Source organism: Hymenobacter sp. UV11 (genome assembly GCF_004684095.1).
Lineage (GTDB): Bacteria > Bacteroidota > Bacteroidia > Cytophagales > Hymenobacteraceae > Hymenobacter.
This window is the reverse complement of record NZ_SRII01000002.1, coordinates 248692-364034: the sequence shown is the minus strand read 5'-3', so window position 1 is coordinate 364034 and position 115343 is coordinate 248692. Positions and strand designations below refer to the sequence as shown.

The 115343-nt window shown below is 63.2% G+C and carries 95 protein-coding genes, 1 tRNA gene and 1 pseudogene (1 of these 97 running past the window's edge); 57 read left to right on the top strand and 40 right to left on the bottom strand.

Going from position 1 to position 115343, the window contains the following annotated elements; translation table 11 throughout:
* The 7 genes from murD to mraZ all read right to left on the bottom strand — a co-directional run.
* Positions 1–468: the beginning of a UDP-N-acetylmuramoyl-L-alanine--D-glutamate ligase gene (gene murD, locus E4631_RS04080; RefSeq protein ID WP_133659914.1), read on the bottom strand. It extends 912 nt beyond the left edge of the window; 468 of the gene's 1380 nt are visible here — the first part of the coding sequence; it begins with the start codon at positions 466–468; its stop codon lies beyond the left edge, outside the window.
* 81 nt (positions 469–549) lie between these two features.
* Complete coding sequence (gene mraY, locus E4631_RS04075) at positions 550–1770, bottom strand: phospho-N-acetylmuramoyl-pentapeptide-transferase (protein ID WP_133659915.1); 1221 nt, start codon at positions 1768–1770, stop codon at positions 550–552.
* 136 nt (positions 1771–1906) lie between these two features.
* The gene (locus tag E4631_RS04070; RefSeq protein WP_133659916.1) at positions 1907–3379 is read right to left on the bottom strand and encodes a UDP-N-acetylmuramoyl-L-alanyl-D-glutamate--2,6-diaminopimelate ligase; all 1473 of its coding nucleotides are present in this window, start codon (positions 3377–3379) and stop codon (positions 1907–1909) included.
* On the bottom strand, positions 3376–5850 hold the full coding sequence (locus E4631_RS04065; protein ID WP_133659917.1) for a penicillin-binding protein: 2475 nt from the start codon (positions 5848–5850) through the stop codon (positions 3376–3378). The genes E4631_RS04070 and E4631_RS04065 overlap by 4 nt, the downstream gene beginning before the upstream one ends.
* Entirely contained in the window at positions 5834–6799 is a 966-nt protein-coding gene (locus E4631_RS26220) for an FtsL-like putative cell division protein (RefSeq protein WP_174805478.1), read from the bottom strand. Before E4631_RS26220 ends, E4631_RS04065 begins: the two co-directional genes overlap by 17 nt.
* A 4-nt stretch (positions 6800–6803) precedes the next feature.
* Entirely contained in the window at positions 6804–7745 is a 942-nt protein-coding gene (gene rsmH / locus E4631_RS04055) for a 16S rRNA (cytosine(1402)-N(4))-methyltransferase RsmH (RefSeq protein ID WP_240734659.1), read from the bottom strand.
* A 108-nt stretch (positions 7746–7853) separates the two neighbouring features.
* Positions 7854–8318, bottom strand: coding sequence for a division/cell wall cluster transcriptional repressor MraZ (gene mraZ / locus E4631_RS04050; RefSeq protein ID WP_133659918.1), 465 nt, complete (start codon positions 8316–8318; stop codon positions 7854–7856).
* A gap of 454 nt (positions 8319–8772) precedes the next feature.
* Here mraZ and E4631_RS04045 point away from each other — a divergent pair, with 454 nt between their 5' ends.
* The 12 genes from E4631_RS04045 to E4631_RS03990 all read left to right on the top strand — a co-directional run bounded on the left by E4631_RS04045 (position 8773) and on the right by E4631_RS03990 (position 27598).
* Positions 8773–9363, top strand: coding sequence for an RNA polymerase sigma-70 factor (locus E4631_RS04045; RefSeq protein WP_133659919.1), 591 nt, complete (start codon positions 8773–8775; stop codon positions 9361–9363).
* Between the two features lie 155 nt (positions 9364–9518).
* Positions 9519–10820 (top strand): GDSL-type esterase/lipase family protein, encoded by a 1302-nt coding sequence (locus tag E4631_RS04040; protein ID WP_133659920.1) that lies wholly within the window; start codon positions 9519–9521, stop codon positions 10818–10820.
* 336 nt (positions 10821–11156) lie between these two features.
* Positions 11157–12158 carry a FecR family protein gene (locus E4631_RS04035; RefSeq protein ID WP_133659921.1) on the top strand — a complete coding sequence of 334 codons (1002 nt, stop codon included), beginning with the start codon at positions 11157–11159 and terminating at the stop codon, positions 12156–12158.
* A 27-nt stretch (positions 12159–12185) separates the two neighbouring features.
* The gene (locus E4631_RS04030) at positions 12186–15644 is read left to right on the top strand and encodes a TonB-dependent receptor (RefSeq protein WP_133659922.1); all 3459 of its coding nucleotides are present in this window, start codon (positions 12186–12188) and stop codon (positions 15642–15644) included.
* Between the two features lie 23 nt (positions 15645–15667).
* Positions 15668–17149, top strand: a complete 1482-nt coding sequence (locus E4631_RS04025; RefSeq protein WP_133659923.1) for a RagB/SusD family nutrient uptake outer membrane protein — start codon at positions 15668–15670, stop codon at positions 17147–17149.
* A 297-nt stretch (positions 17150–17446) separates the two neighbouring features.
* Entirely contained in the window at positions 17447–18829 is a 1383-nt protein-coding gene (locus tag E4631_RS04020; RefSeq protein ID WP_133660004.1) for a glycoside hydrolase family 30 beta sandwich domain-containing protein, read from the top strand.
* A 41-nt stretch (positions 18830–18870) separates the two neighbouring features.
* Positions 18871–20349 carry a glycoside hydrolase family 30 beta sandwich domain-containing protein gene (locus E4631_RS04015; protein ID WP_133659924.1) on the top strand — a complete coding sequence of 493 codons (1479 nt, stop codon included), beginning with the start codon at positions 18871–18873 and terminating at the stop codon, positions 20347–20349.
* A gap of 34 nt (positions 20350–20383) precedes the next feature.
* On the top strand, positions 20384–21835 hold the full coding sequence (locus E4631_RS04010) for a glycoside hydrolase family 30 beta sandwich domain-containing protein (RefSeq protein WP_133659925.1): 1452 nt from the start codon (positions 20384–20386) through the stop codon (positions 21833–21835).
* Positions 21836–22052: 217 nt separating this feature from the next.
* The gene (locus E4631_RS04005; RefSeq protein ID WP_133659926.1) at positions 22053–24443 is read left to right on the top strand and encodes a glycoside hydrolase family 3 N-terminal domain-containing protein; all 2391 of its coding nucleotides are present in this window, start codon (positions 22053–22055) and stop codon (positions 24441–24443) included.
* Between the two features lie 163 nt (positions 24444–24606).
* Entirely contained in the window at positions 24607–25902 is a 1296-nt protein-coding gene (locus E4631_RS04000; protein ID WP_166648257.1) for a glycoside hydrolase family 5 protein, read from the top strand.
* 39 nt (positions 25903–25941) lie between these two features.
* Positions 25942–26634 (top strand): hypothetical protein, encoded by a 693-nt coding sequence (locus E4631_RS03995; RefSeq protein ID WP_133659928.1) that lies wholly within the window; start codon positions 25942–25944, stop codon positions 26632–26634.
* A 25-nt stretch (positions 26635–26659) separates the two neighbouring features.
* Positions 26660–27598 carry an SGNH/GDSL hydrolase family protein gene (locus E4631_RS03990; protein WP_133659929.1) on the top strand — a complete coding sequence of 313 codons (939 nt, stop codon included), beginning with the start codon at positions 26660–26662 and terminating at the stop codon, positions 27596–27598.
* Between the two features lie 43 nt (positions 27599–27641).
* Here E4631_RS03990 and E4631_RS03985 read toward each other — a convergent pair whose 3' ends face one another.
* Positions 27642–28094, bottom strand: coding sequence for a hypothetical protein (locus tag E4631_RS03985; RefSeq protein WP_133659930.1), 453 nt, complete (start codon positions 28092–28094; stop codon positions 27642–27644).
* A 335-nt stretch (positions 28095–28429) separates the two neighbouring features.
* On the opposite strand from E4631_RS03985, the gene E4631_RS03980 reads away from it, so the two are divergent.
* From E4631_RS03980 to rlmF, 12 genes are all read left to right on the top strand, one after another.
* Positions 28430–29677: an efflux RND transporter periplasmic adaptor subunit gene (locus E4631_RS03980; RefSeq protein ID WP_133659931.1), complete on the top strand. Its 1248-nt coding sequence runs from the start codon at positions 28430–28432 to the stop codon at positions 29675–29677.
* 102 nt (positions 29678–29779) lie between these two features.
* Complete coding sequence (locus tag E4631_RS03975) at positions 29780–31318, top strand: TolC family protein (protein ID WP_133659932.1); 1539 nt, start codon at positions 29780–29782, stop codon at positions 31316–31318.
* Positions 31319–31364: 46 nt separating this feature from the next.
* Positions 31365–32063, top strand: a complete 699-nt coding sequence (locus E4631_RS03970) for an ABC transporter ATP-binding protein (RefSeq protein ID WP_133659933.1) — start codon at positions 31365–31367, stop codon at positions 32061–32063.
* 129 nt (positions 32064–32192) lie between these two features.
* Positions 32193–33458, top strand: a complete 1266-nt coding sequence (locus E4631_RS03965) for an ABC transporter permease (protein WP_133659934.1) — start codon at positions 32193–32195, stop codon at positions 33456–33458.
* Entirely contained in the window at positions 33455–34657 is a 1203-nt protein-coding gene (locus tag E4631_RS03960) for an ABC transporter permease (RefSeq protein ID WP_133659935.1), read from the top strand. The genes E4631_RS03965 and E4631_RS03960 overlap by 4 nt, the downstream gene beginning before the upstream one ends.
* A 208-nt stretch (positions 34658–34865) precedes the next feature.
* Positions 34866–35543, top strand: coding sequence for a head GIN domain-containing protein (locus E4631_RS03955; protein ID WP_133659936.1), 678 nt, complete (start codon positions 34866–34868; stop codon positions 35541–35543).
* A gap of 47 nt (positions 35544–35590) precedes the next feature.
* Complete coding sequence (locus E4631_RS03950) at positions 35591–36292, top strand: head GIN domain-containing protein (RefSeq protein ID WP_133659937.1); 702 nt, start codon at positions 35591–35593, stop codon at positions 36290–36292.
* A gap of 146 nt (positions 36293–36438) precedes the next feature.
* Positions 36439–37806: a sigma-54 dependent transcriptional regulator gene (locus E4631_RS03945; protein WP_133659938.1), complete on the top strand. Its 1368-nt coding sequence runs from the start codon at positions 36439–36441 to the stop codon at positions 37804–37806.
* Between the two features lie 48 nt (positions 37807–37854).
* On the top strand, positions 37855–39171 hold the full coding sequence (locus E4631_RS03940) for a PAS domain-containing sensor histidine kinase (RefSeq protein ID WP_133659939.1): 1317 nt from the start codon (positions 37855–37857) through the stop codon (positions 39169–39171).
* 207 nt (positions 39172–39378) lie between these two features.
* Positions 39379–41709 carry a TonB-dependent siderophore receptor gene (locus E4631_RS03935; protein ID WP_133659940.1) on the top strand — a complete coding sequence of 777 codons (2331 nt, stop codon included), beginning with the start codon at positions 39379–39381 and terminating at the stop codon, positions 41707–41709.
* A gap of 84 nt (positions 41710–41793) precedes the next feature.
* Complete coding sequence (locus E4631_RS03930; protein ID WP_133659941.1) at positions 41794–42162, top strand: heavy-metal-associated domain-containing protein; 369 nt, start codon at positions 41794–41796, stop codon at positions 42160–42162.
* A 98-nt stretch (positions 42163–42260) separates the two neighbouring features.
* On the top strand, positions 42261–43241 hold the full coding sequence (gene rlmF, locus E4631_RS03925; RefSeq protein WP_133659942.1) for a 23S rRNA (adenine(1618)-N(6))-methyltransferase RlmF: 981 nt from the start codon (positions 42261–42263) through the stop codon (positions 43239–43241).
* A 17-nt stretch (positions 43242–43258) separates the two neighbouring features.
* Here rlmF and E4631_RS03920 read toward each other — a convergent pair whose 3' ends face one another.
* Positions 43259–43900: a fatty acid desaturase gene (locus E4631_RS03920; RefSeq protein ID WP_240734676.1), complete on the bottom strand. Its 642-nt coding sequence runs from the start codon at positions 43898–43900 to the stop codon at positions 43259–43261.
* 245 nt (positions 43901–44145) lie between these two features.
* Here E4631_RS03920 and E4631_RS03915 point away from each other — a divergent pair, with 245 nt between their 5' ends.
* Entirely contained in the window at positions 44146–46002 is a 1857-nt protein-coding gene (locus E4631_RS03915; RefSeq protein ID WP_133659944.1) for a glycoside hydrolase family 2 protein, read from the top strand.
* A 33-nt stretch (positions 46003–46035) separates the two neighbouring features.
* Positions 46036–46899 carry a sialate O-acetylesterase gene (locus tag E4631_RS03910; protein ID WP_133659945.1) on the top strand — a complete coding sequence of 288 codons (864 nt, stop codon included), beginning with the start codon at positions 46036–46038 and terminating at the stop codon, positions 46897–46899.
* Between the two features lie 47 nt (positions 46900–46946).
* Here the strand turns inward: E4631_RS03910 and E4631_RS03905 are convergent, their stop codons facing one another.
* From E4631_RS03905 to E4631_RS03865, 9 genes are all read right to left on the bottom strand, one after another.
* Positions 46947–47801: a 4-hydroxy-3-methylbut-2-enyl diphosphate reductase gene (locus E4631_RS03905; protein ID WP_174805479.1), complete on the bottom strand. Its 855-nt coding sequence runs from the start codon at positions 47799–47801 to the stop codon at positions 46947–46949.
* 72 nt (positions 47802–47873) lie between these two features.
* A complete protein-coding gene (locus E4631_RS03900) occupies positions 47874–48428 on the bottom strand; it encodes a hypothetical protein (protein ID WP_133659946.1) in 555 nt (184 codons plus the stop codon).
* 79 nt (positions 48429–48507) lie between these two features.
* Positions 48508–49350: a phytoene/squalene synthase family protein gene (locus E4631_RS03895; RefSeq protein WP_133659947.1), complete on the bottom strand. Its 843-nt coding sequence runs from the start codon at positions 49348–49350 to the stop codon at positions 48508–48510.
* 140 nt (positions 49351–49490) lie between these two features.
* Complete coding sequence (locus tag E4631_RS03890) at positions 49491–50981, bottom strand: NAD(P)/FAD-dependent oxidoreductase (RefSeq protein WP_133659948.1); 1491 nt, start codon at positions 50979–50981, stop codon at positions 49491–49493.
* Positions 50982–51444: 463 nt separating this feature from the next.
* Positions 51445–51999 (bottom strand): RNA polymerase sigma factor, encoded by a 555-nt coding sequence (locus tag E4631_RS03885; RefSeq protein ID WP_133659949.1) that lies wholly within the window; start codon positions 51997–51999, stop codon positions 51445–51447.
* Between the two features lie 165 nt (positions 52000–52164).
* A complete protein-coding gene (locus tag E4631_RS03880; RefSeq protein WP_133659950.1) occupies positions 52165–53151 on the bottom strand; it encodes a MerR family transcriptional regulator in 987 nt (328 codons plus the stop codon).
* Between the two features lie 102 nt (positions 53152–53253).
* On the bottom strand, positions 53254–53730 hold the full coding sequence (locus tag E4631_RS03875; protein WP_133659951.1) for a sterol desaturase family protein: 477 nt from the start codon (positions 53728–53730) through the stop codon (positions 53254–53256).
* 120 nt (positions 53731–53850) lie between these two features.
* Positions 53851–54654, bottom strand: a complete 804-nt coding sequence (locus tag E4631_RS03870; RefSeq protein ID WP_133659952.1) for an enoyl-CoA hydratase/isomerase family protein — start codon at positions 54652–54654, stop codon at positions 53851–53853.
* A gap of 171 nt (positions 54655–54825) precedes the next feature.
* Positions 54826–57129 (bottom strand): ComEC/Rec2 family competence protein, encoded by a 2304-nt coding sequence (locus E4631_RS03865; RefSeq protein ID WP_133659953.1) that lies wholly within the window; start codon positions 57127–57129, stop codon positions 54826–54828.
* Between the two features lie 512 nt (positions 57130–57641).
* Here E4631_RS03865 and E4631_RS03860 point away from each other — a divergent pair.
* The 6 genes from E4631_RS03860 (at position 57642) to E4631_RS03835 (ending at position 70211) form a co-directional block, all read left to right on the top strand.
* Positions 57642–60761, top strand: coding sequence for a TonB-dependent receptor (locus E4631_RS03860; protein WP_133659954.1), 3120 nt, complete (start codon positions 57642–57644; stop codon positions 60759–60761).
* A gap of 22 nt (positions 60762–60783) precedes the next feature.
* Positions 60784–62325, top strand: coding sequence for a RagB/SusD family nutrient uptake outer membrane protein (locus E4631_RS03855; protein WP_133659955.1), 1542 nt, complete (start codon positions 60784–60786; stop codon positions 62323–62325).
* Positions 62326–62451: 126 nt separating this feature from the next.
* Entirely contained in the window at positions 62452–64863 is a 2412-nt protein-coding gene (locus E4631_RS03850) for a TIM-barrel domain-containing protein (RefSeq protein ID WP_133659956.1), read from the top strand.
* A 244-nt stretch (positions 64864–65107) separates the two neighbouring features.
* The gene (locus tag E4631_RS03845) at positions 65108–66682 is read left to right on the top strand and encodes a glycoside hydrolase (protein ID WP_133659957.1); all 1575 of its coding nucleotides are present in this window, start codon (positions 65108–65110) and stop codon (positions 66680–66682) included.
* A gap of 58 nt (positions 66683–66740) precedes the next feature.
* Positions 66741–67763 (top strand): glycoside hydrolase family 43 protein, encoded by a 1023-nt coding sequence (locus E4631_RS03840; protein ID WP_205704200.1) that lies wholly within the window; start codon positions 66741–66743, stop codon positions 67761–67763.
* Between the two features lie 27 nt (positions 67764–67790).
* A complete protein-coding gene (locus tag E4631_RS03835) occupies positions 67791–70211 on the top strand; it encodes a sugar-binding domain-containing protein (protein ID WP_133659958.1) in 2421 nt (806 codons plus the stop codon).
* 6 nt (positions 70212–70217) lie between these two features.
* On the opposite strand, the gene E4631_RS03830 is transcribed toward E4631_RS03835, so the two are convergent.
* Positions 70218–70655, bottom strand: a complete 438-nt coding sequence (locus E4631_RS03830; protein WP_133659959.1) for a GNAT family N-acetyltransferase — start codon at positions 70653–70655, stop codon at positions 70218–70220.
* A 214-nt stretch (positions 70656–70869) separates the two neighbouring features.
* Here E4631_RS03830 and E4631_RS03825 point away from each other — a divergent pair, with 214 nt between their 5' ends.
* A complete protein-coding gene (locus E4631_RS03825; protein ID WP_133659960.1) occupies positions 70870–71196 on the top strand; it encodes a DUF3817 domain-containing protein in 327 nt (108 codons plus the stop codon).
* A 61-nt stretch (positions 71197–71257) separates the two neighbouring features.
* On the opposite strand, the gene E4631_RS03820 is transcribed toward E4631_RS03825, so the two are convergent.
* Positions 71258–72334 (bottom strand): PhoH family protein, encoded by a 1077-nt coding sequence (locus E4631_RS03820; RefSeq protein WP_133659961.1) that lies wholly within the window; start codon positions 72332–72334, stop codon positions 71258–71260.
* Between the two features lie 140 nt (positions 72335–72474).
* Between E4631_RS03820 and E4631_RS03815 the strand changes: the two genes are divergently transcribed.
* Positions 72475–73356, top strand: a complete 882-nt coding sequence (locus E4631_RS03815) for an S-adenosyl-l-methionine hydroxide adenosyltransferase family protein (RefSeq protein WP_240734656.1) — start codon at positions 72475–72477, stop codon at positions 73354–73356.
* Positions 73357–73434: 78 nt separating this feature from the next.
* Here the strand turns inward: E4631_RS03815 and E4631_RS03810 are convergent, their stop codons facing one another.
* The gene (locus E4631_RS03810) at positions 73435–73620 is read right to left on the bottom strand and encodes a hypothetical protein (protein ID WP_133659962.1); all 186 of its coding nucleotides are present in this window, start codon (positions 73618–73620) and stop codon (positions 73435–73437) included.
* Between the two features lie 124 nt (positions 73621–73744).
* Here E4631_RS03810 and E4631_RS03805 point away from each other — a divergent pair, with 124 nt between their 5' ends.
* From E4631_RS03805 to E4631_RS03790, 4 genes are all read left to right on the top strand, one after another.
* Positions 73745–74041 carry a putative quinol monooxygenase gene (locus E4631_RS03805; protein WP_133659963.1) on the top strand — a complete coding sequence of 99 codons (297 nt, stop codon included), beginning with the start codon at positions 73745–73747 and terminating at the stop codon, positions 74039–74041.
* A 90-nt stretch (positions 74042–74131) separates the two neighbouring features.
* The gene (locus tag E4631_RS03800) at positions 74132–74680 is read left to right on the top strand and encodes an iron-sulfur cluster co-chaperone HscB C-terminal domain-containing protein (protein WP_133659964.1); all 549 of its coding nucleotides are present in this window, start codon (positions 74132–74134) and stop codon (positions 74678–74680) included.
* A gap of 27 nt (positions 74681–74707) precedes the next feature.
* Positions 74708–74789, top strand: a tRNA-Leu gene (locus E4631_RS03795).
* A gap of 127 nt (positions 74790–74916) precedes the next feature.
* The gene (locus E4631_RS03790; RefSeq protein ID WP_133659965.1) at positions 74917–75567 is read left to right on the top strand and encodes an Arm DNA-binding domain-containing protein; all 651 of its coding nucleotides are present in this window, start codon (positions 74917–74919) and stop codon (positions 75565–75567) included.
* Between the two features lie 189 nt (positions 75568–75756).
* Here the strand turns inward: E4631_RS03790 and E4631_RS03785 are convergent, their stop codons facing one another.
* From E4631_RS03785 to E4631_RS03770, 5 genes and pseudogenes are all read right to left on the bottom strand, one after another.
* Positions 75757–76548, bottom strand: coding sequence for an MBL fold metallo-hydrolase (locus E4631_RS03785; protein WP_133659966.1), 792 nt, complete (start codon positions 76546–76548; stop codon positions 75757–75759).
* A 221-nt stretch (positions 76549–76769) separates the two neighbouring features.
* Complete coding sequence (locus E4631_RS27010) at positions 76770–76880, bottom strand: hypothetical protein (RefSeq protein ID WP_369073964.1); 111 nt, start codon at positions 76878–76880, stop codon at positions 76770–76772.
* Entirely contained in the window at positions 76861–77265 is a 405-nt protein-coding gene (locus E4631_RS03780) for a hypothetical protein (RefSeq protein ID WP_133659967.1), read from the bottom strand. Before E4631_RS03780 ends, E4631_RS27010 begins: the two co-directional genes overlap by 20 nt.
* A gap of 337 nt (positions 77266–77602) precedes the next feature.
* On the bottom strand, positions 77603–78001 hold the full coding sequence (locus E4631_RS03775; protein WP_133659968.1) for an NUDIX domain-containing protein: 399 nt from the start codon (positions 77999–78001) through the stop codon (positions 77603–77605).
* A gap of 146 nt (positions 78002–78147) precedes the next feature.
* A pseudogene (locus E4631_RS03770) lies at positions 78148–78882 on the bottom strand (NADPH-dependent F420 reductase); the annotation flags it as partial.
* A 318-nt stretch (positions 78883–79200) separates the two neighbouring features.
* Between E4631_RS03770 and E4631_RS03765 the strand changes: the two are divergent.
* Both E4631_RS03765 and E4631_RS03760 read left to right on the top strand, forming a co-directional pair.
* The gene (locus E4631_RS03765; RefSeq protein ID WP_133659970.1) at positions 79201–79560 is read left to right on the top strand and encodes a hypothetical protein; all 360 of its coding nucleotides are present in this window, start codon (positions 79201–79203) and stop codon (positions 79558–79560) included.
* 21 nt (positions 79561–79581) lie between these two features.
* The gene (locus E4631_RS03760) at positions 79582–80478 is read left to right on the top strand and encodes a PAS domain-containing protein (RefSeq protein WP_133659971.1); all 897 of its coding nucleotides are present in this window, start codon (positions 79582–79584) and stop codon (positions 80476–80478) included.
* Positions 80479–80523: 45 nt separating this feature from the next.
* Here E4631_RS03760 and E4631_RS03755 read toward each other — a convergent pair whose 3' ends face one another.
* The 6 genes from E4631_RS03755 to E4631_RS26745 form a co-directional block, all read right to left on the bottom strand.
* Positions 80524–83505, bottom strand: a complete 2982-nt coding sequence (locus tag E4631_RS03755; protein ID WP_133659972.1) for a PAS domain-containing protein — start codon at positions 83503–83505, stop codon at positions 80524–80526.
* On the bottom strand, positions 83502–84389 hold the full coding sequence (locus tag E4631_RS03750) for an MBL fold metallo-hydrolase (protein WP_133659973.1): 888 nt from the start codon (positions 84387–84389) through the stop codon (positions 83502–83504). Before E4631_RS03750 ends, E4631_RS03755 begins: the two co-directional genes overlap by 4 nt.
* A gap of 90 nt (positions 84390–84479) precedes the next feature.
* Positions 84480–85208 carry a hypothetical protein gene (locus E4631_RS03745; RefSeq protein ID WP_205704199.1) on the bottom strand — a complete coding sequence of 243 codons (729 nt, stop codon included), beginning with the start codon at positions 85206–85208 and terminating at the stop codon, positions 84480–84482.
* 17 nt (positions 85209–85225) lie between these two features.
* Positions 85226–85732 carry a DUF4440 domain-containing protein gene (locus E4631_RS03740; RefSeq protein WP_133659974.1) on the bottom strand — a complete coding sequence of 169 codons (507 nt, stop codon included), beginning with the start codon at positions 85730–85732 and terminating at the stop codon, positions 85226–85228.
* 90 nt (positions 85733–85822) lie between these two features.
* A complete protein-coding gene (locus E4631_RS03735; RefSeq protein WP_133659975.1) occupies positions 85823–86341 on the bottom strand; it encodes a YMGG-like glycine zipper-containing protein in 519 nt (172 codons plus the stop codon).
* An 81-nt stretch (positions 86342–86422) separates the two neighbouring features.
* Positions 86423–86548, bottom strand: coding sequence for a hypothetical protein (locus E4631_RS26745; RefSeq protein WP_262709780.1), 126 nt, complete (start codon positions 86546–86548; stop codon positions 86423–86425).
* A 390-nt stretch (positions 86549–86938) separates the two neighbouring features.
* Here E4631_RS26745 and E4631_RS03730 point away from each other — a divergent pair, with 390 nt between their 5' ends.
* On the top strand, positions 86939–89404 hold the full coding sequence (locus E4631_RS03730) for a M4 family metallopeptidase (RefSeq protein ID WP_133659976.1): 2466 nt from the start codon (positions 86939–86941) through the stop codon (positions 89402–89404).
* Between the two features lie 163 nt (positions 89405–89567).
* Here the strand turns inward: E4631_RS03730 and E4631_RS03725 are convergent, their stop codons facing one another.
* Positions 89568–89984 carry a hypothetical protein gene (locus E4631_RS03725; protein ID WP_133659977.1) on the bottom strand — a complete coding sequence of 139 codons (417 nt, stop codon included), beginning with the start codon at positions 89982–89984 and terminating at the stop codon, positions 89568–89570.
* 216 nt (positions 89985–90200) lie between these two features.
* Here E4631_RS03725 and E4631_RS03720 point away from each other — a divergent pair, with 216 nt between their 5' ends.
* From E4631_RS03720 to E4631_RS03680, 9 genes are all read left to right on the top strand, one after another.
* Complete coding sequence (locus E4631_RS03720) at positions 90201–90587, top strand: S-adenosylmethionine decarboxylase family protein (protein WP_133659978.1); 387 nt, start codon at positions 90201–90203, stop codon at positions 90585–90587.
* Positions 90584–91924 carry a hypothetical protein gene (locus tag E4631_RS03715; RefSeq protein ID WP_133659979.1) on the top strand — a complete coding sequence of 447 codons (1341 nt, stop codon included), beginning with the start codon at positions 90584–90586 and terminating at the stop codon, positions 91922–91924. Before E4631_RS03720 ends, E4631_RS03715 begins: the two co-directional genes overlap by 4 nt.
* Positions 91925–91936: 12 nt before the next feature.
* Positions 91937–92149, top strand: a complete 213-nt coding sequence (locus tag E4631_RS03710; protein ID WP_133659980.1) for a hypothetical protein — start codon at positions 91937–91939, stop codon at positions 92147–92149.
* Positions 92150–92160: 11 nt separating this feature from the next.
* The gene (locus tag E4631_RS03705; RefSeq protein WP_133659981.1) at positions 92161–92376 is read left to right on the top strand and encodes a DUF350 domain-containing protein; all 216 of its coding nucleotides are present in this window, start codon (positions 92161–92163) and stop codon (positions 92374–92376) included.
* Positions 92369–93952 carry a polyamine aminopropyltransferase gene (locus E4631_RS03700; protein WP_133659982.1) on the top strand — a complete coding sequence of 528 codons (1584 nt, stop codon included), beginning with the start codon at positions 92369–92371 and terminating at the stop codon, positions 93950–93952. Before E4631_RS03705 ends, E4631_RS03700 begins: the two co-directional genes overlap by 8 nt.
* Positions 93953–94152: 200 nt before the next feature.
* Positions 94153–95799 (top strand): FAD-dependent oxidoreductase, encoded by a 1647-nt coding sequence (locus tag E4631_RS03695; RefSeq protein ID WP_133659983.1) that lies wholly within the window; start codon positions 94153–94155, stop codon positions 95797–95799.
* Positions 95800–95915: 116 nt separating this feature from the next.
* Positions 95916–96164, top strand: a complete 249-nt coding sequence (locus E4631_RS03690) for a hypothetical protein (RefSeq protein WP_133659984.1) — start codon at positions 95916–95918, stop codon at positions 96162–96164.
* Positions 96165–96210: 46 nt separating this feature from the next.
* The gene (locus E4631_RS03685; RefSeq protein ID WP_133659985.1) at positions 96211–97278 is read left to right on the top strand and encodes a hypothetical protein; all 1068 of its coding nucleotides are present in this window, start codon (positions 96211–96213) and stop codon (positions 97276–97278) included.
* An 88-nt stretch (positions 97279–97366) separates the two neighbouring features.
* Positions 97367–97729: a hypothetical protein gene (locus tag E4631_RS03680; RefSeq protein WP_133659986.1), complete on the top strand. Its 363-nt coding sequence runs from the start codon at positions 97367–97369 to the stop codon at positions 97727–97729.
* Between the two features lie 127 nt (positions 97730–97856).
* Here E4631_RS03680 and E4631_RS03675 read toward each other — a convergent pair whose 3' ends face one another.
* The 3 genes from E4631_RS03675 to E4631_RS03665 form a co-directional block, all read right to left on the bottom strand.
* Entirely contained in the window at positions 97857–99893 is a 2037-nt protein-coding gene (locus E4631_RS03675) for an RICIN domain-containing protein (protein ID WP_166648259.1), read from the bottom strand.
* Positions 99894–100059: 166 nt separating this feature from the next.
* Complete coding sequence (locus tag E4631_RS03670; RefSeq protein ID WP_133659988.1) at positions 100060–101355, bottom strand: amidohydrolase family protein; 1296 nt, start codon at positions 101353–101355, stop codon at positions 100060–100062.
* A 168-nt stretch (positions 101356–101523) separates the two neighbouring features.
* Entirely contained in the window at positions 101524–104694 is a 3171-nt protein-coding gene (locus E4631_RS03665; protein ID WP_240734654.1) for an amidohydrolase family protein, read from the bottom strand.
* A 153-nt stretch (positions 104695–104847) separates the two neighbouring features.
* Between E4631_RS03665 and E4631_RS03660 the strand changes: the two genes are divergently transcribed.
* Both E4631_RS03660 and E4631_RS03655 read left to right on the top strand, forming a co-directional pair.
* The gene (locus tag E4631_RS03660) at positions 104848–105057 is read left to right on the top strand and encodes a DUF2945 domain-containing protein (protein ID WP_133659989.1); all 210 of its coding nucleotides are present in this window, start codon (positions 104848–104850) and stop codon (positions 105055–105057) included.
* A gap of 67 nt (positions 105058–105124) precedes the next feature.
* On the top strand, positions 105125–105565 hold the full coding sequence (locus E4631_RS03655) for a hypothetical protein (protein WP_133659990.1): 441 nt from the start codon (positions 105125–105127) through the stop codon (positions 105563–105565).
* 131 nt (positions 105566–105696) lie between these two features.
* Here E4631_RS03655 and E4631_RS03650 read toward each other — a convergent pair whose 3' ends face one another.
* Entirely contained in the window at positions 105697–107277 is a 1581-nt protein-coding gene (locus tag E4631_RS03650; protein WP_133659991.1) for an amino acid permease, read from the bottom strand.
* A gap of 247 nt (positions 107278–107524) precedes the next feature.
* Between E4631_RS03650 and E4631_RS03645 the strand changes: the two genes are divergently transcribed.
* The 4 genes from E4631_RS03645 (at position 107525) to E4631_RS03630 (ending at position 110159) form a co-directional block, all read left to right on the top strand.
* The gene (locus E4631_RS03645; RefSeq protein WP_133659992.1) at positions 107525–107914 is read left to right on the top strand and encodes a hypothetical protein; all 390 of its coding nucleotides are present in this window, start codon (positions 107525–107527) and stop codon (positions 107912–107914) included.
* 56 nt (positions 107915–107970) lie between these two features.
* Positions 107971–108153: a hypothetical protein gene (locus E4631_RS03640; RefSeq protein WP_133659993.1), complete on the top strand. Its 183-nt coding sequence runs from the start codon at positions 107971–107973 to the stop codon at positions 108151–108153.
* An 18-nt stretch (positions 108154–108171) separates the two neighbouring features.
* Entirely contained in the window at positions 108172–108609 is a 438-nt protein-coding gene (locus tag E4631_RS03635; RefSeq protein ID WP_133659994.1) for a hypothetical protein, read from the top strand.
* A 182-nt stretch (positions 108610–108791) separates the two neighbouring features.
* The gene (locus tag E4631_RS03630; RefSeq protein WP_133659995.1) at positions 108792–110159 is read left to right on the top strand and encodes an MBL fold metallo-hydrolase; all 1368 of its coding nucleotides are present in this window, start codon (positions 108792–108794) and stop codon (positions 110157–110159) included.
* Positions 110160–110214: 55 nt separating this feature from the next.
* Here E4631_RS03630 and E4631_RS03625 read toward each other — a convergent pair whose 3' ends face one another.
* Entirely contained in the window at positions 110215–110892 is a 678-nt protein-coding gene (locus E4631_RS03625) for a hypothetical protein (protein ID WP_133659996.1), read from the bottom strand.
* A 207-nt stretch (positions 110893–111099) separates the two neighbouring features.
* Positions 111100–111402 carry a type IX secretion system membrane protein PorP/SprF gene (locus E4631_RS03620; protein WP_167797024.1) on the bottom strand — a complete coding sequence of 101 codons (303 nt, stop codon included), beginning with the start codon at positions 111400–111402 and terminating at the stop codon, positions 111100–111102.
* Positions 111403–111998: 596 nt separating this feature from the next.
* Between E4631_RS03620 and E4631_RS03615 the strand changes: the two genes are divergently transcribed.
* The gene (locus E4631_RS03615) at positions 111999–114713 is read left to right on the top strand and encodes a T9SS type A sorting domain-containing protein (protein ID WP_133660022.1); all 2715 of its coding nucleotides are present in this window, start codon (positions 111999–112001) and stop codon (positions 114711–114713) included.
* Positions 114714–115168: 455 nt separating this feature from the next.
* Here the strand turns inward: E4631_RS03615 and E4631_RS27005 are convergent, their stop codons facing one another.
* Positions 115169–115330 carry a type IX secretion system membrane protein PorP/SprF gene (locus E4631_RS27005; protein WP_369073963.1) on the bottom strand — a complete coding sequence of 54 codons (162 nt, stop codon included), beginning with the start codon at positions 115328–115330 and terminating at the stop codon, positions 115169–115171.
* Positions 115331–115343 lie beyond the last annotated feature (13 nt).

Below are 115343 nucleotides of genomic sequence, written 5' to 3'. Positions count from 1 at the left end.
TAATTCCAGCACGTAATACTTGAATTTATCCTCGATTACCTGCTCGGCCAGCGAGTAGCCTACGTTGCCGGCCAGGCCCACGTTCAGGCCGGCTTCCTTCAATAAGTGGTAGGTAAGCAGCGTGGTCGTGGTCTTGCCGTTGGTACCCGTAATGGCAATAAAGCGCGCCTTGGTGTAATGGCTGGCAAACTCAATCTCCGATATAATCGGAATTTTCTGCTCGCGCAGCGCCTTGATAACGGCCGCTTTTTCGGGGATACCGGGGCTTTTTACCACTTTGTCGGCTTGCAGAATGCGGTCGAGCGAGTGTTGGTTTTCCTCGAACTCGATGCCGGCTTTGGTCAGCTTGTCCTTGTAGTCGGCCTGGATAACGCCGCGGTCCGACACGAACACGGTGTGGCCCTTGGCCTGCGCCAGCAGCGCGGCCCCTACCCCACTCTCGGCGGCTCCTAAGATGACAATGTTCATACGTGTAGGGTAAGCTTTAGCTTGCCTTTTTCTAATTAGCTATTTTACAATCAACTGGCAAGCTAAAGCTTACCCTACATCTTAGCGCAATTTCAACGTAACCAACGTGATGACGGCCAGCATAATACCTACAATCCAGAACCGCGATACGATTTTGGATTCGTGGTAGCCGAGCTTCTGGTAGTGGTGGTGTAGTGGCGACATGCGCAGCAGGCGACGGCCTTCGCCATACTTGCGCTTGGTGTATTTAAACCAGCCTACCTGCACCACTACTGAGAGATTTTCGATGATAAACACCCCGCACAGAATGGGAATCAGCAGCTCTTTGCGCACCGCCAGGGCCAGCACGGTGATAATGCCGCCGAGGGCCAGCGAGCCGGTATCACCCATAAAAACTTGCGCCGGGTAAGAGTTATACCACAGAAAGCCAATGCAAGCCCCCACGAAGGCCGTGCAGAAAATAACCAGCTCACCCGAATCCGGAATAAACATAACATCCAGATAATCAGCTAAAAAGGCATTACCGCTCACAAAGGCAAAAATAGCCAGCGTGACCCCGATAATGGCCGACGTACCGGCCGCTAGGCCGTCGAGGCCGTCGGTAAGGTTGGCGCCATTGCTGATGGCCGTAACCAGAAAAACCACAATGGGAATGTAAAACAGGCCGTACAGCCCTTGGAAAGCCGTGCCAGCCTGAGCAAACAAGTCGCCGTAGTTCAGCTCGTTATTTTTCATGAACGGCACTGTCGTAATGGCCAGGTGCACGTCTTTAAATACCTTGCTGGCATCGACGGCTGAATACTGGCCATTGGGCAGCAAATACTCGCGCACCGTAATCTCGTTGCTGTAAAACAGCACCCAGCCCACCGTGATACCTAAGCCAATCTGACCCAGCACTTTAAATCGCCCGCTCAGGCCTTCTTTATTCTTGCGGAAAATCTTGATGTAGTCGTCCAGAAACCCGATTAGTCCGAGCCAAACCGTGCTGAGCAGCATCAGGATAATGTAGATATTGCGCAGGCGCGCAAACAGCAGCACGGGCACCAGAATAGCCAGCAGGATGATGAGGCCGCCCATGGTTGGCGTACCTTTCTTCTCGTTCTGGCCCTGCAGGCCGAGGTCGCGGATGGTTTCGCCAAGCTGCTTTTTTTGCAGCACGTTGATGAGCTTGCCCCCGAATATCTGGGCGATGAGCAGCGATACGATAACGGAGAGCGCCGCCCGAAACGTGGTGTACTGAAACACACCCGCGCCGGGCAGGTGATAGTGTTCGTGCAGGTAGCGAAAAAGGTAGTATAGCATTTTGTTGAATTATGAGTCGTTGGTCATTGCGAGCCTGCGAAGCAATCGCACCAGAACGGTGCCAGCGCCGGTCGTTCGTCCATCGTTCAGGTGCGATTGCCGCGCTTCGCTCGCAATGACAATTGGCTCATAACTTTTAATTTTTAATTTCAAGTAGCGCCGCTCGCAGTTCTTCCCTATCGTCGAAGTGCGTTTTCACGCCTTTGATTTCCTGGTAGGTTTCGTGGCCTTTGCCGGCTACCAGCACGAGGTCGGTGGGGCGGGCCAGGGCCACGGCGGCCCGAATAGCGGCGCGGCGGTCGGCAATGGTTTGGGTGTGGGCGTCGGTGGGGGGTAGGAGGCCGGCCTCCATCTGGCGCAGGATGTCGAGCGGGTCCTCATCGCGCGGGTTGTCGGAGGTCAGGATTACCTCATCCGAAAGCTGGGCGGCGAGCCGGGCCATGATGGGGCGTTTGGTGGCGTCGCGGTTGCCGCCGCAGCCCACCACCGTGATGATGCGCTGCTCGGGGCGGCGCGTCTGGTGCAGGGTCTGGAGCACGTTTTCGAGCGCGTCGGGCGTGTGGGCGTAGTCCACGAGGCCGGCGATGGACTGGCCCGGTACGGTCACCGGCTCGAAGCGGCCGGGCGCAGTGGTCAGGCCCGAGAGGATGGTGAGCACCTCCGTGGGGTCCTCGCCCAGCAGCACGGCCGCGCCATACACGGCCAGCAGGTTATAAGCATTGAAGACGCCGATGAGCCGAAAATGCACCTCGCGGTCGTCTATTTCGAGCAGCAGGCCGTGCATCTCATTCGCGATAAGCCGGGCCCGGAAGTCGGCGGCCGAGCGCAGCGAGTAGGTGGCGCGGCGGGCGGCCGTGTTTTGCAGCATCACCGGGCCGCGCTTGTCATCGGCATTGGTGAGGGCGAAGGCTGTTTTAGGCAGCGCGTCGAAAAAGCCTTTCTTAGCCTTCAGGTAATTATCAAACGTGCCGTGGTAGTCGAGGTGGTCGTGGGTGAGATTGGTGAAAAGGCCGCCCGCGAAGCGCAGGCCGCCGATGCGGTGCTGGGCCACGGCATGGCTGCTCACCTCCATGCAGGCGTGGGTGCAGCCGGCGGCCACCATATCGGCCAGCAGGGCGTTGAGCCGGATGGCGTCGGGCGTGGTGTGGGTGCTGGCCAGCACGGTTTCGTCAATCTGATTCTGCACCGTGCTCAGCAGGCCGGCGTGGTAGCCCAGCTCGCGCAACAGCTTGTGCAGTAAGGTAGCGCAGGTGGTTTTGCCGTTGGTGCCGGTCACGCCTACCAGCACCAGCTGGCGCGAGGGGTGGCCGTAGAACGCGCTGGCGATGGGCCCGAGCGCGGCCGCCGAGTCGGCCACCTGCACGTAGGTTGTGGCCGGGTTCAATTCGGCCGGCAGCTCTTCACAGATAACAACCCCTACCCCCTGCTTCACCGCCTGCTCGATGAACTTGTGCCCGTCGGTGGCCGTGCCGCGCAGGGCGCAGAACAGCATGCCCGGCGCGGCCTGGCGCGAGTCGAGGGTGAGGCCCGCCACGGGCACGTCGGGGTTGCCATGCTGGGTCAGCACGTCCACATCGGTGAGCAGGGCGAAGAGGGGTAAGGTGCTCATGCGGCTTTCTTGGGTTTGGTGGCCGCTTTTGCGTCGGTTACCGGTTTCGTTCTGGTGGCGGTTCCCGCAGAGGGCGCAGAGGAAGGCGCAGAGGTTCGCTGAGTCGTGCGGATATCGGGCTTATTGATGGTTTTTTTCGGCTTGGCTTCGGCCTTAGCAGGGGGGGTAGGCGCCGTCGCTTTCTCTTTGGCGGCCGACTTAGCTTTGGTTGAGCTGGGCTTTGTCGTTGACTTGGCGGCTTTGCTGGGTCGGCTGACCTCGGCCGGAATGAGCAGGGTGTTCTCCTCAATTTCGGTGTGGATGGGCGCGGGCAAGGCCAGCGGTGCGGCAGTGGGGGCAGCGGTGGGCATCAGCACCAGGTTCACTACCGCGCCGCGGCGGGCCGGGTCGCCGGGCGCTACCGACTGCTCACGCACGCGGCCGGTGCCGCTGGCCTGCACCTTGATGCCTCGGTTTTCGAGCAAAAACAGCGCGTCGCGCAGGGTGAGGCCGCGCGCGTCGGGCATGCGGCCGGGGTGGGCCACGCTGGCATCGGGGCGCAGGGCCACGGTGCGAGCCACGAAGGCCGTGTCAACGGCGCGGGTGGCGCGCACCCACTCTTCGCCGCCGGTGGCGTGGGTCTGGCCGGGCAGGCCAATGCGGTCACATACCAGCGCGATTTCCTGCTGCAAGCCGGCCCGCACCAGCGGCACCGGCGAGCGCCGGGCCGGAATGCGCGCTAGCATGGGCCGCTGGCTGGCCTGGTCACGGGCCATGCAGCGGTCGGCCAAGTCGCGAAATACCGGCGCCGACACCTCGGCCCCCGACCAGTTGCCTTTACTTGGCGAGTCAATCACTACAATGCAGCTATACTTGGGCTTATCGGCCGGAAAAAACCCGCAGAAGCTAGTCGAATATGTATGCGTATAGCGACCGTTTTTGAACTTCCAGGCCGTACCCGTTTTGCCCGCGATGGCGTAGTCTTTAGGCCGAATAGCTTTGGCGGTGCCTTGCAGCACTACCCCCTCCATCATGGCGTGCAGCTTGCGCAGCGTGGCATCGGAGCAGATTTTAGGGTTCAGTACCTGCGTGTCGAAGTGCTCCACCACCTGATCGGCCTGCTTGATTTCCTTCACAATCATGGGCGCCACCTTCACGCCGCCGTTGGCCACGGCGTTGTAGAAAGCCAGCGTTTGGAGCGGAGCCAGCTTCAGCTCGTAGCCGATGGCCATGGTCGAGAGCGAGGTGCGGCTCCAGCTGCGGTCCTTGGGGTCCTTCACGTAGGGTAGGGCCTCGCCGCTCATCTGAAAGCCCAGCGGCTTGTCGAGGCCAAAGCGCTTGAGGTAGTCGGTGTATTGGGTGGGGTTGCTAGCAAAGTGCTCCTGCACCAGCCGCGCCACCCCAATGTTGCTCGATTTCTCAAACACCTGCTGCACCGTAATGCGGCCGTTGGCGTGCGAGTCCGTCTTCACCGCGCCCCCGATAGACATTCGGCCGGGGCCAGTATCTACTATATCATCAATTTGCAGGCTGGGGTCGGCCTCAAACACGGCCATCATCGAGGCCAGCTTGAAAGTCGAGCCCGGCTCGGTGCGGCCCTGGTCGGCAAAAGCGTAGTTATAATCTTCCTTATAGGTGCCGTCGGCAGCCTTGCCCAGGTTGGCCACGGCCTTGATTTCACCGGTTTTCACCTCCATTAGAATAACGCAGCCGTACTTAGCGTCGTTCGAAACCAAGGCTTTGTAGAGGGCATCCTCAGCCCCATCCTGCAGGTTGATGTCGAGGGTCGTTTTCACGTCGTAGCCCGGCTGGGGCTTGATTTCGGTGCCGTCATACACTGGCTTGAAGCCGCCCGGCACGCGCTCAAACAGCGCCTCACCCGACTTGCCCGCTAGCTTCTGCTGGAACGTAAACTCCAGGCCCGCGCCGTTTTTGTCCTCGTTTACGAAGCCCACTGTGCGCTGGGCCAGCCCGCCGAAGGGCCGGAAGCGCTTATCCACTTTTTCAAAGATGGCCCCGCCCCGGCGCTTGGCCCGGAAGATGGGCCAGCTGGCCAATTCCTTCTTCTCCTGAAAATTTATCTGCCGCGAATTCAGCCGGATGTAGCGCACGTCGTGGTCACGGTGCGCCTCCATCAGCTTGCGCCGGTATTCCGGCACGCTGCGGTCTTGGAAGAAGTGCGCTAGGTGCCAAGCCAGCGAATCCACATGCTGAGCAAACGTGGCATCATCGACCACACCGGGGTCCCAGGCTACCCGGTAGAAGGGCAGCGAGGTCGCCATAATGCTCTCGTTATCGGAGTAGATGTTGCCGCGCGTGGCTGGCACCGGCTGGTAGCTGATGCGGCGCTCTTGCTCCAGGGCGCGCCACTTGGCACCCTCCTGGTACTGGATGCGCGAGATTTTCCAGGCCACGGCGCACGAGAACAGCGCCACCCCCAGAAACGCGAGCCGCACCCGCGTGACAATGGATTTCTTAACGCTGCTTTTCATGGCTTGCTTTTGGGGCTGCTTTATCCTGATTTAATTGGGCCGTCTTGTGCTTTTTTGTACTAGATTCTTTGCTAGCAGCTTTACTCCGTTTTGTTTTTTTAACAGCTGAACCACTATGCGTCAATTGTTTGGCGGCTTCAGTTTCGGCACCGGGGGTAGGGGCATCTTCGTCGGCAAGGCCAGGCGGTGGCGCACCCAGCTCCAAGGCATCCTCCTCCTCAGAAAGACCTAGCTGCTGGCGGCGCGCCCGGCCCTGAATAGAATCAGCACGGGCCGAGGCTACCGAATCGCGGGCGGCGCGAGCGGCTAGGGTATCAGCAGTGAGTACGGGCATAGTTTCCAATTCGGCCTCATCGAGGCGGCCGGCCGGCACCGCAATGCGGAAGGGCGGCGACGAGCTTTCGACCAAGCCGATAGCAGCCACTTTGCGGGCCACCTCGCTCTGCTTGCTGGCTTCCATGTAGTCCGATTTCAGGGTGGTATAGTCGGCGCGCAGGTCCTCCGTTTCCTGCTTGAGCCGCTGAATATTGCGATTCATGCGGTTGCCGTAGTGCGTGTTGCCGATGTAGAGCAGCGTGAGCAGCATCACGAAGAGCAGCTTGGGTAGGAAGCGCACCGGCAAGCCCTCCCGAAACAGCCCATCGAGGCCCGTGAAGCGGTCGAGCAGCGAAAACAGGCTCCAGCCGGTAGCGGTACGGCCCTCGTGGGGCTCCCAGGCGGGCGCGGTAAACTCGGGGGTTGGCTCGGCCGGCTTGCGCGCCTTTTTAGGTGCGGCGGGTTGGGGCGTGGCTACGGGTGCGGGGGCCGGCGGGGGGGTAGGGGCAGCCACGGGCGGCGCGGCGGCTACGGCGGCCGGCGCCTCGTTCACAGGCTCGGGCTCGCGGGGGGCACGCACGGTATTGGCGCGGGGCGGACCAGCCGCAACAGGACGTATCGTATTACCGGCCATGAGCTTACGCGGGAATGGGGGTTCGGACGCCAATGCGCAGCTTGGCACTGCGGGCGCGGCTGTTTTCGGCTACTTCGTCGGCCGAAGCCTCTATCGGCTTGCGCGTGAGGGCCTCAAAAGGCAGGCTCACGCGGCCGTACAAATCCTTTTCGGCCTGGCCGAAAAACTTGCCCTGGCTCAGAAAATTTTTCACCAGCCGGTCTTCCAGCGAGTGGTAGCTCATCACCACCAAGCGGCCGCCGGGGCGCAGCACCTCGGCAGTTTGGGTCAGCATCTCCTGCAAGGCCGTCAACTCATCATTAACCTCAATACGCAGGGCCTGAAATACTTGCGCCAGATACTTATTCTCCTTGCCGCGCGCTACTACCGGCTGAATGGCGTGCTTTAGCTCCTGAATAGTGCGCAGCGGGCGCTGGCGGCGGGCCTGCACCACGGTAGCGGCCAGCGTGCGGGCGTTGGTGACCTCGCCGTACATGCCAAAAATGCGGTGCAGCGCGGCTTCGTCGTAGTCGTTGAGCACGTCGGCGGCGGTGGCCACGCTGGCATCCTGGGGGTCCATGCGCATGTCGAGCGGCCCGTCGAAGCGGGTGCTGAAGCCGCGCTCGGCGGTGTCGAACTGGTGCGACGACACGCCCAAATCGGCCAGCAGGCCATCCACGGGCTGGGCGTCGCGCTGGGCCAGCTCGGCCGCGAGGTGCCGAAAATTAGCCCGAATAAACGTAAACTGCGGCCGGGCCAGCTCGGCCGCCTGGCGCTCGGCCGCCTCGTCCTGGTCGAAGCTATACAAATGACCCTCAACCAATTGCTCCAACATGCGCGCCGAGTGCCCGCCGCCGCCAAACGTGACATCAACGTACCGGCCGCCGGGTACCAGGTCGAGGCCAGCCAGGCATTCGGCTAGCATCACCGGGCGGTGGTAGGCAGTATCGTTGGGGCGGGTGCTCATAGCAAAAAGAAGCGCGGGTAGGGGTAACGAATGTGCGGCAAGCTAAAGCTTACCGGGAAAACGAAGGGCTATTTTATTATATTTCAGCTTATTACGACAAGCTAAAGCTTACCCTACATTTTCGGGGGTGTCTGATAAGAACTTCTGGGCCAGCTTGGAGAAAGCCTGCTGGTCCTTGATAAGGTACTCGTCGTAGCGGGTGGGGTCCCACACTTCGCAGCGGTTGCCGAGGCCCACAATCACGGCGTCTTTTTCGAGGCCGGCATAGCGGCGCATCGAGCCCGGCAGGCCAAAGCGCCCAATGCTGTCGAGCTCCACTTCGGTCATACCCCGGAAGAAGTTGCGCTGAAACTGGCGGTATTCTTCGTTGAACTCGTCCAGGGCCATCACCTTGGCGTGAATTAATTCCCAGGCCGAGCGGGGGTAGAGCACCAGGCAGGGCTCGAAGCCGCGCACCAGCACCAACTGGTTGGCATAGGTATCGGGCAGCGCCGCTTTCACCTTGGCGGGCAGCACCAGCCGACCTTTGGGGTCGAGCTTGCAGTCGTATTCGCCGGAGAGAAGCTGGTGCATGGATGGAACAAGTGCCACTGGGCTGCGGCGCCAGCGAGGATAACAAAAGTACGAGTCGTTTCAAAAAACTCACCACTTTCTACCACTTTCTACCACGACCCTAAAAGGCCTTCAATGGACTGCAATCGCCTATTTATCCATTATTGAAACAATGTTGCACTCTTGTAAAGGGCACTTAATCCAGATTTTCCGGACAAAATTCGGCTTGCCGCTGGTACGGCATACTTTTATTTTTTAGCGAAACAATGTTGCATAACAGCCCTTTACTACCCTGTTTGTTTCTCCAGTTGGCAGCCAGTCCAGTCGCCGGTAGGTATCTAATTGCCAGCCGCTCACCGCAGCTAGCGCTGCGTTAGAACCGAACCAGCGGCTGTGAGGAACTACTACCAGCCAGAGCCACTTAAGTAGGTCCGTAATTTTTATGTAATTTCGGCATAATCTCAGCCACTTCCCGTTGCCTGCCCCGCCTGCCTTTTCGGAACCGGATTACCTCCGCCGCCTCAAACAGGACGACGAGCGGGCCTTTGATGCGCTCTTCCGGCACTACAGCGCCTTGGTGTACCGCTTTGCCTACAGCTACCTGAAATCGCGGCCGGCAGCCGAGGAAATTGTGCAGGAGTGCTTTATTAAGATATGGGAGAAGCGCGGGCAGCTGCGCGAGGACGTGCCCCTGAAAGGCTACCTCTTTACGACGGCCCACCACGCGGTGCTGAACGAGCTGCGGCGCGACCAGCATCACCTGCGCCTGCACGGGCAGGTAGCGGCCGCTAGCCCGGCCAGCGTGGCCAACGAGGCCGAGTACCAGGAGATGGAGGCGCTGTACCTGGCCGCCCTCGACCGCCTACCCCCCAAGCAGCGCGAGGTGTTTGTACTGAGCCGGCAGCAGGGCCTGTCTTACCCCGAAATTGCCGAGCGCCAGGGCGTATCGGTAAAAACGGTGGAGGCGCACATCGTGCAGGCGCTTAAAACGATGCGCAAGTACTTCAAGCTACACGGCGGCGGCATTCTGGAGCTGCTGCTGGCGCTGGCCATTCACAAGCGCTGATTTTTGTGGCTGGTGGCTAAAGGGAACACGGCGCGGACGGTGTATGCTAGTGGGGCGACCGCACCGGAAACGCCCAGTGCAGTACCCCGCGCCCTTGCCCTCCATGTACCAACCTACGCGCGCGCCGTTTTAAGCCCGCTCACCGCTTTTTGCCCATGCTAAAGAAACTACTGCTCCTGAGCCTGAGCGCCGCGAGCGCGGGCTTCGTGCTGCTGCCCCCTACCCCCCCAGCCCGCGCTGAAGTGCCCGGCCGGCCCCAACCAACGCGCTCGACTGCGCTCGACGAGTTGAAAATCGTGTTCTTTGGCTCGTCGGTGCCGTTTGGGCAGGGCGCGACGGGCAAGTATGGCTACGCCGCCCGCTACGCCACGCTGCTGGCCCGGCGCAATGCGGCCGGCCAGGGGGCGGCCTGGACGACCAGCAACATCTCGGTGCCGGGCGACAACACGGTGAAGGTGCTGGCACGCTGGAACCGTGACCTATTGCCCCAGCAGGGGCGCTACGTGGTGTACGCGCTGGCCCTAGGCAACGAGGGCATTCACGAGGGCGGGCGGCCGATGTTCGACCAGTTTGTGGCCAATATGCAGGTGCTGATTGCCCAGGCGCGGGCGCAGGGCATGGTGCCGGTGGTCACGAACAGCTACACCCGCAACGACTATACGGCGCAGGACTATGCCTACATCCGGCAGCTCAACCTGCTGCTGCAAGGCTGGGCCGTGCCCACCGTAAACCTGCTCGGGGCCGTGGACGATGGCGCCGGCCACTGGGCCGCTGGCTACTGGGACGACGCCCTACACCCCAACAGCCAGGGCCACGCTGAGCTGATGCACGCCTGGGTACCCTCGCTCTTCGATGCGCTGCGGGCGGGCAAGCCCCTACCCCACCGCCAGCCCACGGCGGGCGTGCGCCTGGGCCGGAGCAGCGCGCTGCGCTTCGTGCCCGAGGCGCTGGTGCACCCGTTTACGCAGGTGTTCAGCTTTCGCACCACGGGCCTCGGCGCGCTGCTGACGCTGCAAGACAGCACCCGCACGGGTAGCCTGCGCATTGGGCGCGGCGGCCGGCTCACCTACACCTCAGCCCTGGCCGGGCACCTCACTACCCCCGCCAGCGTGGCCGACGGCCAGTGGCACCAGGTGATGCTGACGCACTACTTTGCGCGGGGCGAAACGGTTTTGTACCTCGATGGCAGCCGGGTGGGCAGTCTGCCCGAGCGCCTGCGCACGCGCCAGCTCACGCTGGGGGGTAGGTCGACCCCCAAGGGCGGGCAGTTTCGCAACTGGCTCTTCTACCGCTCTGGGATGAACGCCGACGAGGCCTACGCCCTGGCTGCCGATTCGCTATTGCGCTCCAGCCTGGAGCTGTATGCCCCGCTCGATGGCCACCGCCAGGCCGGCGCCGACTCCTTGGCCAACCTGGCTCAGAGCACCAACGTGTTGCTGCGCGCCGCCGCCAAATAAGCGACGGCCCATAGGTGCGGCTAACGGTACATTTTTACAAATATTAATAGAACAGATAACCAGTACCTTACGCGGCTGTATGGCTATTTCTGCATAGCAGCCGCGCACTGTAGCGCCGGACCAGCCGACAGAAACTACTTTAACCTAGTGTTTTTTTAGTGCTGTCAACCAACGCATTAATACAATTTTAACTTTTTTTTGAGCAACTGGCTAAGGGGGGTGGGGTAGGGAGCGTGTACTACTGCAAACGATGGGAAATGGAAGAGTGATTACTCAATTACTCTGGCTGCCTGGCCTGCTGCGCCGGGCGCCACCGCCCACTTTCGCTAGCTCTCTATGACGCCAGACGTTACTCAAGAAGTAGTTACGGCCTACGTGCTCGGCACGGCCACTGCCCCGGAGGCAGCGGCCGTGCGCGCCTGGCTGGCCCAGCCCGCCAACCAGCTGCTGGCCCAGTACTGGATGCAGCAGCACTGGGAGGTACTGGCCGCCGCCCCACCCCTACCCCTGCCCGACGAGCCCAACTACGAAGACCTACTTCGGCGCACCCACCTGCAGCTGACCCCGGCCGCGCCGCGCTACCAGGCCGCCCCCACGTGGCGGCGCTGGGCGGCAGCCGCCGCCCTGGCCGGCACCCTGGGCGGCGGCGGCTGGCTTTACTACAGCACCCACCGCGCCCCGGCCCCGCTGGCCGTGGCTACCCCGTATGGCCAGACCCGCACCCTGGCGCTGCCCGACGGCTCGCAGGTGACGCTGAACGGCCACTCGACCCTGCACTACGCCGCCACCTGGCAGCCCGACAAGCCCCGCGAGGTGTGGCTCGATGGCGAAGGCTTCTTCTCGGTGCAGCACATGCCTAATAACCAGCGCTTTCTGGTGCACACCACGGCGGGACTGCAAGTGGAAGTGCTGGGCACCAAGTTCGTGGTGGCCCGCCGCCGCGACCAAACGCGGGTGGTGCTGCTCTCGGGCAAGGTGCGGATAGAATTTGACGACCACCAGCAGCCCGACGTGATTCTGCGCCCCGGCGAGCTGGTGGAAACCCACGACGACCAGCCGGCGCTGGTGACGCACACCAAGGTGCACACCGCCCCCTACGCCGCCTGGAAAGATGCCCAGTTGGTGCTCGACGAAACCACCATGGCCGAGCTGGCTACCCGCCTGCATGATACCTACGGCCTCGCCGTGACGGTAGCCACCCCCGAGCTGAACCGCCGCCGCATGACGGGCACCGTGCCCGTAGGCGACCTCCCTACCCTGCTCCTAGCCCTCGAAGAAACATTTCACCTTCAAGTTAATCGCCAAGGCAACCAGCTGACCCTGGCCGAGAAAAAGTAGTTTTTCTTTTCCTTCCCCCACCCTATTATGCCTACTCTTCTTACCCCCCTGGGCAAGCACTATGGCCGCCCGGCTTGCCTGGCCGCCAGCGTATTGCTGCTCCAAACAATGGGTACGCCGGCCTCGGCGCAGCTGCTAGCTACCACCGTGACGGTGCAGAGCACGCCAGCCCCCGTCCGCGCCAATTCAGTATCGCTCAAAACCCTTCTCCAGCAGTGGGAAAACGAGTACCACGCCACCATTTTCTACGAAAGCGCACTGGTGGATAACAAGCGCGTAGCGGTACCCACCGAAACGCCGGCCGCCACGCTGGCCGAGCGCCTAGCCACGGTGTTGCCTGCTGCCCACTTGCAGTTTAAAGAACTGCGGCCCAACTACTTCGTGGTAACTGGCCAGCCCGTGGCTACCACGGGGGCGGGAGCCGCCGTGGCCCCGCAGGACATCCCCGTGACGGGCCGGGTGACCGACTCCAAGGGTGAGCCCCTACCCGGCGTAACGGTGCTGGTGAAGGGCACCACCAACGGCGCCTCGACCGATGCCGACGGCCACTTTTCGATAACCGTGCCGGAGGGTAGCACCTTGGTATTTAGCTCGGTAGGCTTCGTGCGCCAGGAGTTCCCGATAGGCACGACCCGTACCTTTGAAGTGCGCCTCAAAGACGACCAGCAGAGCGTGGGCGAAGTAGTGGTAGTGGGCTACGGCACCCAGAACCGCCAGGAAGTGACCACGTCCGTGACGTCGGTGAGCGCGGCGGCCATTGCGCGCCAGCCGGTGGCGGGCTTTGACCAGGCCTTGCAGGGCCAGGCGCCCGGCGTGCAGGTGACGGCCCCCACGGGGGCGCCGGGTGCCGGCATCAACGTGCGGGTGCGGGGCAATGCCTCGCTCAGCCTCAACGGCTCGCCGCTGTATGTGGTGGATGGGGTGCCGATTGTGCCGGGTTATACCCAGGAGGCCGCCATTGGCAACCAGCGCCTGAACCCGCTCAACACTCTTAACCCCAATGATATCGAGAGCATTGACGTGCTCAAGGATGGGGCCGCCGCCGCCATTTATGGGGTGCGCGCCGCCAACGGGGTAGTGGTCATTACGACCAAGCACGGCAAGGTGGGCCAGGCCCAGGTAGGACTGAACGTGTATTACGGCCGCCAGTACCTGCGCAAAAAGCTCGACGTGCTCAACGCCACGCAGTTTGCTCAGGAGTTCAATGCCATTCAGGCGGGGGCGGGTATGGCGCCCGGCTTTGCCGACGTTAACAACCCGACGCCTACCGGCACCAACACCGACTGGCAGGACGCGGTGTACCGCCCCGGCTACCAGCAAAACTACCAGCTCAACGTGAGCGGCGGCACCGAGAAGACGCGCTACTACATCAGCGGCGGCTACTTCAACCAGCAGGGCATCAGCCTGAACTCGGGCTTTGAGCGCTATAACTTCAAGGTTAACCTGAGCGAGGAGCTGACTTCGCGCTTCCGGGTGGGCACCAACCTCAACCTGAGCCGCACCCACACCAACGGTAGCGTGCGCTCGGAACTGGCGCTCGGCAACTCGGGCACGGTGCTGGGGGCGCTCTCCCAGATTCCGACCGTGCCGGTTTACGGCCCCACCGGGGCCTACGGGGTGAACCCCTTCAGCCAGTCGGACAACCCGGTGGGCGACTTGCTCGAAACCCACAACCTGGCCAACGTGTACCAGGTGGTGGGCAACCTCTACGCCGAGTTTGACGTGCTGAAGAACCTGAAGGCCCGCACCTCGGTGGGCTTGGACTTCACGAGCCAAAACGAGAACCAGTACCAGAGCACCAACTACCCCGGCACGTCCAACGCCGACGCCTCGGTGCGCGGCCGGGCGCAGGTAGGCAACACGCTGCTGCCCATCTGGCTGCTCGAAAACACGCTGACCTACAACCCTAACCTGGGCGACCTGCACCACCTGACGCTGCTGGCCGGCCAGTCGATGCAGGCCTCGGACCGCGTGACGTCGGGCGCCACCACCCAGGGCTTTCCCAACAACGGCGTTCCCTACCTGAGCGGCGGCTCGTCGGTGGTGGGCATCCCGTACAGCTACGAGGAGCAGTGGAGCCTGGTGAGCTACTTCGCCCGCGCCACCTACGACTACGATGGGCGCTACCTGGCCCAGGTGAGCATGCGCGCCGACGGCACCAGCCGCTTCGCTACCCAAAACCGCTTCGGCTACTTCCCGGCCGTGAGCCTGGGCTGGAACATCGCCAAGGAGTCGTTCTTCCCGCAGGGCACGCCCCTCACTACCGCCAAGCTGCGGGCCAGCTTCGGGGGCAACGGCAACCAGGAAATATACCCCTACCAGCGCTACACGCGCTACTCCACGGGCCTCAACTACCAGGGCACCGGCGGGGCCATTGCGGGGGGCATCACCCAAACCGACATTGGCAACAATAATCTGAAGTGGGAAACCACCTACCAGTACGACGCCGGCCTGGACCTGGGCGCATTCAACAACCGCCTCACGTTCACCTTCGATGCCTACATCAAGCACACCTCGGATCTGCTGCTGCAAGTACCCATTCCGCTGAGCACTGGCGCGGGCGGCAACCCTTCCACGGTGTTGCAAAACATCGGCAGCATCGAGAACCGGGGCCTGGAATTTGGCCTAGTGACGACCAACGTGGAGTCGAAGGACAACGGCTTTGGCTGGACCACCAGCTTCAACGCCAGCGCCAACCGCAATAAGGTGTTAGACTTGGGCCAGCAGGTGGGTAGCGATGGCACGAGCACCAGCCGCAGCATCCTTCCTGCTCCTCCCAACGACTACAGCATTTCGCAGGTGGGCCAGCCGCTGGGCGCGTTCTACGGCTACGTGACCCAGGGCATCGTGCAAACGGCGGCCGAGGGCCAGAGCCTACCCACCCAGAATGGCAACAAGCTCAGCGCCGGCGACCAGCGCTTTGCGGACCTGAACGGCGACGGCGTGATTGACCCCAAGGACCGGACGGTTATCGGCAACCCCAATCCGAAGTGGTTTGGCGGCGTTACCAACAACTTCTCGTACAAGGGTCTGGAGCTGAGCGTGTTCTTCCAGGGCAGCTTCGGCAACCAGATTTACAATCAGAACCGCCAGATTCTGGAGTCGCAGTCGGACCCGCTCAACCAGCTCACGACGGTGCTCAACCACTGGACGCCAACCAACACCAACACCGACATTCCGCGCCCCGTGCGCAACGACCCCAACGGCAACAACCGCTTCTCGAACCGCTGGCTGGAGGATGGCTCCTACGTGCGCCTCAAAAACCTGACGCTGGCCTACAACGTGCCGACGGCCTTTTCGAGCCACGCGGCCCTCAAGAACGTGCGTGTGTACCTGACGGCCCAGAACCTGATAACCTGGACCCACTACTCGGGCTACGACCCGGAAGTGAGCGCCGACCCGTTCTCCTCCACTGGCTTTGGCCGCGACTACGGGGTGTACCCGCAGGCGCGCACCTATACCGTGGGCCTGAATGCTAATTTTTAAGCTGCTAGCCGTTTAGAATTCCCATGAAAAAGACTCTTATTTACCTACCCCTCGGCGCGCTTGCTCTCCTGGCCAGCTGCAACTTCCTGGATAAGCCCCCGCTGACCACCCTCACGCCCAACAGCTTTTTCCAGACCTCTACTGATGCCGAAGCTAGCCTCACGGCTACATATGACGCGCTACAGCTAGGTGGGGGCGTTGCCCAAGACCTTACGGTAATGGGTGAAGTACCCTCCGACAACTGCACCAGCACCAACGGTGACGTGAACGCCATGGAGAAGATTATCTGGGTGTCGACGACCAACCAGGTAAACAATGTGTACCGCGATGCCTTTATCGGCGTGAACCGGGCCAACATCGTGCTCAAGTACGTGCCTACCGTGAGCATGGACACCGTGCGCCGCCGCCAGATTACGGGGGAGGCGCGCTTTATTCGGGCGCTGTGCTACTTCAACCTGGTGCGGGCCTACGGTGGCGTGCCGCTGCGCACGACCCCCGTGGAAGGCGGAACGCCCGCCGAAGTGAACCTGGCCCGCTCGACCAGCGACCAGGTGTATGCTCAGGTGGTGGCCGACCTAACCGTGGCGGCCGCCCAGATGCCCCTCAGCAACCCCAATCGCGCCACCCAGAATGCGGCCAATGCCCTACTAGCGCGGGTGCAGCTCACGCAGCGCAACTGGGCCGCCGCCCAGGCCGCCGCCCAAAAGGTCATTTCGGGGGGGGTAGCCCTCAACTCCTCGTTCACCGCGCTGTACCCGGCGGAGAATAAGGGCGGTGAGTCGCTCTTCGAGATTCAGTTTGCGGGCAACGCCGACGGCGGCAACCTGCTGCCCGACGAGATACTGCCCTCGCCGCTGGCTACGTACTCGTATCCGAAGTTTAACATTCCGACCGCCGAGCTTATCAGCTACGCCGACACCGTGAATGACCTGCGCTGGGCCTACGTCGGCAACGTGACGGCCGCCAGCGGTAAGCTGATAGGCCGCAGCCACGCCAGCTACCTCGACAGCAAACCCGGCACCGGCGGCAACAGCAACGACGTGGGCCCCTTCGTGTATAAGTGGCGCAGCCTGGGCAACGGCTTCAACTCGGTGGATAACACTTACGTGCTGCGCTACGCCGAGGTGCTGCTCACCTACGCCGAAGCCAGCAACGAGCAGAACGGCCCCAGCGGCGATGCCCTGGCCAAGCTCAACCAGGTGCGCCAGCGCGCCGGCCTGGCGGCCCTCACCGCCGCCTCGCCCCAGGCCCTGACTAAGCAGGCCCTGCGCAACGAGATTGACCGCCAGCGCCGCCTCGAAATGGCCTTTGAGGGCCAGCGCTGGTTCGACCTGCTGCGCTATGCCCGCCAGACCATTGCCGACGGCACCGCCCAGCACGCCGTGACGGCCCTGGACATTATCAAGCAGCAGCGCGGCGCGGCCGATGTCAATTACCTGCTCTTCCCCATTCCGCTGAACGAGATAAACAACAACCCGCTGATTACCCAGAATCCGGGATTCTGATGTTAATGAGTAGTGCGCACTAAAAGAACGTCATGCTGAGCTTGTCGAAGCATCTTGCTCGGGTTACTAACCTCAAACGTTAGAATTACTTACGCAAGCGAGATGCTTCGACGAGCTCAGCATGACGTTCTTTTAGTGCGCACTACTCACCACCATCTGGTCGTGGCCGTTTCGGAGTGGGGGTGGGAAAAGTGAAATAATCAAACTTTCCACCTCGGAACGGCCCTTGGCCAGCATAACCTACGTAGTTCTTCTTTTCCTTTTCCCTTGAAAACCACCCGCTTTACTTCACAAATTATGGGCTGGGGCCTGGCTACGTGCTCGGCTTTCATGCTGCTGCCGGCCCATGCCCAGCGCGTGGCGGCCTGGGTCACCACGCCCGACCAGACGCAGTTGCTGCGCCCGCAGCCGGGCCGGCTGAAATTTGGCCCTACCCCCCCGGCCGGGGCCGTGATTGAGGTAGACGATAGCCAGACCTTCCAGACCATGGATGGCTTTGGCTACTGCCTCACCGGGGGCAGCGCCGAGCTGCTGCGCACCATGAGCGCCCCGGCGCGGGCCAAGCTGCTGCGCGAGCTGTTTGGTACGGGCATCAATGACATTGGGGTGAGCTACCTGCGCATCAGCATTGGCGCGTCGGACCTCGACGCGGCGGTGTTTAGCTACGACGATATGCCCGCGGGCCAGACCGACTCGACGCTGGCGCACTTCAGCCTGGCGCCCGATGAAAAGTATCTGATTCCGGCGCTGAAGGAGATTTTGGCCATTAATCCGAGTATTAAACTCTTGGGCTCGCCCTGGAGCCCGCCGGTTTGGATGAAGACCAACGAGGCCAGCAAGGGCGGCTCGCTCAAGCCGGAGTACTACGGCGCGTATGCTCAGTACTTCGTAAAATACCTGCAAGGCATGCAGGCCCACGGCATTACCCTGGATGCCGTGACGCCTCAGAATGAGCCGCTGCACCCCGGCAACAACCCCAGCCTGCTGCTGCCGGCCGAAGAAGAAGCAACGTTTATTGGTCAGCACCTGGGGCCGGCGTTGCGGGCGGCGGGCCTCAAAACCAAGATTATCTGCTACGACCACAACGCCGACAAGCCCGAGTATCCGCTCACGGTGCTGGGCAACGCGACGGCCAATCCCTACGTCGATGGCTCGGCGTTTCACCTCTACGCCGGGCCGATTGATGCGCTGAGTAAGGTGCACGACGCCTACCCCGCCAAGAATATCTACTTCACGGAGGAGTGGGTGGGCTCGCGCAGCAAGTTTGCCGACAACCTCGACTGGCACCAGAAAAACCTGTTTATCGGGGCGCCACGCAACTGGGCCAAGAGCGTGCTGGAATGGAACTTGGCCGCCGACCCGCAGCAAAACCCGCACACGCCGGGCGGCTGCGACCAGTGCCTGGGTGCCATCACGCTGGCGCCCGGCGACCAGGTGACGCGCAACGTGGCCTACTACGCAGTGGCCCAGAGCAGCAAGTGGGTGCGCCCCGGCGCGGTGCGCATCTGCTCGACCAGTGCCGGCGTGCTGCCCAATGTGGCCTACCGCACGCCCACCGGCGGCCACGTGCTGCTGGTGCTCAACGACCAGTCTACCCCCCAAACTTTCGGCCTGCGCTACCAGGGCCGGGCGGTGGCGGCCACGCTGCCCGCCGGGGCCGTGGGCACCTACGTGTGGTAGCCGTTTGCGCCCGTTTTTTTTCGCTGCTTTTTGCTCCTTTCATGTCCTTTCCCACCCGCTTCCACTTCGTTGCTCACCTCGCGCTGGGCGGACTGCTCCTGGCCACCGGCTGCAAAAGCAGCGACTCGCCTACACCGGCCCCTACTACGCCCACTACGCCCACTACCCCCACCGCGCCCTCGCAAGTGGCCGTGTGGCTGACGATGCCCGATAAGTCGGCGCTGTTTTACCGCCAAAAGGTGAGCCTGCAATTTGGCGCCAACACCAACCAAGACCCCATCATTGCGGTGGATACCACCCAGACGTTCCAGACGATGGATGGCTTTGGCTATGCCCTGACTGGGGGCAGCGCCCAGGTGATGAGCCGCATGAGCGCCGACAGCCGCGCCGCGCTCATCAAGGAGCTGTTTGCCACCGATAGCACGTCACTGGGCGTGAGCTACTTGCGCGTGAGCATTGGAGCTTCGGACCTCGACAGCCAGGTGTTTACCTACGACGACTCGCCCCAGCCCGACCCCACGCTGGCTAATTTCAGCTTGGCGTCCGACCAGACGGCGCTTATTCCGGTGCTGAAGGAGATTCTGGCGGTGAACCCGGCCATCAAAATCCTGGGCTCGCCCTGGACGGCCCCGAGCTGGATGAAGTCGAACAACAGCCCCGTGGGCGGCTCGCTGCTGCCCCAGTACTACGACGCCTATGCCCAGTATTTCGTCAAATACATTCAGGGCATGAAGGCGGCCGGCATCACGATTGATGCGGTGACCTTGCAAAACGAGCCGCTGAACCCCAGCAACAATCCCAGCCTGGTGATGCAGGCCCAGGAGCAGGCCAACTTCATCAAGAACAACGTGGGGCCGGCCTTTCGGGCGGCGGGTATCACGACCAAAATCATTGCCTACGACCACAATACCGACCGCACCGATTACCCGCTGACCGTGCTCGGCGATGCCGGGGCCAACCCCTACGTCGATGGCTCGGCGTTTCACTTTTACAGCCCCGTGGTGCCCATTACGGTGCTGAGCCAGGTGCACGACGCCTACCCCACCAAAAACATCTACTTCACCGAGTTCTGGACCCAGGCGCCCGGCCCCAATCACCAGGTGGATTTTGGGAGCGAACTGGCCTACCACGTGGGCAACCTCGAAATCGGGGCTGTGCGCAACTGGTCGAAAAACGTGCTGGAGTGGAACCTGGCCAGCGACCAGAGCTTCGGGCCCTACACGTCGGGCGGCTGCGCCGAGTGCCTGGGGGCCGTCACCATCAACGGCAACACCGTGACCCGCAACCCGGCGTATTACAACATTGCCCACAGCAGCAAATTTGTGCGGCCCGGCTCGGTGCGCGTGGCCACCAACGTGCCCAGCAACCTGCAAAACGTGGCCTACAAAACGCCCAACGGCAAGCGCTGCCTGGTGGTGCTGAACAGCGGCACTACGCTGCAAAACTTTAACATTCAATACAAAGGCAAGGTAGTGAACACCTCGCTCTACGGCGGCGCGGTGGCCACGTACATTTGGTAAGCCCTACCCCCCTTTCCCACCCATTTTTCGCTTGATGACTTCCAAGTTCCTACCCCTGCTGCTCGCCTCGGCGCTCGGCCTGGGCCGCGCGGCGGCCCAACCTACTCCCTACTCGGCGGCCGGCAAAACGGCCCAGGTATTTACCACGGCCCAGGGCACCGACCAGCGCCTGGCGGCCGGCCCGGCGCTTAGCTTTAAAGAAGTAGGGCAGCCGGTCGAAACGCAGGTGTGCGTGTTTGTGGACCCCGGCCACCAGTTTCAGACGCTGCTCGGCATTGGTGGGGCACTGACGGATGCCTCGGCCGAGACGTTTTTTAAGCTGCCCAAGGACAAGCAGCAGGAATTTATGCGGGCGTATTACAGTCCGAGCGATGGCATCGGCTACACGCTGGCGCGCACTAGCATCGGCAGTTGCGACTTTTCGAGCGGCAGCTACACGTATATAAAGGAGGGTGATGCGAGCCTCAAGAGCTTCAGCGTGAAGCATGATGAGCAGTTCCGCATTCCGTTTATCAAGCAGGCTACGGCGGCGGCGGGCGGTAAGCTGCCGCTGTTTGTGAGCCCCTGGACGCCGCCGGCGTTTATGAAAACCAACCACGATTTGCTGCACGGCGGCAAGCTGCTACCCGCGTTTCGGCAGCCGTGGGCCGATTATTACGTCAAGTTTATTCAGGCCTACGAAAAGCAGGGCATCCCGATTTGGGGCCTCACGGTGCAAAACGAGGAAATGGCGACCCAGAAGTGGGAATCGTGCCTGTACACGGCCGAGGAGGAGCGCGATTTTATTAAGGAATACCTCGGGCCGACGCTGGCCAAAGGCGGCCTGGGCGATAGAAAACTCATTGCCTGGGACCACAACCGCGACCTGCTCTACCAGCGCGCCAGCACCGTGCTCGACGACCCCGAAGCGGCCAAATACGTGTGGGGCATCGGCTACCACTGGTACGAAACCTGGACCGGCAGCGGCATGCTCTTCGACAACGAGCGCCGGGTGAAAGAGGCGTTTCCGAACACTAATTTGATGTTCACCGAAGGCTGCATTGAGAATTTCAAGTTTGACCAGGTGAACGAGTGGCGGCTGGGCGAGCGCTACGGCCACTCCATGATAAACGACTTCAACAACGGCACCGTGGGCTGGACCGACTGGAATGTGCTGCTCGACCAGACCGGCGGCCCCAACCACGTGGGCAATTTCTGCTTCGCGCCCATCATCGCCGACACCCGCACGGGTAAGCTGATTTACACCAACGCCTACTACTACATCGGGCACTTCTCGAAGTTTGTGCGGCCCGGCGCCAAGCGCATCGCCGTGACCACCAACCGCGACTGGCTGCAAGCCACCGCCTTCCAGAACACCGACGGCAAGGTGGCCGTGGTAGTGATGAACAGCGGCGACAAGCCCCAGGAGTTTCAGCTCTGGATAAAGGGCCAGGCGGCCACCACCACCAGCCTACCCCACTCGATGGCGACGTACGTCATCAATTAGGGCAACAACCAGTTTGGCAGCGCGCAGCGAAGCATCTTACGTCGGCCAACAAAAAGCTTCCCTCCCCGCAGGGAGGGGCAGGGGGTAGGGCTGCACGTACACCGACTCCGAAACCGCTGCCCTGAGCTATTTAGTAGCAGAAGCGTGACTAAGGGCGAACTGTGAGCCAATTTTGCGGCGCACAGTTCGCCCACTTTTCTTTTCCCAACTACCTCGTATGTCTATTTACCGCTCGGCGCTGGCAGCGCTGCTGCTGGCGGGGGCTTGCGCCGCTAGCGCGCAGGCCCAAACGCCCAAAGTCAGGACCAAAACCAAACCGGCGAAAAAGACCCGCGCCGGCGCGGCGCGCGCCTACACGCCCCTACCCCCCGCCGAAATAGAGCGCCGCGTCGAAGCCTTGCTCAGCCAGATGACCCTGGAGGAAAAGGTGGGCCAGATGACGCAGGTGGCCCTCGATGTGGTGGGCAAAGGCGCCCAGCGCACCAGCGCCGACGCGCCGTTTAGCATCGACCTCAACAAGCTGCGCGACGTAGTGGTGAAGTACCACATCGGCTCGTTTCAGAACTCGACCAACAACCGCGCCGCTACCCCGGCCACCTGGTACACCATCATCAGCCAGATGCAGGAGGTGGCGATGAAGGAAACCCGCCTCAAGATTCCGACGGTGTACGCCATCGACGCCATTCACGGCGAAACGTACACGGCCGGCGCCACTTTCTTTCCGCAGGAGATAGCGCAGGCCGCCACCCGCAACCGCGCGCTGGTGCGCCGCGGCGCCGAGATTACGGCCTACGAAACCCGCGCTAGCGCCATTCCGTGGGTGTTTTCGCCGGTGCTCGACCTGGGCTCCGACCCGCGCTCGCCCCGCCAGTGGGAAACCTTTGGCGAAGACCCCTACCTCGGCGCCGAAATGAGCGTGCAGATAGTGAAAGGCAATGAGGGCGAGCACGGCGACGTGGGGAACCCCGAGCACGTAGCCGCTTGCATCAAGCACTTTTTGGGCTATCAGGTGACGCAGCCAGGCAAGGACCGCACCAACGCCTACATCCCGAACGAGTCGCTCTACGAGTACCACCTGGCGGCCTTTAAGGCGGCCATCGACGCGGGCGCGCACACGCTCATGGTGAACTCGGGCCTGGTCAATGGCGTGCCCACGCACGCCAGCCACGAGCTGCTGACCGAGCTGCTGAAGGACAAGCTGGGTTTCCGGGGGGTAGTCATCACCGACTGGCAGGACATCGAAAACCTGCACTCGCGCGACCACCTGGCAGCTACCTCCAAAGAAGCCATTATGCTGGCCATCAATGCGGGCATCGACATGTCGATGCCGCCTTACCAGTACGAGCAGTTTTGCAACGACCTCACAGCGCTGGTGAAGGAGGGCAAGGTGGCGCAAAGCCGCATCGATGACGCGACCCGCCGCGTGCTGCGGCTCAAGATGGAGCTGGGCCTGTTTGAGCGCCCCGTCACCAACCCCCAGGACTACCCGCAGTTTGGCAGCCCGGCCTTCGAGCGGGCCTCGTACGAGGCCGCGGCCGAAGCCCTGACGCTGCTCAAAAACCAGAACAACGTCCTACCCCTCCCGAAAACGACCAAGGTGCTCGTAACCGGCCCCAACGCCAACTCGATGCGCACCCTCAACGGCGGCTGGAGCTACTCGTGGCAAGGCGAAAAAACGGAGGAGTTTGCCGGCAAGTACCACACCATTCTGGAGGCGGTGCAGCAGAAAATTGGGGCCGCCAACGTGACCTACGTGCCCGGCGTGAGCTACAGCACCCAGCCCGGTGCCAAGTACTACGCCGAGCAGGCCGACCGCCTCGACGAGGCCGTGGCCGCCGCCGCGCAGGCCGACGTGGTGGTGCTGTGCCTGGGCGAAAACAGCTACGCCGAAAAGCCCGGCGACCTCAACGACCTATACCTCAGCGAGCTGCAAACGCAGCTGGCCCAGCGCCTGGCCGCGGCCGGCAAGCCCGTAGTGCTGGTGCTGACTGAAGGCCGGCCGCGCGTTATTAGCCGGTTTGAGCCGGGCATGAAAGCGGTGGTGCAGGCGTATTTGCCCAGCAACTTCGGCGGCGATGCCCTGGCCGACCTGCTGTTTGGCGACCTCAATCCCTCGGGCAAGCTGCCCTACACCTACCCCCGCTACCCCAATGCGCTGGGCTCCTACATCCACAAGTATGCTGAGGAGCAGAGCAAAGCCGAGGGCGTGTACAACTACGAGGCCGACTACAACCCACAGTACGGCTTTGGCACTGGCCTGAGCTATACCACCTTCAAATACAGCAACTTGGCAGTTGACAAAGCCACCGTGGACAAGAGCGGCCAGGTAACCGTGACGGTACAGGTCACGAACACCGGCGCCCGCGAGGGCAAAGAAGCAGTAGAGCTGTATTCGTCGGACCTAGTGGCCAGCCAGATTGCGCCCGACGTGCGCCGCCTGCGGCGCTTCGACAAGATTTCGCTGAAGCCCGGCGAGACCAAAACCGTCACCTTTACCCTACCCATCGCGGAGTTGGCCTACGCCGGCCCGACCGGCGAGAAGGTGCTGGAAGCGGGTGATTTTGAGCTGCGCGTGGCAGAGCTGACGAAGCGGATTACGTTGCAGTAGTGACAATAACAAACACATACACCTAACACAAGAACGTCATGCTGAGCTTGTCGAAGCATCTCTACCACGCCGTTGGGTTACTAATCTAACGGCATGGTAGAGATGCTTCGACAAGCTCAGCATGACGTTCTTTTTATCCTTTTTATTACTACCCCTCCCACCTATGAAGCTCCTACCTCTCCTTTTCCTTGCCACCACGGCCTTTGCCCAAAGCCAGCAGGCGCCCCTTCTGCGCGCCGAAGGCCCCAAAATAGTGGATGCCCAGCACCACGAGGTGCTGCTGCGCGGTATGAACCTGGGCGGCTGGCTCTTGCAAGAAGGCTACATGATGAAGCCCGGCTACGGCGGCACCCAGGGCTCGGTGAAAAAGGTGCTGTACGCGGCAGGGCTGAGTGACGCGGCGGTGGAGAAATTCTACCAGCAGTACCGCGACAACTTCATTACGAAGGCTGATATCGACTTTATTGCCCAGCAAGGGTTTAACTGCATTCGCCTACCCCTGCACTACGACCTGTTTCTGACGCCGGCCCAGCGGGCGGTGCGCAACGGCGTGATTCGAGGCACCGTGCCGTATGCCGACTACGTGGCGAAGCTCAAGGAGTGGCAGCAGAAGGGCGAATTATTCAAGGAGCCGGCCAAGCTGGAGGCTATCCGGCTGATTGACCAGACGCTGGCCTGGTGCGCGGCCAATAAGCTGTACGTGGTGCTGGATTTGCACGCCGCGCCCGGCGCCCAGGGAACCGACTCGAACATTGCCGACGCACTGAAGACCAACGACTTCTGGAACGAGCCGATGTACCAGGAGATGACCAATGGCCTGTGGGCCACGCTGGCGCGGCGCTACAAGAATGATGGGCGCATTGCGATGTATGACCTTATCAATGAGCCGAATAACGTGCCGGGCGGCAACCCGCCCATTCAGGCCATGTTTGAAAAGCTCATCAACACGGTGCGCGCCCAGGGCGACCAGCACCTGCTGCTGCTGGAGGGCAACGGCTACGGCAATAACTACAATTCCATCGAGAAAAAGACCTTTACCCACCAGGAGAATCTGGTGTATAACGCGCACCGCTACAGCATCTTGCCGAAGTATCCGCTCAGCAATGCCGTGGACGCCAGCAACCCCGACGCGGACCAGCTCGGCGCCATCGGCAATTTGGTGCGCTTCCGCCAGGCGCAAAACGTGCCGGTGTGGGTGGGTGAAACCGGCGAAAACAGCGCGCAGTGGATGGGCGAGGCCGCCCGCAACCTCAACAGCGTGGGCATCGGCTGGTGCAACTGGACGTACAAGCGCTTCAACGACAAGCCGATTGCGGCGCTGCTGCGCATCAAGCCGCCCTACCCCGTCGATGTGAAGTCGGCCGCCGATTTGCCGGTTATTCTGGAAAATATCAAGTTTAAGAACTGCGTGCCGAACCCGGAGGTGATTGAGGCGCTGAAGGCGGAGCTGAAGAAGTAACTTTCGGTACCCTTCCTCAGCTAGTTTACTCCCTACCCCATGCGCTGGCGCCCGTTGTTGTTGTTTGCGGCTGGCTTTTGCGCGGGGCGGCCGGCGGGTGCCCAAGTGGCCCCGGCTGCCTCGCACGCCATCGAGCGCCCCGTGCCGCTGAATGCGGTGCGCGTGACGGCGGCGCACCTGCGGCGGCGGGTAGTGGGCAATTCGAGCGATTCGCGCTGCACGTTCTTTTGGCCTGATTACAATACACCCGGCAACCAGGTGGGCCAGCGCCTGCACCTGGCGCGGCCGGGCTGGCTGGAAGCAGTTTCGTTTCACGTGGCGGCGTGCAGCTACGACAGCCTCTTTTTGCGGGTGCAGGTGTATGAGATAGACCAGGAGTTTCCAGCAGCGCTGCTGCTGCGGCCGGTGGCCGTGCGGCTGGCGCGGGCCGACCTGGCCAACCGGGTGGTGCTCGACCTGCGGCCTTATCACGTGTGGCTCAGTGGCGACGCGGTGGTGGCCCTCGAAATACTACGGGCGCAGGGGCCGGGCACGTTGGCCTTTTCGGCGGCAATGGTGCCGGGGCCAAGCTATGAAATCGACCTGCCCGGCGACAGTACCAACCGTAATATTCCGCCGCGGGGCGCTAGCCGGGGGGCGGTGCCCTGGCAGCAGAGCCCCACTACCCCCTGGCGCAAAACCAGCCTGTTCAGCATTGGGATAAACGCGACTATTCTGCAAGAATCCCGTTAAGAAATTCCTTTTTCTACCCCTGCTTATGAAAGCTTACCAGCTTGTTTTCCTCGCTTCGGCCCTCCTACTAGCGGCCCCTACCCCCCCGGCCGCGGCCCAAGCGGCCAAGCAGCCCACGGTTATTCTGTTTGTGGGCAACAGCTTTTTTCACGGGGCTTTTGAGCCAGTGCTGAGCTACAACACGGCGGCCGTGACCGACGAAAATTTTAGGCCTACCGAGCCGCGCAGCCCACGCGAGCACGCCGATGGGCCGTGGGGCGGCATTCCGGGCATTTTTAAGAAGCTCAGCGACGAGGCGGGCTTCAACTACGAAGTGCACCTGGAAGCCATTAGCGGGCAAACGCTGCAGTTCCATTACGACAATGCGCTGGCCGTGATTAAGCAGCCCAAGTGGGACTGGGTGATTATGCACGACTACAGCACCGGGCCGGTGCCCGCGCGCCACGGCGGCCAGCCCGCTCGGTTTTTCACCTACGCCACTAAGTTGGAGCAGGCCGTACACGAGGTGAATCCGAAGGCTAAAATCTACCTCTACGAAACCTGGGCACGGGCCGACCTCACCTACCCAACCGACAAAAATTACACCGGCCTACCTCTCGACTCGATGACCACCGACCTGCACCGCGCCTATTACCAGGAAGCCGCGCAGAACCGGGGCTTTGCGGGCGTGGCCCCGGCTGGCGATGCCTGGCTGCGCGCCGTGCGCCAGGGCCTGGCTGACCCCAACCCCTACGATGCCGCCGAGCCCGGCAAAGTGGACCTTTGGGGCCGCGACCATTACCACCCCAGCATCTACGGTGCCTACCTCAACGCCTGCGTGGTGCTGGCCGAAGTAACTGGCTACGACCCGCGCCGGCTGGGCGCGCAGGAGCAAGCCGCCGCCGCGCTGGGCATTGCGCCCGAGGTGGCGGTGCGGCTGCAAAAAATCGCCTACGAGCAAGTACGGGCCGGGCGCAAGGGGTAGGGCCGCCAACCGGAAAAACGGTGCCCGTGGGCACTGCGGCTACCTAGCCCCAGGCGTAGCGGGTGGCCCACTCGGCGCTGAGGGCAGGCAGGTGCGGCGAGCCATCGGCCAGCCACTCGAAGGCCGACTCGGCGTCGGAAAAGTACTGCGACTCGAAGCGGATGGCCGGCTGCACCAGGTCATGCAGGGCGTCGATGGCCAGCTGGTTGTGCACTTGGCTGCTGTCGATGGCCAGCACCAGGCGTTCGAGGGGCAGGGCTACGAGGCCGGGCATCCAGTGGTCGCCGAGCCACGCTTGGTCGGCCAGCGGCAGGTCGGGTACGCTGTTCATATCCAGCAGCAGGTGAAGTACTTGCCGCTCATGCAGCAGGGCCATGAGCTGCGTGGCGCTGGGCCGCAGCTGGCGCTGGTCGCTGCGCGGCAGCCATTCGAGGCGCAGCACGTGCAGCGCAGGGTCATGTTGCAGGCAAAAGTTGGGAATGTGACGAAGAAGCATAAGAAGCACGGGGCGCGAACGAGCGAAGGTAGCAGGTGGGCGGGCGGCAAATAACATTGGCGAATAAATTAATACCCCTCGGCTACAACCTTATTATCAGTATCTTATAATACTTCTCAAAATAAAATAGCGACACAGTGCCCGGCGTAAGCCGTGAATGGCGGGCGGCCCTACCCCCCCTACTGTCCATTATCGGACGCAATGCCCGCTACCGGACGCATTTCGGCGGGTGCAGCAGCCCAGTTAATTTGTTAACTATTTAAAATTCAATAACTTAATTCAATGGCACGGGGCTTGGCTTTAGTAGGGAGAACTACCTTGCTACTTGCCCGCTCATGGACAGAATTATTGACACCGCTACTCAACACCGCCGCCGGCTGCGAACCTGGCTGCTCGGCGTGGGGGCGCTGGCCGCGCTGCTGGCGGCCGGCTGGGGGCTGCGGGCGGTGCTGCAGCCCAGCCTGCGGCGGAGTGATATTCTCACGGCCCGCGTCGAAACCGGCGACGTAGACGCCACGCTCACCGCCGCCGGCACCATCATTCCGGCGCGGGAAGTGGTCATTACCAGCCCCATCCCGAGCACGGTGCGGCGGGTGGCGCTGGCGGTGGGCGCGCGGGTGCAGCCTGGCCAGCTCATCCTGGAATTGGATAAAGACCTGGCCGCCTCGGCCCTGGCCAAGCTCGATGATGAGCAGCTGCGCAACCAGAACAAGAACTCGCAATTGCAGCTGGCGCTGGACCGCAGCCTCACCGACCTGGCAGCCCAGCAGCAGAGCCAGGATTTGAAAGTGAACAGCCTGGAATCGGCGCTGCGCGATGAGCAGCACCTGCTGACCATTGGGGGCGGCACCGCCGAGGCCGTGCGCCAGGCCGAGCTAGGCCTGCGCACCGCCCGCCTCGAAGCCCAGCGCCTGCGCCAGCAGCTGGCCAACCAGCGCCGCTCCAGCCAGGCCGACCGCCGCGAGCTGGGCTACACGGTATCCATGCAGCAGCGAAGCATAGCTGAGCAGGCCGCCAAGCTGCGCCAGGCCGACATCAGCAGCCAGCTACCCGGCGTGCTGACTTGGGTGAATGACAACCTCGGGGCCACCGTGCAGGCCGGCGACGCCCTGGCTCGCGTGGCCGACCTCAGCCGCTACCGCGTGCGCGCTACGCTTTCCGATAGCTATGCCGACCAGCTGCACCCCGGCGATGCAGTGCTGGTGCGCCTGGGCCCCGGTACCGACCTGCGCGGCACCGTGGCCAGCATCAGCCCAGCCGTGGATAAGGGGGTAGTGACCTTCTACGCCACCCTCGAAAACGACCACCATCCGGCCCTGCGCGCCAACCTGCGCGCCGACGTGTTCGTGATAACCCGCGCCCACCGCGGCGTGCTGCGCCTCCATAACGGCCCCTTCTACCAGGGCGGCCAGGAGCAGCCGGTGTTCGTGCTGGCGGGGGGTAGGGCCGTGCGGAGGGTAGTGCATTTTGGCGATAGCAATACTGATTACGTGCAGGTGCTGAGTGGCTTGAATAAGGGTGAGGAAGTAATTGTGTCGGATATGAAGGGATTTGTGGATACGCCGGAGCTGCGGGTAGAGTGAGGGGTAGGGAGCGCCCTAACGCTCTACCTCACCCCCCGGCCCCCTCTCCTTAGGAGAGGGGGAGCCTGACGAATTACAACTACAATTTCAAAAAGCTTGGTCGTGCGCTTTACTCTTAAACAATCGCTGTTTACTCGGCAGTCGTTCGGCTCCCCCTCTCCCGAAGGGGAGGGGGTCGGGGGGTGGGGTAGGGCATTAGGTCAGCTAGTTATCCTCTTAATAATCAACCTCACTGCCCCTGCCCAAACCCTCACCCTACCCCTGCTCATCCAGCAAACGCTGGCCACGGCCGCGCCCGGCCAGCAGGCCCGCGCCGCCCGCGAGGGCGGCTACTGGGCCTACCGCGCCTACCAGGCCAGCTACCGGCCGCAGCTGGCGCTGCAGGGCATAGTGCCGAATTTCAACCGGGGTATTGAGCCAGTAAAGCAGCCCGACGGCACCACGTCGTTTAGGGCGGTGCGCTACAACTACTCGCAGCTGGGCGTGAACCTGACCCAGAACATCGGCCTCACCGGCGGGCAGGTGGTGATGGGCTCGCAGGTGCAGCGGTTCGATGATTTTATTCGGGACGAAAAAAATTACAACAACCAACCTTTTACCCTGGGCCTGACCCAGCCGCTAGGCTACTTCAACGCCCTGAAGTGGGACCGCCGCATCGCGCCGCTGCTGTACCAGGAAAGCCAGCGCCAGTACCTGGAAGACCGCGAGGCCATTGCCCAGCACGTCACAGAGCTGTATTTCGACGTGCTCCTGCAGCAGGTGAACGCCGCCGTGGCCGGCCAGAACGCCCAGGCCACCGCCGAGCTGCTGCGGGTGGGTAGGGAGAAATACGCCTTGGGCCGCCTCTCCCAGAGCGATTTATTACAATTAGAATTGAACCTCCTGAACGCCCAGCAGGCCCAGGCCCAGGCACTACTCGATGCCGAAACCGCCACCGTGAGCCTGCGCACCTACTGCGCCCTCCCTACCCCCGACCCCACCACCGAAGCCGCGCCGCTGGCCGTGCCGCCCCCCGCGCCCGCCCTGGCCGTGGTGCCCGCCGAGGCGCTGGCCCAGGCCCAGCAGCACCGGGTGGCGGTGCTGGCCCTGGCCCGCCGCCAGCTGCAAGCCACCCGCGACGTGGCCCAGGCCCGCGGCACCACCGGCCTGCTAGCCACCCTCACCGCTAACCTCGGCTACGTAAACCAGGCCCCGTATCTGGCTGATAGCTACCAGGCTTTACAAAACCAGCAGCAGGTGGCGCTCGCCTTCTCCCTGCCCCTCGTGGACTGGGGCCGGCGCCGCGCCACCATCCGCACCGCCGAGCTGGCCCGCGACCAAACCCAGGCCGCCGTGAGCCAGGACCAGCGCAGCTTCGAGCAAACCGTGCTCACGCAGGCGTCCCAGGTGCCCGCCCTAGCCAGCCAAACCCGCCTGGCCGCCCGCGCCGACACGCTGGCCCAGCGCCGCTACGCCATCACCCGCGCCACCTACGAGGCCGGCCGCCTCTCCCTCACCGACCTCACGCTGGCCTCGGCCGCCAAGGACTTGGCGCGGCGCGGCTACATTCTGGCCCTGCGCGCCGGCTGGGTGGGCTATTATCGCCTGCGCGGCCTCACGTTATTTGACTTTGAAACCCAGCAGCCGCTGGCGGCGGAATAAACTACCCGCGCCGCCTTCCCCGACATTAACTATCCCAACTTGCTCCATGTCCCTCCCTACCCCCTCCGAGCCGCCCGTTATCCGGCTGGCCAATATCGAGAAGGTCTACCAGACCAAAACCATCGAAACCGTGGCCCTCAGCGAGGTCAATCTCACTATTAATCGCGGCGAGTTTGTGTCTGTGATGGGGCCCAGCGGCTGTGGCAAATCGACTTTGCTCAGCCTGATGGGCCTGCTCGATGAGCCCAGCAGCGGCACTATTGAGATTGACGGGCGGCCCGTAACCACGTACTCCGATAAGGAACTGGCGGGCCTGCGCAATCACAAAATCGGCTTCGTTTTCCAGAGCTACCACCTGATAAACGACCTCTCGGTGCGCGACAATGTGGAGCTGCCCTTGCTCTACCGGCCGGGGGTAGGCGGCGCCGAGCGCCGCCGCCGCGCCCTGGCCGCCCTCGACCAAGTGGGCCTGAATGCCCGCACCGGCCACTTCCCGGCGCAGCTTTCGGGCGGGCAGCGGCAACGCGTGGCCATCGCCCGCGCCCTGGCCGGCGCGCCCGAAATCATCCTGGCCGACGAGCCCACCGGCAACCTCGACTCGGTGATGGGCGAGGAAATAATGACCCTGCTGCTGGGCCTCAACCGTGACCAGGGCACCACCCTCGTCATGGTGACCCACGACGAGCAGCAGGCCCTGAAAACCCAGCGGCTCATCCGCTTTTTCGATGGGAGACAAGTGGCGTAATTGAATTTTATAAAGCGGTCATGCTGAGCTTGTCGAAGCATCTCTACCGCACTGTTAAACGGTACCCGAACGACGCGAGCGAGATGCTTCGACAAGCTCAGCATGACGTTCCTTATTACTTAAAAAATCATGCTCCTTTCCTACCTCAGAATTGCCTGGCGCGGCTGGCAGCGGCGCAAGTTCTTTACCGGCATCAGCTTATTTGGTATCAGCTTCACGCTGATGATGCTGGTGGTGCTGTTTGCCCTTTTCGACCACGCCGTGGGGGCACGGGCACCCGAGTGGCACACCGACCGCCTGCTGTTCATCAACCGCATGGTGCTGCGCGGCCCCGAGTCGCAGGGCTCGTCGAGCTTAAGCTATGCCTTTTTGGAGCGGCAAGTGCGCTCACTGCGCACTCCCGAGGCGGTGGCTATCAGCGAGGCCTACCCCACCAACGTGGCGCTATACGTGGGCCAGCAGGCCGTGAAGGCCGACCGCCGCTACACCGACGCCAATTTCTGGCGAGTGCTGGATTTTGACTTTGTGGCGGGCCGGCCCTATAATTTTGCCGAGGTGCGCGACGCCGCCCACGTGCTGGTGCTCAACGAAACGCTGGCGCGCCGCAGTTTCGGCACGGCCGCCGCGGCGGTGGGGCAGGCTTTCCAGTTCGAAGGACGACCCTACCAGGTGGTAGGCGTGGTAGCCGACGTGCCCACCTCGCGCGAGCTAACCTACGCCGAGTGCTGGGTGCCCATAACGACTACTAACGTTGGCCTTACTAACGTTGACCTGCGCAGCGCCAATTACCTGGGCGAGTTCCAGGCTATTTTGTTAGCCCGGCATGCCGCCGACGTGCCGGCCATCCAGGACGAGTACCAGCAGGTACTGCGCCGGTTACCCATCCCCGACCCACAGCAGTACAAGGAAATTCGCTCCTACGCCCGCACCCTGCTGGCCCACTACATGGCCAGCCACGACAACGAGGCCGACCAGAGCGGCGACGCCGGGACCTTCTGGCGGCGCTGGCTGGGCCTAGGGCTGCTATTTATGCTACTACCCGCGCTCAACCTGGTCAATATCAACGTGAGCCGCACCCTGGAGCGCGCCGCTGAGATTGGGGTGCGCAAGGCCTTTGGGGCCACGGCCGGCCGACTGGTAGGGCAGTTTCTGGTCGAGAACGTGCTGCTGACGCTGGTGGGCGGCGCGCTGGGCCTGGGGCTGGCGGCGCTGGTGCTGCACCTGCTCAATACCAGCCAGTTTATTCCCTACGCCCACCTGGGCCTCAGCGGCCGCGTGTTTGGCGTGGGGCTGGGGCTGGCCCTGGTGTTTGGGCTGCTCTCGGGCGCCTACCCCGCCTACAAGATGTCGAAGCTACCCGCCAACCAAGCCTTAAAAGGACGCCTTGCCGCATGATACGCCACGTACTTACCCTGATGTGGAATCGCCGCCGGGCCAACGCCCTGCTGATTCTGGAAATATTTCTGGCCTTTCTGGTGCTGTTTGCGGTGGGCACCATTGGCACCAGTCTTTGGCAGAACTACCGCGAGCCCCTGGGTTTCCGCTACGACAACGTGTGGCAGGTTAACTACTCGCCCGGCACGCAGCCCAAGGCCGAGGCGCTCGGCACGCTGCAACAGGTGCTGGCACGCCTGCGTGCCACGCCCGGCGTGCTGGGCGTAGCCGTAACGATGGCCAACACGCCGTTCTCGTTCAACGACAGCCGCACGGCTATCGACTTTGCCGAACGGCCGGATGGCCCCAAGCGCCCCATCAGCAATATCAACTCCTACGCCGTGGGGCCGGAGCTGCGCGACGTAGTGGGCCTGGAAGTGACGGCGGGCCGCTGGTTTGACCAGCGCGATGCCGTGGCTGGCGCGCACCCACCGCTGGTTATTGACGAGCAGATGCAGCGCGCGATGTATCCGGCGGGAGAATCGGCGCTTGGCAAACTACTGACCCTGAACGACAAGCAGCAGTGGCGCATCGTCGGGGTGGTGCGCGCCTATCGCACCGACGGGGAGCTGAAGGAGCCGCTGCCGGCCATCTTTGGGCCCCTCTCCCCGGCCGATACCCTATTCCTACCGCAGTCGCTGCTGGTACGGGTGCAGCCCGGCAGCGGCGCGGTGCTTGAAAAGCGTGTCACCGATGACATTCGCCGCATCGGGCCGGATTGGACGAGCACCGTGCGCACTTTGTCCGAGATGCACGAGAGCCAGTTCAAGCAGGTCATTACCAAGCCTTTGCTGCTAAGCGTAATGAGCGTGTTCCTGCTTATTAATGTGGCACTAGGGCTGTTTGGGGTGCTGTGGCTGGCCATCAGCGCCCGCCGCTCAGAGCTAGGCGTGCGCCGGGCTATGGGGGCACCAGCTGGCGCCATCGCCCGCCTGATAGTGGGCGAAACGCTGGCCCTCACCACCTTCGGGCTGGTACTGGGGCTGCTGGTGGCGGTGCAGTTTCCACTGCTGGGGGTATTCAGGGAGCGCACTAGCGTGTACCTCACGGCCATGGGGCTGGCGGCTAGCGGGCTCTACCTGCTGGCGGCGGGCTGCGCGCTGTACCCGAGCAGGCTGGCGGCGGGCATTCAGCCGGCGGTGGCCTTGCGCGAGGAATGAGGGGGTAGGGCGGGCGTTGGGGTAAGATTTGGGCGGGTTGGGATAATCTTTTTGCCGCAGCCGGGCAACGGGCGGCACCTTTGCCGCATCTCACTCGCCAGGCAGCAAGCACCTTACGAGCCCCGATTTATTTTTTCCTACCCCCGTAACGAACGCCCAACTGCCCCGGTACCCCATCCAACCTCTCACCGACTCCCTCCCGCACCTTATGAAAAACGTTCTGCTGACCGCCCTTCTTTCGCTGCTGGCCCTGGGGTCGGCCCTGGCCCAGACGCGGGCCGTGCCGGCGTTTCACGCCATTAAGGTGAGCGGCGGCATCGAGCTGACTCTTACGGCAGGCGCGGCCCAGCGCGTGGAGGTGAGCACCGAGCCGGCCGAGCTGGCCCAGTACCTGACTACCATCGTGGAAGACGGCACGCTGGTGTTGCGCTTCGAGCACCCCAATGGCAATGTGCGGAGCCAGCACCTGCGCGTGGCCGTCACGGCCGACCAGCTCACGGCCCTCACTGCGGGCGGCGGCGCGGCCGTGACGGCCCGCGGCGCGTTTGCCGCGCCTACGTTTGTGCTCGACGCCTCGTCGGGGGCCGCCGTGAAGGCCGACCTGGCCACCAGCGACCTGACGGTGCGCGAGCACGGCGGCAGCGTCGTGACTCTCAACGGCCAGGCAACCAAGCTGCTGCTGGACGCCAACGGCGGCTCCGTATTCAGCGGCAACGACTTGGCTACTACCACCTGTCAGGCCCAGGCCAACGGCGGCAGCATCGTGCGGCTCAACACCAAAGACAGCCTCACGGCCACTGCCAACGGCGGCTCCAGCATCAAGTATCACGGCTCGCCGCAGGTGACGAAGCAGGCCAATGGCGGCAGCACCATCAAGGGCAGCTAGCGCTTGGTAATCACACCTTTTTTTCATCTCTTTCTCCACTACTTCTCATGAAAACCCTGCTGCTACCCGCCCTGCTCTGCCTCGCCGCCCTGGCCCCCGCTTTTGCCCAAAGTGCCCAGACGCGCACCGTGCCCACCTTCCACGCCATTAACGTGGGCACCGGCATCGAGCTGGTTCTCACCGCCGGCCACAGCCAGCGCGTGGAGGTGAGCGCCGCCACTACCGAGTACCGTGACCGTATCGAAACCACCGTAAGCGGCGGCGTACTCACACTGCGCTACAAGCAGCCCGACGGATTTTTCAACTCCTTTGACCGCACCAACAAGCACCTGCGCGTGGCCGTGACGGCCGACGAGCTGACCGCCCTCTCAGCCCACAGCGGCTCGGAGGTGCGCACGGCGGGCGACTTCGACGCGGCCGAGTTCAAGCTCGACATCTCGTCGGGGGCCAGCGTCAAAACCGACCTCGACACCCGCAGCCTCACCGTGCGCCAGAGCAGCGGCAGCACCGCCGACGTGCGCGGCCGCGCCACCAACCTCGACGTGCGCAGCAGCAGCGGCGCTTCCTTCGATGCCAAAGACCTGCACACCGAGCGCTGCCGCGCCGAGGCCAGCAGCGGCAGCTCCATCACGGTGGCCGTGAAGGACGACCTCGTGGCCCAGGCCAGCAGCGGCGGCAGCATCAGCTACCGCGGCAACCCCCAACTGACCAAGCACACCAGCGGCGGCGGCGGCGTCAGCGGCCGGTAGGGGTAGATAGGCAATGGCCATTTGTCATTGCGAGCGAAGCGCGGCAATCGCACCCGAACGACATTCACACGATTTCGTTTGGGTGCGATTGCTGCGCTTCGCTCGCAATGACAAATGGCTGCTGCTTTTTACAGAGATAATTACCTATGCTCCTTATTATTGACGACGACCTCGCCGTTCGCACTTCCCTGCGGCTGCTGCTCAAGCAGGCCGGCTACGCCGCCACGGCCGTAGCCGGCCCGGCCGAGGCAGTGGCCGCCGTGCGGGCGGCGGTGCCCGATTTGGTGCTGCTCGATATGAATTTTTCGGCCGATACCAGCGGGGCCGATGGCCTGTCGCTGCTGGCCGAGCTACAGGCGCTGGCGCCGCAGGTGCCGGTGGTGCTGCTCACGGGCTGGGGCAGCATCGCGCTGGCGGTGGCGGGCATGAAGGCCGGCGCCGCCGAATTCGTGACCAAGCCCTGGCAGAACGAGGCGCTGCTCCAAACCATCGGCACCACCCTGGCGCTGGCCGCGCCGGCCGGCCCTACCCCCCTGGCGGGCCGCCAGGCACTGAACAAGCAGTTTGATTTTCAGCATATTATCGGCGACGACCCGCAGCTGCTGGCCGTGCTGCGGCAGGTAGGCCAGGTGGCCGCTACCGATGCCTCGGTGCTGATTGAGGGCGAGAGCGGCACCGGCAAGGAGCTCATTGCCGAGGCGCTGCACCAGAACAGCCGCCGGCGCGGCGGTCCTTTCGTGAAGGTGAATTTGGGCGGCATCTCGTCCTCGTTGTTTGAGAGCGAGCTGTTTGGGCACCGGCGCGGGGCCTTCACCGACGCCCGCGCCGACCGGGTGGGCCGCTTTGAGCTGGCCAACGGCGGCACCATTTTTTTGGACGAAATCGGGGAGCTGGAGCTGGCCAGCCAGGTAAAATTGCTGCGCGTGCTGCAAGACCGCACCTACGAGGTGCTCGGCGACTCGCGCCCCCGCCGCCTCGACCTGCGCGTGGTGGCCGCCACCAATAAAAACCTAGCTGAGCTGGTGGCCCAGGGCCGCTTTCGGGAGGACCTGTTTTACCGCCTCAACCTCATCACGCTGCGCCTACCCCCCCTGCGCGAGCGGGCCGCCGATATTCCGGCCCTGGCCCGGCACTTCGTGCAGCAGCTACAAGCCACCTACCAGCGCCCCGGCCTGCGCCTGAGTCCGGCCGCCGCCCACTGGCTGCAAGAGCAGCCGCTGCCCGGCAACATCCGCGAGCTGAAAAACCTGGTGGAGCGCGCCGCCCTCACCACCATCCACGACGAGCTGACGCCCAGCGATTTCCAGGCGCCCACTGCCCGCCCTACCCCCCTCGCGCCAGCCGAGCTGCCCGCCCCCGGCACCATGACCCTGGAGGCGCTGGAGGAGCAGATGATTCGCCAGAGTGTGGCGCACTATCAGGGTAATTTGAGCCGCGTGGCGCGGGCGTTGGGGCTGAGCCGGGGGGCGTTGTATCGGCGATTGGATAAGTTTGGGATTCCGTATAGCGAGTAGGCAGGTCGCCCTCCATCGGGTACCTCCCCTAACATTATTCCGCACAAAATGCGCCTTCGCTTAGCGCTTTTCCTCCTACCCCTCTACGCCGTGCTGGTGGCGCTGGCGGCGCAGGTGCGCCTGAGCAACCCTGCTTTATTCATTGCCTGCGAGGTGACTATCCTCGTTAGCGCCGGGCTCACGTGGCGGCTCTACCGGGGGCTGGTGCAGCCGGTGCGGCTCATTGAGGCGGGCACAGCGGCGCTGGCGGCCCAGGATTTCAACCTGAAATTTATTCCCGTGGGCCAGCCCGAGCTGGACCGGCTCATTGGGGTGTATAACCAAATGCTGGATGCGCTGCGGCAGGAGCGCATTGGCCAGCACGAGCAGAGCGTGCTGCTGGAACGCCTCATTGGGGCCTCGCCGGCGGGTATGCTGCTGCTCGATTTTGACGGCAATATTACCAGTGCCAATGCGGCGGCGGCGCGGGCGCTGGGCCAGCCGGCCACTGCATTGGCCGGGCAGTCGGTGGCGGCCCTACCCCCACCCTGGGGCCCGATGCTGGCCAACCTGGCGGCCGGCGAGCCCCGCACCCTGCGCCTGCCCACCGGCCACACTTACCGAGCGGCGGCGGCGCACTTCCTCGACCGGGGCTTTCAGCGGCGCTTCGTGGTATTGGAAGAATTGACGCAGGAGATTCTGGCCCAGGAAAAGCAGGCCTACGAACAGCTTATCCGGCTGATGGCCCACGAGGTCAATAACTCTATCGGGGCGGTGAACTCGCTGCTGGGCAGCTTTCGGCACTACGCGCCGCAGCTGGCGGCCACCGACCAGCCCGACTTCACCCAGGCGCTGGAGGTGAGCATTACGCGCAACACGCAGCTGGCCGACTTCGTGGCCCGCTACGCCCGGCTGGTGCGCCTGCCGCCGCCCGCCCCGCACCCCCTCGACCTGCACCAGCTGCTGCGCGACCTCGGCCACCTGCTAGCCGCCCAAAGCGCCGCCCAGGGCGTGCAGTGGCACTGGGAGCTGGCTGGCCCTGGCCCGCTTTGGGTCGAAGCTGATTCGCAACAGCTCACTCAAGCGCTGCTCAACGTGGCCAAGAATGCGCTCGAAGCCATCGGGCCGGGCGGCGGCCACGTGTGGGTGCGCACCACGGCCGCGCCCCCTACCCTCGTTATGGAGAACGATGGCGCGCCGCTCACGCCGGCGGTGAGCCAGCGGCTGTTTACGCCGTTTTTCAGCACCAAGCGCGATGGGCAGGGTATTGGCCTGCTGCTGGTGCGCGACATCCTGCGGGCCCACGGCTTCGCCTTCCGGCTCGAAACGGGAACCAGCGGGCGCACGGCCTTCACTTGCAACCTATTACCCAACTCAGGCAACTGATTTCCAAGGCGTAATCTACTGATAGTAGTGGAGGTAGGCGGCCGTATATTTGCCGTGCTATGACGTGCAGCCTCCTTTTAGAACATGCCCTGCTAAGCGCTCCTTGGCGGCGCGGGGGCGGGTGGCACCGCAATTGCAGGGGCGAGGCAGTCCAGCCGACCCTGGCGGGCCGTAGGTGGGGCGCGCGCTTTATCACTCTCTGAAAAAATGACTATTGCCAGCGGGTTGCGCCCGCGTTTGCTCGTGCTGGTGCTCGGCTGCCTGCCGCTGCTGGCCCGCGCCCAAAGCGGCGCGGCGGCCCGCGGCGAGGTGCACGGCGCAGACGGTGCGCCGCTGCCCGGCGCGGTGGTGCGCTGGCTGCTGCCGGGGGGGGTAGGCGGGCCCACTGGCACCACCGGCGCGGCGGGCACGTTTGCGCTGCCGTTTCCGGCGCAGGCCAGCAAGCGGCTTATTGTCAGCGCCTTGGGCTACGTGGCCGATACGGTGGCCGTGCCGGCTGGCCCTACCCCCTATTTGCGCATCAGCCTGCGCGGCGGGGCAGCGCTCGGCGACGTGGCCGTGACGGCGCGGGCGCTGGCCTATTCGAGCAAGTCGGTGGGCAGTATGCAAACCATCAGCGCCCGCGACCTCACCAAGTCGGCCTGCTGCAACCTGGCCGAGAGCTTCGAAACCAACGCCGCCGTGGAAGTGAGCACCGCCGACGCCGTGAGCGGCGCCAAACAGATTCAGCTGCTGGGCCTCGACGGGGCGTATTCACTGCTGACTATCGACAACCAGCCGGCCCTGCGCGGGCTGTCGGCGCCCTACCGCCTGGGCTACCTGGCGGGGCCCTGGATTGGCAGCATTGACATTATTAAGGGCACGGGCTCGGTGGTGAATGGCTACGAGGGCATTTCGGGCCAGGTCAATATTCAGCTCAAAGAACCCGACCTCACCGACCAGCTGCTGCTGAACGCCTACGTAAATGACCTGGGCAAATTTGACCTGAACGCGGTGGCCTCGCAGCGCTTCAACAAAAAGTGGAGCAACGTGCTGCTGCTGCACAACGACTACCTGGGCAACCGCGTGGACCGCAACGGCGACGGCTTCCTGGACCTGCCGCTGGCCAACCAGCTCAATGCCTACGACAAGCTCAAGTATAAGTCGGGCACCGGCCTGGTGGCCGAGCTGGGGGTAGGGGCCATTCGGGAAACGCGCCAGGGCGGCCAGCTGAACTTCCGGGAGGGCATTGCCGATTCCTACCGCGCCGCCTACGGCACCAACCAGACCACCCACCGCTACACGGCGCAGGCGCGCACCTCCTACACCTGGCCGGGCCGGCCGTTCCAGAGCCTGGGCTTGCTGGTGAATGGCACGAGCCACGATTTCACCTCGACCTACTCGTTTCGGCAGGACAGCGGGCCGCGGCAGTACGATGGCCACCAGAACACGGGGCAGGCTACCCTGCTGTTTCAGAGCGTGATAGGCGACGCGCGCCATACCTACCGCACGGGTCTCAGCTTTTTGTACGATGACTACCGCGAGCACCTCGGCGACGGCCGCTCGTACCTCACCGACACGCCCGCCATCGTGGATGCGCGCGAAAACCGCCGCCGCACCGAGCGCGTGCCCGGCGCCTTTGCCGAGTATACCTACAACAACGCCCACAACCTGACCGCCGCCCTGGGCCTGCGCACCGACTACCACAACCTCTACGGCTGGCAGTTGACGCCGCGCTTCAACCTGAAGTACGACGTGGCGCCGGCCACCGCGCTGCGCGTGTCGGCGGGCCGGGGCTTCCGGGTGCCCAACCCCATTGCCGACAACGCGGCCATGCTGGCCAGTGCCCGCGAGTACTACATCGGCCCCAAGCTGCGCCCCGAAACCGCCTGGAACCTGGGCGGCTCGCTCACGCAGTATTTCCAGGTGCTGGGCCGGCCGGCCACGCTGGTGCTTGATTATTACGACACGGTATTCAAAAACCAGCTGGTGGCCGATATGTACACCAGCCCGCAGTTTATCATCTTGGATAACCTGGAGCCCGGCGCCCGCTCCTTCGCCCGCAGCGCGCAGGCCGAGGTACTGGTCGAGCCGCTCAAGGGCCTGCAGGTGAAGGCCGCCTACAAGTGGCTCGACGTGCGCAGCACCTACGACGGCCAGCTCTTGCCCAAGCCCCTCACGCCCCAAAACCGCGCTTTCCTGAACCTGGGCTACGCCTCGGCCTTCGACAAATGGCGCGCCGACCTCACGGTGCAGTGGTACGGCACGCGCCCGCTGGCCCACCTGCCCGCCGATGGCAGCAACCTCGGCCACGCCCACGGTACTGGCACCACCGGCCTCTACTATGCCCCGCGCTACGCCGCGGTCAACGCCCAGGTTACCCGCGCCTTCAAGCGCTTGGAGATATACGTGGGGGTTGAAAACCTCACCAATTTCCGCCAGCCCGACCCCATTCAGAACGCGGCTACCCCCTTCAGCAGCGGCTTCGACGCGGCCATGGTGTGGGGCCCGGTGTACGGCCGCTTGACGTACGCCGGCCTCCGGTATCGCCTGGAGTAAATTTTTATCGCTTGTAAAACGTCTCTCATTACGAGCAAAGCAATGACAGACGTTTTTGTGTTTGCCCTATACCTTATAATCCCCATGAAAGCCCTCGCCCTTTCCCTGCTCACGCTGCTGAGCACCGCTGCTGCCCAGGCCCAAACCGCGCCCGTGGCCGCCACGACCGCCAAAAAAGGCGCCGAAATGGTGCAGTTCAAGACCTCGGCCGTGTGCGACATGTGCAAGGCGCGCCTCGAAAAGAGCCTGGCCTACGAAAAAGGCGTGCAGGCCGCCAACCTCGACGTGCCCAGCAAAGTGCTGACCGTGACCTACAACCCCGCCAAAACCACCGCCGACGCCCTGCGCACCGCCGTGCAGAAAACCGGCTACGACGCCGACCAGCTCACCGCCGACGCCCGCGCCTACGACCGCCTACCTGACTGCTGCAAAAAGACGGCCGCCGCGCACTAGCCCGTTTCGTACCGACTTTTGCCGTTGGCTCATCTGCCGACGGCTACCCCTAGCAGGCCGCCCACCCAGGCGGCCTGCTTGCTTTTTTGCCTGCTTTTATGAAAAAACCACTCCCTACCCCCCCGCCCGCCGGCAAAGACCAGCTGCACCCGCGCAGCCGCCACCGCGACCGCTACAATTTCACCCAGCTCGTGCGCAACAGCCCCGCGCTGGGCGCCTTCGTGCGGGACAATGAGTTTGGTGAGGCCTCCATCGACTTTGCCGACCCGGCCGCCGTGAAGGCGCTCAACCAGGCGTTGCTGCGGCACTTTTATGGGATAGCGCACTGGGATATTCCGGCCGACTACCTGTGCCCGCCCATTCCGGGCCGGGCCGATTACGTGCACTATCTGGCTGATTTACTAGGCAGTAGCAACCTGGGCGTTATTCCGAAGGGTAGGACCGTACGGCTGCTCGATATTGGCGTGGGCGCCAACTGCATCTACCCCATCATTGGGCACCGCGAGTATGGCTGGCGCTTCGTGGGGGCCGATACCGACGCCGTGGCCCTGCGCGCTGCCAAGAACATCGTGGCCGCCAACCCCGAGCTGACCGGCACCATCGACTGCCGCCTGCAACCCGACCCGGCGCACGTGCTAACGAACATCATCAACCCCGGCGAGGTATTCGACGCCACTATCTGCAACCCGCCCTTCCACGCCTCGGCGGCCGAGGCGGCGGCCAGCACCCAGCGCAAAGTGGCCAACCTGGGCCACCAGCGGCGCACTACCCCCGTGCGCAACTTCGGGGGCCAGGCCAATGAGCTGTGGAGCCCCGGCGGCGAAGAAGAATTCGTGCGCCGGCTCGTGGCCGAAAGCAAGCAATTTGGCCGCAGCTGCTACTGGTTTACCACCCTCGTTTCCAAAAAAACGACGCTGCTCAGCATCCAGTACTTCCTCAAGCAGGCCGAAGCCGTGGAGGTACGCACCATTGAAATGGCGCAAGGCCAGAAGAAAAGCCGCTTTGTGGCCTGGACGTTTTTGACTGCAGAGGAGCAGGAAACCTGGCGCGCTACGCGCTGGGCGGCCGCTACCAAGTAGCCGCTACTTGGTAGCGGCTACTTGGTGCGCCAGAGGCGCCACCAGGGCAGGTAGGGCTGGTCGTGGTGCTCGTAGTGGTAGCCGAAAAAGTAGCAGCTCACGAAGGCCCAGACGTGGTGCCGCAGCTGGCTGCGCGACTTGTGCTTATTATCTTCTTCGTGCTCGCCGCGGTGCGGCAGGTAGGTACCGAAGAAGAATAATTGCAGCGTGGCCAGCACCGCCGGCACCATCCAGAAGGCGATGACATTGGCCTGCGGAAACCAGATTTTGAGCACATTATACGTCGCCGCCATCGCCAGCACCTGCCACCAGGTCACGTAGTTCCAGGCAAAGCGCAGCAGCCAGGGCAAGAAGCCGGGGTAGTCGGTGGGGTGAAAATCGGGGTCGTCCTGAGTGCCCACGTGGCGGTGGTGGTCGTGGTGCTTGGGCAGCTGCCGCGGAAACCAGTTGTAGGCAAACAGCAGCGCGCATACTGTGCCGATGGCGTTATTCAGGCGCTTATTGGGGCTCACCACGCCGTGCATGGCATCGTGCGCCGTGATGAAAAGCCCTGTGTATAAGTGCGTTTGGAGCAGCGCCAGCAGGTAAGGCGCCGGCGAGCGCCAGTCGGGCTGGTAGCCCGCCAGCAGTAAAGCCAGCAGCCCGCCCCAGCTCAGCATAATGAGCGCCGCGGCCACTACCCCCTTGCCGGCCAGCGGCGCGGGCGCCACGCGGACGGACGGTGGGGCAACAAGTTGGGCAGACTGGCTGGGCATAGGCAACGGGGCACTCCAAGCGGGGGGCCGGGCAAATAACACTTCACAAGCTAATTTGTCGGCTGAAAGATTCAGAAATTCCGCCGAAATCTTGCTGCTTCCCGGCTGGCGAGTACGTTTGCCCCAGCTCATCCTTTTCCCACCTGCTCATGCCCCTACCCCTCCCGGCCCGCCTGCTCGCGGCGTTGCTACTCGCTTTTGGCCTGCTGGCCGGCCCTGCCTACGCCCAATCGGGGCTGATTCAAAACGCCGCCGCGCGCCGCGTGCTCAGCCTCAACGGCAGCTGGAACTACATCATCGACCCTTACGAAAACGGCTTCTACGACTACCGCCGCGAGGCCTTCGACCAGTCGAAAACCGGCAAGGGCGGCTACTACGACAATCAGAAGCCCAGCAGTGCGCAGGAAACGGAATTGATTGAGTACGACTTCGATAAGTCGGCCACGCTGCAGGTGCCAGGCGACTGGAACTCGCAGGACGCTAAGCTTTTGTATTATGAAGGCACCATCTGGTATAAGAAGAGTTTTACGCTGAAGCCCCAGCCGGGCAAGCGGTATTTCCTGTATTTTGGGGCCGTGAACTACGAGGCGCACGTGTACCTCAACGGCAAAAAGCTGGGCATGCACCGCGGCGGCTTCACGCCCATTCAGTATGAGATAACCGACCGGCTGAGCGCCAGCGGCGACAACTTTGTAGTGGTGAAGGCCGACAACACCCGCCACGCCGACGCCGTGCCCACCATCAACACCGACTGGTGGAACTACGGCGGCCTCACCCGCGACGTGTACGTGGCCGAAACGCCCGGCACGTTCATCAAAGACTACGAGGTGCAGCTGGCCAAGGACGCGCCGACCACGCTGGCCGGCTACGTGCAACTGAGCGGGGGGGGTAGGGCCGGCCAAACCGTGACGCTGAATATTGCCGAAGCCGGCATCCGGCAGACGGTAAAAACCGATACTGCCGGCCGCGCCACCTTCCGGTTTTCAGCCAAGAAGCTGCAACTGTGGTCGCCGCAAAGCCCTCATCGCTACGCCGTCAGCCTGAGCAGTGGCGGCGACGAGGTGCAGGACAAAATCGGCTTTCGCACTATTCAGACGCGGGGCCAGGACATTTTGCTGAACGGTAAATCGACGTTTTTGCGCGGCATTTCCATTCACGATGAAAACCCGCTGATACCCGGCCGGGCGAGGGGCGAGGGCGACCTGCGCATGCTGCTTACCTGGGCCAAAGAGCTGGGCTGCAACTACGTGCGCCTGGCCCACTACCCCCACAACGAGCTAATGCTGCGCCTGGCCGACGAGATGGGCCTGCTCGTGTGGGCCGAAGTGCCGGTGTACTGGACCATTGCCTGGGAAAACCCCGCCACCTACCAAAATGCCGAAACCCAGCTATCGGACCTCATCTCGATGGGGAAAAACCGCGCCAGCATCATCATCTGGTCGGTGGGCAACGAGACGCCGCTGAGCGCGCCGCGTCTGAAATTCATGACCAGCTTGGTGAAGAAAGCACGCGCCCTGGACGATACCCGCCTCGTCGCCGCCGCTCTTGAGCTGCACCGCGAGGGCACCAGCATCCACGTAGACGACCCGCTAGGCGAATACCTGGACCTGACCAGCTTCAACGAGTACGCCGGCTGGTACATGGGCTCGCTCGATGAGGTGGCGACGTACCGCTTCGACATCAAGTACAACAAGCCCGTCGTTATCAGCGAGATGGGGGGTAGCGCGCTGGGCGGCTACCACGGCGACGCCCACACCCGCTGGACGGAGGAATACCAAGCCGCCCTCTACCAAAACCAGTTTAAGATGCTGAGCGGCATCCCTGGCCTGCGCGGCATGACGCCCTGGATACTCACCGACTTCCGCGCCACCCGCCGCCAGCACCCGGTGTACCAGAACGGCTTCAACCGCAAAGGCTTGATTTCCAACACGGGTCAGAAGAAAAAGGCCTTCTTTGTGTTACAGGAATTCTACCGCCAGCAGGCCCGGAAGTACGGCGAGAAATAAGCTGCGGCGCTCAACCGCCCTACCCCCTCAGCCATGAGCAACCAAACCATTTTCCTAGTGAGCTTCCTGGCGCTGGCATTGCTGCCAGGCGTCGGAGCGCGGGCGCAAGCCGTGCAGCCACGCCTGCGCCAGGTGGTTGCGCCGCCGGCGCGCCGGGAGAAATTTCAGCTGTATCTGCTAGTGGGCCAGTCGAATATGGCGGGCCGGGGCTACGTGGAAGCCCCGGACACTGTGCCCAACCGCCACGTGCTGCGCCTCAACCCGGCCGGGCAGTGGGAGGTGGCTCAGGACCCCATTCACTTCGATAAGCCGGTGGCCGGGGTGGGGCCGGGGTTGGCCTTTGGCCGGGCGATGGCTGCCGCCGATACGAGCGTGGTTATCGGCCTGATTCCGGGCGCGGTGGGCGGCTCGGGTATCGACGCCTGGGTGCCGGGTGCCTATTTTGCCGATACCAAAACCCACCCCTACGACGACGCCCTGGCCCGCGCCCGCGTGGCACAGCAGGCGGGCACGCTGGCCGGCATTATCTGGCACCAGGGCGAAACCGATAGCAGCCCCGACAAAAGCGCCGCCTACGCACCCAAGCTGGCGGCGCTGGTGGCCCGGCTGCGAGCCGACCTCCACGCCCCTACCCTCCCCTTCGTGGCCGGGGAGCTGCCCGCGTTCCAGTTCACTAAAACTGGCCCCGATGGCACCGCGCAGCCTAACCCGGGCGCGGCGCGCGTGAATACGGCGGTGGCAACACTAGGCAAAACCGTGGCCCACTACGCCTACGTATCGGCCGCCGGCACCACCGACCGCGGCGACCACCTGCACTTCGATGCCCGCTCGGCCCGCCTAATGGGCCAGCGCTACGCCCAGGCCATGCAACGGCTCCAGCGCCGCCCCAGCAGATAACGTCCACAAAATCCGTGAAATCCGTTAAAATCCGCGTAATCCGTGATTTAGTATTGCTCCAGCGCGTCGCGTACCTGCTCCATCAGCCACATGGGCGTGCTGGTAGCCCCGCAAATGCCGACCGACTGGCCAGGCGCAAACCAGGAGGGGCATATCTGCTCGGTATTGGACACGAAATGCGTGCGCTCATTGGTTTCCTTGCACACCTGGTAGAGTACCTTACCGTTGGAGCTTTTAGTACCCGACACGAACACCACCTGGTCGAACTGCGCCGCGAAGCGCCGCAGGGCCTCATCGCGGTTGCTCACCTGCCGGCAGATGGTATCGTTGGCGTTGATGTTATAGCCACGCGCAACCAGCTCGTTTTTAATGCGGTAGAAAGAATCCGTGCTCTTGGTCGTCTGGCTGTAGAGCGTAATATTCTCGGGTAGCTCGTGGCGCAACAGCTCATCGAGGCTTTCAAATACCACGGCCTCGCCGCCGGTCTGGCCTAGCAGGCCGAGCACTTCGGCGTGGCCGTGCTTGCCGTATATATAAATTTTCTCGCGCCGGTCGAAGCTGCTCTTGATGCGGTTCTGGAGCTTGAGCACCACCGGGCAGCTGGCGTCGATGAGGGTCAGGTTGTTTTCCATGGCCCGCTGGTAGGTACTGGGCGGCTCGCCGTGCGCCCGAATGAGCACTGCCTCGTCGCGCAACTGGTTCAGGCGCTCGTGGTCAATAATACGCAAGCCCTTGTGCTCCAGGCGCTGCACCTCTTTGTCATTGTGCACGATATCACCCAGGCAGTACAGATACCCCTGCTCTTCGAGCAAGTCTTCGGCCATCTGAATGGCGTAGATAACGCCAAAGCAAAACCCCGAATTAGGGTCAATACGAACGCTGAGGTGCAAACCAGACTGCATACTGCGAATCTAACTAAGAACAGGAAGAAAGGTTGTGCTTTTCCGCCCAAATTCTGCACTCTCCTTATCTTTCTATCCCTTCACGCGCGCAAGACGCTGGGCATCGTCGTCGCTCACGTGGCCGCGGCCTACTAAAAAGCCACGCACCGTTTCAAATGCTTGGGCATCCATGCCCGAGCCGGGGTGCTGCAAGGCGGCATTGAGCAAAAAAGATTTGTCTTGCTCCACGTGCTTACTCAGGCCCAAGAAAGGGGGCAGGTTGCTCTCGACCGAGAAGCGTAGAAAACGAATTTCGGCATTATCGGCATCTAGGCTCACGGCTTGGTCGAAGGTGCGGGCCGCCTGCTGCACGTAGGTGAGCTTGTTGAGCATCGACGCATCGCGGGCCTTAATAGCCTCGGAGGCAGCCTTGTAGCCCAGCACCAAGGCGTCCTGGCCGGCGTATTCGCGCAGCAAATTGTAGAATTTTTCGCCGGCCTGCTTGTCGGCGGCGGCATCTTCGTAGTGGCGGCGCAGGGCGGCCGGCTGGTAGGGCGACATAGAGGAAATCGGAAGTGGAGGACGGCCTGCCGCCCCGCAAGCCGCCGGCAGCACGCTCAGCAGGGCAAAAACAAGTAGTCTTTTCATAGGCGCAAAGCTAGGGGCAACGCCGGTTGCCGCGCTGCCCGCTTCAACGCCGCCCTGGCCCGCATAGTGCCCTACCCCCCTACACCGCCCGCAAGCGGTAGCGCAGCCACGAGCCGGCCAGCAATAGCAGCTTGGTGTTGTCGGGCAGGCGCACACGCTCGGCCAGCACTTGCTGGGCCGGGGCCTGCCGCAGCTTGTGAAATAGCTTGAGGTAGTAGATGTAGGCCAGGTACACGCCCAGCCGCGCCGGGCGCGGCAGCTGCCGGATGCCCTCGTAGGCGGCCTCAAAATCGGCCCGGATGTCGGCTTCCACCGCCCGCTTGGCCGCGTCGTCAAACTGCTCGTAGCGCAGGCCGGGGAAGTAAACCCTACCCCGCTCCTCGTAGTCGGACCGGATATCGCGCAGGAAATTCACCTTTTGAAAGGCCGCGCCCAGCCGCCGCGCGGGCGCTTTCAGGCGTTCAAACTCCGCTGGCTGGCCCTGGCAAAACACGCGCAGGCACATCAGCCCCACCACCTCGGCCGAGCCGTAGATGTACTGCTCGTACAGTTCCTGGCGGTAGTTGCGGTCCTCCAGGTCCATTTCCATACTCCGCAAAAAGGCGTCAATAAACTCGTGGTCAATCTGGTACGTAGTCACTGCCCACTGAAAGGCGTGCAGCACCGGGTTCAGGCTGAAGCCGGCCGCGATGGCGGCGTAGGTGTCGCGCTCAAACTCGGCCAGCAGGGCCGCCTTGTCCTGCGTGTGAAACGTGTCCACGATTTCATCGGCCCAGCGCACGAAGCCATACACGGCATAAATGGCCCGGTGCAGCGCCTTATCCAGCGTGCGGATGCCCAGCGAAAACGACGTGCTGTAGCGCCGCGTGATGAGCTGCGCGCACGCCAGGCTGGTGTCGGTGAAATGCTGTTCGTGGTCCATCGTTATTTTCTATGCGCTAAAAAGAACGTCATGCTGAGCTTGCCGAAGCATCTCTACCACGTAACTAACTTTAAACGTTAGGATTACTTACGCGGTAGAGATGCTTCGACAAGCGGACGCCAGATGAGCATGACGTTCTTCTAGTTTTTAATTTCCTTTAAAACTTCCCCGGCCACTACCTGGCCCGAAATGAGCGAGGGCGGCACGCCCGGCCCCGGCACCGTAAGCTGGCCCGTGAAATACAAGTTACTCACCTTGTTGCTCTTAAGCGAAGGCTTAAGAATGGCCGTCTGCTTCAGCGTGTTGGCCAGGCCGTAGGCGTTGCCTTTGAAGGAGTGGTAGTCGGCCACGAAGTCGCGGTGGGCGTAGCTGCGCTTGTAGATAACGTGCTCACGGATGGTGTGGCCGCAATGCTTTTCAAGCCTATCCATCAGCATGTTGTAATACTTCTCGCGGGTGGCCTCGGGGTCGTCGAGGTCGGGGGCCACGGGCACGAGCAGGAACAGGTTTTCCTGGCCTTCGGGGGCCACCGTGGGGTCGGTTTTGCTGGGCACCGAGGCGTAGAACAGCGGCCGGCTAGGCCACTGCGGCGCCTCGTATATCTCGTGCGCGTGCTGGCTGAAATCCTCGTCAAAAAACAGGTTGTGGTGCAGCAGCCGGTCCAGCTTGCGGTTCACGCCCAGGTAAAAGAGCAGCGACGACGGCGCCATGGTGCGCGAGTCCCAATAGGCGGGCGAGTAGTGGCGGTACTCGGGTGCCAATACCTGCTGCTCGATGTGGTGGTAGTCGGCGCCGGCCACCACGGCATCGGCGGGCCAGAAGCCGGTGGCGGTGCGCACGCCGGTGGCGCGGCCGTTTTCGACCACGATTTCGCGCACTTCCTGGTCGTATTCTATCCCTACCCCCTGCTCCTGGGCCAGGGCCACCATGCCGCGCACTATCTGGTGCATGCCGCCTTTGGGGTACCAAGTGCCGAGGGCGAGGTCGGCGTAGTTCATAAGCGAGTAGAGCGCGGGCGTATTCTCGGGGGTAGCCCCCAGAAACAGTACCGGAAACTCGATGAGCTTGAGCAGCTTGGGGTGGCTGAAAAACTTGCGCGCGTGCTTGGCCATGCTTTGCAGCAGGTCGAGCCGCACGGCACCTTTCACGATTTCCCAGTCGATAAACTCAGTGACCGAGCGGCTGGGCAAGTGCACGAATTTGTTGATGCCGACTTCGTACTTGTACTCGGCCTGGGCCAGAAAGGCATCGAGGCGGGCCGCGCTGCCGGGTTCCAGGCTTTCGAACAGCTGGCGCAGCTCGGCCATGCTAGCCGGAATATCTACCGCGTCATCGCCTTCGAAGATGACCTGGTAAGAGGGGTCGAGGCGTACCAGCTCATAGTAGTCGGCCACTTTTTTGCCAAATTTCCCGAAATACTGCTCAAACACGCCGGGCATCCAGTACCAGCTCGGGCCCATGTCGAAGGTAAAGCCCTGGGCTTCAAACACCCGCGCCCGGCCGCCGGGGCCATCGTTCTTCTCTAGCAAGGTCACGTGCCAGCCGGCCTGGGCCAGTGTGGTAGCGGCCGACAGACCAGCAAAGCCGGCACCAATAACAACAGCGGTGGGAGTACGGGGAGAAGAAGCCAATGGACGGAGCAAACAGGATAACTAGCTGCAAGCTACAATCCGACGCGGCACTTTGTTTTGGCCGCCGGCCCGCGCCAGGCATCGTGCTCGCCCAGCGCAGGGGTAGGAAAATGAATTTTCTAAAATCCCCCAATTTTTACACAAAATATTGGCAATCAATTTATTGATTATGACTAAGAAGAATAATGAAGTCCCGAAAAGAAAAAAGTTGGGTTGGCGCGGTGTGGGGCAAGCCCGCACCTTTGGCGTGGCCTGGCGGGCAGCCCCCGCGCCGCCCGCCAGGCTACATTCGCCCTCTCTGAGTCTATGAAATAAGTTTACCTATTAGGCTCTGCACTGGCCCCTACCCCCGGTGCGGGGCCCTGGCCCCGGCTGCCCCGCCCCGCGCGGGACCAAACGCCAAACGCCCGCCGTTTCCAGAGTGGAAACGGCGGGCGTTCAAGTTGTTGCGAAGCAGGATAACCTATTCCTCTATAGCTTCCAGCTCGGCGCTGGCACGTTCGGCGCCGGCGGGGGCATACACTTTGAGAGCGGCTTTGAGGTCCTTGCGGGCAATGTGAATGCGGTTTTTCACGGTGCCAATCGGGATTTGCAGCTTCTCGGCAATTTCGAGGTACTTGTAGCCGATGTAGTACATCATGAAGGGCGTGCGGTAGTCGGTGCCCAGGCTGGCAATGGCCTCGTTGATGTCGCGCACCACAAAATCGGTGGTGGCGCCGTTGTGCGTGATGTAGTTCTCATCGGTGTTGAAGTACTGGAAGTACTCCGTCGAGTCGATGTTGGAACTACGCTTGGTAATCTTGTTATAATTGTTAATGAAGGTGTTGCGCATGATGGTGTACAACCATGCCTTCAAGTTCGTACCCGCTTTAAATTTATCCTTATTGAGCAGGGCTTTCAACAACGTTTCCTGCACCAGGTCCTTCGCATCATCCGCATCGCGGGTAAGGTTCATGGCCACCGGGCGGAGCGAGGAGGATATTTTCTGCACTTGGGAAGTGAATTCCAGAGAAGTCATATTGTAGAAGGGTTCGTAGCAGAATCTTAAACAAAGATAATCCACAAGCGGGAAACTACAGTACCAAGCCAGCTATTTTTTCAGCTATTTCAGATACGTACATTAGTTGGCCGGGCGGGCGCCCCTACTTACGCAAACGCGCCTCTCAGAGACGCGTTTTCTATGTTATTTTTCTGCTACTTCCTCCTCAACGCGCTGATTTACATACGGAATCAAATCGCGAAATTCATGCAGACAGGCCAGTGGCAGGCAGCCTTCGGGCAGCCCTTCAGTTTGCACGGCCAGCGTTCCAAACAGCATAACGGTGGCCTCGGGGCACTGCGCACGCAGCTCGGTGGCATAGCTTTTCACCTGGCTGCGGGCCGGGGTAGTGGTGAGTACCGTGGCCAGCACGGTAGGCCGGAAAGTGCGGGCCGCGGCCACTACATCGACCAGCGGCAGGTTGGGCCCCAGGTACAGCACCTGGCAGCCACGCGCCCGCAGGGCGTAGTTCATAAAGAGCAGGGCCAGCTCGTGCCACTCGCCCTCAGGCAGGAAGAGCAGCCAGCGCGGCGCCTCGGCCTGCGCCAACGGAATGAGGGGTAGGGCGTCGGCCGAGGCCATCAGCTCCTGGCGCAGCAGCTGGGCCACGAGGCGCTCCTGGGCCACGCTGAGCGAGCCAGCCTTCCACGACACACTCAGGCGCTGGAGCAGGGGGTAGCCCAGGCGAAGGAGCGTGTCTTCGGTGCCGAGCTCGCCAATGGCCTCGTCGAAGTGGCGGTGCAGGGCGGGCTCGTCGAGGTCGAGGGCCGCCGTGAGCAGGGCGTTGAGGCGCGGGCCGTCGGTGGGCTGCACTTCGTTGCACAAAGCCAGGGCGGCGGCCTGGCGCTCCTCCTCGCTCATGCGCACCACCTGCGAAATGCGCTGGCCACGGGCGCACAGCGTGGCTACGTTGAGCAAGCGCCGCAAGTCCGCTTCCCCGTAGGTGCGAATGTTGGTTGCGGTCCGGTTGGGTTTCAGCAGGTTGTAGCGCTGCTCCCAAATGCGAATGGTATGGGCCTTCACACCGGAGAGCTGCTCCAAATCGCTGATAGAATAATGCGCCACTAGTTTGTTTTTTTGGAAGGATAGGTAAAATTCCCGCCCCGACCAGGGGCCAGCGGCGGGAAGCATCTAATAGAATAAGTTATAACCTGCTCTGTATCTGCACCACGTTTGCTAGGGTATTAATTCAAAAACCCTTCAAATAGTTTGCCAGCTGCCTTTAAATGGCGCTCAACCAACTTTTTTGGCGGCCTGCTGGCGAGCCAGCCGCAGGTAGCGGGGCGACACCCACAGCAGGCCAAACTCCTGCGAGTGGTCGCGGCCCTGCGTCTTGTGGTGCATCTTGTGGGCCATGTTGAGGGCGCGCAGGTACACGTTGTCGGTCTTTTTCCAGAAGGGCAGGCGGCCGTGAATGAGGCCGTCATGCACAAAAAAGTACACCGTGCCGTAAGCGGCAATCCCTACCCCCACCCAAAACCACCACCGCTGCCCATTGGCCCCAGTGAGGAACAGCACCGTCGAAATGGCGCCGTAAATCACAAAAAACCAGTCGTTTCGCTCAAACGGGCGCGGGCTGGGCCGCACGTGGTGCGAGCGGTGCAGCACCCACAGCGGCCCGTGCTGCACGTACTTGTGCATGAACCACGCCCAAAACTCCATGAAGGCAAACGTGGCGAGGGTGATGGAAATGGCGATAACAAGATTCATAGCAAAAAGGCATCTGTTATTGCGAGCAACGCGAAGTAATCGCACCTGAACGACGACCGAACGACTGACGCGCGTATCGTTTCGGTGCGATTGCTTCGCGTTGCTCGCAATGACAGTTAGTTACCAATCCAGCTTTTCTTTGTTCAGAAATGCGGCAATGCCGCGGCGGCAGTCGTCGGAGGCGCGGGCGGCGGCGTTGCGCTCGGCGGCATAGCGCAGGCCATCTTCAAGGGCCAGCTCGGGCAGGCGGGCCAGGATTTCCTTGGTGATTTCGATGCTGTGGCCCGAGTTTTCGCGGGCCAGGCGCAGGGCGTAGGTGCGCACGGTGTCGGCCAGCTGGTCTTTCTCGGCGATGAAGGTAATGAGGCCGTATTCCAAGGCTTGCTGGGCCGTAATCACGTCGCCGCTCAGCAGCAGCTGCTTGGTACGGGCCTCACCGATGCGGCGCAGTAGAAACACGCTCACCACGGCGGGCAGGAAGCCGATTTTGACTTCGGTGTAGCCAAACTTGGCCTCGGGTACGGCAAAAGTGATATCGCAGAGCGCGGCCAGGCCGCAGCCGCCGGCCAGCGCGTGGCCCTGCACCTGCCCGATTACCAGCTTTTTAAGCGTATAAATCTGGTGAAACAGCTGCATCAAGTGCGTGCTGTCGGCCAGGTTTTCCTGGTATGTATTGTCTTGCAGCTCTTGCAGATACTTGAGGTCGGCGCCGGCGCAGAACACCTCGCCGGTAGCACGCAGAATAATAACTTTAACCTTATCGTCGGCCTCAGCCTGCTCAAAGGCCTGCTTTAGTTCCGTTACCACATTGGCACTAAGCGCGTTGCGTTTAGCAGGGCGATTGAGCGTGATGTAAGCCAGGCGGTCTTGCACTTCGTATTGCAGAAAGCGTAGCGTGTCGAGTTCGGGAGAGAGGTCAGTCATAATAATTTAATTACGATAAAAAGAGCGGTACGGGTTGAACGCCACAAGTTAGCGTACTATTCTATAGACTCGCTGAAGAGGGGTAGGAAGTTGCTTTGACTGGAATTAAAAATCAAGAATGACAAATTAAAAATTGCTCTACTGGGATTTTTAATTTGTCATTCTTGATTTTTAATTCTCCGTGGGCAGCTCATAGGTAAACGCGCCCTGCTCGTTCACATCCCAGGTGCGAAAGCCGGCGGCGCGCAGGGCCGCGGCTTGCCGGGCCACGTACCAGCGCTTACAAGAGGAATCGAACACGACCCGCGCCCCGCCGCCGAAATGCGCGGCCAGCGCATCGGGGTACAGGTGCGGGTTGCGGCGCAGCACTACCACATCGGCTGCCAAAAGGGGGGTAGGGCCGGCCAAGCGGCGCAGGCTACCGCTTACGAAGGCCACGCGCAGGCCGCGCCACCGGGCCAGCACCAGCGGCGCGGGCGGGTAGCGAAAGGTGCGTTCGAGGCTGTCGGGCGGGGCCACTTGGCGGGCGGGCACGCGGGCGCCGCGCCAGCCCACGCAGTAGCGCGGCTTGCGCACGCGGCGCAGTATCAGGCTGGGCCGCAGGCGGTAGGTACGCTCGGTTTCAGAGAGGGGCAGCGAGTCGGCGGTGACGAACTCGGGCGCCGCGCCCTGCCAGAAGCCCACCACCGAGCGGCGCGGAATGCTGTACACCACGAACTCGCGCACCGGGGCCACGGCCCGCGCCTCGGCCACCCGGCTGCCGGCGTAGAGCGCCAGCAGCGCCACGCACCAGCCCGCCCAGGCCAGCCTTTTGGAGGCCACAAACACGCAAAACGCGCCGATGAGCAGAAAGACGAGCAGCGTCTGGCCGTGGCTGAGGTGCACGCTGCCCACCACGGCGCCCGGTAGCAGCCTACCAATCAGGAAGATATACTCATTAAACAGCCAGATGAGGCCCTGAAACACGTAGCCCACCGCCCGCGGCAGCCAGTCGAGGACGGCGTTGGCGGCGGGGGGTAGCAGAAAAGCTGGCAGCGCCACCAGGCCCTTAACCAGTAGCAGCCCTACCCCCACGTACACGGCCAGGCTCGAAATGGGCACCGCGATGAGGTTGGACAGCAGGAAGTTGAATGGGAACTGGTGGAAATAATACAGCCCCAGCGGAAACGTGGCCACCTGCGCGGCGATGGACAAGGCCGTGAGCTGCCAGCCGGCATCGGCCAGCCAGGCGGCGGCGCGCCAGCTTCTTTGCACGGCCGGCGCCTGCCAGCCGCGCACGCGGTCGAGGAAAAAGTTGCGGGCGTCGAGCCAGCGCACGATGCGCGGCTGCAGGTACACGATGCTCAGCACCGCCAGAAACGAGAGCTGAAAGCCCACGTCGCAGAGCAGGTAGGGATTCCGGAGCAGCAGGCAAAAGGCCGCCGCGCTCAGGGTGTTAATCAGGCTACTTTGACGCTCCCAGGCCTGGCCAACCAGCACAAAGGTGAACATGACCGTGGCCCGCAACACCGACGCCGAGAGGCCCGTCAGGAAGGCGTAGCTCCAGATGAGGGCCAGCCCCAGCCCGGCCGTGAGCAGCCGGCGCCGCACCGGGCTACCCCCCAGCGGCACCCGCACCAGCAGCCACTGCAGGGCCGCGTACAGCAGCCCCACCTGCAAGCCGCTCACAGCCATAATGTGCGTAGTGCCGGTGTTGGCGTAGGCCTGCTTGGTTTCCTGGTCGATATCGTCCTTGAAGCCCAGCACCAGCGCCGTGCCCAGCGCGTACTCGCGCAGGCTGGGCACGTAGCGGCGCAGCACGCCATCGAGCACGGCGGCGGCGCGCTGGCTGATGGCCACGGGCAGGCTCAGCGGCGCGTAGCCCAGCACTTTATATTGGCTTTGGTGCACAAACTGGGAGTGGTACACCTGGTGCGTTTGCAGGTACCGGCGGTAGTCAAACTCGCCTGGGTTGGCGGGGCCTTTGCTCAGCTCGGGGGTGCCCTGCACCAGCCACACCTCGCCGTAGCGCGGGGCGGGTACCGACTCGGCGGTTTCGTGGCGGGGCAGGCTGATGCGGATGCCGCCGCTGGCCCGCTGCCAGCGCCCGGCCACCCGCACGGCCTGCACCCGCACGGTGGTGGCGAAGGTGCTGGCCCGCACCACGGGTGGCTCGTCTACGGTGGCGCGGTAAAACTCGATGCGCGGTGCCAAGCGGCCGAGGTGGTCGGGCCAGCGGCTTTCGGTCACGGCCTGGCTGCGGGCAAAGCCCAGGGCGGCCACCGCCAGCAGCCCCACAATGCCCACGGCATCGGTGGCGGCCGGGGCGGGCTGGCGGCGGCTCGCGGCCCAGCCCAGCAGGTAGAGCACCACCAGCCCCGCCGCCCACGGCGCGGCGCTACCCCCCCATTCCTGGCCCAGGTAGAGGTAGCCCGCCACGCCGCCAATAAACGCCAGCGCCACGCGCAAAAAGGGAACCGAAGACCAGGAAAGCATAGAGTTGAATAGGCAAATTTTGCGGCATATTACACCGAAAAGTAGGAGTTGCCGGCGCCGCCCCCTACCCCGGCCTTGCAAAGCAGGACGCCGGGCGCGCAGTGTGCGCAGCCGGAGCCCGCCGCACCCTAAAAACGGGCCAAAAACCCGGCCGCTTTGCTCACCAGCTGCCCCCCTCCCCCAGCGGCAACGTGGCTAGCCCGCCAGCAGTGAGCGGGACGCTTCAGTCAGATGCCTTACCTCATCAATTAGCATACAACTTGCTTATTATTAAGTTTTTATTCATTATTTAGGACGAAATAACCCCCTTTTCGACTGGCTTGCTGCCGGGTTTGCACCCCCTTTTAGCTTGATACGCACCCTACGGCAGCCGGTGGCGGCCGGTACTTTTACCCCACTTTCCGAATGGTCCTGATGCGGCTATTTGAGGCCGGGCATACCTGTCGGCTTTTCGTGCTGATTTTACTTTTCCCACCCAGGCAGGCTTTGGTCTGCCGACTATTTTCTTGCTGATGCAGGCTAAATCAATACTCCTTTGTGGAGCTCTGCTGCCGTTGGTAGCAGCGGCTGCACCCGTGGCCCCGGAGGCTGGCCCTACGGCCCAGCCTACCGCCGCCCGGCGGCCGGCCGTGGCCGACACGCCCATCACCGGCACGGTGCTCGACGAAAAAGGCGTGGGCCTGCCCGGCGTGACCATCGTGCTGAAAGGCACTACCATTGGCTCGACTACCGACGGTGACGGCCGCTTCACGCTGCGCATTCCGGAGGGCACGCCCAGCCCCACGCTGGTTATTTCCTCGGTCGGCTACAACCGCCAGGAGGTGCCTGTGAGCGGGCAAACGACCTTCTCCGTGAGGCTAACCGTGAGCGCCCAGGCCCTCGATGAGGCGGTGGTCATCGGCTACGGCTCGCAGGAAAAGCGCACCGTGACCAACGCCGTGACCACGGTGCAAGGCTCGGAGCTGGCCAAGCTGACGGTAAGCGACGTGGGCTCGGCGCTACAGGGTAAGGCGGCCGGCGTGACGGTAGTCAGTGCCGGCTCGGAGCCGGGCAGCCAGCCCCAGATTCTCATCCGCGGCATCTCGACAATCAACGGCAACAGCCCGCTCTACGTGGTGGACGGCCTGCCGGTGAACGACATCAACTACCTCAACCCGAAGGATATCGCTACCCTCACGGTGCTGAAGGATGCGGCTTCGGCTGCCATCTACGGCTCACGGGCGGCCAATGGCGTGGTGCTGATTACGACCAAGGCGGGCTCAGTGAGCGCCCCGGTTATTACGGTGGATGCTACTTACGGTGTGTCGAGCCCCACGCGGCTGCCCAACATGGCCTCGGCCAGCGAGTATGCCCGCATTATGAACCTGGCGGCCGCCAACTCAGGCAACGCCGCGGTGTACACCAACCCCGACCAGTACACCCAAACCACCAACTGGTGGGACCAGATTGCCCAGCGCGGCATCACCCAAAACTACTCGCTCGGCTTGTCGGGGGGTAGCGACAAGGTGGTGTACTCCACTGGCCTGAGCTACTACAAGGAGCGCGGCCTGGTGCGCGGCACCGACTTCGACCGCCTCTCGCTGCGCGTGAAGACGCAGTACCAGGCCGCCAAGCACCTCAAGGTGGGCCAGGATTTGAACCTGTCGATGACCAACCAGAGCTACCTCAACAGCGGCAGCCTGTTTCGGGATACGTACAACGACGACCCCATTACGCCGGCGCGGGTGGCGGGCACTTCGGGCAACCCCTACGACTACTTCGGGGCTTCGCCCACCGACATCGGCAACCCACTGGCCGTGGTGGAGCGCAACGACGACAAGCGCAACCAGTACTTTTTGGTGGGAAATATCTACGCCAACTACGAGCTTATTCCGGGCCTGATTGCCGAAACGCGCTTTGGTACGAACACCAATTTTTACGAGCGCAACGCGTTTTCGCCCTTCTACACCATTGATGCCAACGAGCGCAACCAGGTGAACTCAGTGACGCGTGAGCACAACCTGAACATCTACTGGAATAACACTAACACGCTGACTTACAGCAAAACACTGGGCGACCACAACTTTACGGCTCTGGCCGCGGCCACGTTCGAAAAGTTTAATTACCGCAACGAGTCGGCCTCGGGCCAGGCCATTCCGAGCAACGCCTTCAGCCTGCGCTACCTCGACGCGGCCACGGCCAACTACAGCGCTTACGGCAACACCAACACCAACACCATTGCCTCGCTCATCGGGCGCGTGACCTACGACTACAAGGGCCGCTACCTGCTCTCGGCCAGCGTGCGCCGCGACGGGGCCTCCGTGTTTCCGAGCAACAACCGCTTCGGCACGTTCCCGTCGCTGTCGGTGGGCTGGCTGGTGACCGACGAGGACTTCATGAAGTCGTTTGAGGCCATGAACTTCCTGAAAGTGCGCGCCAGCTGGGGCCGCGTGGGCAACCAGAACATCAGCAGCCTCACCAACGCCGCCTACACCGGCACCTTCGCCAAGACCTACTACGTGACCGGCGACGACCGCACGGCGCAGGTGGCGGTGATTCAGAGCAATGTGCCTAACCCCGACGTGAAGTGGGAAACGGTAGAAGACTACGACCTGGGCGCCGACTTTGGCTTTTTTGGCAATAAGCTGACGGCCACCTTCGACGTGTTTCGGCGCAACACCACCGACATGCTTATGTTCCAGGCCATTCCGGGCCACGCCGGCTACGGCTACAACAGCCCGGTGACCAACATCGGCAGCATGAAAACCAATGGCCTCGACTTCACGGTGGGCTACGCCCAAAACGCCGGAGCTTTCACCTACGGCCTGAGCGTGAACGCGACCCGCGCCATCAGCAAAATCGACAAGCTGGCCAACGGCCAGGCCCTGTACTCGGGCAACACGCCCATCTTCGGGCGGCCTTCCAAGACGGAAGAGGGCGGCAACGTGGGCGCCTTCTACGGCTACCAGACCAACGGCATTTTCCAAACGGCCGACGAAGTAGCCAACTATAAGTCTGCTAGCGGCACGGTCATTCAGCCCAACGCGGTGGCCGGCGACTTCAAGTTTGCCGACCTCAACGGCGACGGCGTAATTAATGCCGACGACCAGAAGTATATCGGCAACCCTACCCCCGCCATGACCTTCGGCGTGAACCTGAACCTGGGCTACCGCGGCTTCGACCTGCAAGCCTCGCTGGTGGGCAGCCTCGGCAACGACGTGGTGAACGCCAACAAGGGCTGGTGGTATTCGGGCAGCTACAACTACAACAAAATTGCGGGCCTCGAAAACCTGGCCTGGCACGGCGCCGGCACCTCCAACACGGTGCCCCGCATCACGGCCAACGACAACAACCAGAATCTGACCCGCTTCTCCAACTTCTACGTGGAGGACGGCTCTTATGCCCGCCTGCGCAACCTGCAGCTGGGCTACACCTTCGGCAAGGGCATTTCGAGCGCTATGCACATGGCCAGCCTGCGCCTCTACGTGAGCGGTCAGAACCTGTTCACCTTCACCAAGTACAGCGGCCTGGACCCCGAAATCGGCTACGGCCGCTCGTACACCGACGCCTCTTCGGCCCTGAACCGGGGGGTAGACCTGGGCAACTACCCTACCAGCCGCACCTACCTGGTGGGCGCCAACATCGCGTTCTAACTCGTTCCCACCCGCTAGTATCATGAAGAATTCTAACCGCATTTTTACCCTGGCGCTGGGCCTGAGCCTGAGCCTCAGCGTGCAGTCGTGCAATCAATTCCTGGACGTGTCGCCCCAGGGCCAGCAAACCACCGACAACTACTACACCACCGCCGACGAGTGCAAGGCGGCCGTGATGGGCTGCTACGCCCTCTCGGACCAAGACGACTGGTGGAAAATCGACCGCAGCCGGATGTTTGGCGACGCCGGCTCGGACGATGCCTGGAAGGGCAACGCCATTGCCGGCGACCAGCGCGAGTTCGGCGACTTCGCCCGCTTTTTCTGGCTGCCCAATAACGAGTGGTTTGATAACCGCTATACGTTTCTCTACCAAGCAATTGGCAACTGCAACGCCGGCCTCGTGGGCATCGACAAGGCGCCCATCGACGCCGCGCTGAAACAGCAGCTGCTGGGCGAGCTTAAATTTATCCGGGCCTACAACTACTTTGAGCTGGTGAAGGGCTACGGCGGCGTGCCACTGGTACTCACGCCGGTGTCGCCGGCCGAGTCGATGGCCATTGGCCGCGCCTCAACGGCCGATTGCTACGCGCAGATTATCAAAGATTTGCAGGATGCCGCCGCCGCCCTGCCCGAGAAGGCCGCCCGCCTCAGTATCGACAAAGGCCGCGCCACCAAGGGCGCCGCCAACGCCTACCTGGCCAAGGCTTACCTCTACACCGAGCAGTGGGCCCCGGCCCAGCAGGCGGCCGAGCTGGTTATCAACTCGGCGCAGTACAGCCTGGGCGATTTTGATAAGGTGTGGAGCGTGAGCAACCCCAACGGCGTGGAGTCGATTTTTGAGCTCAACTACAACGCCAACCAGACCTTTAACCTCGGCACCTACCTCACGGTGGTAATGCGCAGCCGCGCCGATGGCGGCTGGGGCTTCAACACGCCCAGCAGCAACCTGGAGCAGGCCTTCGGCAACGACCCACGCCGCCAGTGGACTATCATCAAGCAGGGTGACAACGTGGGGCCCAAAACGGCCAACTTCGACTACTCGAAATACGACACCAAGCTTTCGGAAAATGAGTCGGGCCGCATCAGCCGCAAGATGTTCCTACCCCTGGCCGACCGCCCCGCCAACGAGGGCAACCACTCGCCCCTCAACCGCCTCGAGCTGCGCTACGCCGACCTGCTGCTAATGCACGCTGAAGCCTCGAACAAGCTGGGCCAGGATGCCAAAGCCCTCACCTCGCTGAACCTGGTGCGCGCCCGCGCCAACCGTCTGAGCCCAGGCACGGTGCTGCCCCGCACCTCGACCGGCGCGCAGCTGCTCAGCGACATCTGGCTGGAGCGCCGCCTCGAGCTGGCCATGGAAGGCCACCGCTACTACGACCTGGTGCGCCAAAAGCGCCTGGTGGCCGTGATGCAGGCCTTCAACGCCGCCCAGGCCACCAGCACCGACCCCTACGACAAAGGCAAGACCAAGCCCCTGGTATCGGCCACCAACAATCTGTTTCCGATTCCGACCACCCAGATTCAGCTCTCGGGCGGCACGGTGGTGCAAAACCCTGGCTACTAGGCGGGCCTTTTTTTTGATTGAGTTGCCCCAGGCTTAGGAGCGGAGCTGGTACGGTTCGCCGTGTCGGCTCCGCTTTTTTCAGGGCCTCTCAACTTACTTCTCACCAAGCTTTTACTTCGCTTACGCATGCCCTACCCCCTCAAAATCAGCCTACTTTCGGTGGGCGGCTGGGCGGTTGCCCTGAGCCTCGGCGCTACCCTGCCAGCGCGGGCGCAGCAGTACCAGCAATCGGCCACCGGCCTCACGGTGCACACCGACTCGCTCACGGTGAGCGTGCAGTTCTACACCCCCGACATTGTGCGGGTGCTGAAATACCCCAAGGGCACCGCCGGCCAGCACGAAAGCCTGGTGGTGGTGCAGGCCCCTACCCCCGGCAAGCTGCGCTACCAGGCGCGGGGCGGCGTGGTGCAGGTGGCCAGCCCCACCACCCAGGTGCGGGTGAACCAGCAAACGGGCCTCGTGAGCTTCTTCACGGCGCAGGGGCAGCCGCTGGCCGGCGAGCAGCCCGGCAGCCTGCGCTTCCGGCCCAAAACCGACCTGGGCGCGGCCACTTACCGCGTGCGGCAGGCTTTTCGGCTGGCGCCGGGCGAGGCCATCTACGGCCTGGGGCAGCACCAGGACGGCCACCTCAACTACCGCGGCAAGCAAGTGACACTTAAGCAGCGCAACATGGACATTGCGGTGCCGGTGCTGCACTCGGGCCGGGGTTACGGGGTGTTTTGGGACAACTACTCGACCACGCAGTTTGCCGACACCGACCAGGGCGCGGCCTTCGACTCGGAGGTGGGCGACTGCGTGGACTACTACTTGCTCAATGGCCAGGGCACGGCCGATGGCGTGGTGGCGCGCTACCGCCAGCTCACGGGCCAGGCGCCGCTGTTTCCGCGCTGGACGCTGGGCTTTTGGCAAAGCAAGGAGCGCTACCGGAGCCAGGACGAAACGGTGGGAGTAGTGGAAAAATACCGCAGCCTGGGCGTGCCCCTCGACGGCATTGTGCAGGACTGGCAGTACTGGGGCGAGAACAACGACCTCTGGAACTCGACCGAGTTTGGCAACCCGCGCTTCCCCGCCCCCGCGGGCATGGTGCGCCGGGTGCACGCGCTGCACGCCCACCAGATTATTTCGGTGTGGCCCTCGTTTGGGCAAAAGACCAAGATTTTCCGCGAGCTGCAGCGCGACAGCCTGCTCTTCGACTTCATTACCTGGCCCCGCACGCCGCACGTGCGGGTGTACGATGCCTTCGCGCCCCAGGCCCGCGACATCTACTGGAACTACCTGAATAAGAATATCTTCAGCCTGGGTATGGATGGCTGGTGGATGGACGCCACCGAGCCCGACCAGATTCAGCCCTTCGACACCGACGACGACAACCGCACGCCGCTGGGCAGCCTGCGGCGGGTGCGCAACGCCTTTCCGCTCGTGACCACGCAGGGCGTGTACCAGCACCAGCGGGCCACCACCGCCGACAAGCGCGTGTTTATCCTCACCCGCTCGGCCTTTGCCGGGCAGCAGCGCAACGCCACCATGCTGTGGTCGGGCGATGTGGACTCGCGCTGGGACGTGCTGGCCAAGCAAATTCCGGCCGCGCTCAGCCTGAGCCTGGCCGGCCTACCCTACTGGAACAGCGACATCGGCGGCTTTTTCCCGTCGGGCCAGTACCCCAAGGGTGTGCAGGACCCGGCTTTTCAGGAGCTGTTTGTGCGCTGGCAGCAGTTTGCGGCCTTCACGCCCATGATGCGCGCCCACGGCGAGTTCACGCCCCGCGAGATTTATCAGTTTGGCCAAAAAGGCACCTGGGCCTACGATGCGCTGGAAAAATTCATTCACTTGCGCTACCGCCTGCAGCCCTACCTCTACTCGAATACCTGGGGCGTGACCAGCCACGCCGGCACGCTGATGCGCGCCCTACCCATGGATTTTCCGCGCGACCCCAAGGTGACGGACCTGGGCTCGGAGTACATGTTTGGGCCGGCGCTGCTGGTGCGACCCGTCACGGAGTCGCAGTACGTGACGCGGCCCGACAAGAACGTGCCCGGCACCCCCGATTTTGCGCAGGTCAAAACCCAGCCGGTGTACCTGCCGGCCGGGGCTAAGTGGGTTGATTTCTGGACCGGCGAGCCCCAGGCGGGCGGCCAGACCGTGCAGCGCGCTACGCCCATCGACGTGCTGCCGCTCTACGTGCGGGCCGGCGCGGTGCTGCCGCTGGGGCCCCGGCAGCAGTACACCGGCGAAAAGACCGACGCCCCACTGGAGTTGCGCGTGTACCCCGGCGCCGACGGCGAGTTTACGCTCTACGAGGACGAAAACGACAACTATAATTACGAGCACGGCGCCTACGCCACCATCCGGCTGCGCTGGCGCGACAAGACCCGCACCCTTACGCTGGACAAGCGCGCCGGCACCTACCCCGGCATGCCGGCCAGTCGCACCTTTCGGGTGGTGCTGGTCGATGTGCAGCACGGCACCGGCCTGGGAGACGAAAACGCTCCCGCCCGCGAGGTAACCTACGCCGGCCAGCAAGTAACCGTGAAGCTGTAGAAGCGGCAGGCTCTTTTAACTACCCCACCTAGCGCAGTTTTCAGCTCGGGGTGCAGCTTAGCTGGGGCGGGCTGCCGGCTTTTCGCCGGCTGTCCGCTCGTCGCCAGAACAAGCGGTGCGAACGACAACCAAGCGGTGCGAACGACGAGCGGACAGCCGGCAGCCCGCCCCGTGCACTGAGTTGAAAGCCGTGCTAAAATTATCATTTGCCGACAGGCTTTACCCTTTTCGCAACCTGCACGTTATGCGCTCTTTGTCTTTGCTCTTGAAACGGGGGGTAGGCGCGGCCGGCCCCGGCCTGCTGGCCGCCGCGCTGCTGCTGGCGGGCCCGGCCCGCAGCCAATCGGTCCCTACCCCCCTCACGGTGCGCATCGACGCCGGCCAGACGTATCAGACCATCGCCAACTTCGCGGCGTCTGATGCCTGGGCCGGCCAGTTTGTGGGCCAGTGGCCGGCGGCCAAAAAGGAAGCCATTGCCGACTTGCTGTTTAGCCAGGGGGTAGGGCCCGGCGGGCAGCCGCTGGGCATCGGGCTGAGTATGTGGCGCGTGAACCTGGGGGCGGGCAGCGCCGAGCAGGGCGCGGCCAGCGGCATCAAGGACGAGTGGCGGCGGGCTGAGTCGTTTCTGACCCCGGCCGGCACCTACGACTGGAACCGCCTGGCCGGCCAGCGCTGGTTTATGGCGGCGGCCAGGCAGCGGGGCGTGAAGCAGTTTCTGGCGTTTCTGAACAGCCCGCCGGTATCGCTCACGCGCAACGGCCAGGCCTACGCCACCGCCAAGCAGCCCAACCTGGCGCCCGATAAGTTTGGGGCCCTGGGCGAGTACTGCGCCCGCATTATCGAGGGCGTGCGCCAGAAAACGGGCATCACCTTCGACTACCTCAGCCCCGTGAACGAGCCGCAGTGGGACTGGAGCGACGGCGGCCAGGAGGGCACGCCTTTCCAGAATGAAGACGTGGCCGGCATCAGCAAAGCCGTGAGCACCAGCTTGGTGAAAGCCCGGCTCACTACCCGCCTGCTGGTGGCCGAAGCCGGCAAGCTCGACTACCTCTTAACTAACGCCGACAAGCCGGGGCGGGGCGACCAGATAGGGGCGTTTTTTGGCGATAAGACCGCGCCGACTTACCTGGGCGGCACGGCGCGGGTGGCGCCCATCATTGCGGGGCACAGCTACTTTACCACCTCGCCCTACCCCCATGCGGTGGCCACGCGCCGGCAGCTGGCGGCTGGGGTGGCGGCGGTGCCGGGCCTCAGCTTCTGGCAAAGCGAATACTGCATTTTGGGCGATAACGCGGGCGAAATCAACGGTGGGCCGCGCGACCTGGGTATGGCGCCGGCCCTGTATTTGGCCCGCACCATTCACGCCGACTTGGCCGTGGCTAATGCCGCCGCTTGGCAGTGGTGGCTGGCCATCTCGCCCTACAACTACAAGGACGGCCTGGTGTACGTGGATAAAAACCAGACCGATGGCAATTTCTACCCCAGCAAAATGCTGTGGGCGCTGGGCAACTACAGCCGCTTTGTGCGCCCCGGCGCCGTGCGGCTGGCGGCCCGCCTCGACGCCGCCGAGGCCGTCGGCCAGCCCCTGGCTTCGGCCTACCGCAGCGCCGACGGCCGGCAACTGATAACGGTGATTGTTAACGACTCGGACACCGCGCCAGCGCTGCGCCTGGCGCTGAGCGGCGGCCAGTTGGGTGCCGGCCAGCCCTACGTAACGTCGGCCGCCAGCGACCTGGCGCCCGGTGCGCCGGTGCCGGCCGGCGGCGTGCTGCACGTGGCCCCGCGCTCGGTTACGACGCTGGTGAGCGCGCTGCGCTAGCCGGCGGGGTCTGCTCGCGGAGCCCGTTTTTTATTTCCTACCCCTCCTTTTCCCACCCATGACCTTTTCCAGGAAATTACTCCCAACCAGCCTGCTGGCCGGGGCGCTGCTCGGCGGCGGGCAGCTGCCCATGGCGGCGGCCCAGCAGCCGGTGCCAGCCCGGCGCCAGCACGTGCCGCTGGATTCTATCCGGCTCAGCGACCCGTTTATTCTGGCTGATGCGCGCACGCATACCTACTACATGACCGGCACCGGCGGGCTGCTGTGGCAGAGCCGCGACCTGAACTATTGGGACGGCCCTACCCCGGTGGCTCAGCCCGACCCGGCCTCCTGGATGGGCCCCAAGCCCAGCATCTGGGCCGCCGAAATCCATGCTTACCGCGGCAAGTATTACTACTTCGCCACCTTCACCAACCACGCCCTCACCGCCGACACCGTGCAGGGCCACCCGCTGGAGCGCCGCGCCACCCACGTGCTGATGAGCAACCAGCCCACGGGCCCCTACCGCCCCTTCGGCGATGCCACCTACCTGCCGGCCAACAAGCTGACGCTCGACGGCACGTTTTGGGTCGATAAGGACGGGCAACCCTACCTGGTGTACTGCCACGAGTGGCTGCAAAATCAGAACGGTACGGTGGAACGCATCGCCCTGAAGCCCGACCTGCGCGGCACGCAGGGCCCCGCGCAGGTGCTGTTTCGGGCCAGCGACTCGCCCTGGAGCCGCGAAAACCCGCGCACCGGCCCGCCGCGCCCCAACAAAGTGACCGACGGCCCCTGGGTGTTTCACACTCAAACCGGGCGGCTCGGTATGCTCTGGACCAGCTGGGTCTACGACGTGTACACCCAGGGCGTGGCCTACTCGGCCAGTGGCACGCTGGCCGGCCCCTGGCGCCAGGAGCCTACCCCCATCACACCGCCCAACTACGGCCACGGCATGCTCTTCCGCACCTTCGAGGGCAAAGACCTGCTAGTGCTGCACAGCCACCTGGATATCAAGGGTAACTACCACCGCGTGCCGCACCTGTTCGAGGCCGACTTGTCAGGCGACAAGCTGGTGATTGGCCAGCCTTACCGTCCCTAATTTCTACCCCTACCCCCCTTTCCACCGATGACCTTCTCCTTTTACTTGCTGCGCCGCGCCCTCCTGCTCGCCCTGGCCGGGCTGCTGGCCTACCCCCCCGCCCAGGCCCAACGCCAGCAGCAGCTGTTTAATGACAACTGGAAATTTCACCGCGGCGACGCGCCCGGCGCCGAGCGCCCGGCGGCCGACGACCGTGCCTGGCGGGCCGTGACGCTGCCCCACGACTGGAGCATTGAGGGGCCCTTCAGTGAGCAGTGGGCCAGCGCCACGGCCTACCTCCCAGGCGGCGTGGGCTGGTATCGCAAGTCGTTTGGGCTGCCCGCGGGCTACCAGGGCAAGAATGTGTTCGTGTATTTTGATGGGGTCTATAAAAACAGCGAGGTGTGGCTGAACGGGCACTTTTTGGGCAAGCGGCCCAGCGGCTTCGCCTCGTTTCAGTATGAATTGACGCCGTACTTGAAGGCCAGCGGCCCCAACGTGCTGGCCGTGAAAGTAGACCACAGCGAGGTGGCCGACTCGCGCTGGTACACCGGCTCGGGCATCTACCGCAACGTGTATTTGCTGGCCACCGCGCCGGTGCACATCAGCCAATGGGGGGTAGGGTTTACTACCCCCCAGGTGTCGGCCAGCGCCGCCACCGGCCAGGTAACGGTAGACCTGACCAATGCCGCGGCCACGGCGGCGGCCGTCACCGTCACGGGCACGCTGCTGGATGCCAAGGGCCAGGCCGTGGCCACGGCCAAGCAAGTGGTGCAGGTAAAGCCCAACGCCAGCGGTGCGGCGCGCCTCACGCTGCTCCTCAAGAACCCCGCGCTGTGGTCGGCTGAGCACCCCAACCTGTACAAGCTGCGGGTGAGCCTGGCCGTGGCGGGCCGGCCCACCGACGAACTGACCGAGGAAGTGGGCGTACGTACCCTGCGCTTCGACGCCAACCAGGGTTTCTTCCTGAACGGGCAGCCCACCAAGCTGCGGGGCGTGTGCATTCACGACGATGCGGGGGCCCTGGGCGTGGCCGTGCCGCCCGAAGTATGGGAGCGCCGCCTCAAAGCGCTAAAAGCCGTGGGCTGCAACTCGCTGCGCATGAGCCACAACCCGCACGCCGACTACCTCTACCGCCTCTGCGACCGACTGGGCTTCTTGGTGATGGACGAGGCGTTTGACGAGTGGGAGCGCGGCAAAAACAAGTGGGTGGCCGGCTGGAACGTGGGCACCCCCAGCCAAAATGGCTCGCACGAGTACTTCAAGGAATGGGGCGAGCGCGACCTGCGCGACATGGTGCGGCGCAACCGCAACCGGCCCAGCATCATTATGTGGAGCATCGGCAACGAAATCGACTACCCCAACGACCCCTACTCGCACGAGGTGCTCAACACCGGCCGCAACCCCCAGATTTACGGCAAAGGCTACCTGCCCGACCACCCGCCGGCCGCCGAGATGGGGCCCCTGGCCCGCCGCCTGGTGGCCGTGGCCAAGCAGGCTGATAATTCGCGGCCCATCACGGCGGCGCTGGCCGGCGTGGTGATGTCGAACTTCACCGACTACCCCGCCGCCCTCGATGTAGTGGGCTATAACTACCAGGAATTCCGCTACCCCGAGGACCACAAAACCTACCCGCAACGCATCATCTACGGCAGCGAAAACGGCATGGCCCCTAGCGCCTGGGCCGCCGTGGACTCCAATGCCTACGTATCGGCGCAGTACCTGTGGACGGGCATCGACTACCTGGGCGAGGCCGGCCGGTGGCCCCAGCGCAGCAACGGCGCGGGCCTGCTCGACCTGGCCGGCTTCCCCAAGCCCGAGTATTATTTCCGCCAAAGCCTGTGGACCAGCGCGACCATGCTCTCGCTGGCGACCACCGAGGTGCCGGCCGCCGGCGCCCGCGCCGGCCGCATTCCGCGCAGCGCCCCCACCTGGAACTGGCCCGCCGCCAGCCAAGTGCGCGTGCTGGCTCTCACTAATAACGACGCCACCGAGCTGTTTCTCAACGGCCAGTCGTTGGGCCGCAAAACCGGCCGCCTGCCCACCTGGGACGTGCCCTACGCCGCCGGCGAGCTGCGCGCCACCGGCTACCGCAACGGCCAGGCCGTGAGCGAAACCATGCTCAAAACCGCCGATGCCCCCGCGGCCTTGCGCGCTCTACCCGACCGCCCTACCCTCGCCGCCAAGGCCAACGGCCTGGCCCAGATAGAGGTGCGCGTGGAAGACAAAAACGGCGTTTTAGTGGCCGATGCCGCGCCCGAGGTAACTGTGACGCTGAGCGGCCCCGCCCGGCTGCTGGGCATTGAGAGCGGCGACCACGCCAGCCACGAGGCACCCACCGCGCCGCAGCACCGCGCCCACCAGGGCCGGCTGCTGGTGTACGTGCAGGCCACCGGGCCGGGGCCCATCCGGGTGGCGCTAGCCGCGCCGGGGCTAGCCGGCCAGGTGGTGGAGCTGCGAGCCGAATAGCCTTCCCTACCCCCCCAGCACCATCTTGTAGTGCTGGATGTCGCATTCTTCAAACATCGCCCCTTCTTTGTGGAAGCCGGTGCGCTCGTAGAGCGGGATGGCGCGCAGCTGGGCGTGCAGGTACACCTGAGCGGCATCGGGGGCTTCGGCGCGCACGTCGGCCAGCACCCGGTGCACGAGTGCATCGCCCACGCCCTGGTTGCGGAAGGCAGGCAGCACGGCGAAGCGCTCCAGCTTTACGCCGTTTTCGGTGGGGCGCCAGCGGGCGGCGCCGGCGGGCTGACCCTCCACGCGGGCCAGGTAGTGGCGGGTGGTAGCGGCGCGGTCGTGGGCATCGTACTCGGCATCGGCGGGCACGTTTTGCTCGCCCACGAATACTTTTTCGCGAATAGTGAACGCCGCGTCGAGGTCGCGTAGGTCGGTGATTTTTTCAACAGTAGTCATGGCCGGAGGGCAGAACAGCAGAAGTGAGGGCACAAATATCCGGCGCGCTGCCTGCCCAGCCATTCCTGAGGGGGGTAGGGCGCCGGCCCCGCTGCGCCCGAGCTTATCGTTATTTTGCAGTAAGCCTGGGCTCTGACTTGCTAGGCGCCACACTACTATGGCGTAGCTTTGCCACTCATTTAGTATTTATTAATTTCTTTTCAATCAATTAGTTATGTTTAATTTTTTACTCACGCCCCTGGCTCGCTTGCGTGCGGTCAGCATTCTGGAAGGCGCGTCGCTATTGGTGCTGCTGGGGATTGCCATGCCCCTGAAATACCTGGCGCACGAGCCGGCGGCGGTGCGCGTGGTGGGCATGGTGCACGGCGTGCTTTTCGTGGCCTACGTGCTACTGCTGATTCAAAACGCCTTTGCGCAGCGCTGGTCCATCGGCAAGGCCGGACTGGGACTGCTGCTGTCGGTGGTGCCGTTCGGGGCGTTTTGGGCCGAGCGGCGGCTGTTTCAGCCCGATGCGCGCGGCGGCGCGGCGCAGCCAGCGTAGGGCCCTACCCCCCTTTTTCGCAAAAAAAATCCCCGGCCGCTGGGTCGGGGATTTTTGCGTTTTACAGTGCCTGCTCGTGGTTCACGGGCAGTTCGGCATCGTCGAGCTCCACGGGGGGTAGGCGGCTGTTGCTGCGGTCGTTGCCCTCGCGGCGGCGCTGCTTGTACTCGATTTCGCGGCGCTGCTCAGCCACGTCGTGCTTGTCGTAGGCCAGTACAATGTCTTTTACCAGGCGGTGGCGCACCACATCGTCGGCGGTCATTTCGACGTAGCCGATACCGGGGATATCCTTCAGAATATCAAGCGCCTGCATCAGGCCCGACTTCTGGCGGGTGGGCAGGTCAATCTGGCTGCGGTCGCCGTTCACCATCACCTTGGCGCTGGGGCCCATGCGGGTCAGGAACATCTTAATCTGGCTCGGCGTGGTGTTCTGGGCCTCGTCGAGCAGCACGAAGGCGTTGTTGAGCGTGCGGCCGCGCATGTAGGCCAGCGGGGCAATTTCGATAATCTTGTTTTCCTGGTAAAATTTCAGCTTTTCGGCCGGAATCATGTCCTCCAGGGCGTCATAAATCGGGCGCAGGTAGGGGTCTACCTTCTCCTTCATGTCGCCGGGCAGGAAGCCCAGGCTTTCGCCGGCCTCCACCACGGGGCGCGAGATGATGATTTTCTTAACTTCCTTATTCTTAAGCGCTCGCACAGCCAGCGCCACCGAGATATAGGTTTTGCCGGTGCCGGCGGGGCCGAGCGTGAAGGTGAGGTCGTGCTTCATCACGGCATCCACCAGCTTCTGCTGGTTGGGCGTTTTGGCCTTGATGACGCCGCCCTTGGCCCCGAACAGGATAACGTCGGGCGAGGCGGCCAGCACCCGGCCCTCGGCCTCCTCGGAGGTGGCGGAGAGGTACTGGTTCACGTCGCGGTCGGTAATAGCGCCGTACTGGTGGTAGTGCTCCAGCAAGGAGCTGAGGATGTCGTTGACCCGCGAGATGACTTCGGTGGGGCCCTGAATCTTGATTTCGTTGCCCCGGGAGATGATTTTACTGCCCGGAAAAGCAGCCGAAATACGACGAATATTTTGATTATCGGCCCCCAGGAAGTCAACCAGGGACACATTTTCGAGGGTGATGACTTTTTCGACCAAACTGGAAAAGCGGAGGAGAGGGAGAGAAAAAAGACCGGTAAGCGTAGTGACCGGCCGCAGTGCGCAGCCAGTTGGCATTAAGTGTGCAACAAGCCAACGGGCAAAATACTCCCGGCCGACTACCGAAAACCGGGCTACTTTTGCAGCCGCGCCGACCGGCCGGCTTGTTACTCAACAATACTACGAAGAACCTGGCAACTGCGGGCATGGGGGTACTGACACTGCTTACGGATTTTGGCTATCGCGACCACTACGTGGCCGCGCTCAAGGCCCGTTTGCTGCACCTGGCCCCTACCCTGCCGGTAATGGACATTACCCACGGCGTGGAGCCCTACAACATTGCGCACGCCGTGCACGTGCTGCGGGCCGTGTTTCGGGACTTCCCGCCGGGCACCACCCACCTCATCACGGTGAGCGACTACGGGGCCAGCGCCGCCGGCGCGGTGGCCACGCCCGCCTGGCACGCCGCCGAGCACGAGGGCCACTACTTCGTGGCCGCCGACAATGGCTTGCTACCCCTGCTCTGCGACGGCGTGCCCGCCCAGCTGGTGCGGCTGAGTGCGGTGGCCCCGGCCCTCCCCCCCCTGCCGGGCGCCGGCTCGCTCAACCCCACGCGCGATGTGCTGGCGCCCGCCGCCGTGCGCCTGGCCCAGGGCCAGCCCTTGAGCGGCCTAGGCCCCGCCGCCACCGACCCCTACGTGCTCACCAACCGCCAGGTGCGCCTGCAAGACAACCGCGTGACGGGCCACGTGGTGCACGTGGACCACTTTGGCAACCTGATTACCAACATCTCGCGCGAGGCTGTGGAGGTGGTGGGCCGGGGCCGGCCAGCGGCCGTGCACTTTGGCCGCGAGGTGGTGCGCGAGCTGCGCCCGCACTTCGCCGCCGCCCCGCCCGGCGAAATCGTGTGCACCTTCAACCCCCAGGGTTGCCTATGCGTGGCCATCAACCAGGGCCACGCCAGCGAGCTGCTGGGCCTGTACTTCGACTCGCAGGTCGATGTGCGCTTCGCGAGCGAGTGAGGGGGTAGGGCGGCCGTGCTGAACAAAAAGCCCCGGCTGCAAGAGCAGTCGGGGCCAGAGCAAACTACGGGTGGCGGCTTACTTCATCTGGGTCGAATCGACCGTCACGGCCGAGCTATCGGAAGCGGAAGTAGCCTCACTGGGCACGACCACAGCCGTGTTTTCGGTATCAGTGGCTTTGGGTTGGTCGCTGCAAGAAGCGAGTAGCGACAGGGCCGTGAGGGCCGGAGCCGCCAGCCAGAGGGCACGGGGAGCGTAGCGCATAGGAAAAAGTGCTGGTTGAGGAAATAGAAGTTCACCTTTACGCCCAGCCCGGCTCCAGGGTTAAGGTTGAGCTTAGCACTGCCTGCTCACTTTCTCATTCAAGCATTTTATAATCAATTAGTTAATGCTACTACGCATTGTGCGCCTACCCCTGCTCCCCGAGCGAGTGGCCGATTTTCTGGTCCTCTTTCGCCAGTCCGAAGCCCGCATCCGGCAGCAACCGGGCTGCCACCACCTCGAGCTGTGGCAAGATGCCGACCAACCGCACACCTACTGCACCTACAGCCACTGGGACGATGCCGCCGCCCTGAACGCCTACCGCCGCTCGGCACTTTTTGGCGAGGTGTGGCCCGCCACCAAGCGGCTGCTCGCGGCTCCGGCGCAGGCATTTTCGGTGGTTCGGGCGGCTGAGCAGGGGTAGGCGGCGCAACCCGACTTGCCAACCTATTGCCCACGCACGCTGTATTCTCTACTTATCCCGGTGCCAGCTTAGGCGCCCTGGCCCTTCTTTATGTCTGCTACTCCCAACTACTTCGCCTTTTACGGCCTGCCTGAGGGCTTTTTACTCGATGAGGCCGCCCTCAAAACCAAATACTACCAGCTCAGCCGCGAGCTGCACCCCGACTTCCACGCCCAAGACACTCCCGCCGCCCAGGCCGAGGCTCTGCGCCTGAGCACCCTAAACACCGACGCCTACCGTACCCTCGCCGCCCCCGACGCTCGCATGGCCTACCTGCTCAGCCAGCACGGCCTACTCGAAGAAGGCAGCGCTCAAAACCAGCTTCCATCAGATTTTTTAATGGAAGTAATGGACCTCAACGAGCAGCTGATGGAGCTGGAAATGGAGCCCGACCCCGCCGCCACGGCCACGCTCGAAACGGAGGTAACCGCCCTGGCCGACACACTCGATGCTGGCATTCAGCCGGTTCTGGCTGGCTACGCCGGCCTGCCCGCCGACCATCGCCCCGCTGCCCTGGCCCAAGTGAAGACGTATTACCTAAAAAAGCGCTACCTGTTGCGGCTTCGCCAGCAATTGGCTACCTTTGCGGCCCGCTCGTGACCTACCGGCACCAGCGGAATCGTTCTTGCCCGGATGGCGGAACCGGTAGACGCGATGGTCTCAAACACCATTACCGCAAGGTGTGCCGGTTCGACTCCGGCTCCGGGTACTAGGAAGTACAACAGGAACCCCCGAAAAGTAGCTTTAAACATAGTTTAAGCCACTTTTCGGGGGTTTTTGCGTTTGGTGCACCACGGGTCGTAAACCGGTTTACTACGCGGAGTACGCCCCTACTTATGACCATCAAATTTGAGCGGCGGCCTGACCAGGCTGATGCCGCCGGGCGCTGCTTGGTGCACCTGCGGGCCTACTTCGATGGCCCGCGTTTGCGCATTAGTACCCGGGAGCGGTGCACGGCTGCCGAATGGCAAGAAGAAAAAGGCAAGTTTCGCAAATCGTTCACGGGCTGCCAGGATGCGAATGATACGCTGCATGCCTTAGCGGAGCGCGTGACCAAGCGGCCTATATTTGGCCAAACCTATTGCCTCACCTGCATGGACCCTATTGCGACGCGTCGCCTCGAAATTCTCGCCTCGAATATCTTGTTCTTTGGCTTGGCAGTGGCCCTCGTCGACAGCGCGTGGACAATGCGTGGGGCGCTCCACAAGCCCTCGACGTTGGGCCTGCTCTTGGTGAGTTACGTGGTGTTTGGCGGGTTTTATTACGCTATCCGCCGCGGCGTGACGCTGGTTAAATGGCTATTTGTGCTCGGCCAAATCGCCATGCTGCTGTACACCTTGGTGCAGTACCGCACAACCCTATTGCCATTGCTGCATACCCAGTTGTGGACGGCACTAGCCTATGTGGCGTTTTTTGGGTCACGGGTCGTGGCCATGTTTGTGCTCCTGCCCACTTTGCGCACCCGCCGTTTGGCACTCATCCATTAGTGCCTGGCTAGGTGTGCAGCGAAACAGCCGGAGAGGTAAACGAGCGAAAAACTTACTTTTCGGCCGAACTACTACGTCATCTGCCTGCCCTTTAGCCGAGTAGCGCTTGGGACTGTTTTAGCAACAGGAAAACGAGAACGTCCTGCTAAGCCAGCTGCTCAGCAGGACGTTCTTATTTTATGGCGTTGCTTACTGGGCCGCCGGATACCAGTTGCGCAACCGCACGTCAATCTTCTTGTTGGCCGCGTTCACCTGCTTCTTGAAGCTGGCCACGTCGCTCAAGCCGTTCTGGCCGCGGTAGTGGTACGGATACACGATGCCGGGCTTGAAGGCCAGTACGCCCTGCGCGGCCTGGTCCACGTCCATGGTATAGGGCAGGTTCATGCACACGAACGCCACGTCGATGCCCTTGAGGGCGCGCATCTCGGGAATGTCTTCGGTATCGCCGGACAGGTACACGTTTTTGCCACCCAGGTTCAGCACGTAGCCGTTGCCCCGGCCTTTGGTATGCGGCGCGTCGGCGGCTTCGGGCAGGTTGTACATCGGAATGGCCGAGACACTCATGCCCAGCGTATCGAGCCGCTGGCCGTTGCGCAGGATGCGCACCTGCGGCTTGTACTCGGCGGGCAGCTTTTCGGCCACCGCTTGGGGCACCACCATCAGGGCCTTGCCTACGGAGAGGCCCGCCAGCGTCTGGGGGTCGAGGTGGTCGCCGTGGATATCGGTGATGAAGATAACATCGGGCGCGGCCAGCCCGGCATAGCCCGCGGCCCCGCCGTAGGGGTCCACGTAAATGGTCTTGCCGTTCCAGGTAAACACCACGCTGCCGTGCGTAATGGGCTGCACCATGAGCGGACCTTTTTTAGTTGGAATCTGGTCGGCGGCCGCGCGCAGCGTGGTGGCCGCGGCAGGGGCTGTTTGGGCCGATGCCTGAACCGCAAAAGCCGCCAGCGCGGCCGTGAGGAGAAGCGTGAATTTCATTGTTTTTCTGCCGGTTAAGTAAGACTTGTTAGCGAATTGCTCCAGGAGCAGGAAGCCCCGTAGCAGTAGCCGCTATCGAAAACCGTGACCATAACCTAGTTGCCCTGCACAAGTTCAGGCAGGCTACGTTGGTCGGGCAGGACTGACACAAGACGAGCGGGCCAGCTGGTCCGCTCGCTTTAGCTTTAGGCCGGCAACTCGTTCGTAGGGGAACGAATGGGTTAGGACACCACTTTTCGGAAGACAAGGGGGGTAGGGCCGGTGTGCTTCCTGAAGAAGCTGTTGAAGTACGTGGCGTACCCAACTCCCAGGCTATCGGCTATCTCGCCCACGCCCCAGTCGGTGTGCTGGAGCAGCACTTTGGCCTCGCTGATGAGGCGCTCGGTTCAGGTGGTTGACGTGCACGGCCAGCCGGTCGGCGTACTCCTGGGCGTTTTTCAGGAGGGGCTCGCGCAGGCCGGCCGTTACCGGAAACTGGGCGGCGAGCAGGCGCAGAAATAAGTTGGTGATGCGCTCGGCCGCAGTGGTAGCGATGGCCAGGTGGGCGCTGGCCGGCTGCAGGCGCGCCGCCTCGTGGATGGTGATGGAAAGCTGGTCGCGCAGCAGGTCGTACTTATGGACGTAGTCGGAACGTTCTTCCCGGTGCAGCCGGGCGAAGGTTTCGGCGAAGTAGCGCAGCTGCTCGTCGGTGAGGAAATAGACAGGGTTGCCGGCCACTTTAAGGTGACGCTGCCCACCACGCAGTCGGTGGGGTTGCCGGGCTGGGTAAGCAGGGTTACCCAGGCAGTGCCGGTAAAGTGCTCGGCCGCGGCCTTCGTGGTGGTCGGAATAGTCGTGTTTTTCGGTTGGTGGCTCATGGTATTTTCAGGATGGTGTACTGCGTTCGGGCGGGTTAGCCTACGCAGCAACAAAGGTCCCCATACCAGGTCCCGGCCGAAAGCAGGAATCAAACAGCTTTTTATACTTTTCAAACAGCCTGGGCCCAGTCTGGTAGTCGCCGACGGCTTCGCGGCTGGCCCTACTGGGCCGCTTGCGTGGATAGGGCACGCTCTTTTTACTCAGCCAGGAGCTGCTGGTGGTAGAGCCAGTCGAAGATGAGCTGGTCGACGGCCGATACCTGCGGGCGGTGGCGGTAGGTAAGCCACACCACTTCCGCGATTTCGGCGGCGGGCTGGAGGGTGCCGGTGTAGCGCGGGGCCCAGTAGCAGCTCATGCGCACCAGCACGCCGGCGGGGTGGCCGTGGGCGGGCGCCTCGAAGGTGCCGGCGTAGGTGAGGCTGGCGGGGTCGAGGGCGACGGTTAGCTCTTCCCGGATTTCGCGCAGCAGGGTTTGGGCATCGGTTTCGCCGGGCTCGCGCTTGCCGCCGGGCAGGTAGTAGCGGTCTTTGCCGCGGCTGCGGGTGCTGAGCAGCTGCCCTTCATGCAGGTGCAGCCAGGCAATTTTGTCAATCATGGAAGGACCTCAGAAGGCCTAATGCGCTACTTTCAACTGGTTCAGTAATTGAGAGGACCTCACACTTGTGCCAACCAACCAGCCGCGGCAACTACCACCGCTGGTTGGTTGGCACAAGTGCCATAGCCGCCCCTACCCCCTCCGGCCTACTTAGCGGCTGGCGCCTGGAATTGCTTTATCATTTCGCGCTCCTGCACGGCGTGGTTGGCGGCAAACTGCTCGCGCTGCGCGTCTGTGCGCACGGTGCCCAGCTGGTCGAGCTGCTGGCGCAGCTCGGCGGCCGGAAAATCGGTGCCGTATACGGGCGTGCCGGGCTGCTGGCGCCACGACTCGTGCAGGCTACCGTCGTCAACGGCATCGAAGCCCAGCTCGTTTACCAGTGCCATCACTTTTTGCTTGGCGGCGGCATCGTCGCCGGCCACGGGCAGCGCAATGCGGCCGGGGGCGCCGGCGGGCTTACCCGATTTTTCCAGGTGCTCCGCGTAAATGTTGTTGAACACCTTCACAACCGGCCGGCCCAGGTGCTGCTGCACCCATTCGCTTTCGGTCAGGTCGCCGGTTTCCAGCTCGGGTAGGTGGCCGTCGCGCAGCAGGGGGTAGTAGTTGCTGGTATCGATAACCGGTATCTCGGCGCTTACGCCGGCAAACAGGTCGCTGGGTAAATCGGGGATGTTTTTTAGGGGAATGGTTACGACAATAATTTCGCCGTGGTGAGCCGCTTCCTGGGCAGTAACGGGGGTAGCACCCGTTTTTTGGGCCACATCCTGCAGTGTTTCGGGGCCGCGGGAGTTGGCAATAGCTACCGAGTGGCCGAGGCTCGTGAGCCGAACGGCGAGGGCGCTGCCGATGTAGCCGGCCCCAATGATTCCAATTTTCATCGTTAAAAGAGAGTTTTCGCACCTGCTTCGTGCTGGTGTAGGTAGCTAAACAAGCCAGGGCACCACAATGCTTTATTTGGTCACACCGCGCCAGCTATTTTCCTGACTGGGGCCAACCAACAGCCCGGCTTACGCCCTCCGGGCTAGCAAGGGCCATGCGGCCCAGGCTGCCAGGTGGCACAGCGCGGTACCCGCTCCCGAAGACCCGTGCCGCCTGGCAGCTGGCTTACCTGCACTATCAAGCCGTGCTTGCGGCTAAGCACCTTAACTTTGTCGGTCTACGCTACGCGGTTATTTGCGCGCGGTCTTTCTTTTTCCTGTATGAGTCCGTACCTCCTGGACGTTAATCTGCAACACGCGCCCGACGAGTACCTGGCTGGTAAGTGGCGGGTAGAGAGCCGGGTACTGAGCCAGGCCGACCCTACCACGCCCCTGGCGCAAGCCACCTTCGTCGATTTGCAGGCCGGCCACCTACGCCTGGAAACCGCTACCACCCTGACCACCGGCAACTGGTCAGTGGAGCGCGATAGCCTGCTGAGCCGGCCCTACCTGCAGCTGCAGCTGGGCCTGGAGCAGGTGGTGGCGCTGGTTACGCGCCTGCGCCGCTCGGCCGACGGGCACTACCGCACCCTGGTGCTGTATTTTCAATCGGGCCTGGAGCTGTTTTTGGTGCATCCTTAATCCTTTCTTACTTCCGTTTTGATGACTACTTCTACTGTACCGACGACTTTCGAGCGGCTGCAAACGGCGGTGGACGCGGCCGGCGTGGGCACCTGGGATTTTAACCCCATCAGTGGCGAGCTGGTGTGGTCGGCCCGCTGCAAGGAGATTTTTGGCCTGCCCATCGAGGCGCCAGTAACCTACGACCTGTTTATGGCCGGGGTGCACCCCGACGACCGCGCCCACACGGCGGCGGCCGTGGCGCAGGCCCTGGACCCGGCCGGCCCCGGCACCTACGACATCGAGTACTGCACCCGCTGGAACGAGCCCGGCCAGCCACCGCGCCACGCCCGGGCCACTGGCCGGGCATTTTTTGACGAGGCGCGCACCCAGGCCCAGCGCTTTATCGGCACCATCACCGATATTACCGACCAGCGGCTGGTGCAGGACGCGCTGCGCCAGCGCGAGGCCGACTTTGCCCTGATGGCCGACAGCATTGCCCAGCTGGCCTGGATGGCGGAGCCCGACGGGCATATTTTCTGGTACAACCAGCGCTGGTATGCCTACACGGGCACTACCCTGGCCGACATGCAGGGCTGGAACTGGCAGCAGGTGCACCACCCCGACTACGTGCAGGGCGTGGTCGAGCGCATTCAACAGGCATTCGCTACCGGCGCGGCCTGGGAAGACACCTTTCCGCTGCGCGGGGCAGACGGGGAGTTTCGCTGGTTTCTGTCGCGGGCCGTGCCGCTGCGCGATGAGCACGGCCAGGTCAGCCGCTGGTTTGGCACCAACACCGACGTGACGACCATGCGCCAGCTGCAAGAGCAGCTGGAGCGCGCCTACGAGGACCTGGAAGTAAAAGTGACCTTCCGGACCCTGGAACTGGAGCGGCAGGTGCAGCGCCTGCAAGCGCAGCTGGCCGGCCAGGGCGCGTAGCGGGGGGTAGGGCCATGAAGCGCCGACGGGGGGGTAGGGCGGCCCCTACCCCGGCAGGCGCACCGTGAAGGTGGAGCCCTCGCCCGGCTGGCTGCGCACCGCAATGCTGCCGCCCGCGTTCTCCACTATTTTCTTCACCATGTAGAGCCCCACGCCCGAGCCCTCCACGTGGCTGTGCAGGCGCTGAAACATGATAAAGAGCTGGCGCTGCTGGGCTTCGGTGAGGCCCAGGCCATTGTCCTGCACTTCGAGCAAAACCGTGCCCGCGGTGCGCGCGCAGCGCAGCCACACCACCGGCGGCCGCACGGGGTCGGCATACTTAATGGCGTTGCTGAGCAGGTTGTAGAGGATACTACGCAGGTTTTTGGGCGCAAAGGAGAGGGTAGGGCAGCGGGCCACGTCCACGAACAGGCGGGTGCCGGCCGCCGCCAGCGCGGGGGCCAGGTCGAGGCGAATATCCTCGACCAGCGCGGCTAGGTCCACGGCCTCGGTGGGCTGCGCGTGGGCCTGCTGCAGCTTGGAGATATCGGTGAGGTGGCCAATGGTTTTCTGGAAGCGCTCGATGGCGTCGTGCATCATGCGCAGCAGCGGCTGCACTAGCTCGTCGTGCTGCACGGCCGGCGGCAGCTGCTCTTGCAAGGCTGCCAGCAGGCCCTCGATATTGGTAATGGGCGCCTTGAGGTCGTGCGAGGCCGTGTAGATGAAGTTGTCGAGGTCGGCGTTGGTGCGGGTGAGCTGCTGGTTGGCCGCCTGCAGCTCGTCGTTGGCCAGGGCCACCTGCTGGCGGGCGGCCACCTGCTGGCTCACATCGGTGGCCACCACGGCCACCGCCGACTCGCTTCCCTCGGCCCGGCGAATGGGCTGGTATACGAAATTGAAGTACATTTTTTCGGGCCGCCCGCGCCGGTTGAGCACAATGGGCAGCTCGTGAGCCACGAAAGGCGTGCCCGTGCGCCGCACCCCATCCAGCAGCTCGCGCACCCCCTGCTTGGCCACCTCCGGCAGCACCTCAAACAAGGGCCGGCCCAGTGCCTCGGCCGGGTCGAGGCCCCACAGCGCGCCGATGCTGGCATTGGCCACGCGCACCACGTAGCCAGTGCCCTGCAAGATGCCAATGGCCACCGGGGCCTGCTCAAACACCGCCTGCAACTGCGCCTGCACTTCGGCCCGCTGCCGGCGGCCCAGCACCTGCTCGGTCACGTCGTAGGCAAACACGGAGAGACCGATGGTGTGGCCATTTTCCTGGTAAGGCTGGTAGGTGAAGTTAAAGTATGAGGTATGGGCCGGCGAGCCGTCGGCAGGCTCGATGGTCAGCGCCAGCTCATTGCCCACAAACGTTTTGCCCGACTGGTACACCCCGTCTAGCAGGGCTACGAAGCCCTGGGCCTCGGCCTCGGGCTGCATCTCAGCCACGGTGCGGCCCTGCATAGCCCGGCCCGGAAACAGCTGCTGGTAGGCCTGGTTGAAATAGACCAGGCGGTGCTCGGGGCCGCGCAAAAAGGCGATGGCAGCGGGGGTTTGCTCAAATACCTGGTAAAATGCCTCGCGCTCCTGGGCCTGGCGCCGGGCGGTGGCCAGCACCTCGGCCTGCAGGGCGGCCGACTCCTGGCGCGCCCGTGCTTGGTCCGTAATGTCGAGCGCAAACACCACCAGGCCGTCGATGCGCCCCTGCTCGTCGTAACGCGCCTGCTGAATGTAGTGGAGGTAAAAGTCTTCGAGCGGGCCGCCCTCGTGCCGGGCCATCGGAATCATCATCTCCCGCTCCTCGTGCGTCTGGCCGGTTTCGTATACCCGGCGCAGGCTGTGCCACACGGGCTGGCCAGCTAGCTCGGGCAGGGCCTCGAGCAGCGGCCGGCCCAGCAGCCGGCGGCCCGGAAACAGCCGCTGGTAGCCGGGGTTCACCAGCTCATACACCAGCTCGGGGCCCGCCAGAATGCAGATAGCGGCCGGCACCTGTTCAAACAAGCGCTCTAGCTGCCGCCGCCGCTGCTCGGCCGCGGCTTGGGCCTGCTGCGCGGCCTGGGTGCGCTCGGCCACGCGGGCCTCCAGCTCGTGGTTGAGCTGCTGAAGCTGAAGCTGCGCGTGGGCCAGGGCGGCATTATTCGTCAAAAACTCCTCGTTGGAAGCGGCCAGGGCAGCGTTGGTGGCCGCCAGCTCCTCATTGAGGGCCAGCACCTGGTGGCGGGCCAGCACCTGCTCCGTCACATCAGTGGCCATGCCGAGCATTCCAAGTATGCCACCCCGCGTATTGTAGAGGCGCTGGTACACAAAGTTGAAGTAATGCGTAGCCGGTTGACCATCCGGCTGAGGTAGCTGCGCGGGCGCTTCCTGGCCCCTAAAAGGCACACCCGTGCGGGCTGCTTCTACCATCAGCTTCGTAAAGTTTTTGCCGCGCAGCTCGGGCACGCCATCGAGTAAGGGCCGGCCCACCAGCTGAGCGGGAGGATAGCCCAACAGGGCGCACAGCAGGCCGTTGGCCTGGTGCACCACTTGGTCGTCGCCCTGAAATATGCCAATGGCTACGGGCGCCTGGGCCAGCACGGCTTCCAGCAGGGTGCGCTCGCGCTCGGCGGCCTCGCGGGCGGCCTGCTCGCGGGCCTGGCTCTGGCGCAGGGTCTGCTCCAGGGCGGGGCGGTCGTGGTAGTTGGTGCTATCCAGAATGCTGGCTACCAGCACCTCGCCGCTACGCCGGGCCGCCACCAGAAAGAAGCTGTTAATCTCGGCCGTTTGGTAATGAAAGTCGAACTGGCCCGGCTCGCCCGTCTCAAACACGCGTCGGTAGAAGGCCAGCAGGCCGTTGGCTTGGGCGTGCGGAAAGTGCGCGCCTACGCTGCCGCCCGGCCGGGCGGGCAGCCCCACCATGCGCTGGCCGGCGGGGTTGAGGTAGTCGAGGCTGAAATCGACCAGCTCACCACCGGGCCCGTAGAGCGGGCGCAGCAGGTTGAGGGCCGTTAGGGAGGCCTCCAACACGCTTTGAAGCAGGTCGTTATCGGCAAGCAAATCGGGCACAGGTACGGCAGCGGTCATAACCAAACAGGCCAGGCGAAGCACACGGTTGGCCAAGTGAATGCCGAAGCTACGCACCAGCGGGCACCTCCTCCTCCCCTACCCCCCACCCCCCGGCCACGCCCCAGCCGCGGGTCGCCAGCGCACGGTTTGGTTGCCGTTGAAGAGCAGTTCGGGGCGGGGCATGGGGGGTAGGGCGCCTCGATGAAAACGGCCCGGAGCCGGTGCGCCCGCACCAGCGGCGCCACCGCCTGCCAGAGGTCGCGCAGGCAGTGCGACTGCTCCACGTCGTCGGCCCCGGTGTCGCCCAGGTACAGCAGGTAGCTGTTGTGGCTGCGCACCAGAAAGGCGGTGCTCGGAGTGCCCGGCCCGTGGCTGAGCACGAAGGCCTGCACGTTGAGCGCGGTGCCCGCCAGCGGCGTGGCCTGGCCCGGCACCAGCGCGCGCAGCTGGTACTTGCCCAGCGCCGGGGCCCTACCCCCATCGGCGAAGTTGGGCCAGGCACGCCAGTTGAAGTAGTCGTTTTGCATGGTGGCCAGGCAGGCGGGCAGGGCGTAGATGGGCTTCGGCGCGTCGTCGGGGGCATTCAGCAGCAGGCCGGCCATGTGGTCGAGGTGCGGGTGCGAGATGCAGTAGCCCTTTATGGACTGCCGCATCACTTTTTCTACCGAGCTGGTAAACACGTGGTTGGCCACGGCTTTTTCGGCGCCGGGGCGCAGGCTGCCGGCATCGAGGGCAATGAAATCGGAGCTGCCGGCCGCTGCCACGAGGTAGGCCGAAAGGTTGCCTTCGGCCAGGCCGCCCTTCACGCCCAGCGGCACCACGACGAAGGCCGGCGGCGTGGGCTGCGCCAGCAGGGGTAGGGCCAGCAGCCAGCCGGCTAGCAACAGAAGAAGGGTGCGCATACGCTGAAAGTAGCGCAAACTTTGTAGTTCGCGTTTCCGCGCTGCCCCAACGGCTCGTTCGGGACGCGAACTACAACGTTCGCGCTACACTCAACTGAAGCTGTAGGGGTAGGCGATTTCCTGCAAGTCGGTGGCCAGCGGCAGCCAGTCTTCTACCTCATCTACCAGGGCCAGCACGGCGGCTTTGGTGGCGGGCTCGTTGCGGTAGAAGGGGGCCACGGCTTCGGGCGTTACGGGCTTTTTGTCGCTTTCGTCGGTGTAGTACTCGGTGGCCCACTCGGCGTAGGTGGCGGGCTGGTTGTCAAAGATATAGAGCAGTTCCTCGGAGCCGTCGTCCTCGTTTTCGACCACGCCGCGCTGCCAGCCGTGGGCCGGCGTGTACCAGAGGCAAAACGTGGTGCCGATGGACGCCACCGGCTCGCCAAACATAAAATCGTCGAACGCGTCGGGCAGGCCGCGCGTCACCTGGGCCTTGTCGGGCTGGTCGTATTCGTGCAAATAGCCGTTAATAACGCAGCCCTCGGGCCGGAACAGCACCAGCATCTGGTCGCCCTCACCGTCGCGCATTTCGAGCATCTGCTCGTCCTCGCCCCAGGCCGGGTTGTAGGAATAGTAGCGGTATTCCCAGTCGGGCGAGTTGATGGCGTCGAGCGCGGCCAGGGCCTTGCAGAGGCGCTGGAGGTCGGCGGCGGGGGGTAGGGCGGCGTAGTCGGCGGTCGAAATCATGGGTAGGGAAGGCGCTTCGCGGCGCGGGAGGTGGGTAGGGTCAGGCAACCGAAAGCCGCTGGCGGGCGGCCAGCGGCTTTCGGTTGCGCTCAAAAGTAACCGCCCCGCGGCTAGTTGCGGCGCTGCACGGGCAGGTCTTCGAGCTGGGCATAGCTCAGCTTCCAGGTGCCATCGGCGGCGGGCTTCCACAGCAGCAGGAAGTTGCCCTCGCCGTAGCCGGCGGGCTGGCCGGGGCCGGCAGCCTGCACATCGACCGAAAACGTGCCGGCCTCGTAGGCCAGCTTATCGGTGCTGGTCGAGCTGACAGTGCTGGTTTTGAGATTGTTGATGGAGGACTGCGTAGCGCGCACCCATTTGTCGCTCACCTCGGCCTTGCCGCTGAAGTGGGCGCTGCCCTGCAAAAACTGCACATCGTCGGCGAGGTAGCCGAGGGTTTTTTCGAGGTCTTTGTTGTTCCAGGCCGTGATAAAGGCGCGGTCGAGGTCGGCGGCGCTGGTGGGGGTAGCGGCCTGTGCAGTGGCAGTATCGGCGGCGGCGGGAGTAGTAGTGTTGCTGCCGCAGGCTGCCAGCAGCGGCAGGGCGCCCAGCAGCACGAGGCGCGAAAGGGAAATACGCATAAATCAGGTGTTTAGAGAAAGAGGATGAAGCAAACCAAAAGCCCAGACCGGGCGGCCTGGGCTTTGGCAAAGAGAAACAAAGGCGGTTCGCTACCAGCTGCGCTGGCGGTAGGCGGTGCTGCCGTAGGGGTTGGCCGGGTCTGCCGGGGCCTGGTTAGGCAGGTAGCTGGTATTGGAGGCGCTGAGCGAGCCGGCCGGCGCGGCCACCAATGCCGCAGGGGCCGCCGTAGCGGGGCCAAAGCTGTTGCGCACCACCGTTTCGCGGGTGGTAGTGGTGCGGCTGGCCACGGCGGCGCGGTGGGCAGCGGCCGCGCGGTTGGCGGCTACGCGCTCGGCCTCAGCGGCAGCGGCGGCGCGTTTTTTCTGGTTATTGTCGATGTGCTTGCCTACTGCATAGCCGGCACCGGCACCTACCACACCCCCGATAACGCCGCCCACGGCCCGGTTGCGCTTGTTGATAACGGCCCCCAGAATGGCGCCGCCACCCCCGCCAATAACGGCGCCCTTGGCCTGCGGGCTGAAGCGGCGCTGCGCCTGGGCGGTGAATGATGTGCTGACTAGTACGGCGGCCAGCAGCAGGAAGCTGAGGAAAAAACGATAATTTTTCATGAGTGAAAGTGCAGCTAAGGTCAATGGGTTGAAAGGCCGGTAGACAAGCACCGTGCCGTAACGACTACCGCTGGAGGTTAGTTACGCGCCGGGGCCATCGGGGGTGTGCTGCTGGGCAATGCAAGCGGAGATGTGGCGGGTAGGCGGCGGGCGCGGCTCGTCATCACCACTCTCGACATCTTTTTTAGCCTCAACGAGAGCCGGCACCCCTGGCAAATGCTGCCGGGGCGTGGAGAAACGGTGATACTGAGCGGCTTGAAAATTCCCTAAAACGTATAAAATTTTGGCTTTTTACAAAATTGATATGCTTGTAATTATACTATTTATTCTCCTTACAATTCCAGCGGTGGCTTGTAGGGCTGAGCAGGGGGTAGGGCCCCATCAGCAAGCGGCTTGACGGAAAGTGCATTGGCTCAAGCAGAAATGAGCAATGAATGAGCAATTCGCGAAATTCAACTGGTTATCAAGCTGATGGGCGGCAATTTTTCTTCACTGTAAATTCATTTTTAAAAAATGGAGAGAGTTTAGGCAGTTTTCCTACCTTGCGCCGCCTTCGGGCAACTCTATCCTTTTTCTCCTTTTCCAAACCAACATTCTATGTTGCACAAGTACCATGCAGGCGCGTGGCTAGTTCTGAGCGCCGCCTTGTTTCCAAACCTGGCCAGCGCGCAGAGCGGCCAGGTAGCCAAAAAAGAGCTGGGTCTCGACGGCCAGCCTACCCTCATCGAGTTTTCGGTAGCCGGCCGGGCCAACCTGCGGGCCGCCGAAAGTGCCCAGGTTATCCGCCAGCAGCTCGCGCTGGGCACCGACGACCAGCTGCTGCCCGCCCAGCTCACCACCGACCAGCTGGGCTTCAGCCACCAGCAGTTTGAGCAGTATTATAAGGGCGTAAAAGTGGAGCACGCCACGTACACTGCCCACTCGCGCGGTGGCCAGCTCGAAAGCCTGAGCGGCGACTTTGAGAAAACCGGTGCCCTGAGCGTGACGCCCACGCTGAGCGCCGACGCGGCCCTGAACCGCGCCCTGGCCCTGGTAAGCGCCAAAAAATACATGTGGCAGGACGCCCAGGAGGAAGCCGGCCTGAAGCAGCAAACCGACAATGCCGCCGCTACCTACCGCCCGCAGGGCGAGCTGGTGCTGGTGCGCGACAACCGCCAAAGCACCGACAATACCGGCCCGCTGGTGCTGGCCTGGAAATTCAACATTTACGCCCAGCTGCCGGTGAGCCGCGCCTACTACTACGTGAACGCCCACACCGGCGACGTGGTGCTGCGCGATGCCATTATCAAGCACGCCACGGGCGGCACGGCCACGTTTGCAACCGCCTACAGCGGCACTCGCTCGCTGGCCGATGAAACCGCTACCGGCGGCTACCACCTGCGCGAATACACCCGCGGCAGCGGCATCGAAACCTACAACTGCAAGAAGGGTAACAGCTACACCGCCGCCACCGACTTCGTGGATGCGGACAACAACTGGACGGCCACCGAGTACAACAACGCCACCTACGACAACGTGGCCGGCGACGCGCACTTCGGCGCCCAAAGCACCTACGACTACTGGAAGGGCGTGCACGCCCGCAACAGCTACGACAACGCGGGCGCCAAAATCAAGAGCTACGTGCACTACGACGACGTGCCCGGCGGCGCGGGTTACGAAAATGCCTACTGGAACGGCTCGGTAATGACCTACGGCGACGGCGCCAGCACCTTCAAGCCCCTGACGGCACTCGACGTGTGCGGCCACGAAATTGGCCACGCGGTGTGCGAAAAAACGGCCAACCTGACGTATTCCAACGAGAGCGGCGCCATGAACGAGGGGCTGTCCGACATCTGGGGCGCCAGCGTGGAGAAGTACACCTCCGACAAGCTGGGACTGACCAAATCGACCTGGGACATTGGCGAGGACATCATGAAGGCCGGCGGCGCGCTGCGCTCGATGAGCAACCCCGGCCAGTACGGCCAGCCCGCTTATTACAAGGGCACCAACTGGTACACCGGCACCAGCGACAACGGCGGTGTGCACACCAACTCGGGCGTACTCAACTACTGGTACTACCTCATCAGCGTGGGCAAAACCGGCACCAACGAGAAGAGCCAGAGCTTCTCAGTAGCCGCCCTGGGCCTGACCGATGCCGCCAAAATCACCTTCCGCATGGAAAGCGTGTACATGACGGCCTCCTCGACCTACGCCAACGCCCGCACCTACGCCATTCAGGCGGCCACTGACCTGTTTGGTGCCACCTCGACCCAGACCCAGGCCGTGACCAACGCCTGGTACGCGGTGGGCGTGGGCGCGGCCTACGGCGGCACCACCCCTACCCCCCCCGCCACCACCAGCTACTGCGCCAGCAAGGGTACCAGCCAGAGCTATGAGTATATCGACTACGTGAAGCTGGGTAGCATTGCCCGCACCAGCGGCGCCGATGGCGGCTACTACAACGGCACGGCCAGCAGCACCAGCGTGGCCGCCGGCAGCAGCCAGACCATCAGCTTCTCGGCCGGCTTCACGGGCTCGGCCTACACCGAGAACTGGAAAGTGTACATCGACTACAACCAGAACGGGGTGTTCACCGACGCTGGCGAGCTGGTGGTGAGCGGCAGCAGCAGCAGCGCGGCTACCCTCAGCAGCACCTTCACGGTGCCCGCCTCGGCCAAGAGCGGCAGCACCCGCCTGCGCGTGCTTATGAGCGATGCCAGCGCCACCACCAGCTGCGGCACCTACAGCTACGGCGAAACGGAGGATTATACCCTCAACATCACGGGCGGCGCGGCCATTGCGGCTACGCCCACTACCCTCACCGGCCCCACCGCCGCCACCCTCAGCGGCGACGCGGTGCTGAGCCTCTATCCCAACCCGGCCGCCTCGGTGCTGACCCTATCGCTCAGCTCTAATGCGGAGCTGACCAGCGTGGAAGTGCTTGATGCCTTGGGTAAAACGGTAAATACTGCCCGCTACCAGGGCCAGGGCCAGCTCGACGTGTCGGGCCTGGCCGGTGGCCTCTACCTGCTGCGCGCCAGCGATGGCCAGCACACTTTTGTGCAGCGCTTCGTGAAGCAATAAGCCAGCGCCAGCCCAGGACCTGGAGCGATTCCCAGGTCCGTATATAGATTGGCTGGTGCCGACTCGGGAACTGCGCTAAGACAAAACAAGCCCGGCCAATCGGCCGGGCTTGTTTTGTCTTAAGGTGCGCCAGCGAGGAGCGCAATCTGGAAAGCCCGCGCTCCTACACCACCCCCAGCAGCCAGGCTTCGGCATCGGGAAAATTGTCTAATCGCTTGAATACGAACCCCGCGGGGGAGGCGCTCACCACCGACTGCGTAGACAGGCGGTGCAGCGGGTTGGCGCCTTCCACGATGGCACAGTGCCGGGTGTGGGCCAGGCTCATGGCGCGGGGTATCCAGTTGGTCGTAATCCAGGCCTGGGCCTCGGCCGATAAGGGCGCGCGCTGGCCGTGCTCGGACAAGATGCGGCGGCAATCGGTGCTGCGCAGTAGTGCCAAAACCTGCTCGTAGTAGGCCATAATAACAGGCAGCGGCAGGCGCTCGGGGGCCCAGGCCAGGCGCACGTAGCCCGCCGTATGATAATAGAGCCGGCCGGCCAAACTTTCAAAATAAAGCGTTTGCTGTAAACGAGGATTCATAAATAAGTATCTAGTAAGAACCACAAAGCTACTCCGGCCGGGCACGCATTCGCCCGCCTGGGCACGGCTTTAATTAGGAGAGTGTGCGGGGCCGGCTGGTTTTGCACTATTCTTTGCCGCCACCGGCTCGCTATCAGCCCGAAAGCCGGTGGCTTAGCAATGCTAAAAAATAGCCTACTTGCCAAGCCTAGCCGTAGTATTGCAGCCATAACGACGATGCCCCAGCCACTGCCGCCCCCGCCCCTACCCCCCGCCTACGCCCCCGGCCTGCACGTGCTGGCTACCTTTGGCGCGCCCGCCCCCGCCCTGCGCGATGCGGCGGGCAGCCGCCAGTTTTTTACGGCGCTGGTGGCGCGGCTGGGCCTCACGAGCGTGGGCGAGGTGTACCACGAGTTTGCCGAAAACGGCGGCTTCACGGCTGTGCTGGCCCTCACCGAGTCGCACCTGAGCATTCATACCTGGCCCGAGCACGGGCTGGCCACGTTCGACGTGTTTCTGTCGAATTTCCGGCAGGACAACCACGCCACCGTGCGAACCGTGTACCAGGAAACGCTGGCTTTTTTTGGGGGTAGCGAACAGGCTTACAGCGAAGTACTGCGATGAGCGAGCCCCTCGATTCAGCTTCCGCCGCCTGGGTCACCTGCCCGCAGTGCGCCACCCGGCTACCCAGCCAGAACCCCGGCAGCAGCCAGTATTTTGGCTGCCACCAGTGCCGCGCATTTTTCTGGGCCGACCCGCTCCAGCCCACCCGGCCGGGCCAGCGCCTCGACGGTTTCAAGCGGCCGCTGGTGCCCGGCCCCAGCCTGCCGCTGGGCGTGGTGGGCACGCTGGGCGGCTACCGCTGCCGCCTCACCGGCTACCAAGTGCGCGGCGAAAAAGACGACCGCCTGGCCGAGTGGCGCGAATACCAGCTGCGCCCCGCCGAGCCGCTGCCCGGCGCCGAGCCCTTCGACCTGCCCCTGCAGCTGGCCGAGTACCAGGGCCACTGGCTGCTGATACGGCGGGCCCCGCGCTTTCCAGGCGTGCGCAGCGGCAAGCCCTTCCACAACAAAAGCTGGCGCGATGCCACCACCGGCCGCAACTACCAGCTTTGGCACCGCTACCAGCCCGTAGTGCGCGACGCGCTGGGCGAGTTTGACTGGAATATTCTGGAAGACGAAAGGATGAGCACGCAGGAGTTTACCGCGCCGCCCTACCTGCTGGTGAGCGAGCAGCGCCCCGGCACCCGCCCCGCCTGGTACCTGGCCGAGCACCTGGAGCCCACCGAGGTAGCCGCCGCGTTCTACTTGAACGTTAGCGACTTGCCCGCCCGCGAGGGGGTAGGGGCGGCGCAGCCCGCCCCGGTGCCGGGCTGGGAATACATCACCCAGTTATCTATAGTGGTGATGAGCGCGCTGGTACTGCTGCAAACGCTACTGGTGCTGCTGCGGCCGGTAGTAGACGAGTCCCAGAACCTCCTCATTGCCGAGCCTGGCCCCGAGGCTACCAGCCAAATGCTGGTGTCGAGGTCGTTCAACGTGCAGGGGCCGGCGGCGCTGGCTGTTACGCTCGAAGCGCCCGACATCACCAACCACTGGGTGGAGCTCACGGCCAGCCTCGTGAACGAGCAAACCGGCCGGGGCTACGAGTTCACGCGCTCACTCGAATATTACGAAGGGGTGGAGGATGGCGAAAGCTGGCGCGAAGGCGACCGCACAGCCGAGGTCGTGCTGAGCGCTGTACCCAGCGGGCGCTATCACTTCAATTTTTACCCTACGGTTGATAAGGGCACCGGAATAGCGCACTTCACCTGGCGCACCGAGGTAAACACCGTACTCTGGTCCAATTTCTGGCTTGTGCTGGGGCTGCTGGGGCTGGTACCCGCGGTAGTGGGCTGGCGCCACCGCAACTTCGAGCGCGAGCGCTGGGAAGGCAGCAATTTTAGTCCTTACGATAGTTGAAACTAACCACGTATGCCTGACCTATTACGCTCTCTTTGGCTGGCCATCCGGCGCTGGCCCATCTATGCGGGGCTGGCCGGGCTGGGCCTGCTGGCCTTCGTGGGGGCCGGGCTGCGCGGCTACCGCCTGCTCGGCGACGACAACGAGAGCACCGAAACCGCGCGCAACAGCCCCGGCACCCACGGCGGCGGGCACGCCGGCCACGGCGCATTCTACCATAAATAGCCCCTACCCCCATGGACTACCTCAACCTCAAGGCGCTGGCCGCCTCCGTCGTGTACTCGCTGCTGGGCATCATCATCCTGGCCATCAGCTTTTATTTATTTAATAAGCTGACGCCGGGCACGTTGCGCCGCGAAATACTGGAGGAGCACAACACGGCCCTGGCCATTATGAGCGCGGCGTTTATGCTGGCGGTAGCTCTTATTATCAGCGCGGCCATTCATGGGTGAGGGGTCCGTTTTGACGCGCCGGCGGCGGGCGCGGGCGGCCGCTGCGGCCCCTGCGGAAGGGGCACCCCGGCCGGCGCTGCTGCTGGGCTCGGTGGCCGTGATAGCTACCTGCGGCCTGCTCTACGAGCTGATTGCCGGCACGCTGGCCTCGTACCTGCTCGGCGACTCGGTGACGCAGTTTTCGACCGTTATCGGGGTGTACCTCTTTAGCATGGGGGTAGGGTCGTGGCTGTCGCGCTACTTGGGTGGGGCGCTGCTGCGCTGGTTTATCCGCCTCGAAATACTGGTGGGACTGGTGGGCGGGGCGTCGGCGCCGCTGCTGTTTGGGCTGTTTGCGCACGTGGGCTCGTTTCGGGTGCTGCTGTATGGGCTGGTGGGCCTGCTAGGCACGCTGGTGGGGCTCGAAATACCGTTGCTGCTGCGCATCTTGCAGGGCCGGCTGGCCTTTAAGGAATTGGTGGCCAGGGTTTTTACCTTCGACTACGTGGGCTCGCTGCTGGCGGCGGTGATATTTCCGCTGGTGCTGGTGCCCCGGCTGGGGCTGGTGCGCACGGCGTTGCTATTTGGGGCGTTGAACGTGGTGGTGGCGGGCGTGAGCTTGCTTTCATTCGAGGAAACGCGGCCCTACCGGCGGCGCTACTTGGCGCTTATTGCCTTGTCGTTGTTGGCGCTGGGCACGGGGGTAGGGCTGGCCGAGCGCATCCAGCGCTACGCCGAGGGCGAGGTGTTTCAGGACACCGTTATCTACGCCCAAAGCACGCCCTACCAGCGGCTGGTGCTAACGGGCAACCACCGGGGCGAGCTGCGGCTGTTTCTCAATGGCAACCTGCAATTTTCTTCGGCCGACGAGTACCGCTACCACGAGGCGCTGGTGCACCCGGCCATGCAGGACCGGCCGCGCGCCAGCCGCATTCTGGTGCTGGGTGGCGGCGATGGCCTGGCCGTGCGCGAGCTGCTGAAATACCCGCAGGTGCAGCACATCCAGCTGGTGGACCTCGACCCGGCCATGACGAAATTATTCCGCAGTAACCAGCTGCTGCGCGAGCTGAATCACAACTCCCTGCACTCGCCCAAGCTCACCATTACCAACGCCGACGCCTACGCCTGGCTGCGCCAGGACACGGCCCGCTACGACGTGGTGCTGGTTGATTTTCCGGACCCCGGCAACTACTCCATCGGGAAGCTCTACAGCACAGCGTTTTACCAGACGCTACGCCAGCGCCTGCGGCCGGGCGGGCTGGTAGTGGTGCAGGCTACCTCGCCCTACGTGGCGCGCCGGGCCTACTGGTGCGTGGTGCATACGCTGGCCGCCAGCGGCTTCAGCCCGGTGCCGTACCACGCCTACGTGCCCTCGTTTGGCGAATGGGGCTACGTGCTAGCCCAGGCCCAGCCCGGCACCTGGCGGCCCGACGGCGGCCCGCTGCCGGCTGGCCTGCGCTTCGCTACCCCCCAGACCATCAGCGAAATGCGGCGATTCCCGCCCGACATGGCCGAGGTACCCACCGACATCAACCAGCTTAATAACCAGGCCCTGGTCCGGTATTTTGAGGAAGAGTGGGGCCCGTATGGGCAGTGAGCAGTGAGCAGTGAGCAGTGAGCAAAATAATCGTTTGTCATGGCGAGCCTGCGAAGCAATCGCACCTGCACGAGTCGTGCGGGTGTCGTGCTGGTGCGATGGCCGCGCTCCACTTCGTTGCGCTCGCAAGGACAGATGATTTTCATGACAAGTAATTTTCTCCTTTGCTCACTGTTCACTGCTCACTACTCACTGAAAACATGTCCCTACCCCGCCGCCAATTCTTAACCCAAGCCAGCGCCGGGCTGGCCGGCACGCTGCTGGCGGGGCTGGTGGGCAGCGTGCCGGGCTGCGCGCCGGCGCGCTCGGCAGTGCGCGGGCAGCTGCGCGGGGCGGGCCACGCGCTGGGCCACCGCCTGCGCGACCTCAAGAGCCTGCCCGCCGCCACGCGCACCGAGGAAATTGACCTGCTGATAATTGGTGGTGGCATCAGTGGGTTGTCGGCGCGGCGGGCGCTGCACGAGCTGGCCCCAGCGCGCCAAGCGCTGCTGCTGGAGCTGGAGCCGGGGGTAGGCGGCAACGCCGCGAGCGGCCATAACGCCCGCACCGCTTACCCCTGGGGCGCGCACTACCTGCCCCTGCCCGACGAGCGCGATGCCGAGCTGCTGGCCTTTTTGCAGCAGGCCGGCGTGCTGACGGGCTACGACCCCGCCACCGGCCTGCCCCACTACGACGAAACCATGCTCTGCCACGACCCGGCCGAGCGCCTGCTGCTGCATGGCCACTGGCAAGCCGGCCTGGTGCCCGAGGTGGGCGTGCCCGCCCCCGACCGCGCCGAAATAGCCCGTTTTCTGGCCCTGATAGAGCGCCTGCGCCGCGCCACCGGCCCCGACGGCCGCGACTTGTTCCGCCTACCCCTCGACCTGTCCTCGACCGATGCAGCCACCCGGCCGCTCGATGCCGAAACAATGGCCGCCTGGCTGGCCCGCCACGACTACCACTCCGAGTACCTGCGCTGGTACCTGGATTATTCGTACCGCGACGACTTTGGGGTGCCGGCCGCGCAGATTTCGGCCTGGGCCGGGCTGCACTACTTCGCCGCCCGCAAGGGCCGCGCCCACAATGCCCCGCCCGATGCCGTGCTCACCTGGCCCCAGGGCAACCACTTTCTGGCCGAAGCGCTGCGCCACCAGGGCGGAGCAGGCGAAATTCGACCAAATACGTTGGTTTTCAGCCTAAAGGAAACTACCGATGGCCGCGTGGAAGCGCTGGCGTTTGACAATGCAACTCAGCAAACTACCCGCCTGCGAGCCCGGCAGGTAGTGCTGGCCACGCCCTGGCACGTGAGCCGGCACCTGCTGCCTGCGGCCCCGGCGCTGGCCCCGCTGCACGCGCCCTGGCTGGTGGCCAACCTCACGGTGGACGCCTACCCCGGCGGTACAGGCCAGCCCTTGAGCTGGGATAACGTGCGCTACGACAGCCCCGCCCTGGGCTACATCGACGCCGAGCACCAGGCCCTGCGCGGCTTCGAAACGGAGGGCCCTTACAGCCTCACCTTCTACTGGGCCCTGCCCACCGACCCGGCCGACCCCATCGCTGCCCGCCGCCACGCCCTGGCCAGCACCTACGAGCAGTGGCTAACCCTCGTGCTCACCGAGCTCGACTTGATGCACCCCGGCCTGGCCGCCCAGGTAACGGCCGCCGAGCTGTGGGTGTGGGGCCACGGCATGGTGGCCCCTACCCCCGGCTACGTGTGGGGACCGGCCCGCGCGCTGGCCCGGCAGCCGCACCTGGGCGGGCGCGTGCACGTGGCCCACACCGACCTCAGTGGTGTGTCGGTTTTTGAGGAAGCGTTTCACCAGGGCCGGCGGGCGGCGCGGGCCGCACTGGGCTCGCCGGCCAGTTAGCCGGTCGTGGCAGATTTTCGTATCAAATTGCTAAGCAAGCCGTTCAGGCAGTAGCGTGAGCTGGAAAGTTCGTGCTACTGCCTGAACAGGCTAGTTAAACCTACCCCCTACCCCTCATGAAACAGCTCCTTTCTTACCAAAGCTTCCTGGCCTTGCTACTGGGCGGACTGCTGCTCGGCGCCTGCGGTGGCAACAGCAGCACCACGACCAGCACGCCCACCAGCATGCTGGGCACCGAATCGGCCGCCACCAAAGTAGGCGGCACCCCGGCCGCCGCCGATACCGCCGCCACGACCACCACGATGGGCGTGCCCGCCGGCCGCACCGTCACTACCCCGGCCAATACGATGGGTACCGGCCACTAAAGCCGGCGCGCCGGGTCGTGGCGGCGGTGCTACTTTGCGGGCCGCCATGCCCCTACCCCCCTCTGCTGCCCAGCCCTGGCTGCGCTCGCCCCGCTACGACGGCTGGCTGATTCTGGCCCCGCCGTTTCTGGCGCTGGCGGTGGTGGCCCTGCTGCCGGCCACCTACCGGCACTCAGCCGAGTTTCCGCTGCTGGCCTGGGTGGCGGTGGTGCTGCTCATCGACGTGGCGCACGTGTACGGCACCCTGTTTCAGACCTACTTTGACCCCGCGCGGCGGCGGCAGCGGCGCACGCTGCTGGTGCTGGTGCCGCTGGCTTGCTACGCGGGCGGGGTGGCGCTGCACGCGGTGGGTGGGCTGGTGTTTTGGCGGGCACTGGCCTACCTCGCCGTGTTTCACTTTGTGCGGCAGCAGTACGGCTTTCTGCGGCTGTATGCCCGGCATGAGGCCCCGGCGCCGGGCGGGTGGCTGCCGGCGGCGCTCATCTACGCGGCCACACTCTACCCGCTGCTGCACTGGCATTTATCGCCACCGCGCAATTTCAGCTGGTTTGTGGAGGGCGACTTTGTGCAGCGCGACTGGCCCCTGGGCCGGCACCTGGCCACTGCCGCTTATGCCGCTCTGCTGCTGGCCTACGCGGCCCGCGAGGCCTGGCTTTTTTACCGGTTTCGTACGTTCAACCTGCCCCGCAACCTGCTGCTGGCCGGCACGGCCGCCAGTTGGTACGCAGGCATCGTGCTGTTTAACGGCGACCTGGCCTTTACGCTGCTCAACGTAGTGGCCCACGGCGTACCCTACCTGGCGCTGGTGTGGAGCCGCCGCCCGGCCGGCGCCACCGGGCGCGGCTGGTGGGCCGGGCGCGGGGGCCTACCCCTCTTTCTGGGGGCCATCGTGCTGTTTGCTTTTGTGGAAGAAGGGCTATGGGATGGCCTGGTGTGGCGCGAGCACGGCACGGTATTCGGCTGGTTTGGGCACCTGCCGGCCGTGGCCGCGCCGGGCCTATTGAAGTGGCTGGTGCCGCTGCTGGCCCTGCCCCAGAGCACGCACTACGTGCTCGACGGCTTTATCTGGCGGCGAGAAAAAGCCGGTAGCCAGTCAGCCGCACTCACTAGTTAACTAAGCATTAGGTGTCACCCACTAATCAATAGCCGGTTCTTTAGTAAGCAGGTAACGGGAGGACGCGCCTTTGCTCCTATTTTTAGGTATGCAACCCGCCTACCCTACTACCGAAGATTTATCGATTGCGGTTTGGCTCAAGCGATTTGCCGCCGTGCTGCCCGCCTACGCGGCCAAATACCAGATTGCGGAGGCGGAGGCCCACGCCCTGCAACGGGCCGAGGAGGGCTTTTTGAATGGCATGAGCGAGCAGATAACCCGCGTTATGCAGGCTATTCTGCGGCTAGCCGGGCCTGCTGGTGGTAGCTGGCCACCATCGGCCGTGCCCTACCCCCCTCTCATGCGCGCGTTGCCCCGGCAAGCCACCATGCTGAGCTACCGCATCCTGAGCCACAGCGCCTATGACCCGGCCGACGGCTGCGCCCTCGGCCTCGAATCACCAATCTACTAACTACTTACTTCTCCTTCCCCTTCTATTTTTATCCTAAAGAGGCGCGGCAACTAAGTTGCCGCGCCTCTTTTTTTCGGGGTTTTCAGAAAGCTGCTGGCTGCTTGGTAGCTGCACCAACTGCGTTACATCACTTCGTAATAACCAGCTCGACGCGGCGATTGAGCTTGCGGGTTTCCTCACGGTCGTTGCTGAATTTGGGCTTCTCGCCCCCGTAGCCAACGGTAGTAATGCGGCTGGCAGATACGCCTTTATCGACCAGGTAGCGCTTCACGGCCGCCACGCGGTCCTCGCTGAGCTTCACGTTCAGGGCCGGGGTGCCCACGTTGTCGGTGTGGCCTTCTAGGCGAATTTCGAGCTGCGAATTGTCTTTCAGCGACTCGGCCAATTTATTGAGGGTAGCAAACGACGAGCCCAGCAGCTTGGCCTGGGCCTGCACGAAGAGTAGGTCGGGCAGGTCGAGGCGCGAGCCCACGGTGGCGGGCGTGAGGCGCGGCTCGTAGCGGCGCGACTCGCCGGCTTTTACCGCGAACGTATCGACGCGGGTGAGCAGGCCGGCGGTGGTCACGACGCGGTAGCGGCCGGGCGCCAGCGACATCTGAAAGCCCACCTGGTCGGCCCGCGCCGTGCTGCGGAAGTCAATCGGCCCGCCAATCATCAGCGCCTGCACCTCGGCCCCGCCCGCGATGGGCTGGCCAGTGCGCGCATCGAGCACCCGGCCCGTGACGAGGGCGCGGGGCTGGCTCATGGGGTCGGCCGCGGCCGCCGCGATGGCGGCTGAATCCACCACCGGCGGCGGCCCGGGCGCGGTGCGAAAGAGCTTCTTGGGGTTCGTGTCTTTGGCGCCGGTGCTGGCGTAGTAGGCCGTGCCATCGGGGCCGACAGCGAAAAACGCATCGTAGCCCGGTCCGTTGAAGCGCGGGCCCAGGTTTTCGGGCTGGCTCCACTTGGTCCAGGAATCGTCGAGGCGCTGGCTCACGAAGATATCGGCCGAGCCGTAGCCCTGGTGGCCGTATGAGCTGAAATACAGTGTTTTACCATCGGCCGCCAGCCAGGGCGCAAACTCGTAGCCCGGCGAGTTGACGACCATGCCCAGGTTCTGGGGCGCCGAGTAGCCGCCGCCCTCGGCCCGGCTTATGTAGAGGTCATTTCCGCCCTGCGAGTCGTCGCGCTCCAGGCTCAGCAGCAGCACTTTCTCGTCGGGCGTCATAAAGAAGCCAGTGCCGGGGCTCAGGCTGCTGAAGTTGCTGATGCGCAGGGGGGTAGGGCCGCCGTTGCCGCCCACCGCCACGCGGGCCGCGCCCTGGTCGCGCAGGGGGCTGGCGTCGTAGGTACCCAGCAGCAGCAGCGACGGGGGGCTGCCGGCCGGGCCCACCACGGCCTGCACGGCGTTGTTCTGGGCGGTGTTGAGGCCGGGCGGGCGGTCGGGACGGGTGGGCGCGGCCCAGGTGCGGCCGCCATCGGTGCTCTGGCTCAGCCAGATATCACCGCTTTCGGCCAGGCCTTCGGTATTGCCCGCAAAGCGCGTGCGGTTGAAATACAGGCCTTTGCCGTCGGGCGTGGGTACGGGTTGCAGCTCGCTGCTGCCGCCCGCGCCGAGCGTGGGCAGGGCCTCGGGCGCGGCAAAGTAGGGCGGGCCGGTGGCCAGCTTCAGCTGCAACTGAAACAGGCGCCAGAGCTGGCTGGAGCGCCCTACCCCCCGCGCCGCCACGATGGCGGTGTTGTTGAATTTGTTGTTGGTTTCGAGCGTTGCCACCCGGTCGTCGAGTCGGTTCTGGAGCTGGAAGGTGCCGGGCGGGCCGGTGGGCACCAGCCGCCACTGCTGCCCCAGCCCGCCCGTGAAGGGGCGCTGCACCAGCGGCGTGGTGGCCCTGGGCTCGGCGCCCGCAGTCACTTCCAGGGTCAGGCACAGGCCGCTGTGCTTGGCCTCCAGGCGATAATATTCGCCGCCTTCCCGGATGGTGACCAGGTGCCACTGCTGGCTGGGCGCGTGGGTAAACTCCCACTGCACGGCGGGCGCGCCGCTGGTGATGGCGGCCTTGGCCACGTCGAGGCTGCGCCCGCTGGCCCGGTTGATAATGCCGTAGAGCGCGCGGTTATCGGGCACGATGGCCGTTTGGGCGGCGGCCGAAAATGCCAACAAACACAGGAAAAGTACTCGAATCATACCGCAAAGGTGGCGATGAGATGAGAAAGGCGGGAGGCAGGGAGGATTGGCTGATAAAAAGGCTGTCATGCTGAGCCTGTCGAAGCATCTCTACGGCGCGGTAGAGATGCTTCGACAGGCTCAGCATGACAGCCTTTTTTGCCTTTACGCTCCAAGTCCCTACCCCCTATTCCAGCCCAAACTTGCCGCGAAACTTGCGGTCGAGGGCAGTTTGCTTGCTTTCGAGGGTGAGGCGGCGGCCGTCGATGTAGGCCTGGGTGAGGGCGTTGGTGCGCATGTCGAGCAGGTCGCCGCGGCTCACGATGAGCGTGGCCGACTTGCCCACTTCGAGACTGCCATAGTCTTTATCAATGCCCATGATGCGGGCCGGGCTGAGCGTAATGGCCGTGAGGGCCTGCTCCTTGGTCAGCCCGAAGGCCACGGCCTGGCCCGCCACGAAGGGCAGGTTGCGCGCCCGTGAAGTCTCCTGTTCACCCTGAAAGTCGAGGCAGTAGCGGATGCCGGCGGCTTGCAGCTGGGCGGGCAGCTTGTAGGGCTGGTCGTAGTCGTCGCCGTCGCGGCGGGGCAGGGCCTGCACGCGGCTCAGCACCACGGGCACGTCGTTTTGCTTGAGGAAATCGAGCACCATCCAGGCGTCGCGGGCGCCCACGAGGGCTACTTTTTGCACACCCAGGCGCTTGGCCATCCGCACCGATTCGATGAGTTCCTTGCCGTAGTCGGCGTGAATGTAGAGCGTCTTGGTGCCGTCGAACAGGCCCTTCATTGCGCTTAGGCGCAGGTTTTCTTTGCGGCCGGCAGGCAGCTGGCGGTAACTGGCGGCCTCGCCCAGTAGCTGCTCCAGGTCGCGGAGCTGGGCGGTGCGGGCGTCCTGGCGGCGGGTGAGGGCGGCGGCATCCTCGGCGGGGTTGGCCTTGATGACCATGGCGGGCCAGGTGATGTGCAGGCCATCGTCGGCCTTCACCACGGCATCCTGCCAGTTCCAGGCGTCGAGCTGCACCACCGAGCTGGCGCCCGACAGGAAGCCGCCGCGGGGGGTAGGCTGGGCCAGCAGCACGCCGTTGATGCGCACGGTGGGCGTCACGTCCGAGTCGGTGTTGTAGGCAATGAGCGCCCGCACGTTGGGGTTGAGGGCACCCACTTCCTCATCGTCCACGGTGGCACGAACGGCTTCTACCTCATTGAGACCCAGGGTAGTATTGGGTAGAATAAGACCCGGATACACTTGCTGCCCGCTGATGTCACGGGTTTCGTAGCCGGTTTGGGTGAAGCCCGCGCGCGGCCCAGCGTACACCAGCCGGCCCTTGTCGAAGGCCACGGCGGCATTCTCAATTACCTGGCCGGTGCCGGTATGCAGCGTGCCGCCCACCAGCACGATGGGCGCCGCCTGCGGCGCGGCGGGGGTAGGCACCTGGGCGGCGGCGGCGAGGGGCGCGAGGGCGGTGAGGAGGGGTAGGAATTTCATATCGTTCTGGCGGGCGCCTCACCCCCCGGCCCCCTCTCCGAAAAGGAGAGGGGGAGCCACGGCGGCGCAGGCATTTGTAGTTGAAATTTGTAGTAGCATTCTTCAGGCTCCCCCTCTCCTTTTCGGAGAGGGGGCCGGGGGGTGAGGCGCCCGCCAGAACGACCTTCGTTACTTCTGCTCCTCCGCCACCTGCCCAATGGTGTCGCAGGTCCAGTGGCCGACGGGCTTTTCGCGGGCGGCCTGGGTAGGCGCTCCGGTTTTGCGGGCGGCCAGCATGGCTTGCACCAGGCGCTGGCGCTCCTGGTCGCGTTGCTGGCGCAGCTCCTGGTCCTTTTTCAGGCTAAAATACTCGCGGCCATCGACGAAGGTGTTTTCGGCTTTGGCGTAGATGCTCAGTGGGTTATCGCTCCACAGCACCACGTCGGCGTCCTTACCCTCCCGGATGCTGCCCATGTGGCCGTCGAGGTGCAGCATGCGGGCGGGATTGATGGTGACGAACTCCAGCGCCTCGGTTTCGGGGATGCCGCCGTACTTCACGCTCTTGGCGGCTTCCTGGTTGAGGCGGCGGCTCATCTCGGCATCGTCGGAGTTGATGGCTACGTTGAGGCCCACGCGGTGCATGATGGCGGCGTTGAACGGGATGGCGTCGCGCACTTCGTTTTTGTAGGCCCACCAGTCGGAAAAGGTGCTGGCGTTGATGCCGCGCGCCTTCATCTTGTCGGCTACCTTATAGCCTTCCAGAATGTGGGTGAACGTGTTGACCTTGAATCCCATCTGGTCGGCCACGTTCATGAGCATGTTAATCTCGCTCTGCACGTAGCTGTGGCAGGTGATGTGGCGCGTATCGTGCAATATTTCGACCAGCGCATCCAGCTCCAGGTCGTGGCGGGGCTGCTCGGCCTTGGCCTGCTGGCCTTTCGATAACTTGTTATAAGTCAGCCATTCCTTCTCGTACTGCTTGGCGCGGGTGAAGGCATCCACGAACACCTGCTCGGTGCCCATGCGCGTTTGGGGGAAGCGCAGCACGTTGAGCTCGCCCCAGTTGCTCTGCTTCACGTTTTCGCCCAGGGCAAACTTGATAAAGCCCGGCGCGTCGGCGATTTTCATCTCCTGGCCGGTGGCGCCCCAGCGCATCTTCACCAGCGCCGACTGCCCGCCGATGGGGTTGGCCGAGCCGTGCAGCAGCTGCGCGGCCACTACCCCCCCCGCCAGGTCGCGGTAGATGCCCACGTCCTCAGGGTCAATGACATCGCCGATGCGCACCTCACTGGTCACGGCCTGGGTGCCTTCGTTTACGCCCTCGGCAATGGCCAGGTGCGAGTGCTCATCAATAATGCCCGGCGTGAGGTGCTTGCCGGTACCATCGAGGGTGCGGGCGCCGGCCGGGGCGGCCAGGCTCTTGCCGATTTTTTGAATCTTACCGCCGCTCAGCAGCACGTCGGTATTCTCCAGCTTACCCGCCTTTTCGCTGGTCCACACGGTGGCGTTTTTGATGAGCACCGGCTGTTGCGCGGGCGTGCCGCCCAGGCCGTAGGCGCCGAGCGGGTAGCTCACCTTGCCTAGTACGAGGGGGGGTAGGGCCTTGGCCGAGTCGCGGCGGGCCTGGCGGCTGGCCTCGTCGAGGCGGCGGGCGCTCCAGGTCACGGGCGTGCCGTCGGGCAGCTGGCCATCGCCACGGAAAGTCTTGGTTTCGGCCGCGTAATAGCCGCTGAGACGAATGGCCCCGGCGTTGGTGGGCGGCGTGCTGTTATTGGTAGGCTTGGGGGCTGGGGCTTTGCCCTTCACTTTGTCTTCCGGATTGAAAACTATAGTTACCAACTCGGTGCTCACCGCAATGGAGCCGCGAGCAGTGTCGGCAGGCATCCCGTTGATGGCAGAAACCAAGCGCAACTCTGGCGTTTCGGGCTTGCTGCCCTGGATGAGCAAGCGCATATCCGCGCTAATCTTATACTCGTCCTTCAGAATTTTTTCGGCCGTCACCAGCTGCAAAGCATACACGCCGCGGTAATCCACGGGCTGGGTGCTGAGCTGGTAGCGCTCGCCCTGCACCCAGTTGTCGAGCAGCACCGTGCTCTCGTCGAGCAGCGGGCGCGAGCACACCAGGAAGTTGGCCACCAAGCCGGGGCGCAGGCTGCCCACCTCGTTTTCGGCGTGCAGCAGGCGGGCGGGGGTAGCGGTGAGGGCCTGCAAAATCTGCTGCTCGGTGAGGCCGTAGCGGGCGGCCTTGCGCACGTTGGGCCAAAACTTGGTCTTGTCCTTGAGGTCGGCCACCGTGAAGCAGAAGGGTAGGCCGGCCTGGGCCAGCCGGGCAGCGTTGGCGGGGGCCTGCTCCCAGTGCTGCATATCTTCGAGGGCAATGCGCTGGGCATCGTACACATCATCAACCTGATACGCCTCGGGAAAATTGACGGGCACCACGAACGTGGCGCCGGTGGTTTTCAATTCGGGCAGGCGCTGGTACTCGTCGCCGTGGCCCTTGATGATGTACTGCACGCCGGCCTCGTCGCCCACGCGGTCGGCGCGCAGCGCCGAGAGCTTGTCGCGCACCTCGAAGATGGCGGGCAGGCGCTTTTGCTGGCTCAGGGCGGCCAACGACAGGTTTTGCTCGCGGCGCGGGTTGCGCTGGTTCCAGCTCGCATCGAGATATGTTTGGCGCAGCAGCGCGATGCTACCCATCAGCGAGCTGGGGTAGTCCTGGGTGCTGGTGCCTTTATCAAACGACAGGCCGCTGGCGGCCCGGTCGAGCAAAATCACCTCGTTCTCCTTCAGGTCGGTATTAAGGCTCACCAGGGCCGCCGTGCCGCGCATAATGCCGTCGGGCTGCTGCGTGAGCACCGCCCCGAAACCCAGCTGGCGATAGGCCTTGGCCTGCTCGGCATTTATTTTAAACAGCTCGGCCGCGTTGGCTTCGGGGTGAATGGCCTGGTTCCAGTCGTAGGCGCCCGCCTTTTGCGAGTCGAACTGCGGGCCGGTGCCGCGCCGGCCGCGCCGCTCGGGGGCCTTGGTTTCGGGCACGCCGTAGCTGGTAAAAATATCGACCAGGCCGGGGTAGATGTACTGCCCGCGCAGGTCGCGCACCACCGCGCCGGCCGGAATCTTCACGCTGGCCGTGAGCCCTACCGCCTCCACTTTTCCTTCCCGAATGACGAGCGTCGCGTCCGTGAGCCGGGTTTTGTAGTCGGTCTGGATGGTGGCGTGCGTGAAGGCGTAGAGGCCGGGCCGCTGGTCATACACGCCATTGCGGGGGTAGGTGCCGGGCTGCGCCAGCGCCGGCACGGCCGCGCCTAGGCCCAACAAAGCCAGCCCGGCGCGCAATGAAAAAGAGAGCTTCGGAGTCAAAGTATAACCAATAAAATACAGCGGAGTAAGAAGGCCAGCGCCCACGCGGCCGGCCCTTGCGCCAAAAGTAGGGGCGAGTAGATGCGATGCTGCATCCTACTGCGAAGTTTTATCGTTTTTCCAGTTAACTTACTCACTTAATCTTCTCTCCCCATGCGCAAAGGCACCCAAGTCAATTGGAAGTACGGCACCGGCACGGCCACCGGCAAAATCGAATCCGTTCACAAGGAGTCCATCACCCGCAAGCTCAAGGGCAGCGACATCACCCGCAACGGTACCGAGGATAACCCGGCTTTCGTCATCGTGCAGGACAATGGCGACCGGGTTCTCAAGCTCAAGAGTGAGGTAAAACCAATTGGCTGACCGCAATTATCTTTATTCATGTTTTACAGCTATTCTCTTTCCATTTTCCACATGTTCACCTTCACTCATGCCTTTTTCTACTGCTGAATTTTATGCCGTGCGCTACCAGGCCGAGCCGCCGCTGGTAAGGGGGGTAGTGCAGCGGCCGCTATCGCCGGCCGAGTTCACGGAGGCCTGCGAGCTGCTGCTGGCCAAGGCGCAGCAGCACCAGTGCCCGTTTTGGCTGCTCGATGGCCGGGCCGACACCTCCGAGCGCCCGTCTGACGTGTATGAGTGGCTGGGCGACGAATTTTTGCCCCGCGTGTACAAGACCTTGGGGCGTATTCCGTGCCTGGCTTTTATAGCGCGGGCCGAGTTTTGGGAGGCGATGCAAGCCCGCAACTATGCCTCGCCCACCAGCCCTTTGTTTGCGACCACCTTTCGGGCCGACTGGTTTACCAGCGAGCAAGACGCCCTGGCTTGGCTGGGGCAGTTTCGGCCGGCCATTGGCATGCCGGTGAGAAGGTAGGGCGCACGGTACGTTGGTCAAATAGAACGTCACTGGCGGTTTCGCAACTAGCTACTTTCCAAACAAGAAGCCCCGCCAGCAGCTGCTGGCGGGGCTTCTTGTTTGAATCGAAACCGGGGGGTAGGGCCGGCCTAGCGGTTGTGCGAGTCAGGCTTGATGAAAGCTTCCTTCTCCATTTCTTCGGGCACCACCACAATGCCTTTTTGCAGCATCGAGTTGCTCTTGCCATAGAGGAAGTACACGACGAAGCCCACCAGCATCCAGCCCACGGCTACTTCCAGGGTGAAAGAATCGAGGCCAACGATGAGGGCCAGGCACACCAGCGCGCCCATGATGGGCACCAGCGGGAAGTCCGGCGTGGAGAGTGGCGCCCGGAACGGCCGCGGCTGCGCGGGGTCCGATTTGCGCATAATCCACACGCCCAGGCTCACCAGCACGAAGGCCAGCAGGGTGCCAAACGAGGTGAGGTCGCCGGCCAGCGAGCCGGGCACGAAGGCCGCGAACAAGCCCACGAACACCATCAGCATCAGGTTCGACTTGTACGGCGTGTTGAAGCGCGGGTGCAGCTCCGAAAACGCCTTGGGCATCAACCCGTCTTTGGCCATCGAGAAGAATACCCGGCTCTGGCCCATGAGCATCACGAGCATTACCGACGTGAAACCCAGCAGGATACCCACCGTTACGGCCGTGGCCAGCCAGCTGTAGCCGGTCATGTGCGCCTTAATGGCGTAGGTCACCGAGGCCTCGCCGCCAATGGCTGGGTCGGCAAATTCGCGCCAGTTGGCCACGCCCGTCAGCACGTGTCCAAACAGGATGTAGAGCACCGTGCAAATGGCCAGCGAGCCCAGAATGCCGATGGGCATGTCGCGCTTGGGGTTTTTGGCCTCCTGCGCAGCCGTGCTCACGGCATCAAACCCAATAAAGGCGAAGAACACAATGCCCGCGCCGCCCAGGATGCCGCCCCAGCCGTGCTTGTTCCAGCCATCGTAAGTGCGGACTACTTCGCCGGCGGCGTTTTTCACCACGGCATCGGCCGGAATGAGGTAGGGCGTATGGTTGGCGGGGTTGATGAACTGCCAGCCCACCGCGATAAACACGATAACGATGAGCACCTTCAGCACCACGATAACGGCGTTGAACATGGCCGATTCCTGGGTGCCTTTTACCAGCAACAAGCTCAGGGCCACGATAATGAGCAGCGCCGGCAGGTTGATAAAGCCCTGCTGCGACACGCCATTAATCACGGCGTGCTCGAAGGGCGAGTGACACAGATTATAGGGTATACTGGTATGAAAGACTTCTAAGAGCTTGTTCAAATACTCGCTCCAGGCGATGGATACGGTGGCCGCGCCCAGCGCGTATTCCATGATGAGCGCCCAGCCGATAATCCAGGCCACAAACTCACCCATGGTGGTGTAGGCGTAGGTGTAGGCCGAACCGGCGATGGGAATCATGGCCGCAAACTCGGCGTAGCACAGGCCCGCAAACACGCAGCCAAAAGCCGCCAGGATGAAGGCCAGCGTGACGCCCGGCCCCGAGGCCTGGGCAGCGGCGGCCGCCGTGCGCACAAACAAGCCCGCCCCGATGATGGCGCCCACGCCCAGCGCTACGAGGTTGCCCGCGCCCAGCGTGCGTTGCAGGGTGCCGTGCCCGGTTGAGTTAGCTTCGCCCAGGAGTTGGGCGAGCGGTTTTTTGGCAAAAATACTAGCCATGCAAAAAGGGGTAAAAGAACCAGTGGGGGGAAAATAGTAACCGTTTTTTCGCGTTGCGATAAGACTGGGGAATAACCAGCCGGGCCGAAAATACGCGAAACTTCGCAACTGACGCACTTTCGGATTTGGCAAGGGCTTTGCGCACAGCCGCGCCAGTGCCCACGCGGGGCCCGCCCTACCCCCTCGGCTGGGCCGCAAGGCGGCTGAGGCTACATTTTTTAGTTTATTCATTATCAGTTGATTTTTTATGAAAAAATCCTTCCTCCTCCTATTAGCGCTGAGCCTGGCCGCTGCCGGGGCCCATGCCCAATCGGGCGGGACAGCTACCTCCGCTGCCGACCGCAACACCTTGCAGCAGGCCACCATCCAGGCCCAACGCATGGCCCAGGAGCTAGGCCTCTCGCCCGACCAGCACGCCCGCCTGCGCCAAGTGCTGCTAATGACCCGCCAGCACATGGACGCCGACCGCGCCGCCCACCACGACGACCCCGCCGCCCTGCAAACCGCCATGGCCTTCGACCGCGCCAAATCGGACGAGCTCATTCGCGGGGTGCTCACCCCCGCGCAGTACGTGCGCTACCAGCAGTTCAAGGCCGCCCGCATCGGGCAGCTGCACACCACGGCGCACACTGATTAAAGTGGTGAGATGGTGAGTGGTGAGTAAAAAGAACGTCATGCTTCGACAAGCTCATCATGACGTTCTTTTTACTCACCACTCACCATCTCACCACTTCATCGGTAAAAAAGCCCTCTCCGGCGATGGAAGAGGGCTTTTTTATGTTCGGCGCGGGCTTTGGCGTGCTCCTTGTATTTCACCTGGCACACCGGAGCCAACGCGGCCGCGCCTCCTGCTTTTCTCTCCTTTTTTCTGCTTAAAAATCACTCCTTGCTATTATGAAAAAGCCCCTGTTTCTGCTGGCCGCCATGGCCTTTGCCACCGCCAGCTTTGCCCAAATTGCCCCTACCCCTACCCCTGCCCAAACGGTTCAGGCACACCACGGCAAACATGCCCACCAGCATAAAACCCCCGAGCAGCGCGCCGACCACGGCACTACCATGCTCACCAAAAAGCTGAGCCTCACGGCCACCCAACAGCCCAAAGTGCACCAAATTTTGCTGGCCCAGGCCCAGGAAGGCCAGGCCCTGAAGGCGCAATACCCCGCCAAGGAGCAGCGCCAAGCCCGCCACCAGGCCATGCAGGACGGCCGTGCCAAGTACCAGGCCCAGCTGCAAGGCGTGCTCAGCGCCGACCAGTACGGCAAGCTGCAAGCCCTGCACCAGGAGCACCAGCACAAGGGCGAGCACGGCGGCAAGCGGCAGGCCAAAAGCTAGCCCGCAGGGTCCCTACCCCCCTCCCGAACCCCGGCCCCACGGCCGGGGTTTTTTGGTGCCCGGCGCGCCGGGGCGCGGGGCGCCGGGCCGGGCTATGTTGCGCCGGCTCGTTATATTTGACCTTATCACCTACCCCGGCAGCCCGATAATCAGGCATTTAGCCTCGCGCCGCCAACTCCTCCATGCCGCTCCCCAGTAGTAGCACCCCCGCGGTGCAGATTCAGCAGTTTTATGATAAGGGCCTCGCGCACGCCTCGTACGCCGTGCGCGCCGGCCGCCAGATGGCCGTGATTGACCCCGGCCGCGACCCGCAGCCCTACTACGATTTTGCCGACGAGCACGACGCCGAGATTGTGGCCGTGATTGAGACGCACCCCCACGCCGACTTCGTGAGCAGCCACCTCGAAATAGCCCGCGAAACCGACGCCACCATCTACTGCAGCAAGCTCACTGACGCGCGCTACCCCCACAAAAATTTCGACGACGGCGACCGCCTCAAGCTGGGCACCGTGGAGTTGCACGCCCTCAACACCCCCGGCCACTCGCCCGATAGCATCAGCGTGCTGCTCCTGGATGAGCTGGCCCAAACCCGCGCCGTGTTCACGGGCGACACGCTCTTCGTGGGCGATGTGGGCCGGCCCGACCTGCGCGAGGACACCACCGACGGCGGCCACACCCGCGAGGCCCTGGCCGCCCAGCTCTACGCCAGCCTGCGCCAAAAGCTGATGGCCCTACCCCCCGCCACGCGCGTGTACCCGGCCCACGGCCCCGGCTCGCTGTGCGGCAAAACTACCAGTACTGACCTCGACAGCACCATTGCCAAGGAGCTGGCCACCAACTACGCGCTCCAGCCCATGTCGGAGGCCGAGTTTATCGAAGTGCTGCTCAAAGACCAGCCGTTTGTGCCTAAGTATTTTAAGCACGATGTGCAGCTCAACAAGCAGGGCGCATCCAACTTCGAAGACAGCGTGCGGACCGTGCCGCGCCTGGGCAACCAGGACGCGCCGGAGCCGGGCGTACTGCTCATCGACACCAGGCCGGCCGCGCAGTTCCGCGCCGGTCACCTGCCAGGCGCCCTCAACCTGCAGGACGGCGCCAAGTTTGAAACCTGGCTGGGTTCGGTAGTTGGCCCCACCGAGCCGTTCTACCTGCTGGCCGACACCCGAATTCAGCTCGACGCCGTGATTCGCAAGGCCGCCAAAATCGGCTATGAGGCCATCATCAAAAGTGCCCTGCTGGCCCCTACCCTCCTGCCCGCCACCAGCCCCGAGGTAGACGCGGAAGCCATGCGCGCTCACCCCGAGCAGTTCACCATCGTGGACGTACGCAACCGTACCGAAGCAGTTGAATCCTTATTCAACAACGCCTTGCTCATCCCGCTGCCCGAGCTGCGCGAGCGCGTGGGCGAAATCCCGACCGATAAGCCCGTGCTGGTGCACTGCGCCAGCGGATACCGCTCAGCGGCTGGGGCCAGCATCATTGAGGCCGCCCTACCAGGGGTAGCAGTGCATGATTTGGGCGAGGCAGTGACGGAGTTTATGAGGGAGTAAAGAGTGATGAAAGGCATCAGGAGTCAAGGCAAGCCCGGCTCACCACAACACCGGTTTAGGCTGTGGCTGGGGTGAGTAGGCCGCCTTCCTCTCGGCCGGCGCCCAGAGCGGCCAGCGTGAGCGGGCCGGGTTCGGTGTAGCTCAGGCGGGCAGCGTGCCCGGCGGCGCGCAGGTCCTGGAGCAGGGCGGGGCCATCGGCTTCGGGCGTGAAGGTGTCGGCGGTAGTGGCAACAACCTGCACCGGACGCAGCGGCAAGCCCGCCAGCAACGTTCGCCGGCCGGGTAGGGGCGGGAATACGGCCGCGTAGAGCACCAGCCGCTTGTAAGCAACGGCGGTGGTGGCCAACCAGTGGCAGGCCACCACCGCGCCGTGCCCATAGCCGAGCACGGTAACGGGCGTGCCAGCCGGGCAGGCGGCCAGGGTGCGGGCGGTCAAGCCTTCGAGGTAGCCGGCGGCATCGGCCAGGTCGGGCGCTATCGAATTGGGCGCAAACCACATGGCACGGTCGGAGGCTAGCTCGTCGGACCCATCGGGAAGGGTGTAGCGGGAAAGCGCTTCGGGCAGGATGAGCAGCCGCTCCGGGGTATCGAGGTTGACGAGCTGCGCGGCCAGCTCCGCCACGGGCTGGTCGTGGTCGTGCAGGCATATCCAGACGTGCTGGATAGCCGGCCCAGGCTCGCCCAGACTGAAAAAGCGGGCCGTACGGGGCGTAATGAAAGTGGCGGGCTGCATTAGATGGTGCTAAAAAATATAGAGAAAACCCTCCGACTCGGTTGATGACGTGGAGGCGTTTTGGGCTGGCTGCTGCCGTAGTTTAGCCAGGTAGTATTGCAGCGAAAAGTACTTGAGGTCGCACCCAGCGTCCAAACAAAAAAATAGGCTGGCACGGGCGTTTTACCTACCCCCAACTCCCAGTGGGAAGCGCTTTGGGGGTAGGCCCTACCAGAACTTATTGATGCACACCTCCTGGTTTTTCTTCTTCAGCCGCAAGCCAATCAGGATTTCGTGGCTGCCGCCGTTGTAGCCGGCCAGCTGCGAGGTGCCGGCATCGTAGGAGTAGCCCAGCGTAAACTGCTCGTAGCTGAGGCCCACCATGCCCACCACCGAGTCGAAGGCGCGCCACGACGCGCCGAACCACAGCAGGTCCTTGTACTTGAGCTTAGCGTTGAGGTCCACCGAGAGCGGGGCGGGGTTCACCACCTTAACCAGCGCCGACGGCACCACCATTAGAGCGGTTTCCAAGTCAGTGTACATAGCTCGTTCTCGCGTTCGCCTCACCCCCCGGCCCCCTCTCCGAAAAGGAGAGGGAGAGCCAGACGGGCAAAAAGTGTACACTGATTTGAAAACCGCTCTAGTAGCCCAATGGCAAGGCCATGAAGCAGTTCCCAAGTCGGTGTCCAGATTGGTTGGTGCGGACTTGGGAATCGCTCTAAGTCCCCCGAAACAAGGTACCTGCTCAAGTCATAATGCGCCGACAGGAAATAGTAGCAAATTCGGCTAAAAGGCGGGGGTAGGGCGCGCAGCGCGAATAGCTGGTTAGTTCGGTAAGTAAAGCTAGTTGGCCCAATAGCCGCTCAGACCATTTGCCTTGGATAAAAGATGATGCAAAATTTTGTATTATTTATAATTATACCACTAATAGATTGACACAAAACAGACTTTATAAATTATAAAATTAATGCTTGGAAAATTAAATTAAATTCTTTAAATAATATTATTATTTTCTTATTTTTTGGCGTTTAAAGCGTTATAAAACTTTTTAAATCAAATTTTGACAAACTCTCCTTACCTTTATGGGTAGCTGAGTCCTCCTATTTGTTAAAATTAAAAATCTCTACATGAAACACGATTATTCCAAGATGCTTATTCGCCATCTGCAGCGCATCTACGTTTTGCTTCTGTGTTTATCGGCTCCGCTTGCCATGCAGGCGCAAACACTTACAGTAGGAGCCGCGCCGAGTAATACCCTGCCCTTGCAGGATTTCGGCACTATACCGGTTAACCGCACATCTGCGCTTAAGTCGTTTTTGATAAGCGGCGCCAGCCTGACCAACGACGTTACCGTCACTGCTCCAGATGGCTTCCAGATTCGAGTGGGTAGCAACCCTTTCTCGACCGCTGCCATTACATTAACCCCTCTTGATGGCACCTTGAGCGCAACGACTATCGATACCCGTTTTGCACCGGTCGTTTCCAGCGCGCACCAAGACGGAACTGGCACGTATGCCGACAATATTGTTGCTACGACGCCTTCAGGAGCTACTACTGTGAGTCAGTCGGTGGCGGTAAGTGGCACATCTCCGAGTGGCCCTTATATATTTGTAGACCCTACGCTGCTTGCTTTTGGGCAGGTTTCGGGCAGTGGCTCGGGCCAGGTGTTGACGTTCACGGTAGGAGGCAAGAACCTAGGCAGTACCGATATCACGCTTGCTACCGCCCTCACCTCCCCTACCACTACGGGAGGTATTCAAGTGCGCAACCCAGCAATTGCTGGCAGTGTGTTTCAAAATTCTATAACGCTTACTCCGGTGAACGGTGAAGTAATCGCAACGACTATTCAGGTCCGCATTGTGGGCCCGGTGGCGAGCAACAGCAACTTCACTGGCACCATTACCGCCACGAGTGGCGCGGCAGTGGCAGCCCCGAGCAACGTGGTGCAGGTGACGGGCAACAACTCTTTCACGGACCCCAACAGCTCGTCGACGTTTACGGTTAGTACCCCCCCTACCAACCCGATAACACCTGGCTACCCCAGTGGGGGCCAGCCGTTGCAGCCATTCAGCACAGTGCCGGAAAAAGCGTCAGCCAGCCAGACACTGGTTGTGAGCGGCAGTTTCCTTATAAATGGTATTCTGGTGCGCGCACCAGCTAACTTCCAGGTATCGCTCGACAACGCTTTCACTGGCCTGGGTGCAGGCAGCACGGGCACGGTTACGGGCAATTCCCTTACTATCAACCCGGTGGGTGGCAAGGTTGAAAACGTGCTGGTGTATATTCGCTACGTGCCGCTGGTGGCAGGTAAGGAGAGCGGAACGGCTATTAATTTCAGCAGCTCGCCCGCAACTTCTATCGGCACGACGGTTTCGGCCAACAGCATTGGCACCATCGAATCGCGCACGGTTTTCATTAAGCCCAGCCCGCTGGTAATTGGCACCAATGTGCGGTCGGCTCCGCAGCTGATTCGCATTCATGCCGAACTGGTACGCAATCCGACCCGCATCTCGGTTTCGGGCGAATCGCAGGGTGCCCAGGGTAATCCGAATGGCTACGCGCAGTTTCGGATTTCAACGGATGGGACTACCTACACTGACCCGACGAACACCACTAACAACTACATTCAACTAACACCAGACCCGACCACTAATATCATTGACCAGGATATTTATGTTGTTTACGCGCCCACTCGCGTAGGAGCCGCGCAGGCCGTGCTGCAATACCTCACTCCAGACGTCACAGCTTCGCCGGCCAACACTACCTCACCCATTACAAGCAGTTTTTCGGGGACGGATGCCAACCAGCTGCGCGGTACAGCCATCGATGTTGAGCCGACTCGCGAAACGCCATTTCAAGCCGCGCGCAATGTGGGAGACGCGTCAGCTTCCATTAATTTCCAACCCGACTCGAAACTTACCGGATACGGCGAATTTCACCTCGTGCTCATTAGCACCAAATCCTCGCTGACCGTGCCGGATGTGATGCCCCTGGATGGTACAGACTATAATGCAAGTAACGGGGCTTTCCAGGGCGCTGGTCAAAGCACGCTCTCCGATGGCCAGGGTAACCTCTACTACGTCGTATCGGCGGGGGGAGCTCCTACAGCTACGATTACGGGCTTGAACCCGCAAACGACTTATTACGCGTATGTGTTTGATTATAACAGCACCAACCTATACGACGACGGCGACCCTAACCAGCCGGGTACCATCTTGATTAGCAACGCCGAAAACTATAAAGGCCCGGCCCAATCAACGGTCTTTGGCGCAATACTACCCGGAGTGACCCCCTTGCCCGTAGGGTTGAGTGCCTTTACGGCTCAGATTGCGGGCCCCACGGTGGTACGCATAGCCTGGGCTACGGCTTCGGAAAAGAATAATGCCGGCTTCACGGTGGAGCGTAGCATAGGCGGGCAGCCTTTTGCGGCAATCGGCACGGTGTCCGGTGCGGGCACCAGCACTGCTTCGAACACGTACGCCCTGCTCGATGCGAAACTGCCAGCCGGGGCTACCCTGCTTTACTATCGCCTGCGCCAGACGGACCTGGACGGTACCAACACGTACTCGCCCGTTAGGGCCATCACCTTCGCGGCGGCTAAAACAGATAAGCTAGCCCAGCTGCTGGTTTATCCCAATCCGGCTACCCAAGCGGTGCACGTACAGCTGCTCGGCCCGGCCGCCGAGGCTCCACTGGAGGTAATTGATGCCCTGGGCCGCCTGCTGCGCACCCAGGCCGCCCCTACCAACGGGGAAGAAGCCCTGTTGCCGCTGACTGGCTTGCCGAGTGGCCTCTACATAGTGCGCTGCGGCAAGTTGAGCCAACGCCTGCACATCAACTAATTTACTTAAATCTTTTAGGTTAAGCGAGCAAGGCCGCTTCCTTATCCACGTAGCGCTACGTGGATAAAGAAGCGGCCTTGCTGTGTCAATACTATTTCGGAGATGAAGCCGGGCGAGGTTTTTCTATCCGCGACTCTCAGCATTATCTGACTAAGGGGCAGCTACTTGCTTTACCTCATTAGCTTCGTTCTTTCTTCGATAATTTACCTTACTGACCGCCTTAGCGCAGTTCTCACGGTCGTTGCTTTCACACTATAACCTTCCCTACCCCCTTACCAGCTTGCCACCAGCCCAGGGGGGTAGCGTTTCGGGGTAGCTGTCGGTTGTGGTGCAGAAAACGACGTCAGCATTGGTCTTCAGAGCACGCGGGCAACGCATGATGGCTGGTTGCGGCAGGTTGGCGCAGGCGCTTTGCCTACCCAGTATCCAGCGGGGAGCGCAGCAGAGAGCACGTTCTACCAGAACTTGTTGATGCACACCTCCTGGTTCTTCTTCTTCAGCCGCAAGCCAATCAGGATTTCGTGGCTGCCGCCGTTGTAGCCGGCCAGCTGCGAGGTGCCGGCATCGTAGGAGTAGCCCAGCGTAAACTGCTCGTAGCTGAGGCCCACCATGCCCACCACCGAGTCGAAA

What these genes read in the sequence shown, in the direction of transcription:
- mraY (WP_133659915.1), bottom strand. Translation starts at nt 1,770, where the DNA reads ATGCTATACTACCTTTTTCGCTACCTGCACGAACACTATCACCTGCCC.
- E4631_RS04070 (WP_133659916.1), bottom strand. Translation starts at nt 3,379, where the DNA reads ATGAGCACCTTACCCCTCTTCGCCCTGCTCACCGATGTGGACGTGCTG.
- E4631_RS04065 (WP_133659917.1), bottom strand. Translation starts at nt 5,850, where the DNA reads ATGAAAAGCAGCGTTAAGAAATCCATTGTCACGCGGGTGCGGCTCGCG.
- E4631_RS26220 (WP_174805478.1), bottom strand. Translation starts at nt 6,799, where the DNA reads ATGGCCGGTAATACGATACGTCCTGTTGCGGCTGGTCCGCCCCGCGCC.
- rsmH (WP_240734659.1), bottom strand. Translation starts at nt 7,745, where the DNA reads ATGAGCACCCGCCCCAACGATACTGCCTACCACCGCCCGGTGATGCTA.
- mraZ (WP_133659918.1), bottom strand. Translation starts at nt 8,318, where the DNA reads ATGCACCAGCTTCTCTCCGGCGAATACGACTGCAAGCTCGACCCCAAA.
- E4631_RS04040 (WP_133659920.1), top strand. Translation starts at nt 9,519, where the DNA reads ATGCTAAAGAAACTACTGCTCCTGAGCCTGAGCGCCGCGAGCGCGGGC.
- E4631_RS04035 (WP_133659921.1), top strand. Translation starts at nt 11,157, where the DNA reads ATGACGCCAGACGTTACTCAAGAAGTAGTTACGGCCTACGTGCTCGGC.
- E4631_RS04030 (WP_133659922.1), top strand. Translation starts at nt 12,186, where the DNA reads ATGCCTACTCTTCTTACCCCCCTGGGCAAGCACTATGGCCGCCCGGCT.
- E4631_RS04025 (WP_133659923.1), top strand. Translation starts at nt 15,668, where the DNA reads ATGAAAAAGACTCTTATTTACCTACCCCTCGGCGCGCTTGCTCTCCTG.
- E4631_RS04020 (WP_133660004.1), top strand. Translation starts at nt 17,447, where the DNA reads ATGGGCTGGGGCCTGGCTACGTGCTCGGCTTTCATGCTGCTGCCGGCC.
- E4631_RS04015 (WP_133659924.1), top strand. Translation starts at nt 18,871, where the DNA reads ATGTCCTTTCCCACCCGCTTCCACTTCGTTGCTCACCTCGCGCTGGGC.
- E4631_RS04010 (WP_133659925.1), top strand. Translation starts at nt 20,384, where the DNA reads ATGACTTCCAAGTTCCTACCCCTGCTGCTCGCCTCGGCGCTCGGCCTG.
- E4631_RS04005 (WP_133659926.1), top strand. Translation starts at nt 22,053, where the DNA reads ATGTCTATTTACCGCTCGGCGCTGGCAGCGCTGCTGCTGGCGGGGGCT.
- E4631_RS04000 (WP_166648257.1), top strand. Translation starts at nt 24,607, where the DNA reads ATGAAGCTCCTACCTCTCCTTTTCCTTGCCACCACGGCCTTTGCCCAA.
- E4631_RS03995 (WP_133659928.1), top strand. Translation starts at nt 25,942, where the DNA reads ATGCGCTGGCGCCCGTTGTTGTTGTTTGCGGCTGGCTTTTGCGCGGGG.
- E4631_RS03990 (WP_133659929.1), top strand. Translation starts at nt 26,660, where the DNA reads ATGAAAGCTTACCAGCTTGTTTTCCTCGCTTCGGCCCTCCTACTAGCG.
- E4631_RS03985 (WP_133659930.1), bottom strand. Translation starts at nt 28,094, where the DNA reads ATGCTTCTTCGTCACATTCCCAACTTTTGCCTGCAACATGACCCTGCG.
- E4631_RS03980 (WP_133659931.1), top strand. Translation starts at nt 28,430, where the DNA reads ATGGACAGAATTATTGACACCGCTACTCAACACCGCCGCCGGCTGCGA.
- E4631_RS03970 (WP_133659933.1), top strand. Translation starts at nt 31,365, where the DNA reads ATGTCCCTCCCTACCCCCTCCGAGCCGCCCGTTATCCGGCTGGCCAAT.
- E4631_RS03965 (WP_133659934.1), top strand. Translation starts at nt 32,193, where the DNA reads ATGCTCCTTTCCTACCTCAGAATTGCCTGGCGCGGCTGGCAGCGGCGC.
- E4631_RS03960 (WP_133659935.1), top strand. Translation starts at nt 33,455, where the DNA reads ATGATACGCCACGTACTTACCCTGATGTGGAATCGCCGCCGGGCCAAC.
- E4631_RS03955 (WP_133659936.1), top strand. Translation starts at nt 34,866, where the DNA reads ATGAAAAACGTTCTGCTGACCGCCCTTCTTTCGCTGCTGGCCCTGGGG.
- E4631_RS03950 (WP_133659937.1), top strand. Translation starts at nt 35,591, where the DNA reads ATGAAAACCCTGCTGCTACCCGCCCTGCTCTGCCTCGCCGCCCTGGCC.
- E4631_RS03945 (WP_133659938.1), top strand. Translation starts at nt 36,439, where the DNA reads ATGCTCCTTATTATTGACGACGACCTCGCCGTTCGCACTTCCCTGCGG.
- E4631_RS03940 (WP_133659939.1), top strand. Translation starts at nt 37,855, where the DNA reads ATGCGCCTTCGCTTAGCGCTTTTCCTCCTACCCCTCTACGCCGTGCTG.
- E4631_RS03935 (WP_133659940.1), top strand. Translation starts at nt 39,379, where the DNA reads ATGACTATTGCCAGCGGGTTGCGCCCGCGTTTGCTCGTGCTGGTGCTC.
- E4631_RS03930 (WP_133659941.1), top strand. Translation starts at nt 41,794, where the DNA reads ATGAAAGCCCTCGCCCTTTCCCTGCTCACGCTGCTGAGCACCGCTGCT.
- rlmF (WP_133659942.1), top strand. Translation starts at nt 42,261, where the DNA reads ATGAAAAAACCACTCCCTACCCCCCCGCCCGCCGGCAAAGACCAGCTG.
- E4631_RS03920 (WP_240734676.1), bottom strand. Translation starts at nt 43,900, where the DNA reads ATGCTGAGCTGGGGCGGGCTGCTGGCTTTACTGCTGGCGGGCTACCAG.
- E4631_RS03915 (WP_133659944.1), top strand. Translation starts at nt 44,146, where the DNA reads ATGCCCCTACCCCTCCCGGCCCGCCTGCTCGCGGCGTTGCTACTCGCT.
- E4631_RS03910 (WP_133659945.1), top strand. Translation starts at nt 46,036, where the DNA reads ATGAGCAACCAAACCATTTTCCTAGTGAGCTTCCTGGCGCTGGCATTG.
- E4631_RS03905 (WP_174805479.1), bottom strand. Translation starts at nt 47,801, where the DNA reads ATGCAGTCTGGTTTGCACCTCAGCGTTCGTATTGACCCTAATTCGGGG.
- E4631_RS03900 (WP_133659946.1), bottom strand. Translation starts at nt 48,428, where the DNA reads ATGAAAAGACTACTTGTTTTTGCCCTGCTGAGCGTGCTGCCGGCGGCT.
- E4631_RS03895 (WP_133659947.1), bottom strand. Translation starts at nt 49,350, where the DNA reads ATGGACCACGAACAGCATTTCACCGACACCAGCCTGGCGTGCGCGCAG.
- E4631_RS03885 (WP_133659949.1), bottom strand. Translation starts at nt 51,999, where the DNA reads ATGACTTCTCTGGAATTCACTTCCCAAGTGCAGAAAATATCCTCCTCG.
- E4631_RS03880 (WP_133659950.1), bottom strand. Translation starts at nt 53,151, where the DNA reads ATGCTTCCCGCCGCTGGCCCCTGGTCGGGGCGGGAATTTTACCTATCC.
- E4631_RS03875 (WP_133659951.1), bottom strand. Translation starts at nt 53,730, where the DNA reads ATGAATCTTGTTATCGCCATTTCCATCACCCTCGCCACGTTTGCCTTC.
- E4631_RS03870 (WP_133659952.1), bottom strand. Translation starts at nt 54,654, where the DNA reads ATGACTGACCTCTCTCCCGAACTCGACACGCTACGCTTTCTGCAATAC.
- E4631_RS03865 (WP_133659953.1), bottom strand. Translation starts at nt 57,129, where the DNA reads ATGCTTTCCTGGTCTTCGGTTCCCTTTTTGCGCGTGGCGCTGGCGTTT.
- E4631_RS03860 (WP_133659954.1), top strand. Translation starts at nt 57,642, where the DNA reads ATGCAGGCTAAATCAATACTCCTTTGTGGAGCTCTGCTGCCGTTGGTA.
- E4631_RS03855 (WP_133659955.1), top strand. Translation starts at nt 60,784, where the DNA reads ATGAAGAATTCTAACCGCATTTTTACCCTGGCGCTGGGCCTGAGCCTG.
- E4631_RS03850 (WP_133659956.1), top strand. Translation starts at nt 62,452, where the DNA reads ATGCCCTACCCCCTCAAAATCAGCCTACTTTCGGTGGGCGGCTGGGCG.
- E4631_RS03845 (WP_133659957.1), top strand. Translation starts at nt 65,108, where the DNA reads ATGCGCTCTTTGTCTTTGCTCTTGAAACGGGGGGTAGGCGCGGCCGGC.
- E4631_RS03840 (WP_205704200.1), top strand. Translation starts at nt 66,741, where the DNA reads ATGACCTTTTCCAGGAAATTACTCCCAACCAGCCTGCTGGCCGGGGCG.
- E4631_RS03835 (WP_133659958.1), top strand. Translation starts at nt 67,791, where the DNA reads ATGACCTTCTCCTTTTACTTGCTGCGCCGCGCCCTCCTGCTCGCCCTG.
- E4631_RS03830 (WP_133659959.1), bottom strand. Translation starts at nt 70,655, where the DNA reads ATGACTACTGTTGAAAAAATCACCGACCTACGCGACCTCGACGCGGCG.
- E4631_RS03825 (WP_133659960.1), top strand. Translation starts at nt 70,870, where the DNA reads ATGTTTAATTTTTTACTCACGCCCCTGGCTCGCTTGCGTGCGGTCAGC.
- E4631_RS03810 (WP_133659962.1), bottom strand. Translation starts at nt 73,620, where the DNA reads ATGCGCTACGCTCCCCGTGCCCTCTGGCTGGCGGCTCCGGCCCTCACG.
- E4631_RS03805 (WP_133659963.1), top strand. Translation starts at nt 73,745, where the DNA reads ATGCTACTACGCATTGTGCGCCTACCCCTGCTCCCCGAGCGAGTGGCC.
- E4631_RS03800 (WP_133659964.1), top strand. Translation starts at nt 74,132, where the DNA reads ATGTCTGCTACTCCCAACTACTTCGCCTTTTACGGCCTGCCTGAGGGC.
- E4631_RS03790 (WP_133659965.1), top strand. Translation starts at nt 74,917, where the DNA reads ATGACCATCAAATTTGAGCGGCGGCCTGACCAGGCTGATGCCGCCGGG.
- E4631_RS03785 (WP_133659966.1), bottom strand. Translation starts at nt 76,548, where the DNA reads ATGAAATTCACGCTTCTCCTCACGGCCGCGCTGGCGGCTTTTGCGGTT.
- E4631_RS03775 (WP_133659968.1), bottom strand. Translation starts at nt 78,001, where the DNA reads ATGATTGACAAAATTGCCTGGCTGCACCTGCATGAAGGGCAGCTGCTC.
- E4631_RS03765 (WP_133659970.1), top strand. Translation starts at nt 79,201, where the DNA reads ATGAGTCCGTACCTCCTGGACGTTAATCTGCAACACGCGCCCGACGAG.
- E4631_RS03760 (WP_133659971.1), top strand. Translation starts at nt 79,582, where the DNA reads ATGACTACTTCTACTGTACCGACGACTTTCGAGCGGCTGCAAACGGCG.
- E4631_RS03755 (WP_133659972.1), bottom strand. Translation starts at nt 83,505, where the DNA reads ATGACCGCTGCCGTACCTGTGCCCGATTTGCTTGCCGATAACGACCTG.
- E4631_RS03750 (WP_133659973.1), bottom strand. Translation starts at nt 84,389, where the DNA reads ATGCGCACCCTTCTTCTGTTGCTAGCCGGCTGGCTGCTGGCCCTACCC.
- E4631_RS03740 (WP_133659974.1), bottom strand. Translation starts at nt 85,732, where the DNA reads ATGCGTATTTCCCTTTCGCGCCTCGTGCTGCTGGGCGCCCTGCCGCTG.
- E4631_RS03735 (WP_133659975.1), bottom strand. Translation starts at nt 86,341, where the DNA reads ATGAAAAATTATCGTTTTTTCCTCAGCTTCCTGCTGCTGGCCGCCGTA.
- E4631_RS03730 (WP_133659976.1), top strand. Translation starts at nt 86,939, where the DNA reads ATGTTGCACAAGTACCATGCAGGCGCGTGGCTAGTTCTGAGCGCCGCC.
- E4631_RS03725 (WP_133659977.1), bottom strand. Translation starts at nt 89,984, where the DNA reads ATGAATCCTCGTTTACAGCAAACGCTTTATTTTGAAAGTTTGGCCGGC.
- E4631_RS03720 (WP_133659978.1), top strand. Translation starts at nt 90,201, where the DNA reads ATGCCCCAGCCACTGCCGCCCCCGCCCCTACCCCCCGCCTACGCCCCC.
- E4631_RS03715 (WP_133659979.1), top strand. Translation starts at nt 90,584, where the DNA reads ATGAGCGAGCCCCTCGATTCAGCTTCCGCCGCCTGGGTCACCTGCCCG.
- E4631_RS03710 (WP_133659980.1), top strand. Translation starts at nt 91,937, where the DNA reads ATGCCTGACCTATTACGCTCTCTTTGGCTGGCCATCCGGCGCTGGCCC.
- E4631_RS03705 (WP_133659981.1), top strand. Translation starts at nt 92,161, where the DNA reads ATGGACTACCTCAACCTCAAGGCGCTGGCCGCCTCCGTCGTGTACTCG.
- E4631_RS03700 (WP_133659982.1), top strand. Translation starts at nt 92,369, where the DNA reads ATGGGTGAGGGGTCCGTTTTGACGCGCCGGCGGCGGGCGCGGGCGGCC.
- E4631_RS03695 (WP_133659983.1), top strand. Translation starts at nt 94,153, where the DNA reads ATGTCCCTACCCCGCCGCCAATTCTTAACCCAAGCCAGCGCCGGGCTG.
- E4631_RS03690 (WP_133659984.1), top strand. Translation starts at nt 95,916, where the DNA reads ATGAAACAGCTCCTTTCTTACCAAAGCTTCCTGGCCTTGCTACTGGGC.
- E4631_RS03685 (WP_133659985.1), top strand. Translation starts at nt 96,211, where the DNA reads ATGCCCCTACCCCCCTCTGCTGCCCAGCCCTGGCTGCGCTCGCCCCGC.
- E4631_RS03680 (WP_133659986.1), top strand. Translation starts at nt 97,367, where the DNA reads ATGCAACCCGCCTACCCTACTACCGAAGATTTATCGATTGCGGTTTGG.
- E4631_RS03675 (WP_166648259.1), bottom strand. Translation starts at nt 99,893, where the DNA reads ATGATTCGAGTACTTTTCCTGTGTTTGTTGGCATTTTCGGCCGCCGCC.
- E4631_RS03670 (WP_133659988.1), bottom strand. Translation starts at nt 101,355, where the DNA reads ATGAAATTCCTACCCCTCCTCACCGCCCTCGCGCCCCTCGCCGCCGCC.
- E4631_RS03660 (WP_133659989.1), top strand. Translation starts at nt 104,848, where the DNA reads ATGCGCAAAGGCACCCAAGTCAATTGGAAGTACGGCACCGGCACGGCC.
- E4631_RS03655 (WP_133659990.1), top strand. Translation starts at nt 105,125, where the DNA reads ATGCCTTTTTCTACTGCTGAATTTTATGCCGTGCGCTACCAGGCCGAG.
- E4631_RS03650 (WP_133659991.1), bottom strand. Translation starts at nt 107,277, where the DNA reads ATGGCTAGTATTTTTGCCAAAAAACCGCTCGCCCAACTCCTGGGCGAA.
- E4631_RS03645 (WP_133659992.1), top strand. Translation starts at nt 107,525, where the DNA reads ATGAAAAAATCCTTCCTCCTCCTATTAGCGCTGAGCCTGGCCGCTGCC.
- E4631_RS03640 (WP_133659993.1), top strand. Translation starts at nt 107,971, where the DNA reads ATGACGTTCTTTTTACTCACCACTCACCATCTCACCACTTCATCGGTA.
- E4631_RS03635 (WP_133659994.1), top strand. Translation starts at nt 108,172, where the DNA reads ATGAAAAAGCCCCTGTTTCTGCTGGCCGCCATGGCCTTTGCCACCGCC.
- E4631_RS03630 (WP_133659995.1), top strand. Translation starts at nt 108,792, where the DNA reads ATGCCGCTCCCCAGTAGTAGCACCCCCGCGGTGCAGATTCAGCAGTTT.
- E4631_RS03625 (WP_133659996.1), bottom strand. Translation starts at nt 110,892, where the DNA reads ATGCAGCCCGCCACTTTCATTACGCCCCGTACGGCCCGCTTTTTCAGT.
- E4631_RS03615 (WP_133660022.1), top strand. Translation starts at nt 111,999, where the DNA reads ATGAAACACGATTATTCCAAGATGCTTATTCGCCATCTGCAGCGCATC.